112 protein-coding genes, 5 tRNA genes, 1 rRNA gene and 1 riboswitch (1 of these 119 running past the window's edge) are annotated in these 115,343 nt (G+C 29.2%); of the genes, 67 read left to right on the plus strand and 51 right to left on the minus strand.

What is annotated here, in order from left to right; translation table 11 throughout:
* Complete coding sequence (gene dnaA / locus AC5SLZ_RS00005) at positions 1–1,425, plus strand: chromosomal replication initiator protein DnaA (protein ID WP_034412101.1); 1,425 nt, start codon at positions 1–3, stop codon at positions 1,423–1,425.
* A complete protein-coding gene (dnaN, locus tag AC5SLZ_RS00010) occupies positions 1,415–2,527 on the plus strand; it encodes a DNA polymerase III subunit beta (RefSeq protein WP_028036159.1) in 1,113 nt (370 codons plus the stop codon). The genes dnaA and dnaN overlap by 11 nt, the downstream gene beginning before the upstream one ends.
* On the opposite strand, the gene AC5SLZ_RS00015 is transcribed toward dnaN, so the two are convergent.
* Genes AC5SLZ_RS00015 through argH form a run of 4 tightly spaced genes read right to left on the minus strand, consistent with a single transcriptional unit; the run spans position 2,524 to position 5,971 of the window.
* Positions 2,524–3,225, minus strand: a complete 702-nt coding sequence (locus AC5SLZ_RS00015; RefSeq protein WP_494615604.1) for a lysophospholipid acyltransferase family protein — start codon at positions 3,223–3,225, stop codon at positions 2,524–2,526. The genes dnaN and AC5SLZ_RS00015 overlap by 4 nt on opposite strands.
* A gap of 12 nt (positions 3,226–3,237) precedes the next feature.
* Complete coding sequence (gene lysA, locus AC5SLZ_RS00020) at positions 3,238–4,452, minus strand: diaminopimelate decarboxylase (protein ID WP_494615605.1); 1,215 nt, start codon at positions 4,450–4,452, stop codon at positions 3,238–3,240.
* Entirely contained in the window at positions 4,452–4,583 is a 132-nt protein-coding gene (locus AC5SLZ_RS00025; protein WP_494615606.1) for a hypothetical protein, read from the minus strand. The genes lysA and AC5SLZ_RS00025 overlap by 1 nt, the downstream gene beginning before the upstream one ends.
* Positions 4,580–5,971 (minus strand): argininosuccinate lyase, encoded by a 1,392-nt coding sequence (gene argH, locus AC5SLZ_RS00030; RefSeq protein WP_494615608.1) that lies wholly within the window; start codon positions 5,969–5,971, stop codon positions 4,580–4,582. The genes AC5SLZ_RS00025 and argH overlap by 4 nt, the downstream gene beginning before the upstream one ends.
* A 24-nt stretch (positions 5,972–5,995) precedes the next feature.
* Here argH and AC5SLZ_RS00035 point away from each other — a divergent pair, with 24 nt between their 5' ends.
* Entirely contained in the window at positions 5,996–6,505 is a 510-nt protein-coding gene (locus AC5SLZ_RS00035; protein ID WP_028036163.1) for a TlpA disulfide reductase family protein, read from the plus strand.
* On the opposite strand, the gene AC5SLZ_RS00040 is transcribed toward AC5SLZ_RS00035, so the two are convergent.
* Positions 6,502–6,705 (minus strand): twin transmembrane helix small protein, encoded by a 204-nt coding sequence (locus AC5SLZ_RS00040; protein WP_028036164.1) that lies wholly within the window; start codon positions 6,703–6,705, stop codon positions 6,502–6,504. The genes AC5SLZ_RS00035 and AC5SLZ_RS00040 overlap by 4 nt on opposite strands.
* Positions 6,706–6,755: 50 nt before the next feature.
* On the opposite strand from AC5SLZ_RS00040, the gene AC5SLZ_RS00045 reads away from it, so the two are divergent.
* Both AC5SLZ_RS00045 and AC5SLZ_RS00050 read left to right on the plus strand, forming a co-directional pair.
* On the plus strand, positions 6,756–7,406 hold the full coding sequence (locus tag AC5SLZ_RS00045) for a serine esterase (RefSeq protein ID WP_028036165.1): 651 nt from the start codon (positions 6,756–6,758) through the stop codon (positions 7,404–7,406).
* Between the two features lie 47 nt (positions 7,407–7,453).
* Positions 7,454–8,023: an HNH endonuclease gene (locus AC5SLZ_RS00050; RefSeq protein ID WP_028036166.1), complete on the plus strand. Its 570-nt coding sequence runs from the start codon at positions 7,454–7,456 to the stop codon at positions 8,021–8,023.
* On the opposite strand, the gene AC5SLZ_RS00055 is transcribed toward AC5SLZ_RS00050, so the two are convergent.
* Genes AC5SLZ_RS00055 through AC5SLZ_RS00065 form a run of 3 tightly spaced genes read right to left on the minus strand, consistent with a single transcriptional unit; the run spans position 8,020 to position 9,620 of the window.
* On the minus strand, positions 8,020–8,553 hold the full coding sequence (locus AC5SLZ_RS00055; RefSeq protein ID WP_028036167.1) for a demethoxyubiquinone hydroxylase family protein: 534 nt from the start codon (positions 8,551–8,553) through the stop codon (positions 8,020–8,022). The genes AC5SLZ_RS00050 and AC5SLZ_RS00055 overlap by 4 nt on opposite strands.
* Entirely contained in the window at positions 8,540–9,022 is a 483-nt protein-coding gene (locus tag AC5SLZ_RS00060) for a disulfide bond formation protein B (protein ID WP_494615610.1), read from the minus strand. The genes AC5SLZ_RS00055 and AC5SLZ_RS00060 overlap by 14 nt, the downstream gene beginning before the upstream one ends.
* On the minus strand, positions 9,015–9,620 hold the full coding sequence (locus AC5SLZ_RS00065) for a YqaA family protein (RefSeq protein WP_028036169.1): 606 nt from the start codon (positions 9,618–9,620) through the stop codon (positions 9,015–9,017). Before AC5SLZ_RS00065 ends, AC5SLZ_RS00060 begins: the two co-directional genes overlap by 8 nt.
* Positions 9,621–9,681: 61 nt before the next feature.
* On the opposite strand from AC5SLZ_RS00065, the gene AC5SLZ_RS00070 reads away from it, so the two are divergent.
* Together AC5SLZ_RS00070 and AC5SLZ_RS00075 are read left to right on the plus strand one after the other, a co-directional pair.
* Positions 9,682–9,766: transfer RNA gene (locus tag AC5SLZ_RS00070), tRNA-Leu, on the plus strand.
* A gap of 7 nt (positions 9,767–9,773) precedes the next feature.
* Positions 9,774–11,504, plus strand: coding sequence for an AMP-dependent synthetase/ligase (locus AC5SLZ_RS00075; RefSeq protein WP_494615612.1), 1,731 nt, complete (start codon positions 9,774–9,776; stop codon positions 11,502–11,504).
* Positions 11,505–11,872: 368 nt separating this feature from the next.
* On the opposite strand, the gene AC5SLZ_RS00080 is transcribed toward AC5SLZ_RS00075, so the two are convergent.
* The 4 genes from AC5SLZ_RS00080 to AC5SLZ_RS00095 are packed head-to-tail and all read right to left on the minus strand — an operon-like array spanning position 11,873 to position 15,963.
* Positions 11,873–12,778, minus strand: coding sequence for a CarD family transcriptional regulator (locus AC5SLZ_RS00080; protein ID WP_494615614.1), 906 nt, complete (start codon positions 12,776–12,778; stop codon positions 11,873–11,875).
* A complete protein-coding gene (gene fdxA / locus AC5SLZ_RS00085) occupies positions 12,735–13,061 on the minus strand; it encodes a ferredoxin FdxA (protein WP_028036172.1) in 327 nt (108 codons plus the stop codon). The genes AC5SLZ_RS00080 and fdxA overlap by 44 nt, the downstream gene beginning before the upstream one ends.
* A complete protein-coding gene (locus AC5SLZ_RS00090; protein WP_028036173.1) occupies positions 13,058–13,474 on the minus strand; it encodes a tellurite resistance TerB family protein in 417 nt (138 codons plus the stop codon). The genes fdxA and AC5SLZ_RS00090 overlap by 4 nt, the downstream gene beginning before the upstream one ends.
* Positions 13,475–13,479: 5 nt before the next feature.
* Positions 13,480–15,963, minus strand: a complete 2,484-nt coding sequence (locus AC5SLZ_RS00095) for a helicase-related protein (RefSeq protein WP_028036174.1) — start codon at positions 15,961–15,963, stop codon at positions 13,480–13,482.
* A gap of 174 nt (positions 15,964–16,137) precedes the next feature.
* Between AC5SLZ_RS00095 and AC5SLZ_RS00100 the strand changes: the two genes are divergently transcribed.
* The 3 genes from AC5SLZ_RS00100 to AC5SLZ_RS00110 all read left to right on the plus strand — a co-directional run bounded on the left by AC5SLZ_RS00100 (position 16,138) and on the right by AC5SLZ_RS00110 (position 20,838).
* Positions 16,138–17,364, plus strand: a complete 1,227-nt coding sequence (locus AC5SLZ_RS00100; RefSeq protein ID WP_034412104.1) for an aminotransferase class I/II-fold pyridoxal phosphate-dependent enzyme — start codon at positions 16,138–16,140, stop codon at positions 17,362–17,364.
* Between the two features lie 72 nt (positions 17,365–17,436).
* On the plus strand, positions 17,437–18,441 hold the full coding sequence (locus tag AC5SLZ_RS00105) for a TAXI family TRAP transporter solute-binding subunit (RefSeq protein ID WP_034412105.1): 1,005 nt from the start codon (positions 17,437–17,439) through the stop codon (positions 18,439–18,441).
* A gap of 75 nt (positions 18,442–18,516) precedes the next feature.
* The gene (locus AC5SLZ_RS00110; protein ID WP_028036177.1) at positions 18,517–20,838 is read left to right on the plus strand and encodes a TRAP transporter permease; all 2,322 of its coding nucleotides are present in this window, start codon (positions 18,517–18,519) and stop codon (positions 20,836–20,838) included.
* Here AC5SLZ_RS00110 and AC5SLZ_RS00115 read toward each other — a convergent pair whose 3' ends face one another.
* Positions 20,839–21,264, minus strand: coding sequence for a PaaI family thioesterase (locus AC5SLZ_RS00115; RefSeq protein WP_028036178.1), 426 nt, complete (start codon positions 21,262–21,264; stop codon positions 20,839–20,841).
* A gap of 119 nt (positions 21,265–21,383) precedes the next feature.
* Positions 21,384–21,460, minus strand: a tRNA-Arg gene (locus AC5SLZ_RS00120).
* Between the two features lie 74 nt (positions 21,461–21,534).
* Here AC5SLZ_RS00120 and AC5SLZ_RS00125 point away from each other — a divergent pair.
* From AC5SLZ_RS00125 to AC5SLZ_RS00140, 4 genes are all read left to right on the plus strand, one after another.
* Positions 21,535–22,722: an acetyl-CoA C-acetyltransferase gene (locus AC5SLZ_RS00125; RefSeq protein ID WP_028036179.1), complete on the plus strand. Its 1,188-nt coding sequence runs from the start codon at positions 21,535–21,537 to the stop codon at positions 22,720–22,722.
* 109 nt (positions 22,723–22,831) lie between these two features.
* Positions 22,832–25,870: a pyruvate dehydrogenase (acetyl-transferring), homodimeric type gene (gene aceE / locus AC5SLZ_RS00130; RefSeq protein ID WP_028036180.1), complete on the plus strand. Its 3,039-nt coding sequence runs from the start codon at positions 22,832–22,834 to the stop codon at positions 25,868–25,870.
* Entirely contained in the window at positions 25,870–27,135 is a 1,266-nt protein-coding gene (locus AC5SLZ_RS00135) for a 2-oxo acid dehydrogenase subunit E2 (RefSeq protein ID WP_028036181.1), read from the plus strand. The genes aceE and AC5SLZ_RS00135 overlap by 1 nt, the downstream gene beginning before the upstream one ends.
* An 8-nt stretch (positions 27,136–27,143) precedes the next feature.
* On the plus strand, positions 27,144–28,046 hold the full coding sequence (locus AC5SLZ_RS00140; protein ID WP_494615617.1) for a DMT family transporter: 903 nt from the start codon (positions 27,144–27,146) through the stop codon (positions 28,044–28,046).
* Here AC5SLZ_RS00140 and AC5SLZ_RS00145 read toward each other — a convergent pair.
* The gene (locus tag AC5SLZ_RS00145; RefSeq protein WP_494615618.1) at positions 28,033–28,797 is read right to left on the minus strand and encodes an undecaprenyl-diphosphate phosphatase; all 765 of its coding nucleotides are present in this window, start codon (positions 28,795–28,797) and stop codon (positions 28,033–28,035) included. The two genes, AC5SLZ_RS00140 and AC5SLZ_RS00145, sit on opposite strands and share 14 nt — an antisense overlap.
* 182 nt (positions 28,798–28,979) lie before the next feature.
* Between AC5SLZ_RS00145 and AC5SLZ_RS00150 the strand changes: the two genes are divergently transcribed.
* Together AC5SLZ_RS00150 and gltB are read left to right on the plus strand one after the other, a co-directional pair.
* The gene (locus tag AC5SLZ_RS00150) at positions 28,980–30,419 is read left to right on the plus strand and encodes an NAD(P)-dependent oxidoreductase (protein WP_028036184.1); all 1,440 of its coding nucleotides are present in this window, start codon (positions 28,980–28,982) and stop codon (positions 30,417–30,419) included.
* On the plus strand, positions 30,419–34,924 hold the full coding sequence (gene gltB, locus AC5SLZ_RS00155) for a glutamate synthase large subunit (protein ID WP_494615620.1): 4,506 nt from the start codon (positions 30,419–30,421) through the stop codon (positions 34,922–34,924). Before AC5SLZ_RS00150 ends, gltB begins: the two co-directional genes overlap by 1 nt.
* Here the strand turns inward: gltB and AC5SLZ_RS00160 are convergent.
* Positions 34,921–35,562 carry an alpha/beta hydrolase gene (locus AC5SLZ_RS00160; RefSeq protein ID WP_494615621.1) on the minus strand — a complete coding sequence of 214 codons (642 nt, stop codon included), beginning with the start codon at positions 35,560–35,562 and terminating at the stop codon, positions 34,921–34,923. The two genes, gltB and AC5SLZ_RS00160, sit on opposite strands and share 4 nt — an antisense overlap.
* Positions 35,563–35,706: 144 nt before the next feature.
* Between AC5SLZ_RS00160 and AC5SLZ_RS00165 the strand changes: the two genes are divergently transcribed.
* The 11 genes from AC5SLZ_RS00165 to AC5SLZ_RS00215 all read left to right on the plus strand — a co-directional run bounded on the left by AC5SLZ_RS00165 (position 35,707) and on the right by AC5SLZ_RS00215 (position 48,819).
* Complete coding sequence (locus AC5SLZ_RS00165) at positions 35,707–36,861, plus strand: glycosyltransferase family 4 protein (protein WP_494615622.1); 1,155 nt, start codon at positions 35,707–35,709, stop codon at positions 36,859–36,861.
* Positions 36,861–38,777 carry a threonine--tRNA ligase gene (gene thrS / locus AC5SLZ_RS00170; RefSeq protein ID WP_494615624.1) on the plus strand — a complete coding sequence of 639 codons (1,917 nt, stop codon included), beginning with the start codon at positions 36,861–36,863 and terminating at the stop codon, positions 38,775–38,777. Before AC5SLZ_RS00165 ends, thrS begins: the two co-directional genes overlap by 1 nt.
* Positions 38,778–39,323 carry a translation initiation factor IF-3 gene (gene infC, locus AC5SLZ_RS00175; RefSeq protein WP_028036189.1) on the plus strand — a complete coding sequence of 182 codons (546 nt, stop codon included), beginning with the start codon at positions 38,778–38,780 and terminating at the stop codon, positions 39,321–39,323.
* Between the two features lie 53 nt (positions 39,324–39,376).
* Positions 39,377–39,583, plus strand: a complete 207-nt coding sequence (gene rpmI / locus AC5SLZ_RS00180; RefSeq protein ID WP_028036190.1) for a 50S ribosomal protein L35 — start codon at positions 39,377–39,379, stop codon at positions 39,581–39,583.
* 2 nt (positions 39,584–39,585) lie between these two features.
* Positions 39,586–39,942, plus strand: a complete 357-nt coding sequence (rplT, locus tag AC5SLZ_RS00185) for a 50S ribosomal protein L20 (RefSeq protein WP_028036191.1) — start codon at positions 39,586–39,588, stop codon at positions 39,940–39,942.
* Between the two features lie 43 nt (positions 39,943–39,985).
* Positions 39,986–41,053, plus strand: coding sequence for a phenylalanine--tRNA ligase subunit alpha (gene pheS / locus AC5SLZ_RS00190; protein ID WP_494615625.1), 1,068 nt, complete (start codon positions 39,986–39,988; stop codon positions 41,051–41,053).
* Positions 41,050–43,458 (plus strand): phenylalanine--tRNA ligase subunit beta, encoded by a 2,409-nt coding sequence (gene pheT / locus AC5SLZ_RS00195; protein WP_494615626.1) that lies wholly within the window; start codon positions 41,050–41,052, stop codon positions 43,456–43,458. The genes pheS and pheT overlap by 4 nt, the downstream gene beginning before the upstream one ends.
* Positions 43,459–43,460: 2 nt before the next feature.
* Positions 43,461–45,269 carry a translation elongation factor 4 gene (gene lepA, locus AC5SLZ_RS00200; protein ID WP_494615628.1) on the plus strand — a complete coding sequence of 603 codons (1,809 nt, stop codon included), beginning with the start codon at positions 43,461–43,463 and terminating at the stop codon, positions 45,267–45,269.
* Between the two features lie 2 nt (positions 45,270–45,271).
* Positions 45,272–45,361, plus strand: a tRNA-Ser gene (locus AC5SLZ_RS00205).
* 114 nt (positions 45,362–45,475) lie between these two features.
* On the plus strand, positions 45,476–47,536 hold the full coding sequence (locus AC5SLZ_RS00210) for a DNA gyrase subunit B (protein ID WP_494615629.1): 2,061 nt from the start codon (positions 45,476–45,478) through the stop codon (positions 47,534–47,536).
* Between the two features lie 2 nt (positions 47,537–47,538).
* Positions 47,539–48,819 carry an ActS/PrrB/RegB family redox-sensitive histidine kinase gene (locus AC5SLZ_RS00215; protein WP_028036196.1) on the plus strand — a complete coding sequence of 427 codons (1,281 nt, stop codon included), beginning with the start codon at positions 47,539–47,541 and terminating at the stop codon, positions 48,817–48,819.
* Here AC5SLZ_RS00215 and AC5SLZ_RS00220 read toward each other — a convergent pair.
* From AC5SLZ_RS00220 to AC5SLZ_RS00230, 3 genes are read right to left on the minus strand one after another with little or no spacing between them, the layout of a single operon-like run.
* Complete coding sequence (locus AC5SLZ_RS00220; RefSeq protein WP_494615630.1) at positions 48,816–50,615, minus strand: cobaltochelatase CobT-related protein; 1,800 nt, start codon at positions 50,613–50,615, stop codon at positions 48,816–48,818. The genes AC5SLZ_RS00215 and AC5SLZ_RS00220 overlap by 4 nt on opposite strands.
* Positions 50,616–51,590, minus strand: a complete 975-nt coding sequence (gene cobS, locus AC5SLZ_RS00225; protein WP_028036198.1) for a cobaltochelatase subunit CobS — start codon at positions 51,588–51,590, stop codon at positions 50,616–50,618.
* Positions 51,574–52,107: a J domain-containing protein gene (locus tag AC5SLZ_RS00230; protein WP_494615631.1), complete on the minus strand. Its 534-nt coding sequence runs from the start codon at positions 52,105–52,107 to the stop codon at positions 51,574–51,576. Before AC5SLZ_RS00230 ends, cobS begins: the two co-directional genes overlap by 17 nt.
* Before the next feature lie 21 nt (positions 52,108–52,128).
* Between AC5SLZ_RS00230 and AC5SLZ_RS00235 the strand changes: the two genes are divergently transcribed.
* Positions 52,129–52,389, plus strand: coding sequence for a BolA/IbaG family iron-sulfur metabolism protein (locus AC5SLZ_RS00235; protein ID WP_028036200.1), 261 nt, complete (start codon positions 52,129–52,131; stop codon positions 52,387–52,389).
* Here AC5SLZ_RS00235 and aroB read toward each other — a convergent pair.
* Both aroB and AC5SLZ_RS00245 read right to left on the minus strand, forming a co-directional pair.
* Complete coding sequence (aroB, locus tag AC5SLZ_RS00240) at positions 52,378–53,484, minus strand: 3-dehydroquinate synthase (RefSeq protein ID WP_494615633.1); 1,107 nt, start codon at positions 53,482–53,484, stop codon at positions 52,378–52,380. The genes AC5SLZ_RS00235 and aroB overlap by 12 nt on opposite strands.
* Positions 53,471–53,983 (minus strand): shikimate kinase, encoded by a 513-nt coding sequence (locus tag AC5SLZ_RS00245; RefSeq protein WP_494615634.1) that lies wholly within the window; start codon positions 53,981–53,983, stop codon positions 53,471–53,473. The genes aroB and AC5SLZ_RS00245 overlap by 14 nt, the downstream gene beginning before the upstream one ends.
* 57 nt (positions 53,984–54,040) lie before the next feature.
* Here AC5SLZ_RS00245 and AC5SLZ_RS00250 point away from each other — a divergent pair, with 57 nt between their 5' ends.
* Genes AC5SLZ_RS00250 through truA form a run of 5 tightly spaced genes read left to right on the plus strand, consistent with a single transcriptional unit; the run spans position 54,041 to position 58,168 of the window.
* Positions 54,041–54,223 carry a hypothetical protein gene (locus AC5SLZ_RS00250; protein ID WP_028036203.1) on the plus strand — a complete coding sequence of 61 codons (183 nt, stop codon included), beginning with the start codon at positions 54,041–54,043 and terminating at the stop codon, positions 54,221–54,223.
* Positions 54,198–55,961 (plus strand): hypothetical protein, encoded by a 1,764-nt coding sequence (locus AC5SLZ_RS00255; RefSeq protein ID WP_494615636.1) that lies wholly within the window; start codon positions 54,198–54,200, stop codon positions 55,959–55,961. The genes AC5SLZ_RS00250 and AC5SLZ_RS00255 overlap by 26 nt, the downstream gene beginning before the upstream one ends.
* Before the next feature lie 23 nt (positions 55,962–55,984).
* A complete protein-coding gene (def, locus tag AC5SLZ_RS00260; protein ID WP_494615637.1) occupies positions 55,985–56,500 on the plus strand; it encodes a peptide deformylase in 516 nt (171 codons plus the stop codon).
* Between the two features lie 3 nt (positions 56,501–56,503).
* On the plus strand, positions 56,504–57,427 hold the full coding sequence (fmt, locus tag AC5SLZ_RS00265) for a methionyl-tRNA formyltransferase (protein WP_494615639.1): 924 nt from the start codon (positions 56,504–56,506) through the stop codon (positions 57,425–57,427).
* Positions 57,428–58,168 carry a tRNA pseudouridine(38-40) synthase TruA gene (gene truA, locus AC5SLZ_RS00270; protein ID WP_494615641.1) on the plus strand — a complete coding sequence of 247 codons (741 nt, stop codon included), beginning with the start codon at positions 57,428–57,430 and terminating at the stop codon, positions 58,166–58,168. It abuts the gene before it with no gap.
* Here truA and AC5SLZ_RS00275 read toward each other — a convergent pair.
* From AC5SLZ_RS00275 to rpmH, 10 genes are read right to left on the minus strand one after another with little or no spacing between them, the layout of a single operon-like run.
* Positions 58,148–58,639, minus strand: a complete 492-nt coding sequence (locus AC5SLZ_RS00275) for an SET domain-containing protein (protein ID WP_494615642.1) — start codon at positions 58,637–58,639, stop codon at positions 58,148–58,150. The genes truA and AC5SLZ_RS00275 overlap by 21 nt on opposite strands.
* Positions 58,640–58,669: 30 nt before the next feature.
* Positions 58,670–59,599: a histone deacetylase family protein gene (locus tag AC5SLZ_RS00280; RefSeq protein WP_494615644.1), complete on the minus strand. Its 930-nt coding sequence runs from the start codon at positions 59,597–59,599 to the stop codon at positions 58,670–58,672.
* Positions 59,596–60,753 carry a succinyl-diaminopimelate desuccinylase gene (gene dapE, locus AC5SLZ_RS00285; RefSeq protein WP_028036210.1) on the minus strand — a complete coding sequence of 386 codons (1,158 nt, stop codon included), beginning with the start codon at positions 60,751–60,753 and terminating at the stop codon, positions 59,596–59,598. The genes AC5SLZ_RS00280 and dapE overlap by 4 nt, the downstream gene beginning before the upstream one ends.
* A 7-nt stretch (positions 60,754–60,760) precedes the next feature.
* Positions 60,761–61,591, minus strand: a complete 831-nt coding sequence (gene dapD / locus AC5SLZ_RS00290; RefSeq protein ID WP_494615646.1) for a 2,3,4,5-tetrahydropyridine-2,6-dicarboxylate N-succinyltransferase — start codon at positions 61,589–61,591, stop codon at positions 60,761–60,763.
* Positions 61,592–61,613: 22 nt separating this feature from the next.
* Positions 61,614–62,285 (minus strand): pyrimidine 5'-nucleotidase, encoded by a 672-nt coding sequence (locus AC5SLZ_RS00295; protein ID WP_494615647.1) that lies wholly within the window; start codon positions 62,283–62,285, stop codon positions 61,614–61,616.
* Complete coding sequence (argB, locus tag AC5SLZ_RS00300) at positions 62,282–63,148, minus strand: acetylglutamate kinase (RefSeq protein WP_494615648.1); 867 nt, start codon at positions 63,146–63,148, stop codon at positions 62,282–62,284. Before argB ends, AC5SLZ_RS00295 begins: the two co-directional genes overlap by 4 nt.
* Positions 63,148–64,824 carry a membrane protein insertase YidC gene (gene yidC, locus AC5SLZ_RS00305; RefSeq protein ID WP_494615649.1) on the minus strand — a complete coding sequence of 559 codons (1,677 nt, stop codon included), beginning with the start codon at positions 64,822–64,824 and terminating at the stop codon, positions 63,148–63,150. The genes argB and yidC overlap by 1 nt, the downstream gene beginning before the upstream one ends.
* Entirely contained in the window at positions 64,824–65,075 is a 252-nt protein-coding gene (gene yidD, locus AC5SLZ_RS00310; RefSeq protein WP_028036215.1) for a membrane protein insertion efficiency factor YidD, read from the minus strand. The genes yidC and yidD overlap by 1 nt, the downstream gene beginning before the upstream one ends.
* Positions 65,075–65,416: a ribonuclease P protein component gene (rnpA, locus tag AC5SLZ_RS00315; RefSeq protein ID WP_028036216.1), complete on the minus strand. Its 342-nt coding sequence runs from the start codon at positions 65,414–65,416 to the stop codon at positions 65,075–65,077. Before rnpA ends, yidD begins: the two co-directional genes overlap by 1 nt.
* Before the next feature lie 4 nt (positions 65,417–65,420).
* Positions 65,421–65,561: a 50S ribosomal protein L34 gene (gene rpmH, locus AC5SLZ_RS00320; RefSeq protein ID WP_008545591.1), complete on the minus strand. Its 141-nt coding sequence runs from the start codon at positions 65,559–65,561 to the stop codon at positions 65,421–65,423.
* A 92-nt stretch (positions 65,562–65,653) separates the two neighbouring features.
* On the opposite strand from rpmH, the gene AC5SLZ_RS00325 reads away from it, so the two are divergent.
* The 17 genes from AC5SLZ_RS00325 to AC5SLZ_RS00405 all read left to right on the plus strand — a co-directional run bounded on the left by AC5SLZ_RS00325 (position 65,654) and on the right by AC5SLZ_RS00405 (position 78,182).
* Positions 65,654–66,376 carry a TVP38/TMEM64 family protein gene (locus tag AC5SLZ_RS00325; protein ID WP_494615652.1) on the plus strand — a complete coding sequence of 241 codons (723 nt, stop codon included), beginning with the start codon at positions 65,654–65,656 and terminating at the stop codon, positions 66,374–66,376.
* Positions 66,377–66,553: 177 nt separating this feature from the next.
* Positions 66,554–66,754, plus strand: a complete 201-nt coding sequence (locus tag AC5SLZ_RS00330; protein ID WP_028036218.1) for a hypothetical protein — start codon at positions 66,554–66,556, stop codon at positions 66,752–66,754.
* Positions 66,755–66,851: 97 nt separating this feature from the next.
* Positions 66,852–67,406, plus strand: a complete 555-nt coding sequence (gene dcd / locus AC5SLZ_RS00335; RefSeq protein WP_028036219.1) for a dCTP deaminase — start codon at positions 66,852–66,854, stop codon at positions 67,404–67,406.
* A 2-nt stretch (positions 67,407–67,408) separates the two neighbouring features.
* Positions 67,409–68,662, plus strand: a complete 1,254-nt coding sequence (gene murA / locus AC5SLZ_RS00340; RefSeq protein ID WP_494615653.1) for a UDP-N-acetylglucosamine 1-carboxyvinyltransferase — start codon at positions 67,409–67,411, stop codon at positions 68,660–68,662.
* Complete coding sequence (locus AC5SLZ_RS00345) at positions 68,662–69,060, plus strand: DUF2948 family protein (RefSeq protein WP_028036221.1); 399 nt, start codon at positions 68,662–68,664, stop codon at positions 69,058–69,060. Before murA ends, AC5SLZ_RS00345 begins: the two co-directional genes overlap by 1 nt.
* Positions 69,060–70,343 (plus strand): histidinol dehydrogenase, encoded by a 1,284-nt coding sequence (gene hisD, locus AC5SLZ_RS00350; RefSeq protein ID WP_494615655.1) that lies wholly within the window; start codon positions 69,060–69,062, stop codon positions 70,341–70,343. The genes AC5SLZ_RS00345 and hisD overlap by 1 nt, the downstream gene beginning before the upstream one ends.
* Positions 70,344–70,345: 2 nt before the next feature.
* Complete coding sequence (gene infA, locus AC5SLZ_RS00355) at positions 70,346–70,561, plus strand: translation initiation factor IF-1 (RefSeq protein ID WP_023649077.1); 216 nt, start codon at positions 70,346–70,348, stop codon at positions 70,559–70,561.
* 5 nt (positions 70,562–70,566) lie between these two features.
* A tRNA-Phe gene (locus tag AC5SLZ_RS00360) sits at positions 70,567–70,641 on the plus strand.
* Between the two features lie 82 nt (positions 70,642–70,723).
* Positions 70,724–70,936, plus strand: coding sequence for a cold-shock protein (locus AC5SLZ_RS00365; RefSeq protein WP_023649076.1), 213 nt, complete (start codon positions 70,724–70,726; stop codon positions 70,934–70,936).
* Positions 70,937–71,159: 223 nt separating this feature from the next.
* Positions 71,160–71,234, plus strand: a tRNA-His gene (locus AC5SLZ_RS00370).
* A 4-nt stretch (positions 71,235–71,238) separates the two neighbouring features.
* Positions 71,239–72,633, plus strand: coding sequence for a histidine--tRNA ligase (hisS, locus tag AC5SLZ_RS00375; RefSeq protein ID WP_494615656.1), 1,395 nt, complete (start codon positions 71,239–71,241; stop codon positions 72,631–72,633).
* Positions 72,611–73,663 carry an ATP phosphoribosyltransferase regulatory subunit gene (locus AC5SLZ_RS00380; protein ID WP_494615657.1) on the plus strand — a complete coding sequence of 351 codons (1,053 nt, stop codon included), beginning with the start codon at positions 72,611–72,613 and terminating at the stop codon, positions 73,661–73,663. Before hisS ends, AC5SLZ_RS00380 begins: the two co-directional genes overlap by 23 nt.
* Positions 73,663–74,355, plus strand: coding sequence for an ATP phosphoribosyltransferase (gene hisG, locus AC5SLZ_RS00385; protein WP_494615659.1), 693 nt, complete (start codon positions 73,663–73,665; stop codon positions 74,353–74,355). The genes AC5SLZ_RS00380 and hisG overlap by 1 nt, the downstream gene beginning before the upstream one ends.
* Before the next feature lie 179 nt (positions 74,356–74,534).
* Positions 74,535–75,632, plus strand: a complete 1,098-nt coding sequence (locus tag AC5SLZ_RS00390; RefSeq protein WP_028036227.1) for a DNA recombination protein RmuC — start codon at positions 74,535–74,537, stop codon at positions 75,630–75,632.
* A gap of 37 nt (positions 75,633–75,669) precedes the next feature.
* Entirely contained in the window at positions 75,670–76,356 is a 687-nt protein-coding gene (locus tag AC5SLZ_RS00395; protein WP_028036228.1) for a hypothetical protein, read from the plus strand.
* A complete protein-coding gene (locus AC5SLZ_RS00400; protein ID WP_494615660.1) occupies positions 76,353–77,798 on the plus strand; it encodes an exonuclease domain-containing protein in 1,446 nt (481 codons plus the stop codon). Before AC5SLZ_RS00395 ends, AC5SLZ_RS00400 begins: the two co-directional genes overlap by 4 nt.
* A gap of 66 nt (positions 77,799–77,864) precedes the next feature.
* Positions 77,865–78,182, plus strand: a complete 318-nt coding sequence (locus tag AC5SLZ_RS00405) for a thioredoxin family protein (RefSeq protein ID WP_028036230.1) — start codon at positions 77,865–77,867, stop codon at positions 78,180–78,182.
* Here AC5SLZ_RS00405 and AC5SLZ_RS00410 read toward each other — a convergent pair.
* Genes AC5SLZ_RS00410 through AC5SLZ_RS00475 form a run of 14 tightly spaced genes read right to left on the minus strand, consistent with a single transcriptional unit; the run spans position 78,179 to position 90,653 of the window.
* Entirely contained in the window at positions 78,179–79,447 is a 1,269-nt protein-coding gene (locus AC5SLZ_RS00410) for a bifunctional folylpolyglutamate synthase/dihydrofolate synthase (protein ID WP_494615662.1), read from the minus strand. The two genes, AC5SLZ_RS00405 and AC5SLZ_RS00410, sit on opposite strands and share 4 nt — an antisense overlap.
* The gene (locus AC5SLZ_RS00415; protein WP_028036232.1) at positions 79,401–80,330 is read right to left on the minus strand and encodes an acetyl-CoA carboxylase carboxyltransferase subunit beta; all 930 of its coding nucleotides are present in this window, start codon (positions 80,328–80,330) and stop codon (positions 79,401–79,403) included. Before AC5SLZ_RS00415 ends, AC5SLZ_RS00410 begins: the two co-directional genes overlap by 47 nt.
* Positions 80,327–81,127, minus strand: coding sequence for a tryptophan synthase subunit alpha (trpA, locus tag AC5SLZ_RS00420; RefSeq protein ID WP_494615663.1), 801 nt, complete (start codon positions 81,125–81,127; stop codon positions 80,327–80,329). Before trpA ends, AC5SLZ_RS00415 begins: the two co-directional genes overlap by 4 nt.
* Positions 81,127–82,356: a tryptophan synthase subunit beta gene (locus AC5SLZ_RS00425; protein ID WP_494615664.1), complete on the minus strand. Its 1,230-nt coding sequence runs from the start codon at positions 82,354–82,356 to the stop codon at positions 81,127–81,129. Before AC5SLZ_RS00425 ends, trpA begins: the two co-directional genes overlap by 1 nt.
* On the minus strand, positions 82,346–82,975 hold the full coding sequence (locus AC5SLZ_RS00430) for a phosphoribosylanthranilate isomerase (protein ID WP_494615665.1): 630 nt from the start codon (positions 82,973–82,975) through the stop codon (positions 82,346–82,348). Before AC5SLZ_RS00430 ends, AC5SLZ_RS00425 begins: the two co-directional genes overlap by 11 nt.
* Entirely contained in the window at positions 82,972–83,664 is a 693-nt protein-coding gene (gene pyrF / locus AC5SLZ_RS00435; RefSeq protein ID WP_494615667.1) for an orotidine-5'-phosphate decarboxylase, read from the minus strand. The genes AC5SLZ_RS00430 and pyrF overlap by 4 nt, the downstream gene beginning before the upstream one ends.
* Positions 83,654–83,944 (minus strand): HU family DNA-binding protein, encoded by a 291-nt coding sequence (locus AC5SLZ_RS00440; protein WP_028036237.1) that lies wholly within the window; start codon positions 83,942–83,944, stop codon positions 83,654–83,656. The genes pyrF and AC5SLZ_RS00440 overlap by 11 nt, the downstream gene beginning before the upstream one ends.
* A gap of 14 nt (positions 83,945–83,958) precedes the next feature.
* Positions 83,959–85,686, minus strand: coding sequence for a S1 RNA-binding domain-containing protein (locus AC5SLZ_RS00445; protein ID WP_494615668.1), 1,728 nt, complete (start codon positions 85,684–85,686; stop codon positions 83,959–83,961).
* Positions 85,686–86,342 carry a (d)CMP kinase gene (locus tag AC5SLZ_RS00450; RefSeq protein ID WP_494615669.1) on the minus strand — a complete coding sequence of 219 codons (657 nt, stop codon included), beginning with the start codon at positions 86,340–86,342 and terminating at the stop codon, positions 85,686–85,688. The genes AC5SLZ_RS00445 and AC5SLZ_RS00450 overlap by 1 nt, the downstream gene beginning before the upstream one ends.
* The gene (aroA, locus tag AC5SLZ_RS00455) at positions 86,339–87,658 is read right to left on the minus strand and encodes a 3-phosphoshikimate 1-carboxyvinyltransferase (RefSeq protein WP_494615670.1); all 1,320 of its coding nucleotides are present in this window, start codon (positions 87,656–87,658) and stop codon (positions 86,339–86,341) included. Before aroA ends, AC5SLZ_RS00450 begins: the two co-directional genes overlap by 4 nt.
* Positions 87,659–87,663: 5 nt before the next feature.
* On the minus strand, positions 87,664–88,440 hold the full coding sequence (locus AC5SLZ_RS00460; protein WP_028036241.1) for an ATP-binding cassette domain-containing protein: 777 nt from the start codon (positions 88,438–88,440) through the stop codon (positions 87,664–87,666).
* Position 88,441: 1 nt separating this feature from the next.
* Positions 88,442–89,077 carry an LPS export ABC transporter periplasmic protein LptC gene (locus AC5SLZ_RS00465; RefSeq protein WP_494615671.1) on the minus strand — a complete coding sequence of 212 codons (636 nt, stop codon included), beginning with the start codon at positions 89,075–89,077 and terminating at the stop codon, positions 88,442–88,444.
* Positions 89,077–90,042: a KpsF/GutQ family sugar-phosphate isomerase gene (locus tag AC5SLZ_RS00470; RefSeq protein ID WP_028036243.1), complete on the minus strand. Its 966-nt coding sequence runs from the start codon at positions 90,040–90,042 to the stop codon at positions 89,077–89,079. Before AC5SLZ_RS00470 ends, AC5SLZ_RS00465 begins: the two co-directional genes overlap by 1 nt.
* Entirely contained in the window at positions 90,042–90,653 is a 612-nt protein-coding gene (locus AC5SLZ_RS00475; protein ID WP_494615673.1) for a ribonuclease D, read from the minus strand. The genes AC5SLZ_RS00470 and AC5SLZ_RS00475 overlap by 1 nt, the downstream gene beginning before the upstream one ends.
* Positions 90,654–90,679: 26 nt before the next feature.
* Between AC5SLZ_RS00475 and AC5SLZ_RS00480 the strand changes: the two genes are divergently transcribed.
* A complete protein-coding gene (locus tag AC5SLZ_RS00480) occupies positions 90,680–91,666 on the plus strand; it encodes a complex I NDUFA9 subunit family protein (protein ID WP_028036245.1) in 987 nt (328 codons plus the stop codon).
* A 2-nt stretch (positions 91,667–91,668) separates the two neighbouring features.
* Here AC5SLZ_RS00480 and AC5SLZ_RS00485 read toward each other — a convergent pair whose 3' ends face one another.
* Positions 91,669–92,163 carry a GcrA family cell cycle regulator gene (locus AC5SLZ_RS00485; RefSeq protein ID WP_028036246.1) on the minus strand — a complete coding sequence of 165 codons (495 nt, stop codon included), beginning with the start codon at positions 92,161–92,163 and terminating at the stop codon, positions 91,669–91,671.
* Positions 92,164–92,334: 171 nt separating this feature from the next.
* Here AC5SLZ_RS00485 and AC5SLZ_RS00490 point away from each other — a divergent pair, with 171 nt between their 5' ends.
* The gene (locus AC5SLZ_RS00490) at positions 92,335–93,501 is read left to right on the plus strand and encodes an aspartate aminotransferase family protein (protein ID WP_494615674.1); all 1,167 of its coding nucleotides are present in this window, start codon (positions 92,335–92,337) and stop codon (positions 93,499–93,501) included.
* Position 93,502: 1 nt separating this feature from the next.
* Positions 93,503–94,432 (plus strand): ornithine carbamoyltransferase, encoded by a 930-nt coding sequence (argF, locus tag AC5SLZ_RS00495; RefSeq protein ID WP_494615675.1) that lies wholly within the window; start codon positions 93,503–93,505, stop codon positions 94,430–94,432.
* On the opposite strand, the gene AC5SLZ_RS00500 is transcribed toward argF, so the two are convergent.
* Entirely contained in the window at positions 94,424–94,963 is a 540-nt protein-coding gene (locus AC5SLZ_RS00500) for a c-type cytochrome (RefSeq protein ID WP_494615677.1), read from the minus strand. The two genes, argF and AC5SLZ_RS00500, sit on opposite strands and share 9 nt — an antisense overlap.
* A 115-nt stretch (positions 94,964–95,078) precedes the next feature.
* Between AC5SLZ_RS00500 and kdsB the strand changes: the two genes are divergently transcribed.
* From kdsB to recR, 5 genes are all read left to right on the plus strand, one after another.
* On the plus strand, positions 95,079–95,810 hold the full coding sequence (gene kdsB / locus AC5SLZ_RS00505) for a 3-deoxy-manno-octulosonate cytidylyltransferase (RefSeq protein ID WP_494615678.1): 732 nt from the start codon (positions 95,079–95,081) through the stop codon (positions 95,808–95,810).
* The gene (locus AC5SLZ_RS00510; protein ID WP_028036251.1) at positions 95,810–96,646 is read left to right on the plus strand and encodes a prephenate dehydratase domain-containing protein; all 837 of its coding nucleotides are present in this window, start codon (positions 95,810–95,812) and stop codon (positions 96,644–96,646) included. Before kdsB ends, AC5SLZ_RS00510 begins: the two co-directional genes overlap by 1 nt.
* Positions 96,647–96,787: 141 nt before the next feature.
* Positions 96,788–98,458: a DNA polymerase III subunit gamma/tau gene (gene dnaX, locus AC5SLZ_RS00515; RefSeq protein ID WP_494615679.1), complete on the plus strand. Its 1,671-nt coding sequence runs from the start codon at positions 96,788–96,790 to the stop codon at positions 98,456–98,458.
* On the plus strand, positions 98,451–98,768 hold the full coding sequence (locus AC5SLZ_RS00520) for a YbaB/EbfC family nucleoid-associated protein (RefSeq protein WP_028036253.1): 318 nt from the start codon (positions 98,451–98,453) through the stop codon (positions 98,766–98,768). Before dnaX ends, AC5SLZ_RS00520 begins: the two co-directional genes overlap by 8 nt.
* A gap of 3 nt (positions 98,769–98,771) precedes the next feature.
* On the plus strand, positions 98,772–99,383 hold the full coding sequence (gene recR / locus AC5SLZ_RS00525) for a recombination mediator RecR (protein ID WP_028036254.1): 612 nt from the start codon (positions 98,772–98,774) through the stop codon (positions 99,381–99,383).
* Here recR and AC5SLZ_RS00530 read toward each other — a convergent pair.
* Positions 99,370–101,532, minus strand: a complete 2,163-nt coding sequence (locus AC5SLZ_RS00530; RefSeq protein ID WP_494615681.1) for a malate synthase G — start codon at positions 101,530–101,532, stop codon at positions 99,370–99,372. The two genes, recR and AC5SLZ_RS00530, sit on opposite strands and share 14 nt — an antisense overlap.
* 79 nt (positions 101,533–101,611) lie before the next feature.
* Positions 101,612–101,700, minus strand: a riboswitch (glycine riboswitch).
* A 103-nt stretch (positions 101,701–101,803) separates the two neighbouring features.
* Here AC5SLZ_RS00530 and AC5SLZ_RS00535 point away from each other — a divergent pair.
* A complete protein-coding gene (locus tag AC5SLZ_RS00535) occupies positions 101,804–102,901 on the plus strand; it encodes an acetyl-CoA carboxylase carboxyltransferase subunit alpha (RefSeq protein WP_494615683.1) in 1,098 nt (365 codons plus the stop codon).
* Positions 102,902–102,904: 3 nt separating this feature from the next.
* Here the strand turns inward: AC5SLZ_RS00535 and secA are convergent, their stop codons facing one another.
* The gene (gene secA / locus AC5SLZ_RS00540) at positions 102,905–105,442 is read right to left on the minus strand and encodes a preprotein translocase subunit SecA (protein ID WP_494615684.1); all 2,538 of its coding nucleotides are present in this window, start codon (positions 105,440–105,442) and stop codon (positions 102,905–102,907) included.
* 65 nt (positions 105,443–105,507) lie between these two features.
* On the opposite strand from secA, the gene argJ reads away from it, so the two are divergent.
* A complete protein-coding gene (gene argJ / locus AC5SLZ_RS00545) occupies positions 105,508–106,809 on the plus strand; it encodes a bifunctional glutamate N-acetyltransferase/amino-acid acetyltransferase ArgJ (protein ID WP_494615686.1) in 1,302 nt (433 codons plus the stop codon).
* A gap of 38 nt (positions 106,810–106,847) precedes the next feature.
* The gene (locus AC5SLZ_RS00550) at positions 106,848–107,276 is read left to right on the plus strand and encodes a DUF1178 family protein (RefSeq protein WP_494615687.1); all 429 of its coding nucleotides are present in this window, start codon (positions 106,848–106,850) and stop codon (positions 107,274–107,276) included.
* On the opposite strand, the gene ubiG is transcribed toward AC5SLZ_RS00550, so the two are convergent.
* Positions 107,273–107,995: a bifunctional 2-polyprenyl-6-hydroxyphenol methylase/3-demethylubiquinol 3-O-methyltransferase UbiG gene (ubiG, locus tag AC5SLZ_RS00555; protein ID WP_494615688.1), complete on the minus strand. Its 723-nt coding sequence runs from the start codon at positions 107,993–107,995 to the stop codon at positions 107,273–107,275. The genes AC5SLZ_RS00550 and ubiG overlap by 4 nt on opposite strands.
* Positions 107,996–108,073: 78 nt before the next feature.
* Here ubiG and AC5SLZ_RS00560 point away from each other — a divergent pair, with 78 nt between their 5' ends.
* Genes AC5SLZ_RS00560 through AC5SLZ_RS00580 form a run of 5 tightly spaced genes read left to right on the plus strand, consistent with a single transcriptional unit; the run spans position 108,074 to position 112,754 of the window.
* Positions 108,074–109,285 carry an aspartate kinase gene (locus AC5SLZ_RS00560; RefSeq protein WP_494615690.1) on the plus strand — a complete coding sequence of 404 codons (1,212 nt, stop codon included), beginning with the start codon at positions 108,074–108,076 and terminating at the stop codon, positions 109,283–109,285.
* A 5-nt stretch (positions 109,286–109,290) separates the two neighbouring features.
* On the plus strand, positions 109,291–110,388 hold the full coding sequence (gene ispG / locus AC5SLZ_RS00565; protein ID WP_494615691.1) for a flavodoxin-dependent (E)-4-hydroxy-3-methylbut-2-enyl-diphosphate synthase: 1,098 nt from the start codon (positions 109,291–109,293) through the stop codon (positions 110,386–110,388).
* Positions 110,388–111,461, plus strand: a complete 1,074-nt coding sequence (gene prfA / locus AC5SLZ_RS00570; RefSeq protein ID WP_494615692.1) for a peptide chain release factor 1 — start codon at positions 110,388–110,390, stop codon at positions 111,459–111,461. The genes ispG and prfA overlap by 1 nt, the downstream gene beginning before the upstream one ends.
* Entirely contained in the window at positions 111,462–112,304 is an 843-nt protein-coding gene (gene prmC, locus AC5SLZ_RS00575; RefSeq protein WP_494615693.1) for a peptide chain release factor N(5)-glutamine methyltransferase, read from the plus strand. It abuts the gene before it with no gap.
* Positions 112,305–112,316: 12 nt separating this feature from the next.
* Positions 112,317–112,754 (plus strand): DUF4167 domain-containing protein, encoded by a 438-nt coding sequence (locus AC5SLZ_RS00580; protein WP_494615694.1) that lies wholly within the window; start codon positions 112,317–112,319, stop codon positions 112,752–112,754.
* Here AC5SLZ_RS00580 and AC5SLZ_RS00585 read toward each other — a convergent pair.
* On the minus strand, positions 112,751–114,043 hold the full coding sequence (locus AC5SLZ_RS00585; RefSeq protein ID WP_494615696.1) for a M23 family metallopeptidase: 1,293 nt from the start codon (positions 114,041–114,043) through the stop codon (positions 112,751–112,753). The two genes, AC5SLZ_RS00580 and AC5SLZ_RS00585, sit on opposite strands and share 4 nt — an antisense overlap.
* A gap of 336 nt (positions 114,044–114,379) precedes the next feature.
* On the opposite strand from AC5SLZ_RS00585, the gene AC5SLZ_RS00590 reads away from it, so the two are divergent.
* A 16S ribosomal RNA gene (locus AC5SLZ_RS00590) occupies positions 114,380–115,343 on the plus strand (it continues 511 nt past the right edge of the window).

Here is a 115,343-nt window from a genome sequence, read left to right on the forward strand (position 1 = left end):
ATGAATAAATCTACAAATATTAACAATTTAAACAGTTTTAAATCAGAAAATTTTGATTGGCATTTAGTTCAATCAGAAATGAAAAATAAACTTGGCCTTGATATTTATGAAAGTTGGCTTAAAAAAATTACTTTTGTAGATGAATTTAACAACTATTTGTTATTGTCTGTACCAACAAGATTTATTAGAGACTGGATTACATCTAGATATTTGGATCAAATTTTACAGATTATCCGTTTATATAAAAAAGATATTATCAGAATTGAATTTAAGATTGATGATAAAAACACAAATCAAAATTTAGAAAATACAAAAGTCATTGAGAATATACCTGATAGAAGTGAAAATATTTCATTTATAAAAGACTCTTATCTTCAATATAACCGAATTGATCCAAATAAAAGATTTGATAATTTTATAACAGGTACAAGTAACAAGCTTGCTTATGAAGCATCACTAAAAGTTTCAGAAAATATATCTCATTATAATCCACTTTATATCTATGGTGGTGTTGGAATGGGTAAAACTCATCTATTAAATTCAATTGGAATTGAGCTCAAAAAAAATAACAAGGTAATGTTTATATCTGCTGAGCGTTTTATGTATCAATTTGTAAAATCTATCAAAGCTAATGATATGGTTAAATTTAAAGAATATTTTAGGAATACAGATATTTTATTAATCGATGACATTCAGTTTATAAGTGGGAAAGAAGCGATGCAGGAAGAATTTTTTCATACATTTAATGCATTATTAGATAAAGGTTCACAAATAATTGTATCAGCTGATAGGGCTCCCAATAAATTATCTAGAATTCAAGATAGAATTAAATCTAGATTTTCAGGCGGTTTAGTGGTTGATATTCAAAAACCTGATCTTGAGCTTAGACAAAAAATTGTTGAAAATAAAACTGAAGAATTAAATAATCTATATGTAGACCAACTACATGTATCAAAAGAAATACAAGATTTTATAAGCGCTGAAATTACAGCTAGTGTTAGAGAGTTGGTGGGGGCAATCAATAGGGTGGTTTCATTCTCTAGAATTTACAATAAAGTTCCAAATTTGGCTGAAACTAAGGTCGTTTTAAAAGATTTATTAAATTTAGCTGAAAACAAAGTAACAATAGATTTGATCCAAACTACAGTTTGTAAGTTTTTCAAAATCAGTAAAAATGAAATGTTGTCTTCAAGAAGATCCAGATATTTAGTTAGACCTAGACAAACTGCTATATATTTAACCAAAATTCTAACATCTAAATCTTTACCTGAAATTGGAAGAGAGTTTTCTAATAGAGATCACACAACTATAATTCACTCAGTTAAAACTATTGAGAAAATTAAAGAAAAAGACCCCGAAATGGTAGATAATATAAATAAACTTAAAAATCAGATATTATATAATAATAAGGATAATGAAATTTAACGTAAATCAACAAGATCTTCAGCAAGCACTCAATTATTGTCAAGGTGTAATTGAAAAAAGAAGCACTCTTCCAATACTGTCTAATATCTTATTAGATGCAAGTAATTCCAAATTAACAATAACAGCTACAGATTTAGACTTAATATTTATTCACCAACTAAATAATGTTGAAGTTATAGATGAAGGAAGAACAACCACAACTTCATCAATTATGTATGATATTATTCGAAAATTTTCATCGGGCAAAAAAATAAATTTGTCTTTGACAGATATAAGTAAATTACAAGTTGAGTCTGAAAAATCTATTTTTAATTTAAATTGTATTAGTGCAACAGAGTTTCCACTTACAGATGAAAATTTTAATCAAAATGAATTTGTAATTAAATCTAAGCAACTTTTAAAATTATTAAATAAATGTAAATTTTCAGTTTCTAATGATGAAACAAGACATTATTTAAGTGGAATTTATTTTCATCAGACCGAGATCGAGGATAAAAATCATTTAACAGCTGTAGCCACTGATAGTCATCGAATGTCTATTTCAAAAATAAGATTAGATCAAAAAATTGATTTTGAACCAATCATATTGCCTAAAAAAACTATTTTTCAATTATGCTCTTTATTAGAAAATTATGATGGAGAAGTTAAAGTATCTAATATCAAATCAAAAATTAAATTTGAATTAAATAACAGTATTTTAATATCAAAACTTATTGATGGTAAATTTCCTAATTATATTCAAGTAATCCCAAAAAATAATCAAAAAAAATTAGAAATAGATTTAAAATTGTTTTTAAATTCAGTTGATAGAGTTGCTTCCGTTTCTTTAGACAAAAAAGATGGGGTTAAATTTAATTTATCAAAAGATACATTAGATCTCTCAGTTAACAATACTAATAGTGGTGATGGTAAAGAGACATTAAATGTGAAATTTGACCACGATTTAGAAATAAGCTTTAATTCAAGATACTTAATTGATGTTGCTTCACAATTAGATGGACAAAAAGTTGAGATATTTTTTAATGACACAGGTTCTCCAGCCTTAATTAAAGATCCAGGAGATTTTGATAGTATATTTGTAGTGATGCCGATGAAAGGCTAATTTAATAAATCAAGTTCTTTATAAATATTATTTTCTAAAATTTTAATAAATTCTTTTTTAGAATGACCAGCTATTATAGGTTGCAAGATTGAAATAGTTATTATTTGATTAATATTCTTTTGACCTTTTTTGGGCCAAACATAACCAGAGTTTATTGCAACTGGTTGACAACATATCTTTAACTCTTCGTAAATTCTTGACGCGCCTTTTTTAAAAGGAGGTCTTTCATTTGGTAAAACTCTTGTGCCCTGTGGAAAGATTATTAAAGGCCTATCAGATTCTTTAATTATTTTTGATATATCCTCAAAAAACCCCAAGTTATCTTTGGTAACTTTATTTCTTTTAATTGATATTGATCCAATTTTCTTTAAATACCACCCAAAAATTGGAATTAAAAGTAGTTCTTTCTTTAAAATAAAAACCGGTGAATTAAATATAGTTTGAAGATAAAAAGTTTCAAACATGGATTGATGTGATGCTGCAATAAAGAACTTCTCATTATTTAAAATATTTTCTTTTCCCTTAATTATAATTTTAGTGGATAAAAAAAACTTTAAACAAAAACTAGTCCAATAACCCATTAGTTTTCCACCAAATAACACTATTTTTTGAGGAAGGAAAAATGCAGGTAAAAAGATTAATGAAATAATTATTATTCCAGTAAAAAAGAAAATTGAAAATATAAAGTTTCTAATCATTGTTATCAAAAGCTACATCAAGTCTTTGTGCTTTTGTCTTTTTTTAATAACTTTAATTTTTGATCCTTTTATCAATAGCTCTGTTGGTTTAGGTCTTAAATTATAATTTGAACTTAGTGACATTCCATATGCACCAACATCACACATTACAATAATGTCTTTTTCTTTTAATTTTTGAAATTTGTACAATGATGTAAACTTGTCTGTGCTTTCACAGATAGGACCAACAAATTCATATATTTTTTTTGAAATTTGATTTGTTTTAATTGAAGGTAACGTTTTGTGATGAGCTCCATATAGGGCTGGTCTCATCAAATCATTCATAGCTGCATCCAATATAATAAAATCTTTTTTATCGTTTTCTTTAATGTAAATAACTTTAGAAATTAAAAAACCAATATTTCCAACTATAGACCTTCCTGGCTCAAAAATTATTTTTGAGTTATGTTTTTTTAAAAACTTTTTTATAGCAATATTGTATTTATTGTAATTAAGTTTTTTACTATTATCTTCATAGGAAATTCCCATCCCTCCACCTAAGTCAATAAATTTAAATTCATGTTTAGATTTTATAATTATTTTATCTAATACATTAAGCATTTTTTCATAGGGTTTGTGGTCTAATATTTGGCTTCCAATATGAACGCTTAAACATTCTAAACTAATATTTTGAGAGTTTTTGCAATAGTTTACTAGTTCTAAAAATATTTTTTCATTCACACCAAATTTATTTTCCTTTTTGCCAGTTGAAATTTGACTTAGGGTTTTTGCGTCTGTATTGGGATTAAGTCTGATACCAATTTGTACTTTCTTCTTTTTTATTCTAGCTATTCTATCAATTTCTTTTATTTCACTTTTAGATTCTGCATTTATTAATAATATTTTTTTATCAATTGCATAACTTATTTCATTTGATGTTTTGCCTACACCTGAAAAGACAATTTTTTTTGGGTCAATGCCAGCCTTAAGAGCCATCATAAGTTCACCCACAGATACAACATCTGCCCCTAAGCCAAATTTTTGAATCTCATTAATTAAATTTACATTTGTATTAGATTTAATTGCAAAACAAATTAAGGGTGAAAAGGATTTAAAATTCTTTTTAAAATTATTGATATTTTTTTTTAACTCAAAATAAGAGTAACAATAAGATGGGGTACCAAATTTTTTAGCAATATCCTCTATTTTTACTTTATCAATTGTTAGTTTTTTTTTGATGTATTTCATTAAGCCTTATTTTTAAGGAGTATTATCTTTTCAACTTTTTGCTCTGGCTCTTTGTATTCAGGATCTCCTTTTTTTCCACAAGAAGCTAGCAAACAACAAACTAGAAAAATAAAGGTAATTTTTTTATTCATTTTTGTTTCTTATATTTCATTATCATTTTTTTGATATTATCAAAAGCTGTTCCTCCATAAGATTTTTTGGAATTTACAGAATTCTTTAAATCAAACACTTTTAAAACGTCGCTAGTTAATTTTGGTTCAATTTTTTTCAATTCTTCTAAACTTAGTTCATTGAGCTTCTTTTTCTTTTTTTCAGCTAAATTAACAACAGAGGCTGTTTTTTGATAAGCTTTTCTAAAAGACATCGAGTGATTCTTGACAAGATAGTCAGCCAAATCTGTTGCAGTAATATAGCCATAGTTTGCAAGCTCAATCATTTTTTTTTTATTAGGACTAGAATTTTTTAATATTTCATCAAAAATTTTAAGACAGTTGATTAAAGTATCATTAGATTTAAATACAATTTCTTTGTCGTCCTGAAGGTCTTTAAAGTAAGATAATGGAAGCCCTTTCAAAATTGTAAGCATTGAAAATAAATTTCCATAACTACTTCCAGATTTTCCTCTCAAATATTCCAATAAATCAGGGTTTTTCTTTTGAGGCATTATTGATGAGCCTGTAACAATTTTGTCTGAGAGATTGATTAGATTGAAACCGTCTGAACTCCAGATAATAAGTTCTTCTGCAATTCTTGATATATGCATTGAACAAACAGAGACACTATATAAAAAATCTAAAACAAAATCTCTATCAGAGACAGTATCAATTGAATTGTTTGTTGGTTTTTTAAATCCAAGTTTTTTACTAGTATAATTTCTATCTATATTAAAAGAAGTTCCAGTAAGTGCAGCTACACCCAAAGGATTTTCATCTAAACTATCTAAATTATTTTCAAATCTTTTTTTGTCTCTACTAAACATTTCAATATAAGCCATTAAATAATGAGCAAAAGAAATAGCTTGTGCATTTTTAAGGTGCGTAAAACCAGGCATAATAGTATCTATATTTTTTTCTGCTAATTTTAATGTACTTTTAATTACTTTATCTAAATTAAGATTTATTTCTTTAGTTGAAGATTTTATCCAAATTTTAAAGTCTGTAATTACCTGATCATTTCTAGATCTTGCTGTGTGAACATAACCTGCTTCTTCACCAATTATTTGGAAAAGTCTTTTTTCTATGTTCATATGAATATCTTCATATTTTTTATTGAACTCAAATTTTTTATTTGAAATTTCTTTTTCTACCTTTGTAAGACCATAAATAATTTTATTTTTAATTTTAAAAGATATTATTTTTTGTTTGAACAACATCTCTACATGAGCAATAGAGCCTTGAATATCTTCTTTATAAAGTCGTTTATCTATATCAATTGAATTACCAACTTTTTGAAATAAAGATGATGCCTTTTTTTTTATACGAGTATTCCAGATTGCTTGGTTGTTTTTATTTTTTGCCATGATATTTAATTATAACTATTTAACATGAGATTTTTAATATTATTTATTTTTTTGACAACTAGTGTCTTTGCTAATGATGTATCTGAAATAAAAAATATTGTCATTCATAAAGAACTAAAAATCTATGATAATGTAATTTTTTTAGATAAAAATGATAAAAAAATTAATATCAAAGAATTTAATGGAAATTTACTTTTATTAAATTTTTGGGCGACCTGGTGTGCGCCATGTAAAGAGGAGATGCCATCATTAGACAGACTTCAAGTAAATCAAAATTTGAGTAATTTAAAAATTTTTGCAATCAATATGTCTCAAGAAAGTAAACAAAAAGTTGATAGTTTTTTTGAAGATTTGAATATTAAAAACTTTGACCCATATTTTGATGCACCGATAACTCTAGCAAAAACATTTTCTTTGCGTGGAGTTCCAACTTCAATTCTCATAGATAAAGATGGAAAAGAGTTTGCAAGAATTATGGGCTCAATAGATTTTAACGATCAAATATTTATAAATTGGTTAAAAACTTATAATTAGTTTTTAAAAAAATAAGCAAACCCTATTAAAACTATTATTGCTACAAATTGTAGAAGAACTCTTAGTTGCATTAGTTTATTGGAATATTTTTTGCTGGTTTCTCCTCCTTTAAAAAGAGTCCCAATTCCTAAAATTAAAACAATTCCTACTGCTAACAAAAGAACTATAGAAAGGACTTTAACAAATATTCCTGAAATCATGTAAATACTGTAGATTGTTTTAGAAAAATAAAAACTATAATTAATTAACTATGACATTTTGCCTAGATTCAATAATAATTAAGCCTGAAGAAGGAACAGAAATAAAGCATGCTATTATTTTGCTTCATGGGTATGGGGGTGATGGGAAAGATATAAGTATGTTAACCTTAAACTGGAAAAGGCATATGCCAAATACAGTTTTTATTTGTCCTAATGGACATGAGACTTGCCCTATTAATCCATCAGGGTTTCAATGGTTTGATCTTACCAAAGATGATACTGATTATATACTTGAACAATCAATTAGGGCTGAGGAAAAAATTAAATTATTTATTAATGAGATCAAGCAAGAATTTAACCTAAAAAATAATCAGATATGTTTATCAGGTTTTAGCCAAGGCTGTATGATGTCATTAAATGTCGGATTAACATCTGAAGAAAAATTTTTATGTATTGTGGGATTTTCTGGAAAAATAATTAATCAAAATAATTTAAAAACAAGAATTAAAAATTCTACTGATACTTTATTGATTCATGGTGACGCAGATCAAGTTGTACCCTCAACATATCTTTTAGAAGCAAAAGATTTTTTAATTAGAAATAATGTTGATGTTAAAACACTTTTGATAAAAAATTGTGATCATCATATTCCTATGCAAGCTTCAAGTACAGCTCTTAATTATATTTTAAAAAAAAATTAACATTTCTTATTATTGATAAAATTGTTTAAGTAAGTTAAAAATGTTTAATGAATAATTTTATTGAACAAAATGTTTCATTAGAAAAGTGTCCCGCGTTAGTTCTTAATGCTGATTATAGACCATTAAGTTATTATCCTTTATCTTTATGGTCATGGCAGGATACAGTAAAATCAGTTTTTTTAGATAGAGTGATAATTGTAAGCAATTATAACAGAGTTATAAGAAGTCCCTCGTTTGATATGCAATTACCAAGTGTTATCGCATTGAAAGATTATATAATTCCACAAACAAGGCCTAGTTTTACAAGATTCAATGTTTTTTTGAGAGACAAGTTTTCTTGCCAATATTGTGGAAGTGGTGAGGAACTAACTTTTGATCATTTGTTGCCTAGATCAAAAGGCGGTGAAACTAATTGGGATAATGTTGTGACGGCATGCTCTTCGTGCAATGTAAAAAAGGGTGGTAAATTATTAAAAAACTCAGATATGAAGCTCAATCAATATCCTTATCGTCCCTCAACTGAAGATCTCCATAAAAATGGTAAAAATTTTCCACCTAATTATTTACATAAAAGCTGGATGGATTATTTATACTGGGATGTTGAGTTAGAAGCTTAGATTTTTTCAGAGATATTTATTGCAATTTTTGAACCTGTCTTAATAATTTTGTCTAATAAAAAGTAAGGACCTTTTTTTGTGGCACCTTCATTGTAAGCTATATCTTTATGATCTATTTCATCTTGTCTAAATTTTGTAATCTTCTTTTTTAAGTCTTTTTCACTAACATCAAGTTGATTAATTTGATTTAAATAATGTTTGTCTATAACCTCTTCAACAGAAGCGGTACATAACATAGCAGCTTTTTTTCCCAATAATGTAGAGCCAAACCCTAGGCCAACACCAAGTAAATCCCATAATGGTAAAAATTTTGTTGGTTGAATATTTCTTTTTTTAATTTCATTTTCAAAAAATTCACAATGCTCCTTTTCATGCTCTTTCATATCTTCAATAGTTTTTTTAAGATTTTCATCTTTTACAAAAGTATTTAAAGCTAATAGTTGTCCTTCATAAATCTTGATAGCTCCTCGCTCTCCAGCATGGTCAACTCTTATAAATTCTTCAACTTTTTTTTTATTAATTTTTGTCATAATTAAAATAAATTTTTCCAGCACTAAATGTAATTAGTATAGATATTAAAATATTGTAGCTTGTAAGTGATAATCCAAACATTTTAAATGTTACATCTTTGCAGCTAACACTTTTTTCTTGTAATTGTTTTAAAATTTCTTCTTTTGAAAATAAATTTGATCCACTTTTTAGGTCACAAACTAACGACTCTTGAATTAAACCTTGTTCAATACCTAAGTGATATAGTGATAATACAGTGCCAAACAGAAATAAAATTGTTAAAAAAAGTATAAAAAATTTTTCAAATTCAATAAATTTATAATTTAGTAAAATTACAATTATTGCTAAAAAATATGGAATTCTTTCTAATGTACAAAGATTACAAGGTTGGTGGCCAAGAATATATTCTATAAAGAATGCAGATATTAATGCAATAATACTGATTAAAAGAATAAGCTTTAATAATAAATTTTTTTTGTTTTTAACCATTAAATTTTAAAACTAAATATACAAATATGAATATTATAACTATAAAAATTCCTATAGCAGTAAACCATTTTGATCCATGTTTGTTCATATATTCAGTAAATAATTCTCCAAATTTATAGGATAAAAATGCAACAATAAAAAATCTAAGGCTTCTTGAAATTAAACTAACAATGATAAAAACTGGCAGATTAAAAGCGATTAAGCCACTTGCTATAGTGAAAGCTTTATAGGGCAAAGGTGTGAAGCCTGCTAAAAAAAGAATACTTAACCAAGCAATAAAGCCATTTCCTTCTGACATATTTAGTTTTAAATTTTTAACTTTATCTTCATAATTATAAAATTCGATAACATGCATTGCAAAATCAGAAAACAGGTAGCCAATTAAATATCCTAAAATACCTCCTAAAACTGAAAATATAGATGCTATTAAAAATATTTTTATAAACTCTTTTTTTTTAGCAATTACCATTGGAATGATCATTGCATCTGGTGGTATTGGAAAAAATGAACTTTCAATAAATGATACAAGACCTAAATAGAAATTTGAACTTTTATGCGCAGCTAGATTTAAACATTTTTTGTAAAGTGTTTGAAACATTTTTTGGTTTTAATATAAATTAAGTTCTTATACTATTTAAATATAACTAATTAAATATAATGGGCGAATGGCGGAACTGGTAGACGCGCACGACTCAAAATCGTGTTTCGCAAGAAGTGAGAGTTCGATTCTCTCTTCGCCCACCATAAAAATGTGAATTTAGATAAATTAAACAACTTAATAGAATTGTTTTCTCATCAAGCACAAAAGCAAAATAAAGAAAGCATTTTTTTACAATGGTTAAATCCAAATAATAAAAAATCATATACATGGGAGGAAACACAAAAAAATATTTTAAAATTATCAAAAATTATTAGAGAAAATATAAAAGAAGGCGACAGGTGTCTTTTAGTTTCAGAAAACAGACCAGAATGGTTTGTTTCAGATATGGCAATAATGTTATCAGGTGGAATTGCCGTACCTGCTTACACCACATATACAGAGGATAATTATAAATATTTAATTGAAGATTGTGAACCTAGCTTAATTATAGTCTCGAACAATGAGCTGTTAAAAAAATTAAATAATACAATTAATCAAAAAAGATTTATTAAAAAAGTCATAACATTAGATGAAGTTAATAACGTAATTCATGATTTAGATATAATTAACAAAGATAAATATCTTGATTTTAATCTCATATTAAAAAATGATTTATTAGATGAAGATAAAATTCAAAATAAAAAATTAAAAAGAACTTCTCCTGCTTGTATAATTTATACATCTGGAACCGGAGGAAATCCTAAAGGAGTAATCTTAAGTCATGGTGGAATTTTAAATAATCTTGTAGGAGCATGTGAAATTATGAAGCCATTGTTTAGCTCTAGACCTGTATTTTTGACTTGGCTTCCTTTATCCCATTCCTATGAACATTGTGTGCAATTTGCCCAGATAGCTGTAGGGGCAAAGGTATTTTATGCAGAAAAAATAGAAAAACTTTTAGAAAATATATCTGAAGCAAAACCAACAATTATGACAGCTGTTCCAAGATTTTATCAAAATCTTTACAACAAAATAAATATCAATTTAAAAAAACAAACTGGTTTTAAAGCAAAACTAATAGAAGAAACTCTACGGCTCGGTAAGAAAAAATTATTAAATCAAAAAATGAATTTTTCTGAAAAATTACTCAATTTGATAGTTGAAACATTAGTTCGAAAAAAAATAAAAAAACAGTTTGGAGGAAATTTAAAAGCTTTTGTTTCTGGTGGAGGTGCACTGGATCAAGAAATAGGGGAATTTTTGAATTCTGTTGGACTACCTACTTTACAGGGATATGGTTTAACTGAAACATCTCCAGTTGTAAGTTGTAACCCAATACACAAGATAAAAGTAGAAACTGTTGGTCCGCCTTTTAAAGGTAACCAAGTTAAAATAGCTGAAGATGGTGAAATTTTAGTTAAAGGTGAAAATGTAATGTTGGGATATTGGAACAAAAAAGAAGAGACTGACAAAGTGATTGTTAATGGGTGGCTTCAGACAGGAGACATTGGAGAAATAGACCCCGAGGATGGTTATTTAAAAATTACTGATAGAAAAAAAGATATCATCGTGAGTGCTGGTGGTGATAATATTTCACCAGCCAAAATTGAAAATATGATTATCAATGAACCTGAAATAGATCAATGTATGGTTTATGGTGATAAAAAAAATTATTTGGTAGCTTTAATAGTTCCTAATAAAGATTTTTTATACGAAAAAGAAAAAATTAATAATTTAATTGAAAAAATAAATAAAAAGTTAACTTTATTAGAAAAAATAAAAAAAATTCAATTAATAGATGAAAATTTTTCTATAGAAAATGGTTTAATGACACCAACAATGAAAGTAAAAAGAAAAAAAGTTACAGAAAAATATAAAAATCAATTAGAAGAACTTTATTAACTTGTATTTAGAAATTTGATTATTATCCGCATAAACATTAACTTAATTAATAAAAAAAATTTTATAATAAAATAAAAATTAAAAAAAATTTTTTATAAATTTACTTTTTAATTAAAGAATTGACATAACTTACATAAAAAAATAAAAATATATTAATAGCGAATCAACTTGATTCGTTTAACTTAACTAGGGAGCTAAAGATGCCTAAGAAAAGAAAAAAAGCTGCTAAAAAAACTAAGAAAAAAGCAGTAAAGAAAACTAAGAAAAAAGCTAAAAAAGCTAAAAAAGCTAAAAAAAGAAAAAGATAGTAACTTACTAATCTTTACTAAAAACGCTTCTCATTACAAATCGTATGAGAGGCGTTTTTTTTATTCGTCTAAATTTTCGTCTGAATCAGCAATGGGTTCTTCAACAGGCAATTCTGTTGTACTCGATTTTGGAGCAGAAGCTACTGGTTGAGCTTGCCCACCTAAATTTCTTTTTAAAGCTTTATCAAGTTTCTTTTGTGTGTCTTCTAGAGATACGTTTAAAACTATTTGAAACTCAGATAAAATTCTTTCATAAGCTTTTTCAAATAATTGTCTTTCACTATAAGATTGATCAACCATGAGATCATCACCTTTATTTAAATCTCTTACCACTTCAGCCAACTCGTAAATTTTACCAGAAGAAATTTTTGCTTCGTATTCTTGTGCTCTTCTGCTCCACATAGATCTTTTTATTTTTGGCTTACTTTTTAAAATAGAAATACATTTATTCACTTGATTGATTGTTGCTAATGGTCTTAAATGAGATTGTTTATTCACCGGAACCATGCCATTTGCTTTATCTTTTTCAAACTTGATAACATAAGTTTCAACATCTATTCCACCTATATTAATTTTTTTAAACTCAGTAATCTGACCAACACCATGTTTTGGGTAAACAACATGATCTTTAATTTTATACTCTCTTTTTTCAGTTTCTTGTTTTTTAACTTTTTTAATCTCAGGTTTTGCTTCGTTACTTTTAGAAATTCTTAAATTATCAACTTTTGTATCCTCTTTTGATTCAGAGACTTTTATAGTTTTTTTTAACTTAATTGGTTTTGGAGTAATTTTTTTTGTTACTTTTTTTGTTTTTTTAGCAACAACCTTTTTAGTTTTCTTAATTTTGTCTTTGGTTGCTTTTTTTGTTTTAACAACTTTTTTAACAGAAACTTTTTTCTTCACTTTTTTTTCAGGTTTAGCTTTAAAGATTTTCTTTAAAATATTTTTCGTACTTATTTTGCTCATTCTTAAATTTTTCATGATCCGTTGGAGGATCTTTTTTTTCACTAATATTTGGCCAGATTTCAGAATATTTTTTGTTGATTTCTAACCACTGTTCACTACCAGGTTCAGTATCAGCTCTAATGGCATCTACTGGGCATTCAGGTTCACAAACGCCACAATCTATACACTCATCCGGTTTAATTACAAGCATATTTTTGCCTTCATAAAAACAATCCACTGGACAAACATCAACGCAGTCAGTCAATTTACATTTAATGCATTTATCATTAACTATATAAGTCATTGTTGTTTTTCTTTTTTAATTCTATCCTTAATAACCCCCATCGTTGAGCTGTCAATGTAAAGTAAACCTGCTAAACGTCTCATTAAATTTGTTTCATAGATATCAGCTTCATTATTTGAATAAATAATAGACCACAGAGCTTCTATAATTTTAATTTTTTCATTTTCAGGTAAATTTTTTACCTCTCTTGTAAAATCTAAAATTTGATTTGAATTTTCTTCTATTGACTTTGCATCTCTTATGATTTGAGGTACATTTTCCTTATTAGTACCCAACTCTAAAAGAGTTTTTTTAATAATTTCTTCCTCGTTTTCAGTATAGTTTTCATCAATTTTAGCAGCATGAATTAAAAGTGCACACACTTTAACTAAAAAAATTTTTTTAGTTTCAATAGAGTCTTTATTAAAAAACATAAAATTTAACTAAGATTTAAATTTTTTAAAATTTTAAATGGATTTTCACTTGAAACTTTTCTCTCTGAGTGTTTTTTAAATTTTTTCACTGGATTATATTTGAAATAAGTTTCATCATTTTTATCAAATATTTTATAATTCATTTTTTGTAAAAGGTTTTTAAAATTATCTTTGCTACAACCCAATAAATTTAGCATTTCTGGTATAATTTTAATTTCTTTATTTTCTTTTGAATTTGGTGAATTTATAATTAGCATGAATAATCTTTCTAAGATGTCAATCCTTACAAAAAGATTGTCAAATTTTTCAAATCCACATAAAAGCATAAAATTTTTATTTCTGTTATCTGAGTCATCCAAAAAATTTAATCCAAATGTAGGTAGCTTAATATTATAATATTTCTGATGAAAATTTTTCCATAATAATGTTCTTAATGATACTGCTTCTGGTTTAATTAGCTGATACAAAAACACATGATATCTCCCAAATTTTACACCTAATTCTCTTAAAATTTTTCTCTCATTTTGCCCAAGAGATTTTAGATATTCAGACACTTGCTCTCTTTTTAACACACCGTTATTTTCATAAAGTTGATATGCTAAAGCTTTGATTGATGAATTTTTATCTTTAAGATTTTTTAGATCAACCAAGCTTTTAAGAACTATGTTAATTTTATCTTGTATCCATTTGCTAACATACTCACTTAACCTCTGTTTTTGAATAGGCTCAATAATATCATCAATTATTAATTCAAAACTTGGATTTAAATAATCATGACCAGTAGATAATTTAGCAATAGGATAATCGTTCCAATAAATTTTGAAATCGTTATTTAATTCAATTAACCCTGTATCAATAATAGTTTGAATTCTTTTTTCTAGCTCTGGCCCAATAGTTTGTCTCGCTGCTTTTTTTAATGACTTGATATCTGTTTCTAAAGCACCTTTTTTTAAATCTAGTGCCAATTTAAGTCCATTTATTTTACCAATAAATTGTTCGTCTATCAGTACATCATTATTTTCAAGTATTTTTGTTTTGAATTCCATATCCTGTTTTAAGCCTCTTGCTAGAACACTTGCTCTTTTATCAATAAAGGTTTTGGTAAGTTCTTCATGAAGTCTGTCTGAAAGTCTATCTTCTAAATGTTTTGTTTTTTCAATCCAATAGTCTTGATTTTCTGTCCAATTATTTTTATTTGAAACATAAGACCAAGTTCTAACATTTGCAATTCTATTTGATAAAGAATCAACATTTCCTTCTAATTTATCAAGTTTTATCAGCTGTAATCTCATAAATTCATCTGTAATTTGTTGTTTTCCACTACTTAAATATTTAAAAACATTTCCAATGACTTCATAGTGATTTCCATATGTTTTTTTTACAAAATCGGGTATCTGACAACATTCCCATAAAAGGCTGAGTAATTTTTTATCAAAATCTAAATTTATAAGACTTTTATCTTTTAAAAAATATTTAAGAGCTTTTTCATCTTCGCATTCATGAATTTTACGCAACCATCCCATCTGCGGTTTTTCCTCCAAAGACTTAATCAAACTCAAGGGATTATTAAAATTCAAATTTGAGTTTCTCCAAAATAAAGTTCTAATTTCCTCAAATTTGTGGCTTTCTATTAACTCTACATCTTCGGCTGTAATATCTTTACAATCACCTGTGATACCAAAACTTCCATCATTTAAATATCTTCCAGCTCTACCAGCTATTTGTCCTATTTCAGATAAGTTTAATTTTCTCAATTTTCTTCCGTCGAATTTTTTAAGATTAGAGAAAAAAACATAATCTAAGTCCATATTAATACCCATTCCAATAGCATCAGTTGCCACTAAAAAATCAACATCGCCTGATTGATAAAGTTCTACTTGAGCATTTCTTGTCTTTGGGCTCAATGAACCCATCACAATCGCTGCTCCACCTTTTTGTCTTCTTATTAACTCTGCTATTGCATAAACTTCTTCTGCTGAAAAAGCTATTATTGCTGTTTTTCTATTTATTCTTGAAATTTTTTTATGACCTGCATATGTTAATTTTGATAATCTTTCCCTATTTATAAACTCAATATCACCGTCTAATTTTGAAATTATATTTTTAATAGTACTTGAGCCCATAAGCATGGTGAGTTTTTCACCCCTTATGTTTAAAAGTCTATCTGTAAAAATATGACCTCTTTCATGATCTGCACACATTTGAATTTCATCAACACCAACAAAATCTAAATGTTTATCAATTGGCATAGACTCAACAGTACACACGAAGTATTTAGCATTGGTTGGAATAATTTTTTCCTCACCTGTTATTAAGGCAACTTTATCTGTACTAATTTTTGCTATTACTTTGTCGTAAACTTCTCTAGCTAACAATCTTAAAGGAAAACCTATCATACCTGACTCAAATGAAAGCATTGTCTCTATGGCAAGGTGGGTTTTGCCAGTATTTGTAGGTCCGAGGACAGCAGTAATTTTGTATTTTGTCATTTCTACCTTTGGTGTACTTTTTTTTTTACCTACCAGATATTGTTGGTGCTAAAGAACAAAAATAGACTAAAACATGACCGAATCGGAAGGTAAAAAGTTCTCATTTTGCTATTAACTTTTCTTAGATTAGCATAATTAAGATTAATTCTATAATAGTAATTTTACAAAATAATAATGCTTAAAAATTTAGTTAAAGGTTTAAAACCTTCATCAACTTTACTGATTAACGAAACTTCTCGAAGATTGGAAGAGCAAGGAAAAAAAATATATAAATTTGGTTTTGGACAATCTCCATTTAAAGTTCCTGAAGACGTAGTGAAAGAGCTTAAAGATAATGCACACCAAAATAAATATTTGCCAATGCAAGGTCTTTCAGAATTAAGAAATGCAGTCGCAAATCATACATCAAAAAAAAAGAGTTATGACTATAAATCTGAAAATGTGATTATTGGACCTGGCTCGAAAGAATTAATGTTTTTATTGCATGTTATATTTGACGGTGAAATTATCTTACCTGCGCCTAGTTGGGTTTCATATGCTCCCCAAGCAATATTAGGAAGGAATAAAATACAAATACTACAAACCAAAAGAGAAAATAATTGGTTTCCAACAGCTTTAGAAATTGAAGAAATTATCTTAAAAGATAAAAATAAAAATTATTTATTATTCTTAAATTCACCAAACAATCCATCTGGTCAAATTTGTGAAAACTTAAAGGAAATAGCAAATATTGCTGAAAAGTATAATCTAATTATTTTGTCAGATGAAATATATTCAGAGTTAAGTTTTAAAGATAATTATAAATCTATATCTAATTTTTGTCCTGAAAAAACAATTATTAGCACTGGATTAAGTAAATGGTGTGGAGCTGGAGGATGGAGATTGGGTTATTTTTTAGTACCAGACTCATTAATTGAAATTAAGGATATGATTAATGTGTTAGCAAGTGAAACTTTTTCTGCTGTTAGTGCACCTATTCAATATGCAGCAATAAAAGCGTATGAAAATGATCATTCAAACTATATCAATAAATCTAGAAATATATTATGTGCAGTTGGTAATTATGTTTATGAAAACTTAAAATCAAATAAAATTTTAATTAATAAACCTCAAGGAGGATTTTATTTAATGCCAGAGTTTTTAAATAAAAAATTTAATTCATCATCAGAAATGTGTGACAGTATACTGAATGATACAGGTGTTGCTCTGCTACCAGGAACTGATTTTGGCTTTAATCCAAGCCAAATGTTAGCAAGATTAAGCTTCACTGATTTTGATGGCCAAGAATTTATGAGCAAAATTGAAGATAATCAAAAAATTGATAATGATCTTATTGCAAACTTTGCGCCTAAAATTATAGAAGGTGTTGATAAGTTAAAAAAATGGTCTGAATCCATATAAAATCTCACTATACATACCCAATTAATAACTGTTAATATTAACATATATAAATAACGTATAGAGGGAGAAAAAATGAAAAAAATAATTACATCTCTATCAAGTGCTTTACTGATATTAGCTGCATCTTTGTCTTTAACAGGTGTTGCAAAATCAGCAGAGTTCTTCACGATAGGAACAGGTGGACCTACTGGAGTATATTTCCAAACAGGTAACGCTATTTGCAAAATGTTACACAAATCAGCAATCAGTGCTGAGCATGGAAGAAAAAAAGGTTCTGCCAAAGCATATAGATGCACAGCACCGTCAACTGGTGGATCAAACTATAATATTGGTCAAATTGCAGCTGAAGAATTTCAATTTGGTGTTGCACAATCTGACTGGCAATATCATGCAGTTAATGGAACTAGCAAATGGAAAGGAAAACAGTTTAGTGGATTAAGAGCTGTATTTTCAGTACATAATGAACCCTTTCAAATCTGGGCAAGAAAAAAAGCAAAAATTAAAGATTTTGCTGGTTTAAAAGGAAAAGTAGTAAACATTGGTAACCCTGGCTCAGGTCAAAGAGGAACCATGGAAGAACTTATGAAAGCAATGGGTGTAGATAATAGTTATTTTAAATCTACTACTGAACTTACTTCATCAGAGCAAGTAAAGGCTTTGTGTGATGGTAAAATTGATGCTTTTGGATATTCAGTTGGTTTTCCTAATGGAGCCATGGAACAAGCTGCCACTTGTGCTGCTAAAGCCTCACCAATCAACTTAACAGGACCTGAAGTTCAAGGTTTAATAGATGGTGCTGATTATTATGCACAAGCTGTAATTCCCAAAGGTACTTATACAAAACAGAAAAAAGATGCGACTACATTTGGTGTAAAAGCTACTGTAGTAACAAGTGCATATGTTTCTGACGATTTAGTATATCAAGTAGTAAAAGCTGTTTTTGAAAATTTTGATGATTTTAAAAAACAACATCCTGCTTTTGGATTTTTGGAAAAGAAAAACATGATTAAAGATGGTTTATCTGCGCCGCTACATCCAGGTGCTATTAAATACTACAAAGAAGCTGGATTAATGTAATCCAATATATTAATTAGATTAAAAGGCCTGATTTTAAATCGGGCCTTTTTTTTATAATAAGGTATCATCTCTTCTATGAGTCAGAGCATTAATAAAGAAGTTAAAGATAAAATTAATGAGGATTTGTCTCCCACAAAAAATCTTACAGGTCTACACTTAAAGATTGTTGCATCAATCGCAATTATTTGGTCGTTATTTCAGCTTTGGTACGCATCTCCATTTCCTTTTATCTTTAATTTTGGAATGTTTAAAGGATTACCAGCTAGAGCAATTCATCTAGGTTTTGCATTAACTTTAGTATTTTTAATTTATCCAATCTCTAAAGGAAAAAAAATTTCTATATTTGATATCTTGATTAGTTTTATCGGTGCTTTTTCATGTTTTTATATTTATTTTTTTTATGATCAATTGGTAGATAGAGGTGGAGTTCTCTTAAATATTTTAATAGGAGATAGTTTTGAGCTGCCAATAGAATTAATTATAGGAAGTCTCGGTATTCTAATTTTGCTTGAAGCTACAAGAAGAGCAATAGGTCTGCCATTAGTAATTATCGCTATTTGTTTTTTATTATTTTCATATTTTGGAAGATATGCACCAGAAATAATTTCCCATGGTGGACTTTCACTTAATAGACTGGTTGGTTTTCAATGGTTGGATCAAGAGGCCATATTTGGAATTCCAATAGGAGTTTCTGTCGATTTTATTTTTTTATTTGTATTATTTGGTGCACTTTTAGAAACAGCAGGTGGTGGAAAATATTTTTTAGATTTAGCTTTTGCGATGGTTGGCAAAATGAGAGGAGGACCAGCAAAAGCCGCAATTCTTGGTTCAGGAATGACTGGTTTAATTTCAGGATCTTCAATTGCAAACACTGTTACGACAGGAACGTTTACTATTCCAATTATGAAAAAAACTGGATTTTCAAAGGAAAAAGCAGGAGCAATAGAAGTTTCATCTTCTGTTAATGGTCAGATTATGCCACCAGTTATGGGTGCTGCAGCGTTTGTTATGGCAAGCTTTATAGGAGTTACATACTTTGAAGTTGTAAAGCATGCTTTTTTGCCAGCAATAATCTCTTACATCGCACTTTTTTACATATCTCATCTTGAAGCTCTAAAATTAAACCTCAAAGGAATGGATGATGCTGATGTTCCAAACTTAAAAAGAACATTTTTATCAGGACTTCATTTTTTAATTCCGATTTTTGTATTAATTTATATGTTAGTTTTCTTAAGGTTTACCGCATCTTATTCTATCTTTTATGCAACCGTTTCTTTGATTTTAGTTAATTTAACTTACTTACTTATCAAAAATTCATTTTCTAAAGAGGCTCTCAAAATATGGTTTAATCAAACTATTGTTGGATTTGAAAAAGGTGCTTTAAACATGGTTGGAGTTGGAATTGCCATAGCAACAGCTGGAATAATAGTTGGCGCCGTTGGGTCAACGGGATTAAGTACAAATTTAATAATAGTTATAGAGTCTATTGCCAAAGATAATGTCACAATATTATTATTTTTGACAATAATATTATGCTTGTTATTAGGAATGGGGTTGCCAACTACCGCAAATTACGTAGTTGTTGCATCATTAATGGCAACGGTTTTGGTAGATGTTGGTAATGCCTCGGGATTTATTTTTCCATTGATAGCAGTTCATTTATTTGTTTTTTACTTTGGATTAATGGCTGATGTCACACCACCGGTTGGGCTTGCTTCATATGCAGCAGCAGCTATTTCGGGAGGTGATCCGCTTAAAACAGGACTACAAGCTTTTTGGTATAGTTTAAGAACAGGTATTCTTCCAATTGTTTTTTTATTCAACCATGAACTACTTTTAATTGGGATTGAAAATATTTGGCATGCATTAGTTGTAATAATAACTTCTTTATCAGGAATATTGGTGTTTACATCAGCAACTCAAGGTTGGTTTATCAATAAATTAAAATGGTATGAGATTATTATTTTTTTGATAATATCTATTTCATTACTCTCTCCTGAGTTTGTTCTTAATAAATTTTATCCAAAATATAATTACCAAGATATTAGTAAAATTAATTTAGTTGTTTTAGATCCAAAAAAAGAAGTACGTTTTAAAATCACCAGACCTAGCCCCTATGGCGAAAGGTATAAGTTATTTGTGATTGATAGAAAAACTTTTGAAGAAGAGTATGACCTAGAAGATTATGGAATTAGTCTAGTAAAAGAAAAAAATAAGATTGTTGTTGATAATTTAAAATGGAATGGACTAGCCAAGAAAAGTGGCTTTGAAATGGGAGATTATATTAGTGAATTAAAGGTAGAAAATTCAAATAGACCTAACAAAATCGTTGTTTATCCAATTGCAATTTTATTGTTATTAATTTTTGGTTATTTGAATTATATAAGAAAAGAATAATTAACCACCAGGCCCTAAATTTGAGGGTTTAACCTTTAAAATTTTCCAGACACCTGAAGCAGAGGTAATAATTTTGTTGTTACATCTCAATTCACAAAATAAAAATATAAGAGTGTTTGTTTTTTTTAATATTTTTGCAAATCCAATAATTTCATCACCTACCTTAGAGGCTCCAATAAATTTCAAATCTAACGAAATAGTAACACATGGTGAATTATCACTAGCTCTATGAGCAGCAGTCCCTGCCCCAGCATCGATTAACGCTGATAAATAACCGCCATGAGTTATGTTGGCAGCATTTAAATGATTTTCACTAATTATTGATTTAAATTCATATTCAGTTTCAGATACCGTTCTAAATAAAACACCTCCATTGTGTTTCATAAATCCAGGTTTAATACTTATTTGCTCAAATTTATTGCTCATAATTTTTTATAATACAAAAGTTAAGATTAATAAAATTATTAAAACAATTATAAAAAAATATATAACTGATTTTTGTAACGAAGCCTTTATAAGCCAATCCAACATTTTAATTTCCTTTTTGGTGGACCGCCCAGAACTCGAATCTGGAATCTCCCGGTTCGTAGCCGAGCGCCTTATCCAATTTGGCCAGCGGTCCTAATTTAATAATTATCTCTATATATCAAAGTTTTTGATGTAATTTAACTTATAAAATATTATGTTGAATAATTAATGAGCAAAAAATTAGATGATGTTGTAATTACATCTGCTTTAAGAACACCAATTGGAACTTACAAAGGTTCTTTAAAAGATTTGAGTGCTGATAAATTAGGTGCACTAGCAATTAAAGAGGCTGTACATAAATCAAATCTGAAATCTGAGGAAATTGATGAAGTAATTATGGGTCACGTTCTAACCTCAGGACTTGGTCAAAACCCAGCAAGACAAGCTTCAATTCATGCTGGTATCCCAGTATCGAAACCAGCACATATTGTAAATCAAGTATGTGGATCAGGTTTAAGATCTATAGTTTCAGGATTTCAGTCAATTAAATTAGAGGCAAATAAGATTATAGTGTCAGGTGGTCAAGAGAATATGTCAAGAGCACCTCACTCATTGTTTTATAGAGAAAATAAAAAATTAGATGAGTCTAAATTAATAGATACAATGATCAATGACGGCTTAACAGACTCCTTTAATTATTATCACATGGGTGTAACAGCAGAAAATGTTGCAGAAAAATTTGAAATTTCTAGAGATGAACAAGATGACTTTGCATTAAATTCCCAAAAAAAAACACAAGATGCCTTAGAAAGAAAAAAGTTTCAAGATGAAATAATTAAATTACAGATAAATAAAGAAAAAGAAAATTTGATTTTTGAAAAAGACGAACATCCCAGAAATAATTTAAACATAAATGACTTAAAAAAATTAAAAACTGTTTTTAAAGAAAATGGAACTGTTACTCCTGGAAATTCCTCAGGTATAAATGATGGTGCAGCTGCAACAGTATTGATGACAAGAAAAAAAGCCGAACATAAATCTATAGAACCATTAGTTAAAATAGTTTCATGGGCATCATGTGGTGTGGAACCATCTTTGATGGGCTTAGGACCCATACCAACAGTTCAAGAGGCCCTAAATAAAGCTGGATGGAATATTGATGATGTTGATTTATTTGAAATAAATGAAGCCTTTGCAGCTCAAAGTATAGCAGTAATAAAAGAACTAAAAATTCCCAAAGAAATAGTTAATGTTAATGGTGGAGCAATTGCCCTAGGCCATCCAATTGGTGCATCAGGAACAAGAATACTTGTTACGTTAATACACGAAATGATAAAGCAAAATAAAAGCAAAGGTTGTGCTGCATTGTGCATTGGAGGTGGTATGGGAATCGCTATGTGTGTTGAGAGAAACTAAATATTCAATTTTTGTACAATTTTTTTACAGAATCTCTTAAAAAAAGCAAATAACGTGTCAAAATAAACTTAATTATAATATTAATAGGTATATAAAACACTCTAAAATAATGAGTGAAAAATTACTTGTCCCAGATATTGGAGACTTCGAGGAAGTTGAAGTTATAGAAGTTCTTACAAAACAAGGCGATCAATTAAACATTAATGATCCAGTAATTACGATTGAAAGTGATAAATCAAGCGTTGAAATCCCTTCAACTATAGCCGGAAAGATTGAAAAAGTTGAAGTCAAAGTTGGAGATAAAGTTTCAAAAGGAGATGTCATTTTAAATATTGTTTCTTCAAGAGAAAACAAAAAAGACAATCCAATTCCAAAAGATACTGAAAGTATAATTGAACAAGCAGAAGCAGTTTTGGCAGAGAAAAAAGACGAAGTTAAAGTTGTTCAGCAACCAACTCAAAGGAAAGAACAATCAACTATTCAGGTAACCAACGGTAAAGATACAGATCCTTTAGAAACACTAGATTGGCTGGAGTCTTTATCAGCTGTTATCTCAAAAGATGGGAATCAAAGAGCTCATTTTTTAATTAAAGAATTAATCAATAAAGCTTATCGTGAGGGTGCAAATATTCCTTATACTCAAAATACCCCTTATATAAATACGATTCCTCCTGAAGCAGAAGTTAAATCAAATGGAGATCAAAATATTGAGAGAAGAATTAGATCTTTGATTAGATGGAATGCAGCTGCAATGGTAGTTAGAGCAAATAAAAAATTTCCAGAACTAGGTGGACATATAGGTACATTTGCTTCTGCTGCAACTCTATACGATGTTGGCATGAATCATTTTTGGCGAGCAAAAAATAATAAATTTGGTGGTGATTTAGTTTATTTTCAAGGCCACAGTGCTCCAGGGATGTATGCTAGAGCATTCTTAGAGGGCAGGTTGAATGAAAAACAATTAGATAGTTTTAGACAAGAAGTAAATCAAGGTGGACTTTCTTCGTATCCACATCCGTGGTTGATGCCTAAGTTTTGGCAATTTCCGACTGTTTCAATGGGCCTAGGTCCTATGCTTGCAATTTATCAGGCAAGATACATGAAATATTTAATTAACAGAGGTCTTATTAAAGATGAGGGTCGAAAAGTTTGGGCATTTTTAGGTGATGGAGAAATGGATGAGCCTGAATCTATGGGCGCTATTGGACTAGCAGCAAGAGAGAAGCTAGATAATTTAATATTTGTAGTGAATTGTAATCTCCAAAGACTTGATGGACCTGTAAGAGGAAATGGAAAAATTATTCAAGAATTAGAAGGTAGTTTCCGTGGAGCAGGCTGGAATGTAATTAAAGTAATTTGGGGTTCATATTGGGACTCACTGATATCAAATGATAAAACAGGTCATTTAATTAAAATTATGAACGAAACAGTTGATGGTGAATACCAAGCAATGAAAGCTAGAGATGGAGCTTATGTAAGAGAAAAGTTTTTTGGTAAATATCCTGAAACACAAGAATTAGTATCAAGCTTATCAGACAAAGATATTTGGAGGTTAAATAGAGGAGGTCATGATCCTCACAAGGTGTATGCAGCATATGATAAGGCTTCAAAAAACCAAGGAAGCCCCACTGTTATTATAGCAAAAACTATCAAGGGATATGGAATGGGTAAGACAGGTGAAAGTGTAAATACAACCCACCAAACAAAAAAATTAGATGTTGATGATTTGTTATACTATAGAGATCGATTTGATGTTCCATTAACAGATGAGCAAGTTAGAAATATAGAATATTTCAAACCTGATGAAAAATCTCCTGAAATTAAATATTTAAAAGAAAGAAGATTAAATTTAGGTGGCTATTTACCTGAAAGAACAACTTATGCAAAACCAATTAAAGCACCATCAAAAGATATTTTTGATTTTATGAAAGTTTCAACTGGTGAAAAAGAGATGTCAACAACCATGGCAATGGTTAGGATGTTTACAAATTTGTTAAGAGACAAAAATATTTCACCTAGGTTAGTTCCAATAATTCCTGATGAAGCAAGAACATTTGGAATGGAAGGCTTTTTTCAAAAAATTGGAATATATGCCCATGAGGGTCAGAAATATGAGCCTGAAGATTCTGCACAATTAAGTTCTTACCGTGAAGATAAAAGTGGTCAAGTGTTAGAAGAAGGAATTAATGAAGCTGGTGCAATGTCATCTTGGATTGCGGCTGCTACAGCATATACAAATCATGATATAGAGATGATTCCTATTTATATTTTTTATTCTATGTTTGGTTTTCAAAGAATTGGTGATCTTGCATGGGCAGCAGGAGATAGTCAAGCAAGAGGTTTTTTAATAGGAGCTACAGCAGGACGAACCACTTTAGCAGGAGAAGGGCTACAACACCAAGATGGACATAGCCACTTAATAGCATCGACTATACCTAATTGTGTAACTTATGATCCAACTTTTCATTACGAGCTAGCTGTTATTTTTAGAGAGGGCCTAAGAAGAATGCATGAAAAAAAAGAAAATGTCTTTTACTATATTACTACGATGAACGAAAACTATACTCATCCTGAAATGCCAAAAGATATTAATTGTGAAGAGGGTATTCTTAAAGGGATGTATAAGATTAAAGAATTTAATAAGTTTAAGAAGACAAAAATTCAGCTGTTAGGATCAGGTACTATCCTTCGAGAAATGTTGGCAGCAGCAGAAGTTCTTCAAAATGAATATCAAATTGATAGTGAAATTTGGAGCGTTACAAGTTTTAACGAGTTAAGAAAAGAAGGAATGGAAGTTGAAAGATACAATCTTTTAAACCCAGATAAAGAACAAAAAACTTCATTTGTTGAAAAATGTTTAGGTAAATCTGAAGGCCCAATATTGGCTGCATCAGATTATATGAGAATGAATTCAGATCAAATAAGACCTTATACCAATAAAAGTTTTTACTCTTTAGGAACAGATGGTTTTGGTAGAAGTGATACTAGAAAAAATTTAAGGAAGTTCTTTGAGGTAGATAAAGAACATTTAGTTGCTTATAGTTTGAGTGTTTTAGCAAAAGAGCAGTTAATAGCTTCAAAACATGCAAAAGAAGCAATAAAGAAATATAATATTGATGGTGAAAAACCAATGCCCACTAAATTATAATGTCAGAAACTGAGATTAAAGTACCAAATATTGGAGATTTCAAAGATGTTGAGGTAATAGAAGTTTTGGTTTCTGAAGGTCAAACACTTCAAAAAAATGATCCAGTGATAACAATCGAAAGTGATAAATCCAGTGTAGAAATTCCATCAAACTTTGAGGGTAAAATTAAGTCTTTAATAACAAAAGTAGGAGATAAAGTTTCAGAAGGCGATTTAATACTGATTATAGAAGGTAAATCAGAAACAGAAAAAAGAGACGAAGAAAAACCAAATACTGAAAAAGAGTTTAAAAAAATTAAAGTTATAAAACAAGAAATAGAAGAAACTTCTATTAAACAAGTTAAATCTTCATCCCAAGAGGTACCATCTGCAAGCCCAAAAGCCAGAAAATTTGCTAGGGAACTCGGAGTAGATATTGCTCAAGTTGAGGGAACTGAAAAAGATGGAAGAGTTATAGAGGATGATATCAAAAAATTTGTTTTATCTAAGCCAAAAATTATTAATGAAACTAAAGATGATAAGAAAAATAAAATTACAAATGAATTTGAACATTCAGATTTCGGAGAAATTGAAATTAAAGATATTCCAAGAGTAAAAAAATTATCCTCAAATTATTTAATTAATTCATGGACAACAATACCTCATGTTACAAACCATGATGAAGCAGATGTAACAGAAATGGAAAACTTTAGAAGTTCTCTGACTGATATTTACACAGGGGAAAAGATTAAAATTACCCCTTTAGCATTTATAATTAAAGCATTAGTTGCGTCTTTAAAAAAATTTCCAAGTTTTAATTCTTCTATAGATGAAATTAAAAATGGAAAAATGATATTAAAAAAATATTTTCATATTGGAATTGCTGTTGATACACCTAATGGGTTAATGGTTCCTAAAATTAGAAATGCTAATAATAAAAAAATTTCACTACTTAGTAAAGAATTGAAAGAAGTAAGCGAACTTTGTAGAAATCTAAAAATTGATAAAAAGGAATTATTTGGTGGTTCTATGACTATCACTAGCTTAGGTGGAATAGGAGGATCATTTTTTACTCCAATTATAAATTTTCCAGAAGTTGCAATTTTAGGAATAGGCAAATCACAGAAAAAACAAATATTCATTAATGGAAAATTTCAAACAAGAACAATGTTACCTATATCTTTGTCCTATGATCATAGAATTATTGATGGAGCAGAAGCCGCAAGATTTAATAATGATCTTAAAGAAAATCTAGGTAAAAATTTTGCTTATAAGTTAGCTGTTTAATATAAGTTATGTCAAAAACTATCTCTTTACTAAGTGCTTTGCTGTGTACTTTTATTTGGGGCACAACTTTTATTGCTCAAGATACTGGTATGGACAACATAGGTCCATTCACATTTAATGCTGTAAGATTTTTCATAGGGTTTTTGGCTATCACACCCTTAGTTTTGTTATTTGAAATAAAAAAGTTTAAATCAGAGTTTAAATCGGACACTAAAACTTTCATTCATCTTTCGTTTTTAATTGGATTATCTTTATTTTTAGGCTCAGCATTACAACAAGTCGCTCTTTTATATACAGATGTTGCGAATGCTGCTTTTTTTACGATTTTTTATGTTCCACTCGTACCAATTATAATTTTTTTGTTTAATCGAACAGCAATTCATTGGAGTGTTTGGCCATCTGTAGTTTTGTGTTTAATTGGAGGGTATTTATTAACAAATTTTTATGATGCAACAGTAAGGCTTGGGGACAGTTTAGTAATTCTTGGGGCTTTATTTTGGAGCACTCATATAATTTTTACAGGAATAATTGTAAAAAAATATGATCTTCCCCTAACACTTGGTGCGTTACAAACCTTAATTGTCGCTTTATTTTCTTTTGTAATAGCACTTATTTTTGAAGAATTTATTTATATTGAAATTATGAAGGAAATAAATTCTATTTTGTATGCTGGTATTTTATCTGGAGGGTTTGCTTTTGTATTACAAATTTATGCTCAAAAAAGTATAACCCCTGCTCCTGCAGCAATAATTTTTTCATTAGAGGGAGTATTTGCAACTATCGCGGCATGGTATATCTTAAATCAGATTTTAGATATTAATAATTTACTTGGATGCCTATTTATTTTATTTGGTGTTTTATTATCTCAATTGTTACCATTGGTAAAAAAAAATATTCTTAATAAATTATAATAAATAAAATTATTGCTATTAATATTCTATAAATAACAAATGCATTCATTGAAAATTTATTTATATAAATTAGAAAAAACTTTACTGTCATAAATGAAAAAATAAATGATGCAACAATTGCAATTATTACTAAATAATTAAATTCAATTGATTGGGAAAACACATCTTTTAATCCTAAAAAACTTGCACCTCCTAAAGCTGGAATAGATAGTAAAAATGATATTTTGCTCGAGTCTAATCTGTTAAATTTTAATATTCTTGCAGCTGTAATAGTTATACCTGCCCTACTCACACCTGGTACCAATGAAAGAATCTGGAATAAACTTATAAACATAATCGACTGAAGATTTAAATTTGAAGAAATTTTTTTATTAAAGTTACTTCTATCTGCAATATATAATACAATTCCAAAAATTAGAGTTGTCCAAGCTATTATCTTAATATTTCTGAGTTCATAAATAATGCCAGTTGAATACAACACGTATCCAACAACTATCAATGGTATTGATCCAATAATAATAAGGCTTAAAAGTCTTTTATTGTTTTTAATATCCAATAAGTCCGTTTTAAAAAAATAGACAATTGCAAACAAGGAACCTAAATGAAGACTTATATCTATTAATAATGAACTTGATTTAAATTCATATAAACTTGAAACTAAAATTAGGTGTGCCGATGAACTTATTGGCAAAAACTCTGATATACCTTGAATAGCCGAAAGTATTAAAACTTCTATAATGTTCTGTAACATTTTATCTAACTAGCTTAAAAAATATTTATTTAAAACAATTCGATTTAAGCATATTAGCTATGCAATTTATAAAAATGCCACAATTATCAAACCTATAATACTAAATAAGGTCATAATAACTGACCTATTTTTAGCTTTATTTAATAAAAGTAAGATATAATTTGCGATATATAATAAAAATTATGACTGATAAAATGCTTAAATTTGTAAAAATAGGTCAACAAACTCCACCTAAAAGAGAGATAAATGTTAGAAAAAAAGATTTTAATGAGATTTATGATGAATTTATCAGTGAAAAAGCAAGAGAGCAATCTAGTAGATGTTCCCAGTGTGGTGTTCCTTTTTGCCAGGTTCATTGTCCATTAAGTAATAATATTCCCGATTGGTTAAAGCTGACTGCAGAGGGAAGGCTTAAAGAGGCTTATGAATTATCTCAAAGCACAAATAATATGCCAGAAGTTTGTGGAAGAATATGTCCACAAGATAGATTGTGTGAAGGAAATTGTGTTATTGAACAATCTGGCCATGGAACAGTAACTATTGGATCAATGGAGAAATACATCACTGATAATGCTTGGGAACAAGGTTGGGTAAAACCTATAAATGTTTCTAATGAAAAAAATGAAAGTATTGGAATAATTGGTGCTGGTCCGGCTGGTCTAGCTACAGCTGAGGAATTGAGAAAAAGTGGATATAAAATCACTGTTTACGATAGATATGATAGAGCTGGTGGATTATTGATTTATGGAATACCAAATTTTAAACTTGAAAAAGAAGTTGTTGAGAGAAGAACCAAACTTTTAAAGGACGGGGGAATTGAATTTATCCAAAATTTTGAAGTAGGAAAAGATGCAAATTTGGAACAACTAAGAAAAAAACATGATGCAATTTTAATTGCAACCGGAGTTTACAAGGCTCGAGAAGTAGAGCTTCCAGGTAATGATTTAAATAATATTTTTCCTGCAATGGATTTTTTAACTGCATCAAATAAAAAAGGATTAGGTGATAAGGTAGAATTATTTGATAAAGGAATTTTAAATGCAGAAGGAAAAGATATTGTTGTAATTGGTGGTGGTGATACAGCAATGGACTGTGTAAGAACATCAATTAGACAAAAAGCAAAATCTGTCAAATGTATATATAGACGGGATAAAGAGAATATGCCTGGATCAGCAAGAGAGGTGGCTAATGCTGAAGAGGAAGGTGTTGAATTTGTTTGGCTATCAAGTCCTAAAGAATTTAAGGGTATTAACAAAGTTGAAAAATTAATTGTTGACCAGATAAAATTAGGTGAACCAGACGAAAGTGGAAGAAGAAAACCTGAGGTTCAACAAGATTCAAGTTTTGAGGTCAAAGCTGATATGATTATAAAAGCCCTGGGTTTTGATCCCGAAGATTTGCCAACTTTATTTGATACAAACGAACTTCAAGTAACAAAATGGGGAACAATAAAAACAGATTTTGACACAATGGAAACAAATTTGAGTGGAGTTTTTGCGGCAGGTGACATAGTTAGAGGCGCGTCCTTAGTTGTTTGGGCAATAAAAGATGGAAGAGATGCTGCTGCTTCAATTAAAAAGTACTTAGAAAATAAGCAATTAAAACAGTCAAAAGTGGCTTAATGAAAAATTATCAAAAAAACTTAAAAATATTAAAGAAAAACCATGTTTATTCTGAAGATATGGAGCACGATGCTTGTGGTGTTGGTCTAATTGCGTCTACAGAAGGAAAAAAATCACGTAAAGTTGTTGAGTACGGAATTGAAGCTTTAAAAGCAGTTTGGCATAGAGGAGCTGTTGATGCTGATGGAAAAACAGGTGATGGTGCAGGAATACATGTGGAAATACCAAAAGATTTTTTTATAGAAAAAATAGAAGTAACAGGTCATACCCACGATAATTCAGAAATATGTGTTGGAATGATTTTCTTGCCGAGAAATGATTATGCGGCACAGGAAAGCTGTAAAACAATAATTGAGAGTGAATTAACAAAAAATGATTTTAGTATATATGGTTGGAGACAAGTTCCGGTAAACCCAAAGGTCTTAGGTGAAAAAGCATTTCAGACAATGCCTGAAATTATTCAAGTACTTTTTAAATCAAATAACCCAGAATTATTAAACAAAGATCTTGAAAGAAAGATTTATGAAACAAGAAGAATAATTGAAAATAAAGCTTTTCAGATTTCTTTAAATAATTTTTATATTTGCTCGCTTAGCTCGAAATCAATTATTTATAAGGGGATGTTTTTAGCAGAGGCTATTTCAGAATTTTTTTTGGATTTAAAGGATGAAAGATTTGTATCAAGATATGCAATTTTTCATCAAAGATTTTCCACTAACACAGCGCCAAGTTGGAATTTGGCTCAACCTTTTAGAGCAATTGCTCATAATGGAGAAATTAATACATATCGTGGTAATAAAAATTGGATGAAGGTTCATGAACAAGAGATGAATAGCCCACTATTTGACAACATTGAAAATTTAAAACCTGTAATTCAACAAGGTGCATCCGACTCAGCTGCATTAGACAATGTTTTTGAATTATTAAATATTTCAGGACAGCCAGCACCTTTAGCAAAATTAATGCTAGTGCCTGATGCTTGGTCTAAAAAAAATAAAACTTTGTCTAAAGATCATCAACAATTATTTAATTTTCTAAATAGTACTATGGAACCCTGGGATGGGCCTGCAGCTATTGCTGGAACAGATAATGAGTGGGTAATTGCTGCAAATGATAGAAATGGATTAAGACCATTGAGATATGCAATCACTAAAGATAACTTATTATTTGCAGGTTCAGAAACAGGAATGATTGAACTTAATGAGAAGAAAATTTTAACGAAGGGAAGATTAGGCCCAGGAGAAATAATTGGAGTTAGAATTGAAAAAGGAAAAGTATTTACTAATAGTAAAATCAAAGATTATTTAGCAAAAGAATATAAACACTTTAACTCTCAAATTATTGATTTAGATGAAAAAATTACTATTTCTGGTGAAAAACAATCATTTTCTGGCGATGAATTAAGAAGACGACAATATACCTTTGGAATGAGCTTAGAAGACTTAGAGCTTATTTTGCACCCGATGGCTGAGGATGCAAAAGAGGCAATAGGTTCTATGGGTGATGATACCCCGCTTGCAGTATTGTCAGACAAATACAGACCTCTTTATCATTTCTTTAGACAAAATTTTAGTCAAGTAACAAATCCTCCAATTGATTCATTAAGAGAAAACAAGGTTATGAGTCTAAAAACAAGGTTTGGAAATTTGGGTAATATTCTAGATTTTGATAATTTAACTAAGCAAAATATTTATGTCTTAAATAGTCCAATTTTATCAAACTCTCAATTTGATAAATTTATTAATTTTTTTGGTAAAAATTCATTAGTTATAGATTGTACTTTTTCTAAAGATCAGTCTTTATTTAAGTCAATAAAACAAGTCCAAAAAGATGCGGAAATTGCTGTTAGACAGGGTGTTACTCAATTAATTTTGAGTGATAAAGGATTATCAGAAACCAATTTGCCTATTCCTATGCTTTTATGTGTAGGTGCAATCAATTCGTTTTTAATAGAAAAAAAATTAAGAGGATATGTTTCGATAAACGTTCAATCTGGAGAAGCTTTAGATACACACTCATTTGCTACTTTAATTGGTGTAGGAGCAACTACAGTAAACCCATACCTTGCTTTTGATAGCTTGTATCAAAGACACGAAAAAAAACTTTTCGGAAAATTTAGTTTTGACGAATGTGTGGAAAGATACATTAAATCAGTAAATGCTGGTCTATTAAAAATCATGTCTAAAATGGGAATTTCTGTTTTGAGCTCATATAGAGGTGGATGCAATTTTGAAACTGTTGGATTAAGTAGAACAATTGTTGCTGATTATTTTCCGGGTGTAGTATCTAAAATTTCTGGAATTGGATTAACAGGAATAGAAAAAAAAATTAGGTCTATTCATAAAGAAGCATTTGAAAGTTCTGAAACTATTTTACCAATAGGTGGAATATATAGATATCGTAAAAACGGAGAGACACATCAATACCAAGGAAAATTAATTCATTTATTACAAAGTGCTGTAGGATCTAACTCCTATGAAGCATACAAAAGATATGCTGATGGAATATATAATTTACCACCAATAAATTTGAGGGATTTAATTGATTTCAGGTCAAAAAAATTGAAAGGACCAATAGACATCTCTGAAGTTGAGCCGATACAAAATATACTTAAAAGATTTGGAAGTGGGAGCATGTCACATGGAGCGCTCTCAAAAGAAGCTCACGAAACTCTTGCTACTGGAATGAACAGAATTAAAGGTGCTTCTTGTAGTGGTGAGGGTGGAGAGGATGAGAGTAGATTTAAAGTTCTAGAAAATGGAGACAGTGCAAATTCTAGAGTAAAACAAATAGCTTCAGCCAGATTTGGTGTAACTGTTAATTACTTAAATAATTGCAATGAAATTGAAATTAAAATTGCTCAAGGAGCAAAACCAGGAGAAGGTGGACAATTACCAGGATTTAAAGTTACAGACGAGATTGCAAAACTAAGGCATTCAACACCTGGGGTTACTTTGATATCACCTCCACCACATCACGATATTTATTCAATAGAAGATCTTGCTCAACTTATATATGATTTGAAACAAATAAATCCTAAAGCAAGGATTGGGGTTAAACTTGTTGCATCATCGGGTGTAGGAACAATCGCAGCTGGCGTTGCTAAAGCAAAAGCAGACATTATATTAATTTCAGGACATAATGGTGGTACTGGTGCAACACCACAAACAAGTGTTAAGTATGTTGGTATACCATGGGAAATGGGCTTAACAGAAGCTAATCAAGTTTTAACTTTAAACAATCTTAGACATAAAGTTACTCTTAGAACTGATGGTGGTATCAAAACAGGAAGAGATGTCGTTATTGCGGCAATGATGGGAGCTGAAGAATATGGAGTGGCGACCACGGCTTTAGTTGCGATGGGCTGCATCATGGTTAGGCAATGTCACTCAAATACTTGTCCAGTTGGTGTTTGTACTCAAGATGATAAACTTAGAGAAAAATTTACAGGTACTCCAGATAAAGTTGTTAATTTATTCACTTTTATAGCGTCTGAAGTAAGAGAAATTTTATCAAAAATAGGTTTTAAATCATTAAACGATATTATTGGAAGAACAGATCTTTTAATGCAGGTTAGCAAAGCTTCACCAAATCTTGATGATTTAGATTTAAACCCACTTTTTGTACAAGCAGATAATGGTAACAATAAAAGATATTGTGAAAACCAGGAAATAAATCATGTACCAGATACACTCGATCAAGAAATTTGGCCAGAAATTGAAAAAACTTTAGATAGTTCTGAAAAAATAGAGAATGAATATGTAATTAAAAATACCAACAGAGCTGTTGGAACCAGAATATCTCATCACCTTTATAAAAAATATGGATATGAAAAACTTAAAGAAAATTTTTTAGTATTAAATTTTAAAGGATCGGCAGGACAGTCATTTGGTGCCTTTTCAGCAAAAGGCTTAAAACTAGTTCTTAAAGGTGATGCCAATGATTATGTGGGCAAAGGTTTATCAGGCGCTACAATTGCAATCAAATTATCTGATGAAAGTAATCTTATTTCAAATGAAAATACTATTATTGGTAATACTGTTTTATATGGCGCAACTTCTGGAAAATTATTTGCAGCTGGACAGGCGGGAGAAAGATTTGCAGTTCGAAATTCTGGAGCAACTACTGTAATTGAAGGATGTGACTCAAATGGTTGCGAATACATGACAGGAGGAACTGTTGTAATCCTGGGCGATGTCGGTGATAATTTTGCAGCGGGGATGACAGGAGGAATTGCATTTATCTATGACAAATCAAGAGAATTTGAAAAAAAAGTTAACAATGAATCTGTTGTATGGCAAAATGTAGAAACTGATTATTGGAAAAAATTTCTTAAAGATTTAATCAAAGAACATTTTGAAGAAACTAGGTCTAATTTATCAAAAATGTTAATTGAAAATTATGACGAAGAGTTAAAGAATTTTGTTCAAGTTTGTCCAAAAGAAATGTTAGATAAATTAAGTAATCCAATTAGCAACAAATCAGTTATTAAAGAAGTTAGTTAAATAATTAGTTTAAGCTCTTTTATTATTATTTTAAGCCATTTCTGACTTGATAAACTATGATCGCCATTATTAATAATAACTAATTTTTTTTTTGCTTTTTGAAATATTTTTAAAACTTTTCTTGAATAAGAAACAGGCACTACTTCATCTTTTTGACCATGAATCATGGTAACATTTATATTGGAAATTATTTTTTTGTTTAAAACTTTATTCTTTCTTCCATCTTTTATTAATTGAAGAGTAATTGGGTATTCATAATTGCCATGTTTTAATTGCAAAATTCCTTTTTGAATAGTTTCAGACTTCATTTTTTTTGTGAATTTTTTCCACATTAAATTTTCTAAAAATTCTGGTGCTGGACCAATACCCAAAAAGCCTTTTATTTGATTTTTAAATATTTGAAATTGTTTTAGGGCTAACCATGCCCCCATACTTGAGCCAACGATAGTAAAGTAATCCTTTTTAACAAATTTTTTAATAAGAATTGTAGTTTCATTACTCCATTTTGTAATATTACCATTTACAAATTTACCTGATGATTTTCCATGTCCAGAATATTCAAGTGCTAAAAAACTTAATTTATTTTTTTTAGCAAATTTTAAAAAAGTATTTGGTTTTTTTCCCTCTAAATTAGACATAAAGCCATGTAAAAAAACAATAAAAGGAGCACCCTTGTTAATGTTGCAAATAAATCTTATTTTCTTAGTTTTTGAGACATTGTGATATCTGAAGTGAGTCATAATCGTTTATATGTTTAATCTAATATTATATAATCATATCAAATGTCATCTAATTTAAAAGTTTTACAAGTTATTCCAAAATTAGGTTATGGAGGAGCAGAAACTGGCTGCTATGACATTGCTCATTATTTACCGGAAAATGATTGTGGATCATTCATTGTAACTAGTGGAGGAGAACTCCTTAAATTTATTGATAAAAAAAAAGTAAAAATAATAAAACTTCCTGTTCATAGTAAAAATCCACTCATTATATTTATTAATTTTTTAGTTTTAGTTGTCATTATACTTATTAAAAATATTTCAATTGTGCATGCCAGAAGTAGAGCTCCTGCTTGGGCATGTTTGTTTGCAGCTAAAGTTACTGGCAGAAAATTTGTTACTACCTTTCATGGAACCTATAATTTTAATAATAAAATAAAAAAATTTTATAATTCTGTAATGGTTAGGTCTGATTTAATTATAGCAGGATCTAATTTTATTTTTTCTCATATCAAAGAAAATTATACAAAATATCTTAATACTAAAAAAAAACTTTTAGTTATTTTTAGGGGAATTAATGTTGATTATTTTGATCCAACCACCAAATTAGATAGTGATGAAAAAAAACTATTAAAAAAATGGCAAATAGAAAAAGATAAAAAGATAATTCTTTTACCTGGGAGACTTACGGGGTGGAAAGGACAAGAAGTTCTTATAGAAGCTATTAATTTAGTAAATATTGAACTTGGATATGAGGCTTTTTATGCCGTAATACTTGGAAGTGATCAAGGTAGAGATTTATATAAAAAAAAACTTATCAGACTTACAGAACAACATAGATTAAATAATCAGATAAAATTTATCGATCATTGTAATGATATGGCTTTAGCTTACAAAGTTTCTGATATTGTGATTTCAGCATCAATTGAGCCTGAGGCTTTTGGAAGAGTTGCTGTTGAAGCTCAATCGATGGAAAAGCCAATAATTGCAAGTGATATTGGCGGATCTAATGAAACTGTAATTGATGAAAAAACAGGTTTTTTATTCGAGTCTAACAATGCAAAATCATTATGTAAAAAAATTTTAAAAGTACTTTCCATGGATGAAGCAACATTACAATCGATGGGTAAAGAAGGAAGAAAAAATATAATTCAAAAATTTAATGTTGAAAAAATGTGTTTTTCTACTTATTCAGAGTATAAAAGAATATTAAATTAATGCCTATAATTACATTACCAGATGGAAATAATTTAACATTTCCAGACAAAGTTACAGGTCTAGATGTAGCTGAAAAAATTAGTAAGTCACTTGCCAAACAAGCAATGGTTATAAGTGTTGATGGTAATTTAAAAGATTTAGATTTCTTAATTGAAAAAGATTGTGCTATTAAAATTTTTACTTCAAAAAATCCTGAGGGATTAGAAACTATAAGGCACGATACAGCACATATTTTAGCAATGGCTGTACAAGAATTGTTTCCAGGAACACAAGTTACTATTGGGCCAGTTATTGAAAATGGCTTTTATTATGATTTTGCAAGAAAAGAACCTTTTACTGAAGATGACCTTGAAAAAATTGAAAATAAGATGAAAGAAATTGTTGATAGAAATGAGATCACAAAAAGAGAAGTTTGGGAGAGAAATAAAGCTATTTCACATTTTAAAGAAAAAGGAGAAATTTATAAAGCAGAATTAATTGAAGCAATCCCTGAAAATGAAGATGTGTCTATCTATTTTCATGGTGAGTGGCATGACCTATGCAGAGGACCACATCTTTCTTCAACAGGTAAAATTGGAAAGTTTTTTAAGCTTACAAAAGTTTCAGGAGCTTATTGGAGAGGTGATTCTAATAATGAAATGTTACAAAGAATATATGGTACAAGCTGGGCAACTCAAAAAGATCTAGATGAATATTTAAAAAGAATAGAAGAAGCTGAAAAAAGAGATCATCGAAAACTTGGAAAAGAAATGGATTTATTTCATTTTAGAGAGGAAAGTCCAGGCTCAGTATTCTGGCATGAAAAAGGCTGGGCTTTATTTCAAAAATTGATTAATTATATGAGAGGCAGACAAGATGCTGCTGGTTACAAAGAAGTAAATACACCAGAGATATTAGATAGACAGTTGTGGGAAAAATCTGGTCATTGGGAAAAATATGGTGAAAATATGTATACTTCAGAAACTCCAGACGAAAAAGTATTTGCGATTAAACCTATGAATTGTCCCGGTCACATTCAGGTATTCAACCAAGGTTTAAAAAGTTATAGAGACCTTCCTTTACGTATAACTGAATTTGGAAAAGTACATCGTTATGAACCATCTGGAGCACTCCATGGTTTACTAAGAGTGAGAGCATTCACACAAGACGATGCTCATATATTTTGTTCAGAGGATCAAATTACAAGTGAATGCTTAGAAGTGACTAATTTAATTTTAGATATTTATAAAGATTTAGGTTTTGAAAATGTAATTTTAAAATATGCTGATAGACCAGACGTAAGAGTGGGTGAAGATGAAGTTTGGGATAAAGCAGAAGCTTCATTGCTTGAAGCAGTTAAAGCATCTAAGTTAGAATATAGTATTAATAAGGGTGAGGGTGCATTTTATGGTCCAAAAATTGAATTTGTATTAAGAGATGCAATTGGTAGAGATTGGCAGTGCGGAACTTTGCAAGTTGATTTGAATTTACCAGGAAGATTGGATGCTTCTTATGTTGATAAAGATGGAACTAAAAAAGTACCCGTAATGCTTCATCGTGCGTTATTTGGTTCTTTAGAAAGATTTATAGGAATTCTTATAGAAAATTATGCTGGCAAATTTCCTTTTTGGATTTCTCCATTACAAACTGTTGTAATACCAATATCTGAAGAATTTGATGATTATGCAATTGAGGTATCAAAAAAAATTAAACAAGCAGGCATAAGTTCAAATGTTGATTTAAAAAAACATAATTTAAATTACAAAATAAGAGATCATTCATTAGCAAAAATACCTCTTTTATTAATTTGTGGTAAAAAAGAAGTTGACTCTAACTCGGTAACGATTAGAAGATTAGACTCTAACAAACAAGAAAATATGGATTTAAATTTATTCTTAAAAACTTTCTCTGCTTTAAACAAAGCATCCTCAAACTAAGTGGCAGATTTTAAACAAAATTACTTTCAAAGAAGAACAAAAGACAGAGGTCCTAGGTCTAATAATAGAATCTCGTCTCCTGATGTTCAGGTTATTGCAAGTGATGGTGAAAATCTAGGTGTGATGAACACCAATGAAGCAATCTCAATGGCAAAAAATCAGGGATTAGATTTAATAGAGATAGCAGCTAATGCAAACCCACCTGTTTGTAAAATTATGGATATGGGTAAGTTTAAATATGATGCTCAAAAGAAAGCAAATATTGCAAAGAAAAAACAAAAGATTGTTTTGCTTAAAGAAATTAAAATGAGACCTGTTACAGAAACTCATGATTATGATTTTAAGGTTAAAAATGCAAAAAAATTTATAGCCAAAGGAGATAAAGTAAAATTTACTGTAAGATTTAAAGGTCGTGAATTACAACATTCTCATTTAGGAAAAGAATTGATGGATAAGATCAAAGAGGACATGAAGGATATTGGCAAGGTAGAATTGCATCCTAAGTTTGATGGTAAGCAAATGATCATGGTAATTCAGCCTTTATAGGCCTTAATATAGGTTGTAAATTTATATCAATCTTTGTATAAGACCGCAGAATTATGCCAAAATTAAAAACAAAAAGCTCAGCAAAAAAAAGGTTTAAGATATCTGCAAAAGGTAAAGTTTTGACTGCCCAAGCTGGTAAAAGACACGGCATGATTAAAAGAACAAATTCTCAAATAAGAAAATTAAGAGGCACAACAACAATGTCTAAACAAGATAGCAAAATTGTTAAATCGTACATGCCCTACAGTTTAAGAGGTTAATAATGGCAAGAGTAAAAAGAGGCGTAACTAGTAAAGCAAAACATAAAAAAGTTTTAAAAGCTGTCAAAGGTCAGTGGGGCAGAAGAAAAAACACTATCAGAGTCGCTAAGCAAGCAATGGAAAAAGCCATGCAGTATGCTTACAGAGATAGAAGAAATAAAAAAAGAGATTTTAAATCTTTGTGGATACAAAGAATTAATGCTGGTGTTAGAGCTGAAGGCATAACTTATTCTAAGTTCATTAATGGACTTAGCAAATGTGGCATTACAATAGATAGAAAAATACTTGCAGAAATAGCTTACGATAGCCCTGAAGCCTTTAAAACTATTGTTCAAAAAGCACAATCTGCTTTAAATTAATCTTCACTATTGTTTTTCGCAGGTGAAGAAATAATCTCTTAAAATGTCAGATATTAAAAAAATTAAAAATGAATATCTCGCAAAGCTAAACGAGCACTTAGATTTAAATTTAATTAATCAAATAAAAACAGATTTATTTGGCAAAAATGGTCTGATCAGTAATAAATTTAAACAGCTTGGAAAAATTCCAGAAGAAGAAAAAAAAAAATTTGCATCAGATTTAAATATTACGAAAGATGAATTACAAAATTTAATTGCCTCTAAAATTGAGGAGATTGAAACAAAAGAGATTAATCAAAAATTAGAAAAAGAAAAAATTGATATCACATTGCCTGAGCGTCCAGTTTCTCAAGGTAAGATACATCCTGTTTCACAAGTAATCGATGAGATCTCTTCTATTTTTTCAGAAATAGGCTTTAGTATTGAAGAAGGACCAGATGTTGAAAATGAATATAATAATTTTACAGCACTAAACACTCCCGACAATCATCCTGCAAGAGATATGCATGATACTTTTTATTTAGATGAAAAAAAAGAGCTGTTATTAAGAACTCATACTTCGCCAGTTCAAATTAGAACTATGTTAAACGACAAACCTCCTTTTAAAATAATTGCACCTGGCAGAACTTATAGATCTGATAGTGATCAAACTCATGCACCAATGTTTCATCAAGTAGAGGGTCTACATATAGATAAAAATATTAATATGGGGCACCTAAAAGGATGTTTGAATTATTTCATTAAAGAGTTTTTTGAAGTTGATAAGATAAAAATGAGATTTAGACCCAGCCATTTTCCTTTTACAGAACCATCAGCTGAAGTAGATATTGGTTATGAAGTAAAAGATGGAAAAATAATTATTGGTGAGGGAGACAAATGGTTGGAAATTTTAGGCTGTGGAATGGTTCATCCAAACGTACTTAAAAATGTAAATGTTAATCCAGATGAGTTTCAAGGATATGCATTTGGAATCGGAATAGATAGATTGGCTATGCTTAAGTATGGAATTAATGATTTAAGAGCCTTTTTTGATTGTGATTATAGATGGTTAAACCAGTTTGGATTCGACCCAATTGATGTACCTTCAAGTTACAGAGGTTTAAGCAGATGAAGATTACTACTGATTGGCTAAAAGATCATTTAGAGACTGAATTTAATGAAAATCAGATAATAGATAAACTTACCGATGTTGGTTTAGAAGTTGAAAGTGTTGAAAAACAATCTGATGAACTTGATAGTTTTGTAGTTGCAAAAATCATTAAAGCAGAGAAACATCCTAACGCAGACAGACTAAGAGTTTGTGATGTAGATATTGGATCTGGAAAACCTGTAAAAGTTGTATGTGGAGCTCCTAATGCTAAAGATGGTTTAATTACAATTTATGCTCCGCCTGGTGCGATTGTTCCAAAAAATCAAATGAAACTAGTAGTAAGTAAAATTCGAGGTGTTACCTCATATGGAATGCTCTGTTCAGAGTCAGAATTAAACTTATCAGATGAAAGTGATGGAATTACTGAACTTTCATTAGATAAATTTGAAAACAAAATTGGAAAAAGTTATTTTCCAAAAAAAAATTCTAATGTGATCGATATATCTATTACTCCTAATCGAGCAGATTGTTTGGGTATACGGGGTATAGCTAGGGATCTGGCTGCTGCTGGCTCAGGGACTTTAAAAAATTCAAAAGTAAGCAAACTTTTACAAGAAGGAAAACATACAGTTAATGTTAAAATTGAAGATGAGGAAGAACAGGCTTGTACAGTATTTGGTAGTTGTTTAATTACAGGAGTTAAAAATATTGAGAGTCCAGAGTGGCTTAAAGAAAAAATCATTTCTATAGGTCAAAAACCAATTTCAGCTATCGTAGATATAACTAATTATGTAATGTTTGATTTAAATAGACCATTACATGCTTATGATGTTGGCAAAATTGACAAAGGAATAGTTGTTAGAAACTCAAAAAAAAATGAGACCTTTAAAGCTTTAGATAATAAGGATTATAAACTTCAAGATGGAATGTGTGTAATATCTGATGCCTCAGGTGTATTAGGATTAGGAGGAATAATTGGTGGAACCAGGTCAGGAACTGAATTAGATACAAAAAATGTATTAATTGAGTCAGCATACTTTTCTCCAAGATCGATTAGAAAATCATCAAAAATTTTGAATATAGATACAGATGCTAAATTTAGATTTGAAAGAGGAATTGACCCGTTGTCAATTGAGCAAGGATTAGAAAAAGCTGCAAGCTTAATTCAAGAAGTTTGCGGGGGCAAAATAAGTCAATTTGACGTTCAAAAAATCAAAGATTATAAAAAACAATCATTAAAATTCGATCCTTCTTTATTTGAGAAAGTAACAGGTATTGCGATTGAAAATTCAGAAATTGAAAAAATTTTAATTAAACTTGGTTTTGAAGTTAAAAAAATTGAAAAATTATTCGAATTAAAAATTCCAACTTGGCGACCAGATATTTCTCAGTCAATAGATGTTGTGGAAGAGTTAGTTAGGATTAAGGGTTATGATAAAATCAAGATGATAGAACCTAAAAAAGTTAGAGAAAAACCAACATTAAATAAAAAACAAAGATTGTTTCATTTTTTGCAAAGAGCTATTGCCTCAAAAGGTTATTTGGAAGCTATCACTTGGTCTTTTACTGACAGCAAAATCAACCAATTGTTTATTGAAAAGAATAAAGAAATTAAAATAATTAATCCAATAAGTTCCGATTTAGATGTTTTGAGAAGCTCAATTTTTTCTAATTTGATAATCCATTTAAATAAAAATTTAGATAGAGGATTTAAAGATTTATCAATATTTGAAATAGGCCCTGCATTTCTTGGTGAAAAACCAGGAGAGCAACAAACAGTAGTTGGTGGATTAAAATCTGGAAAATTTTCTAGACAAAATTGGTTAGAAAAAGAGAGACTAGTAGATGCTTATGATGTTAAAAGTGATGTGGTTCAAAGCTTAACGGAAGCAGGATATGATAAGGATAAATTGTATTATGATACAGAAACACCAAATTATTATCATCCTGGAAAATCAGGCAGGGTGTTTCTAAATAAGGGTAAAGAAAAAGTCGTAGCTTTTTTTGGTGATATCCACCCAAGTATTCTTAAAAAACTAGACCTTAAGGTTGAAGCATTGGTGGGTTTTGAAATTTTTTTAGATAACATCAAGCAACCAAAAAAATCGCTTAAAGATCAAAAAACAAATTATAAATTTTCTGATTTCCAAAAATCTGAGAGAGATTTTGCATTTATCTTAGATAAAGGGTTTCCTGTTCAAGAACTCATAGAGGTTATCTCGAATGTTGATAAAAATTTGATTAAATCAGTTAAAGTTTTTGATGTTTACGAAGGTAAAAATATTCCAGAAAATAAAAAATCAATTGCTTTAAATATAACCATACAGTCTCCTGAAAAAACTTTATCAGAAGATGATTTAAATAAAATTAATCAACTAATTATCTCTACCGTAGAGTCAAAAATAGACGCTAAAATTAGATCGTAGTAATGACAAGCATTGATCATATTAGAAATTTTGCAATTATTGCACATATTGATCATGGAAAATCAACAATAGCAGATAGAATTATTCATAGCTGTGGTGGACTGACTGAAAGAGAAATGAAGGCACAGGTTTTAGATTCGATGGATATAGAGCGTGAAAGAGGTATTACAATCAAAGCTCAGACAGTAAAGCTTAATTACAAAGCTAAAGATGGTAAAAATTATATCTTAAATATTATTGATACCCCGGGTCATGTAGATTTTAGTTATGAGGTTAGTAGATCTCTTTATGCTTGTGAAGGCTCAATTTTAATAGTTGATAGCACTCAAGGGGTAGAAGCCCAAACACTTGCAAATGTGTATCAAGCTTTAGATATAGATCATGAAATAGTACCAGTTTTAAATAAAGTAGATCTTCCAGCATCAGATTTAGATAGAACAAAGAAACAAATAGAGGAAGTAATAGGTATAGATACAGAGAGCGCAATTCCTTGTTCAGGTAAAACAGGAGAGGGTATTGATGATATTTTAGAACAAATTATTTCAGCATTACCTGGACCTAAAGGTGAAAGTTTAGGAGATTTAAAATGTTTATTAGTTGATAGCTGGTACGATACTTACTTAGGAGTTGTAATTCTAGTCAGAGTTATTGATGGTAAAATTTCAAAAAATATGAAAATTAAAATGATGTCAACCAATCAAGAATATATTGTTGAAAAAGTAGGTGTATTTACGCCAAAAGCTACGGATATCAATGGATTAAATGCTGGAGAAATAGGTTTTATAACAACTGGAATAAAAGTTTTATCAGAAACAAAAGTTGGTGACACAATATGTGATGCTACAAAACCTTTAACAGAAGCGCTTCCTGGTTTTAAACCTAGTAAGCCTGTAGTTTTTTGTGGATTATTTCCAGTAGATAGTTCTGAATATCAAAAATTAAAAGATGGTTTAGCCAAACTACAATTGAATGATGCAAGTTTTTCATTTGAGCCTGAGTCTTCTTCAGCATTAGGACTAGGTTTTAGATGTGGGTTTTTAGGATTGCTTCATTTAGAAATTGTTACGGAAAGATTAGAAAGAGAATTTGATGTTAACTTATTAACAACAACTCCAGGGGTAGTATATAAAGTTTATATGAATAGTGGAGATATAATAGATCTCCATAATCCTTCAAGTTTACCGGATCCAACTTTGATTAAGTTAATTGAAGAACCTTGGATAAAGGCAACAATAATTACCCCAGATGAATATTTGGGCTCAATTATGAAAATGTGTCAGGATAAAAGAGGAATACAAACCAATTTAAGTTATTCAGGAAATAGAGCTGTTGTAAATTATGAACTACCGTTAAATGAAGTAGTTTTTGATTTTAATGATCGTTTAAAATCTATGACTAGTGGATATGCTAGTTTTGATTATGAAATTATTGAACATAGAGAAGGAGATTTAGTAAAACTTGGAATTTTAGTTAATGCTGAGCCAGTAGATGCTTTAGCAATGATGATTCACAAAGATTTTGCCCAAAGAACTGGAAGGGAAGTTTGTGAAAAACTAAAAGATTTAATACCAAGACATAATTTTATGATACCTGTTCAAGCAGCAATTGGGGGAAAGATAATAGCTAGAGAAACTATTAAAGGTTTTAAAAAAGATGTTTTAACCAAAATTCATGGTGGTGGAGCTACAGACCGAAAAAGAAAACTTCTTGAAAAGCAAAAAAAGGGTAAGGCTAGATCAAAACAATTTGGAAGAGTAGAAATTCCCCAGGAGGCATTTATTGGTGTTCTCAAGATTTCAAAAGAAAAATAATTGGAGAGGTGGCCGAGTGGTTGAAGGCGCACGCTTGGAAAGCGTGTAAAGGAGCAATCCTTTCATGGGTTCGAATCCCATTCTCTCCGCCATTAAATAAGCCTTAATTTGCAGTCCTAATTAGTCTTTTTTTACTTAATTTAGTGAATATAAATCAGCATTTTTTATAAATAATGTTATAATTTTTTTTTCCAAAAATTTAAAAAATGACAAATAAAAATACATATCAAGCAGATTCCATTAAAGTTTTAAAAGGTCTTGAAGCGGTTAGAAAAAGACCAGGAATGTATATCGGTGATACAGATGATGGAACTGGTTTGCATCATATGGTTTATGAAGTTGTTGATAACTCTATAGACGAGGCTTTAGCAGGCCATTGTAAAAATATTAATGTAAAAATTAATTCAAATGGAACTATCACAGTTAATGATGATGGTAGAGGAATTCCTGTTGATATGCACAAAGGAGAAAAAAAATCAGCAGCAGAAGTTATCATGACACAACTACATGCGGGTGGTAAATTTGATCACGACTCATACAAAGTTTCAGGTGGACTTCATGGGGTTGGAGTTTCGGTTGTTAATGCTTTGTCAGAGTCACTACAGTTAGAGATAAGTAGAGACGGAAAAAAACATTTTATAGAATTTAAAAATGGTGAAGCAAAAGCACCATTGAAAGTTATTGGAAAATCTAAAGAAAATGGAACTCAGATAACATTTTTGCCATCAAAAGAAATTTTTTCTTCTACAAAATTTAGTGCAAACATTCTCATAAAAAGAATGAGAGAGTTAGCATTTTTGAATAAAGGTATTAAAATAATTTTTACCGATGCTAGTTTAAAAAAAGAGAAAGTATCTGAATTTAAATTTGATGGTGGTGTACTTGAGTTTGTAGATTTTCTAGATGAGAAAAGAGAAAAACTACAAAATAAAAATGGTAATGATTTATTTAAAAAACCAATTTATATAGAAGGAAAAAAAGATAATATCGAACTTGAGTGTTCTTTAAAGTGGAACGGAAGTTATGCTGAGGATATTTTCCCTTATACTAATAATATTTACCAAAAAGATGGTGGTACTCATTTATTGGGCTTTAGAAGTGCGTTAACTAGAGTTGTTAACAAATATGCTAATGAACACAATTTACTCAAGAAAAATAAATTAGCAATTTCAGGAGATGATATTAAAGAAGGATTAACTTGTGTGCTTTCTACTAAAATTCCTGATCCTAAATTTTCATCTCAAACAAAAGACAAACTAGTTTCATCAGAAGTAAGGATGATTGTAGAAACTGTAGTGAATGAAAAATTATCTATATGGTTTGATCAAAATCCGTCAGTTGCTAGAATAATTTTAGCAAAAGTTATTCAAGCTGCAATGGCGAGAGATGTAGCTAGAAAAGCGCGAGAAAATGTAAGAAGAAAAGGTGCCTTGGAATTAAGTGGTCTTCCTGGAAAACTGGCTGATTGCCAAATAGGAAAACAAGATGGTACAGAGTTGTTTATTGTAGAGGGTGACTCAGCGGGTGGTTCAGCTAAACAAGGTAGAAATAGATCCAATCAAGCTGTTTTACCTTTAAGAGGTAAAATTTTGAATACTTATGTTGAGGATTTAGCAGCTAAAAAAAATGGCAATGGTGATAATTCAGAACAACAAAGAACTAAAGCTTTGTCAAAAATGATATCATCCAATGAAATAGTTACTTTAATAAATGCATTAGGTTTAGATCCAAAGGTTCATGAAATAGATTTAAAAGATCTTAGATATGGAAAGATTATTATTATGACAGATGCTGATGTAGATGGATCCCACATCAGAGCTCTTCTGTTAACTTTTTTTAATAATAAACCATTCAATAAATTGATTGAAAATGGACATGTATATTTGGCCCAACCTCCATTATTTAAAATAAATAAAGGAACAAAAGGAATATATATTAAAGATGAAAAAGAATTAGAAGATTATATTGTTAATAACAGTAAAGAGTTAAAAAAATTAAAAAGAGGATCTAAAGAATTTATAAAAGAATTAGATCTAGAAAAATCAAAAATGAATATTCAAAGGTTTAAGGGATTAGGAGAGATGAACCCAGAAGAGTTGTGGAGTACAACACTCGACCCTGAAACAAGAAATCTATTACAAGTACAGTATTCAAAAGATCTAAAGAAAGATCAAAGTCTAATACACACTTTAATGGGAAATGATGTTGCTCTGAGAAAAGATTTTATAATTTCTAACGCGATTAATGTACAAAATCTTGATATTTAATAATGAAGTTCTTTGAAACTTCAAAATACCATTTTTTTAAAAAATCAACTTATATAAGTTTAAGATGGATTGGTATTATTGGACAATTAATATCAGTTAACTTTGTCTATTTTTTTTTAAATTTTGATTTTAATTTTATTGTTTGTAATTTGATAATATTTTTGGGAATTCTAAGTAATCTATTTTTAATCTTCATATACAAAAAAACACAATTATCGGATCGTTCAGCTTTTATCTTTTTAGTCATAGATATTTTGCAACTAGGTGCTCTGCTTTATTTAACAGGAGGAGTAGCCAATCCATTTAGTATTTTTTTATTAATTCCAAGCATTTTTTCTTCATCAAATCTAAGTTTTAAAACTAATTCTTTGTTAGTATTGCTTACGGTGTTCATAATTTTTGTACTTACATTTTATTCATTAGAACTACCGTCTCCAATTAGTGATCATTTTCATGTCAGTGCATACTATTTTTACTCAATTCCAATAGCTTTGATAATTGCTTTAATTTTTTTAAATTATTTAGCAATGTCATTTGGAACACAATCCAGATTAAGAAGAGAGGCATTAGCAAAAATGGAAGAAGTGATGGCTACTGAACATGAGCTTTTATCTTTAGGAGGTCAGGCAGCTGCAGCAGCTCATTCACTAGGAACCCCTTTGTCTACAATTAAGATTATTGCACATGATCTGGAGAAACAATTTAAAAACCAAGATGATATTAAAAAAGATATAGAGTTGCTGTCTAGTCAGGTAGAAAGATGTAATGAAATTTTAAAACGATTAACCTTAAATCCTGTAGAAGAAGACGATTTTATTGATAAAGATCTTTCAATGAAAGATTACTTAAGTGAAATTATATCTTCATTTAAAGAGATTAGTCAAAAAAGGTTTGTTTTTAATCATGATCAATTTTCAAATCTAAAAAAAATAACAAAATCTATAGAAATTGTATATGGCCTAAGAAATTTTATTGGAAATGCAAATAAATTTTCAAAAGAGGCAATTTATATAAATTTAAAAAGTGATAGTGAAATAACAGAAATTATTATTGAGGATGATGGCAATGGCTATCCAAAAGATGTTCTATCAAAAATTGGAGAACCCTATTTGAGGTCAAAAGATCTGACTGAAAAATCGAAAGCAGGTTTAGGATTAGGTTTATTTATTGGAAAAACACTTTTAGAAAAAAATTTTGCCTCAATAAATTGTAGAAACTCAAAAACTAGAAGAGGTGCAGAAGTGATTATTAAATGGAGTAATAAAGATTTATTTAATATTTAATGAAATTTTTTTTTCGTTTCAAATAAAGAACTTAGTTGAGATATCATAACATCTCCTAATTCATTTACATCTGTAATTTTTATTGCCTTGTCATAATATCTTGATACATCGTGACCAATACCAATTGCCAAAACTTCAATTTCAGTTTTGGTTTCAATAAATTTGACCATTTTTTTAAGATGTTTCTCTAAAAAATCTCCTGAATTTACTGAAAGAGTTGAGTCATCTACTGGAGCACCATCAGAAATTACCATCATAATTTTTCTTTCTTCTTTTCTCTTCTTGATTCTATTGTAAGCCCAAGAAATAGCTTCTCCATCAATGTTCTCTTTTAAGAGACCTTCTTTCAACATTAGTCCTAAATTATTTTTAGCTTGTCTCCAGTGAGTGTCAGCTCCTTTGTAAATTATATGTCTTAAATCATTTAACCTTCCAGGAGTTTTAGGTTTTAATTTTTTATTCCAAAGCTCTCTACTTTGTCCACCCTTCCAATTTTTTGTAGTAAATCCTAAAATCTCAACCTTAACTGAGCATCTCTCTAAAGTTCTAGACAATATATCTGCACATATTGCAGCTATTGTAATAGGTCTTCCTCTCATCGATCCAGAATTATCAATTAATAAAGTTACTATTGTATCTTTAAAATCCAAATCTTTTTCTTTTTTAAATGATAGTGAATTATAAGGGTCCATAATAATTCTTGGTAACTTTGAGCTATCAAGTAACCCTTCCTCTAAATCAAAATCCCATGCTCTATTTTGTTTTGCTAACAACTGTCTTTGCAGTTTATTTGCAAGTTTAGTTATTACATCTTGAAATCCTACCAGCTGCTGGTCTAAGGTTCTACGAAGTTTTGCTGCTTCATCTGCATTCTCTAATTTCTCTGCTTTTGTTATTTCATCATATTGAGTTGTAAAAACTTTGTAATCTAAATTAATACTATCAAGAGTTTTTTGAACAATTTGTTCTGAGCTCTTTTCATCTGACTCAGTATCTGAAAGTTGTTCATCTAGATTAAATTCATCAACATTATAATCAGCATCTAGACTGGCTTGAGTTTCCTGATCATTATTCTCATCTTTATTATCTTCTTTATCTTTGTCTTGATCATCATTTGAAGGATTATCTTGCTCTTGATCTTGATTCTCCTCTTTTTTTTCTTCATCCTCTTCACTTTGAAAAATATCCATTTCTTCAAGAATTTGAGAAAATCTTGAGCTATAGTTCTCTTGATTTTCTATATTATCTTCCAAAAATTTTTTGTGTTTTTCTACTGATTGTTCAAAGTCTTTTTCCCAAAAATTTAACATTTTTGTTGTCAATGGATTTAATTTTATTTGATGAAAGTTTTTTAGCATATATAGTTCGAAGGCTTCTGTTACAGGCACATCTTCCTTTGTTTTTAATTGATCTTTTCTTTTGGTATTAATTATATGAGAATAATTTTGATGAAAATTTTTTTCAATTCCTTTAAGCATTTTGCCACCTAATACTTCATACCTTATTTTTTCTGCTATATTGTATAGAGATCTGGAGGATGTATTAGATGGTAGATTTTTTCTATAAATAGTATCACTGGAAAATTTTTTTTTTAAAGCGGAAGAGTCAGTTTCAGCACGTAATTTAATGAAATCACTTGGTTTAGTTAGATTATCAATTTCAATTAAATTTAAATCTTTTTTCTTATCATTTTCTGATGATTTATCTTTAAAATCAAAATCATCTGAAATTACTTTTGCTGTTGAAGTTAATGCAATTCTAAATTTTTCTTTTAAACTAGCTATCCTATCACTCATTTAAATCTGAATATTCATCAACGACTCAGGAAGTTCTTCACCAAAGCATCTTTGATAATATTCTGCGATAGTATTTTTTTCAATTTCATCACACTTATTAAGGAAAGTTACTCTGAAAGCGTAACCTGTATCTTTAAAAATCTCTGAGTTTTCAGCCCAATGCATTACAGTTCTTGGACTCATAACTGTTGAAATGTCACCTGCAATAAATCCTTTTCTTGTCAAAGAAGCTACTTTTATCATGTTAGCAACTTTTTCTTTACCTTTTGCATTATTTAGATTTTTATTTTTTGCTAAAACTATATCCAATTCTCTTTCAAGGCCCAGATAGTTGAGCGTTGTTACAATATTCCATCTATCCATTTGACCCTGGTTTATCTGTTGAGTACCATGATAAAGACCTGTGGTATCACCTAATCCAACAGTATTAGATGTAGCAAACAATCTAAAAAATTTATTTTGTTTGATAACTTTATTTTTATCTAGAAGAGTAAAATTACCTTCTGCTTCCAAAACTCTCTGAATTACAAACATGACATCTGGTCTACCAGCATCATACTCATCAAAAACAAGAGCAACTGGATTTTGTATGGACCAAGGCAAAATACCCTCGTTGAATTGTGTAACCTGCTTTCCATCTTTAAGAACTATTGCATCTTTTCCTATTAAATCTATTCTACTAACGTGGCTATCTAAATTTACACGAATACATGGCCAGTTCAACCTAGCAGCGATTTGCTCTATATGAGTTGATTTTCCTGTACCATGATACCCTTGAACCAACACTCTTTTGTTGTAGGCAAACCCAGAAATAATTGCCATTGTTGTGTCTCTATCAAATTTGTAACTTTTGTCTATTTCAGGAACGTACTCATTTTTTTTTGAAAAGGCATCCACTTCCATTTCTGAGTCGATCCCGAAAGTTTGTTTTAATGAAACTTTTATATCAGGTTGAATATTAAGATTTGGTGTCAATTTTATCTCTATAAGTATTTTTAAGCTGCGTATAAGCTAAAGTTATTAATTTAAGTTTTTCTTCATATTTTTTGTTACCAGCATTTATATCTGGGTGATATTTTTTAACAAGTAATTTGAACTTATCTTGGACTTTTACCCACTTCAATCCCACAGAAATTCCCAATATACCAAAGGCTTTAATATCTTTGTGATTAAATTTAAATTGACGCATATGATCATAGTCACCATTAATTTTATCTTTATCTAATTCATCTCTTAAGGTGTTATTCCAAAGAACTTTAAAGAAATTATCAGAGGAGCTGAAGCTTTGAGTGGGTTTATGCCAAATCATATCTGATTTTAAGAAATCTAAAACTTGATCATCATTCATTCCTGAAAAATAATTCCAATTTTTATTAAACTCTTTTACGTGTTCAAGACAAAGCATTCTATATTTTTTACTGTTATCTTTTTCAACAGGCGCTCTGTAATCACCAATTTCATTACAATTATTCCAGTCGCAAATATTTTTCATGATGTATAATAGATTTAGTATATGGATATAAATGAGTTAATTGCAATTGTAAAAAAGAAACTTGCTGATCAAATTGATATTGGAAGTATCAAAATAGAAGATAAGTCTTTTCTTCATAAAAATCATTCTGGAAATCAAGAAGGCAGGTATCATTTAAAAATTACTTTAATTTCAAGTGAATTGAAGGCCTTGAGTCGAATTGAAAGTAATAAAAAAATCTATAAAATTTTGGATAAAGAGTTGAAAGAGTACATTCACTCAATACAAATATTAATTTCTTAATTCACTTTTTAGAAACTTAGACAAATCATTTTTTTTATATTCTTTATTAATAATTGGCTGTCCTATTTTTTTAAGTAAAACTAAATTGATTTTATTTGAATTATTTTTTTTATCCTTAGCCATAAAAGATAATATTTTATTTAAATCTCTAATTTTAAAAAATTTTTTTATTTTTGATGGCAAATTTGCCTTTGAAATATGCATTAAGATTGAATGACAGTCTTTTTTTTGAATCAAACTATTTTTTAAGCTAAAATTTAATGCACTTTTCATACCAAGTATTACAGCTTCACCATGGTTAAGTTTTTTTGAATAACCTAAAGAAGCCTCATAGGCATGTGCAAATGTATGACCAAAATTTAGTATTTTTCTTAGCCCTTGTTCTTTTTCATCTTTTTCCACAACATCTTTTTTTATTTTACAACTTTCATATATAGCTTTTTCAACAAATGGAGACGAAAGTTTTAAAATTTTATCATTGTTTTTATCTAAAAAATTATAAAAACTTTTATTAGCTATTAAAGAATGTTTTAAAATTTCACCATATCCACAAATTAATTCTCTTTTTGGTAATGTTTTTAAAAATTGAACATCAGATATAACTAAGTTTGGTTGATAAAAACTTCCGATTAAGTTTTTTCCATATTTAGAGTTTACCCCTGTTTTTCCACCAATCGATGAGTCGACCTGAGATAATAAAGTAGTTGGAATATTGATAAATTTTAATCCTCTTTTAAATAGACTTGCTGCAAAACCACTTATATCACCCGTAATTCCTCCACCGATAGATATAACACAATCTTCTCTTGAAAAATTTTTGTCTAGTAAGATGTCTAAGATTTTATTTACACTACCAAAATTCTTGTTCATTTCATTAGCTTTAAAAAAATGAACATAAATTTTTCTTGTATGCAGAGACTTTTTTATCTTAGAAATAAATTGTTTAGAGATATTTTTATCAATAATGAGCAAACATTGTTTGAAATCAATTGAGTTTTCTTTGAAAATTTTTGATACATTGGCCACTAAATTAGAACCAATAATAATTGAATATTTCTTAGTTTTGGTATTAATTTTTAGTTTAGTGAGCTTCATAATTATTTAAAACTTTTTTAACAATTTCACTTTTAGACATTTTATCACATTTAATTTCATATAATGCTTTAGAATAAATGTTAGACCGTTTTTTTATTAAATCAATCAATTCATTTTCTGTTGAATTGAAAGCGAGAGGTCTTTTTTTGCTATTTTTAATTCTTTCTAATAATATTTCATCATTCCAGTTTAGCCAAAAAGAAATATGGTTTTTGAGAATTTCTTTTCTAATAACCTTGTTCACAAAAGCCCCTCCACCAAGAGATACTACAATTGAATTTGTTTTTAGTACTCTAAGAGTTATTTTTTCTTCATATTTTCTGAAATAATCTTCACCTTTTGTTTCAAACATTTTTGATATCGATATACCTAATTCTTTTTCAATCTCCTTATCTACGTCTATGAATTCAACTTTTAATTTTTTTGCAACTAGTGAACCAATAGAACTCTTTCCAGATCCCATCATCCCTAAAAAAACAAGATTTTCTTTTGATTTCATAAGTTTCTTTATTGAAAAAACACAAATATGTCTTAATTTGAAATTAATTAAAACTATATGCAATTCAATCAAAATACAAGTTCAGGCAAAGCCAATATCATTGCAATAGTTATTAAAATTGTGATTAGTCTTGTAGTTATTTTGGGAGTTGCTTTTTTTATAAGTAAGGTTGATTTTCCAGCTCCAAAAAAAGAAATAGAAAAAATTATTCCAAATGAAAATTTTAAAATTGTTAAATAAGAAAAATTTATCAATTATAATTATTTCTCTATTGTTACCCTTGTTTTCAATTGCAGAAGAAAAACCTGTAGATATTTGGAATATAGATAAGCAAGAAACAGAGACTATTTCAGAAGAAAACTTATCATCAGAAAATCCTGAAAAAAAATTTCAAAGTAATATTTACAAAATGCAAGTTGATAAAAATCAAGACTCTATAATGCTGGATAGTGATTTAACTTCCAAAACAATAAAAATAGCAGGCTTGTATGATCCAAAAGATTATGGCTTAAGTATAGACATGTGGACAAATTCTGATGGCTCAACATTAAAGAAGCTTTTTAAAAATATTGATAGGTATGATCTTTCAAAAGACGCTTCTGAAATTTTAAATATTTCATTATTAACAAATGCTTATTATCCAGATCAAAATATTACAGATAAAGAGTTTATTGAATTCAAGACAAGATGGCTTATTAAAAATTCTGATTTAGAATTGATTGAAGAATATCTTATTAAGAATCAAATTTCGAACCAACATCCAGAGCTCATGAAATATATGGTTGATAGATATTTATCTAAATCAGATGTTAAGAAGTCATGTGAGATCTTTTCTAGAATTAAAGAACCTCTAGAAAATGAGTATTTATCAAGATTTAATTTATACTGTTTAATTAATTATGGAAAAAATGAGGAAGCTCAATTAATTTTAGACTTAAAAAAAGAACTAGGTTTTGAAAATGAATATTATGAAAATAAGATTAACTATTTATTTGGATATTTAGATGAAGCGAGTAAGGATGTTTCAGAAAATTCTATTTTAGACTTTCATTTAGCTCATCGAACAAATCCAGAATTTGCATATGAGCCAAATGAAGATACTCCTAAGCTAATATGGAAGTATTTATCATCATCCAACTTATTATATAAAATTCAAGATGTAGAAATTACAGACATAGAAAAAATCTCAACCATTGAAAGAGCTACACATGATAAAAATTATTCAGAAGAAAAATTATTTGAATTTTACCTAAGATTTCAATTTAATATAAATCAGTTTTTAAATACAAAAGAGTCTTATAAATCTCTTTCTTCTATCGAGGGCAAAGCATTAGTATATCAAAGGTTACTTTTATCAGAAGAGCCAAAACTAAAACTACAACTAATAAAAATTTTAAAAGATATTTTTGAGTCTGAGGGTATTGGAAATGCTTTTGATGAAGAGCTTAAAAGATTGTTAAAAGAGATTGATGAGGTAGATATCCCTTCAAATTTTACTACTTTTTATAAACAATACATATCAAATGATAAAATCATTAATAAAAAAATCAAATACAACAACAAAGTATTACACCAATCTAAATTGATAAATTACTTTAATGGAGATTATGCAAAATCAAAAATTGAAGAAGATTTAAATAAGTTTTTGAAAAAGATAAAAAAAGATAAAAAATACTCTCTATCCAAAAAAGATATAATTTTTCTTGAGGCTTTAAAATCAGATGGAATTGAAATTTCAAAAAAATATAAAAATTTATATAAAATTAATAAATCAGAGATGCCTTCAGATATTCAAAAAATGATTGATAATGAAGAAATTGGGGCAGCATTACTCAGAATTATAGAAGTTATTGGACCAGAAAAAATTGAAGATATAGATGATGATACAGTTTATTTTATAATTAATACTCTTAACCAATTAAATACTGATTTAATTAGGAATAAACTTTTGTTAAAAATTCTTCCTTTAAAAGTCTAGAAATTATAATAAAATAATCTGTAATGACTGTGAAAACTATAATAACCGAACCAAATAAAATACTTAGACAGATTTCAAAACCTGTTGATAATGTTGGTAAAGAAGAACAAGATCTAATGAATGATATGTTGGAAACAATGTATGATGCCAATGGCATAGGTCTTGCAGCAATTCAAATAGGTATCCCAAAAAGAATTATTGTAATGGATATAGCTAAAGATGAAAAAAAAGAACCTAGATATTTTGTCAATCCAGTTATTGTAAATAAAGATCCAATTAAAAAAACACATGAAGAAGGGTGCTTATCTGTGCCAGAACAATTTGCAGAAATAGATAGACCTAGTAAATGTGAGGTAGAATATCTTGATTATAATGGGAAAAAACAATTGTTAAAAGCCGAAGGTTTGCTTGCAACTTGTATTCAACATGAAATGGATCATTTAGAGGGAATATTATTTATTGATTATTTATCAAAATTAAAAAAATCTATGATTATAAAAAAGCTATCTAAATTAAAATCGAATACTGCAGTTATTTAATTGATGGCAAACAAGATAGTTTTCATGGGTACCCCAATGTTTGCTGTGCCTATTTTAAAATCATTGTATCAAAATGGTTATCCAATATCAGACGTATATACACAACCTCCTCAAAAATCACAACGTGGACAAAAAATTAATAAATCACCCATACAAGGGATTGCCGAAACGTTAAGTTTACAATTCAGAATTCCAAAATATTTAAAAGATAATAGCGAAGAATATGATTACTTTAAAAGTATAGAGGCTGATCTGGCAATAGTTGTTGCTTATGGACAAATCATTCCTAAAGAATTTTTAAGTTTAACTAAAAAAGGATTTATTAATATCCATGCATCTATTTTGCCTAAATGGAGAGGTGCAGCACCCATACAAAGATCAATAATGAATCTTGATAAAGAAACTGGAGTGAGTGTTATGAAGATAGCAGAACAACTTGATACAGGCCCAGTCTGCAATACTTATAAAATAAATTTAGAAAATGATTTAAATGCTAGCGATGTAGCTGAAAAATTATCTTTAATTGCAGCTGAAAAAATACTGAATAACGTTGATAATATTTTAGAAGATAAAATAAAATTTATTGATCAAGATCATTCAAAAGCAACATACGCATTAAAAATTCAAAAAGCGGAAGGTGAAATTAACTGGAATGATGAAGCAAAAATGATTATAGGAAAAATAAATGGTTTATACCCTGTGCCAGGTGCTTTCTTTATATATAACGGCGAAAGATACAAAATTTTAAAAGCAGAAATTGGTAAAGGAATTGGAAAGCCAGGAGAAATTGTTTCTGATTACTTAGAGGTTGTTTGTGGTGATAAGGAAACAATAAAGATTAAAGAGATCCAAAGACAAGGAAAAAAGCCTCAAAATATTGGTGAATTTATGCTTGGTTCGCAAATAAAAAAAGGTGCAGTTATATAAATGCCCAGGTATCAATTACTTATTGAATATGTAGGTACACATTTTAGAGGGTGGCAAATTCAAAAAAAAGGATCGACTATTCAAGGACTTATTCAAGAAAAACTCACAAAACTTCTAAAAGAAAAAATAATTTTAAATGGCTCAGGTAGAACGGATACAGGTGTCCATGCAATTGAGCAGTCTGGTCATTTTGATATTAAAAATGAGATCATAGATTTAACAAAGTTTTTAAAATCAATTAATCATTTTTTAAATGATAAGGGTGTGGCTATTAAAAAAATAAGAAAAAGAAGTAATAAATTCCATTCAAGATTTTCTGCAAAACAAAGGATTTATAAATATATAATCTTTAATCAGATAAGTGCTCCTGTAATTGAAAAAAAGAGAGGATGGCACGTAAGAAAACAATTGGACTTAGATTTGATTAAAAAAGGAGCTAAGAAATTAGTTGGGACAAACGATTATTCTACTTTTAGATCTTCAAGTTGCCATGCAAAAAGTCCTATTAAAACAATCAAATCAGTAAAAATTAAATCATCAAAAAATAAAATAGAAATAGAATTTAAGTCACAATCTTTTTTACAACAACAGGTCAGATCTATGGTGGGTTGTTTAAAATATTTAGGTGAAAAAAAATGGGATTTAAAAAAATTTAATAAAGTTTTTAAATCAAAAAAAAGAGTTCTTTGTGCTCCACCAGCTCCACCTGAAGGTCTTTTTTTAACGAGAGTTATTTATTAATTTATCTTTGTTTTTCATTGCAAATTTTTTATTAATTCGCCATCTTGACTCTGCTCTTACTATATACCCACAACAATTTTTAGATTTACATTTACACGGAAATTGTTTGTAATTTTCATCATAACCGAAACCGTAATCACAAGTAAGTTCTTCACCTTTTTTAATATCTCGTATTGCTTTCACCCATAATTTTAAACCTTTGCCATCATAGTCACAATTATTACTACATGAATGATTTATTAATCTTGCAGTATTCCATGAAAAATCACCATCAAGGTCATATTTTTTATTGACCGTAAATAAATATATAGGTTTGCTATTATCGTACTTATCAGACTCTTCTGTTTGTTTTTTCGTGATCAATTTACCTAAATAATCTATTATTTTTGTACCTTCTTTAATATCTTTAGTAGCGTATAGACCTCTACCTTTTTTATCGATGTCTGACTTTTTAATTCTATAAGGTTTCATACAAGTTTTTTAGAGTTTATATTTGAATTATCAATTAAATTCTATCAAAGCATCCACATGTCTTTTAGTGCTATCTTGAAGAGCTTTTAGGTCATAACCACCTTCAAGAATTGAAACTACTTTACCATTACACATTGATTTAGAAATTTCTAATGTCCTTTTTGTTAAATGATAAAAATCTTCTGAACTTAACTTTAGCTGCGCTAATGGATCATCAATATGGGCATCAAAACCCGCAGAAAATAATAAAAATTCAGGTTTAAACTCTTTCAATTTTTTTAAAACATTTTCATATGCGTTTAAGTATTCTTCAGCAGTTGTGCCAGCTTCAAGTGGTATATTTAAAATATTATTAAATTTACCCGTTTCCTTTTCAGAACCAGATCCAGGATAGTAAGGATATTGATGTGTTGAAATATATAACACTTTTTTATTATCATAAAAAATATCTTGAGTACCATTTCCGTGATGAACGTCAAAATCAATAATTGCAACTTTATTATAATTATATTTTTCAATTAGATAGTTAGCACCAACTGCAACATTGTTATATATACAAAATCCCATTGCCTTATCCTTTTCTGCATGATGCCCAGGTGGTCTTACTGCACAAAAAGCATTTTTAAATTCTTTCTGCTGAACACCATCTATAGCTGTAATTATTGATCCCACCGCATCTTTTGTTGCCTCTTTACTTCCGGGCGAGACAACCGTGTCTCCATCAAGAAAAGCTAAGCCATTTTCTGGAAATGATTTACTTACAAGATCAATATATTCAGAAGAATGTGTGTTAATTAAAAAAGATTGATCAAATTTTACTGGTTTTTTCCAAAATAATTTTTGGTTATTAATTTTTTTAAAGTTATCAATAATAGCTGTAACCCTATCTATTTTTTCTGGATGTCCTTCGCCTGTATTATGATTTTGATAAGTATCAGAGGTAACTAGAGCTGTTTTCACTTAAAATAATTTTGTAAAATATTTGAGTAAATCAAAGTAAGTTTTTTTAAGTCTGACAATGAAACTGCCTCATCTACTTTATGCATTGTTTTACCAACTAAACCAAATTCTAAACATGGAGCTATTTTTCTAATAAATCTTGCATCAGAAGTACCGCCAGTTGTTGACAATTGAGGTTTAATTTTTGTAATTTTTTTAATGATATCTCTAATCATAAAAGTTGTATTATTTGGTTTTGTAAGAAACGCCTCCCCAGAAACACTATAATCAATTTTATATTTTGATTTATTTTTATTACTTATTTTTTTTATAATTCTATCAATTTTCTTTTTTATTGAACTTGAAGTGTGTTTATTGTTAAATCGAATATTGAATTTAGCATTAGCCAAGCCTGGAATTACGTTATCTGCAGAATTATCAATATCTATTTTAGTAATTTCAAGATTTGTAGGTTGAAAATCTTTTGTGCCATTATCAAATTTAATCTCTTTTAATTCCTTTAAAATTTGTACCAGTGCTGTGGAAGGATTATTTGCTCTTTGAGGATATGCTACATGACCTTGAACACCTATAATTGAAAGTCTACCATTCATACTTCCTCTTCGACCAATTTTAATCATTTCACCTAATTTATTTGGATTAGTAGGTTCACCTACTAAGCAAAAATCTATTTTTTCTTTTTTCTTTCTTAAGTAATCAACTACTTTTTTGGTCCCATTGATTGCTGCTCCTTCTTCATCTCCTGTAATTAAAAGACTAATAGAGCCATTAAATTTTCTTTTATTTCCAACAAAATTACTTACTGCCGAAACAAATGCAGCAATCGAGCTTTTCATATCATTAGCACCTCTTCCAATTAGATGTCCTTTTTTAACAGAGGGTTTAAATGGGTTTACTGTCCATTCTTTTAAATTTCCAGCAGGCACAACATCTAGATGACCTGCGTAACAAAAATTTGGACCTTGATTACCAAGTCTTGCGTAAAGATTTTTTACTGGTTTGCTATTCTTGTCTTTAAACTCTAAAATTTTAGTTTTAAATCCAAGTTTTTTAAGTTTCTTTTCTAAGAATTTCATTATTCCAGCATCAATAGGCGTCACAGATGGGAATTTAATTAGCTCCTTAGCTAATTGAAGTTCATTAATTGAGGTCATAATTAATCTATTCTCTTAGAAGATCATTAACTGAAGTCTTAGATCTTGTTTTTTCATCAACTTGTTTAATAATAACTGCACAATAAAGAGATGGGGCAGAGGCATTATTTTTATCAGGTAATGATCCAGGAACAACTACTGAATAAGGAGGAATTTTCCCATAAGTTATTTCTCCAGTTTGTCTATTCACTATTTTTGTAGATTGACCTATGTACATTCCCATACTTAGAACAGATCCTTCGCCAACGATAACACCTTCAACAACTTCTGACATTGCTCCGATAAAACAATTATCTTCAATAACAGTTGGTAATGCTTGAGCAGGTTCTAATACTCCACCAATTCCACTTCCAGCTGAGATATGGCAATTCTTTCCTATTTGACAACAGCTACCAGCACGACTGAAGGTGTCCATCATAGTACCCTCGTCGATATAAGCTCCGATATTAACATAACATGGCATTAGTACTGCATTTTTTCCTACAAAAGATCCTTTTCTTACTGGAGAGTTTGGTACCATTCTAAATCCAGCCTTCTCATGATCTTCTTTTGTCCAACCTGCTGTTTTACCTTTTAATAAATGTGCTTTGTCATACCAGCTACTATAAGGGCCATTTAAATTTTCCATTGGGTAAATTCTAAAGCTAAGCATAATAGCTTTTTTAATGTGTTGATGAGTAACCCACTCCCCATTAATTTTTTCTGCAACTCTAACTTTACCACTATCTAAATCAGCAATCATTTGATTGATTGTATCTTTCAAGCCTTGTTCAGAGTTTTGGTTTACATTATCTCTATTTTCCCACGCATCATTTATTATTTTTTGGATATCACTCATATTTTTTATTTAGATAGTTAATTTAATTATTTTTTAATATATTAATTTCTTGAAGAAAAGAAGGCAAGTTCTTAATCTTGTAATCTATGTATGGTTTGTTCGAATCTTTTTTAGCAAAAGCCTCTTCATTTTCTAACCAACAAGTTTTCATTCCTAAATTCTTAGCCTGCTCTAAATTGTGAGCAATATCCTCAATTAAAATTGATTGATTTGGGTCTAAATCAAATTTTTTGATCAATTTTTGATATGGATCTAAGTGTGGTTTTGGAACATAATTTGCATCTGTGATATCAAAGGCTCCATCAAATAATCCATCAATACCAAGTTGTTTTGTAACGTTTTCAACATGGGCATGTGATCCATTAGTAAAAATAATTTTCTTTTCTTTTATCTTAATAAGCTCTTCTCTTAAAATTTTGTCCTTAGGCAACCAACTTATGTCAATATCATGTACAAATTCTAAAAATTCTTGTGGATCTATGTTGTCATGGTTCATTAAACCAGAGAGCGTTGTTCCATATTCATAAAAATATTTTTTTTGTATTTCTTTTGCTTTTACAAGATCAACATTAAATTTTTCAGAGATAAAAGAAGACATCTTTTTATCTACTTCAGAAAAGACCTGAGTTTGACCACTATAAAGAGTGTTATCAAGGTCAAATATCCAATATTTTATATCAATTAAATCTTTCATTGTCTTATTAGGGTTCCTGATCCTTTGTCAGACAATAGTTCAAAAAGAATAGAATGGTTTTTTCGACCATCAATAATTACAACACCTTTCACGCCATTGCTTGCAACGTCCAAACAATTATTAATTTTGGGGATCATTCCTCCAGTAATGGTTTCATTATCGATTAATTGTTTAATTGAAGTTGAATTAATTTCAGGAATTAGTTTTTGATTATTATCTAGTACACCTTCGACATCACTCATAATAATTAATCTTCTTGCTTCAATTTTTTTTGCAATCGAACCAGCTGCTGTGTCTGCATTTATATTATAAGTTTGGTAATTTTCATCTAAGCCCAATGGTGCAATTACTGGAACTTTTTTATCATTAACAATTTTATCTATAATAGCTTTGTCAATTTTAGTTGGTGATCCTACAAATCCTAATTCATCATTTTCTCTGACCACACTAATGATATTATTTTTTTTAGAGTTAATTGAATCACTATTGCATGATTGTTTTTTAAGGGCCTCAACTATTTCTTGATTAAATTCTATTAAAACTTTCTCGACTACTCCAATTGTTTCTTTTCCTGTAATCCGAAGTCCTTTTATAAATTCACTATTAATTCCTAATTCATTTAATTTGTTACTTATTCTTTTGCCTCCACCATGAACAATTATAGGAATGAAACCTAACTTATTTAATGTTGTAATATCTTTTATAAAAATATTGAATAAGTTTTGATCGACTAAAACACTTCCACCACACTTAATAACAATGTATTCATCATTATACTTCTCAAGATACTTTTTTACTTCATCAATTGAGGGACCATCAGATGGTAGGATTTTTTTTAACTCTTCTTCTTTGACTTCGAACATTAAGTGGTTGTTTTAATAGTAGTTCTTTTCATAATGAATACTTGTTGCGCCATTGTTAAAATATTATTAACAGTCCAGTAAATTACTAATCCTGCAGGGAATGGTGCCAGTATTACTGTTAGGAAAAGTGGAAAGAACATAAATATTTTTGCCTGCATGGGATCTGTTGGAGCAGGATTAAGTTTTTGCTGAATAAACATTGATACACCCATTGCAATAGGCCAAGCGCCAATCATTAAAAATGAAGGAACATCATAAGGCAATAAGCCAAATAAATTGAAGAGTGATGTAGGATCTCTTTCGGATAAATCTTGTATCCATCCAAAAAATGGCATTTGTCTCATTTCAATTGTTACAAATAATACTTTATATAATGCAAAAAATACTGGAATTTGAACTAGTATAGGTAAACAGCCGGACATAGGATTTACTTTTTCTTTTTTATATAGTGCCATCATTTCTTGCTGTAATTTCATTTTATCATCTTTATGTAGATCTTTAAGTCTCACCATTTCAGGTTGGAGAGCTTTCATTTTTGCCATGCTTCTAAATGAAAAGTTTGCAAGTGGGAAGAAAGCAAGCCGAATACAAATCGTTATTGCAATGATTGCGAGACCATAGTTTCCAAGTAATTTAAAAAAGTAATCTATCCCATAAAATAAAGGTTTAGTGATAAAATATAAAAAACCCCAATCAATTGCTAAATCAAATTTATCTATATTTAAAGATTCTGCATAACCATCAATTACATCTACTCTTTTTGCTGCAACAATTATTTGCATTGTATCCTCTATGCTAGAATTTCCTTTTAGTTCAAGAGGCTCAGTTCCTACAAAATTTGCTCTAAATTTATCTTTGTAGTCAAACGTAGTTTTAAATTCTTTACCACTTGGGGGTATTAATGAAGTGATCCAAAATTTATCAGAAATTCCAAGCCATCCTTTTTGTGAGGTTTTTGAAAATTTTTCTTCTTGTATATCATCATAATCTTCCTCAATCAGCTCATCATCTAAGGTTGCCAAAAGTCCCTCATGAAGGATATAAAAATTTGATATATCAGGAATTTGCTTTCTAATAATTTGTCCATACGAGTAGAAATCATACTCTTTGTTTGTAGAATTGATTACTTTTTGTTTAACTGAGAATAAAAATTTATCATCTAAGGTTATCTCTTTTTCAAAAGTAATTCCCTGATTATTAGTCCAGGATAATTTAATAGGAGATTGGTTGGTTAGTTTATTATTTCCTGATACAGACCATACTGAATTCGAATTTGGAATATCAATATTTTTATCTGTAGTTATAAATCCACTTTCTATTAAGTACCCATCTTTAGTATTTCTTGGTGATAAAAGCTTAACTTTCTCATCACTTTCTAAAGCGATATTATATTCTTTAAAAGTTAAGTCATCGATTGCAGCACCTTTTAAAGAAATTGAACCAACTATATTTTGGTTTTCGAATTGAATTCTTTTACTTTGGTTTAAAGCCTCTTCTCTTGTTATCTCAGTTACTGTTTCTTTTTGGTCTAAACTTGGCGCATCTGTATTTTGCTCAGTTTTATTTTTCTCTGCCAATTGTTCCTTAGTAATTGGTGGTGGGGCAAAAAATAGCGAATACAGAATAATTACAGCTGCCGATAAAGAAATAGCTGCAATTACATTTTTAGTATCCATTATTTTTTTGCTTTCATTTCTTTTTTAATTGGATCAAAACCATCTCCACCTCCTAAAAACTTTATTGGATGGCAGGATAAAATTCTTTTCAAACTCATGAAACCTCCTTTAATTATACCAAATTCTTTTAAAGCCTCGATACTGTATTCTGAACAAGTTGGTAAATATCTGCATGATTGACCAAGTAGTGGACTAATTAGGAATTTGTAACCTTTTATAAATTTAATTAAAATATTTGTGAAAATGTTCATTATTTAATTTTTTCTAAATCCTGAAATAGAGTTTCTTTTATATTTTTGTACTCATTGTTTAACATAGTTGACTTAGCAATAACAAGATATGAATAGTTAAATTTTAATGTTACTTTTTTAACTGCTTCATTAACAATATTTCTTAATCTACGTTTAATTTTATTTCTTTTTACCGCATTACCAATTTTCTTTTTAGTGACAAAACTAATATTAAGTTTGTTGTCATCTTTGTTAGCTAGTTTGCCAAAAAAAATTGTAACGTATTTGTTAGAAATTTTTTTTTGTTTTAATAGATTTTTGAATTCTTCGTTTTTTGAAAGAGCAAGTATTTTGCTTTTCATTTATCTAGACTGATACAGTTAACGATTTTCTTCCTCTTGCTCTTCTTCTAGCTAAAAGTTTTTGTCCACCCTTAGTCTTCATTTTTGATCTAAAACCATGTTTTCTGGCTCGTTTAACGTTAGATGGCTGATATGTTCGCTTCATAAAATGTGGTTAAAATTTATTAATTTTCGCCCTTTATAGTAACTAAATATATAAATAGCAAATAGAAGATTATAAAATTAACATAGTATTTAATGGAAAAAGCTAAAAAAATTAAATTATTTATAGGATTATTTTATCTAACAGCTATTTGCTTATTTCTATATTTTTTCTTTTCAAAATTTAGCCTTCAGGAATTAACTTCTTATGATTTTATTAGAGAAAATAGATCATATTTTTTTGAACTTAAAAATTCTAATTTATTTTTGTTATCAATAATCTTTTTGGGACTTACAATTTTATGGGTATTCCCATTTTTAGGATTTGGATCACCTGTTGCACTGATGGGTGGATTTATTTTTGGAAAATGGGTCGGAACAATTCTTGTTGTTCTAGGATTAAGCATTGGTGCAACTTTTATATATTTATTTGGCAATTATTTTTTAAAAGAATTTATAAGAGAAAAATTTTTAAATAAATTCATAAATCTTGAACAAAAATTTAAAAAATCAGAATTTATTTATTTATTAATTTATCGTTTTATAGGAGGAATACCTTGGCAGTTAAGTTGTCTTTTGCCGACACTTTTTAATGTAAAAGTAAATAATTTTTTCTTTGCAACATTGATTGGAATTATACCTCAAATTTTCTTAGCTGTTTCTATTGGTAGCGGTTTAGAAAAAGTTATTGATCAAAATTCAGAAGTTCCCAGAATAACAGATATTATTTTTTCAGCAGATATCTATTTACCCATCCTAGCTTTTTTTGGATTAATTATATTATCAATTTTTTTAAGAAAACTTTTCTACAAAAATTAATTATGGTGCTCCCACCCTGTACTGACCAGGGAATTAGTCATTACCAATGACTTGATATGCCATTTATCTATAGGAGCTTATTAACAAAATAATATTTATTGATAATAAAGCATTTTTTTCAAAATATTGCCTTAATTTTTTGATGAATTTGCTTTATATCTATTTGAGGAAAATTTTATGGGAATTCATTACGATTATAAATCCACTAAAGGAAATAAGCTTATGGAGAAGCAAGCTAAAAGAGAAAAGAAGCTTGCAGAAAAAAAAGCAAAACGTTTAGCTAAAGAGGGACCCAAAGAAGAAGAGGTAAAGCCTAAAACGTTAGATGCCTCTAAGCCTATCACTTTAGATTTTCTCACTAACCCAGATAAAGAATGAATTCTAAAGAAAAAAATGAGCGTCTAAGCTTAGCTCTTAGAAAAAACCTAAAAAAAAGAAAACTTTTTCAAAAGAAAACAAAAAAGAAAACTAAATAATGTCAGTATTATCAGATAAGTGGATAAGAAAGATGTCCAAAGAAGAAGACATGATTTCTCCTTTTGAAGAAAAACAAGTCAGAGGAAATAGTATTTCTTATGGACTATCATCATTTGGTTATGATGCTAGAGTTTCTGATGAGTTTAAGATTTTTACTAATGTAAATTCAGAAATCGTAGATCCAAAAAATTTTAAACCAACAAACTTTGTTACAAAAAATGTATCAGAATGTATTATTCCACCAAATTCATTCGTTTTAGCAAGAACAGTTGAAAAATTCAAAATTCCAGACGATGTGTTGGTTATTTGTTTAGGAAAATCTACATATGCAAGGTGTGGAATTATTGTAAATGTTACGCCTTTAGAACCAGGTTGGGAAGGTTATGTAACACTAGAATTTTCTAACACCACACCTTTGCCCGCGAAAATATATGCTAATGAAGGTGTTGCGCAATTTATTTTTTTAAAGGGAAATGAGAAACCAGAAGTAACATATGCTGATCGTAACGGAAAGTATATGGGCCAAACTGGGGTAACGTTACCCAAAGTTTAACTATGCAAAAACTCGAAGTTTTTGGGGCAAATAAGCTCAAAGGACAAATAAAAATATCAGGTTCAAAAAATGCATCTCTTCCAATTTTAGCAGCAACTTTATTATCAAGAAAAAAAATTTACTTAAAAAATTTACCCAGAGTAAAAGATATTGAGACGATGGTTAGTTTATTGCAATCGTTAGGGTCTAAAATTAACTTTAATAAAAATAATCTAATTATTGATAATAAAAAACAAATAAAAAGTTTTGCCTCTTATAGCTTGGTTAAAACTATGAGGGCAGGAATTTTAGTGCTTGGGCCTTTACTTGCAAAATTGGGTAAAGCTAAAGTATCCTTACCTGGCGGTTGTGCGATAGGTACTAGACCTGTTGATATACATTTGGACGCTTTATCAAAGTTAGGAGTTAAATATAAAATTGTCCAAGGATATGTACATGCCACAGCCCCTAAGGGATTAATTGGTAGTAAAATTCGATTTCCAAAAATATCAGTAGGTGCTACTGAAAATTTAATAATTGCAGCAAGTTTTGCAAAAGGTACTACCGTTTTAAGTAACTGTGCAATTGAGCCTGAAATAAAAGATTTGGTAAATTTTTTGATAAGCATGGGGTGTAATATCAAATGGGTTAGTAAGCGTTCAGTTAAAATTGAAGGGATATTAGAAGTTAAAGAAACTATATATCCAATAATGTTTGATAGAATAGAGGCTGGAACTTATTTAGTTGCTGCGGCTGTAACAGAGGGAAATTTAAAGATAAAAAATATTATTCCCAAAACTATTCAAGCAGAAATAGATATTTTAAAAAAAATAGGTGCAAAAATCAGAGTTAAAAAAGATGAGATTCATATTATAGGAAATAAAAAGATTAAAAGTATGAATATCAAGACAGCACCATATCCGGGTTTCCCAACTGATTTACAGGCTCAAATGATGGTATTATTATGCAAAGCTAACAAACAATCGGTAATTAAAGAGGATATTTTTGAAAACAGGTTTATGCATGTTGCTGAGTTAAATCGAATGGGTGCTAAAATCTCAACAGATGGCAGAAAGGCAAAAGTTACTGGTAACATTAATTTTGAAGCAGCTGAATTGATGGCAACAGATTTAAGAGCTTCTGTATCATTAATTCTGGCAGCTTTAACTGCTAAAGGGAAATCAGTGATTAATAGAATTTACCATCTTGATCGTGGATATGAAAACTTAGAAAAGAAATTAAAAAAAGTTGGAGCAAAAATTAGAAGAGTGAATTAATGGATAAGAAATATTTAGCAAAAATTATAGCTTCAGATAATGAAGGTTTACAAATGATTTCAGCATGTACTGCTGGAGCAAAGATTAAAGTTTCAGACATAAAATATCTAGCAGAAAATAAAGTTTTTTTATTATCAATTGAGAGAACCAAAATTGAAACTGATCAGGAAGATAAGAAAATTAACAGCATTTGTAGGTTTGATTGTGTAGATAAAGTTAAATCTAAAAATATAGATCAAAAAAATGAAGATTTAGTTTTAGAATTAATAGCAATAGATTATTTAAAAAATAATGAAGATTACGAAATTAATTTAATTTTTAGCAATAATGCCCACATTGCTTTGACTACCGAAACAATTGAAGTAAGACTAGAGGATCAAAGTGAGATTAAAGACTAATGAAAATATTAAATAGTAATAATAAAAATTTTGATAAAAAATTAGATAGTTTGCTTTTACAAAGAAAGAAAAAAGTACAATCAAATTCAGTTTCGGTTTTAAGTATTATTAAAGATGTCAGAAAAACTGGAGATAAAGCTTTAGTAAAATATGAAAAGAAATTTAATCAAAACACTATAATTGTTCCTTCCCAAAAACAGATTGCTAATTCAATAAAATCACTAGATAAAAAAGTGAAGCAAGCAATTGATATTGCTTACAATAGAATTTATAAATTTCACTCACTTCAAAAATTTAAAAATATATCTTACGTTGATAAATATAAAAATAAACTTCAGTATAAATATATACCTCTAGAATCTGTTGCAATTTATGTACCTGGTTCAACAGCTTCATATCCATCCAGTGTTTTAATGAATGCAATTCCAGCAATTGTTGCAGGAGTTAAAAGAGTTGTGATGATTAATCCTGGATTTAAAGGAAAACAAAATTCAGCAGTATTATATGCAGCACGTAAGTGTAAAATTAAAGAGATTTATTCAATTGGTGGCCCTTCAGCGATTGCAGCTGTAGCTTATGGAACAAAGAAAATAAATAAAGTTAATAAAATAGTAGGCCCTGGAAATGCTTATGTTGCTGCTGCTAAAAAAGAAGTTTTTGGTGATGTTGGAATTGAAGGAATGACAGCAGGCCCTTCAGAAGTAACTATTGTCTGTGATAAATTTTCAAATCCAGAATGGGTTGCAAGTGATTTAATAGGACAAGCAGAACATGATAATCTTGCACAATGTATTTTAATTTCAAAAGATAAATCTTTAATAGATAAAGTTCAAAATGAAATTGTTAAACAATTAAAGGAAATTTCAAGATCTTCTATTGCAAGAAAAAGCTTATCAAGTAATGGAATTTTAATGCATATTAGTTCAGATAAGAAAATAATTGAGGTTGTGAATAAAATAGCACCTGAGCATTTGGAGCTAAATGTTAAAAATTATAATTCATTTGTACCAAAAATTAAAAGTTCGGGATCTGTTTGCTTAGGAAAATATGCTGTTATGGCAATGACCGACTATAATGTTGGATCTAACCACATATTACCAACAAATGGTTCAGCAAAATATTCAAGTGGAGTAAGTGTAAATGAATTTTATAAACGGATTTCCTATATAAACTTATCTAAAAAGGGTATTGAAAGTCTTGGTCCTTCAGTTATAACACTTGCAAATTACGAAGGATTAGCAGGACACGCTCAATCTGTAAAAAAAAGAATTAGGAGAAAATAAAATTGTCTAAACAAGATTTGCTTGAATTTAAAGGAAAGGTCATGGACTTACTTCCAAATGCAATGTTTAGAGTTAAGCTAGAGAATGGGCATACTGTTACTGCTCATACGGCTGGTAAGTTGAGAAAAAACAGAATTAGAGTATTGCAAGGCGATAACGTGACAGTTGAGATGACACCTTATGACCTTACAAAAGGTAGAATAATCTTTAGAGGTTAATTTTTGCCTCGGTAGCTCAGGAGTAGAGCAGAGCCCTGAAAAGGCTTGTGTCGGAGGTGCGAATCCTTCCCGAGGCACCATCACTAACTTTTCATCTTGAAATAATTAAAAAATCAAATTAGCTTTATGTAATAATAAACAACATAAAGACTGAGAAATAAGATGAGTACACTAACTGGTAAAATTAAATGGTATAATGGTAAAAAAGGCTATGGTTTCATCGAAAGAGATGACAAGGAAAAAGATGCCTTTGTCCATGCGTCAGCTGTTAAAGAAGCTGGTATGAGATATCTAAATGAAGGTGATAAATTAGAGTTTTCATTAGAGGATGGTCCAAAAGGTCCTTCTGCTGTTAATCTAAAAAAAATAGACTAATTCTCAAATATTTTAAAGGGCGTTAAATCTATAAATAGATTTATGTCCTTTTTATTTTTACTTGAATAATGACAATTATTGTCTAAAAGACTGCCCATGATTATAAATATTACATACAGAAAGACCTCAAGAAGCACTCATAGAATCTGTTTCCATAGCCTGTAGGCTATTTATTTATAATATAATTTTAAATCCACACAAAAATAATATAAAAACAAGGAATGCCTGGGTGGTGTAACGGTTAGCACGAAAGTTTGTGGAACTTTAAGTTTGAGTTCGATTCTCAGCCCGGGTACCAAAAAATGAATAAAGAAAATAAATTAGTACCTGTATTACCTTCAGGTTTTGAAGATCGTTGGGATAAAAAGCTTCTTCTCAAAAAAAAGCTATTAAAAGCAATTGAGAATAATTTTATTAAGTTTGGAGCAGAGGCTCTTGAAACCCCTTCGTTTGAAATTAGTGAAAATATAGGATCTTTTCTTGCAGAAGACGATAGTAATCCTATGTCTGATGTATTCTCATTTCAAGATGGTGAAAAAAGCATTACACTTCGATACGATTTATCCAGTCCATTAGCAAGATTTGTTGCTCAAAACAATCAAGAGCTACCTTCAATATTTAAAAGATATGCAATTCAAAATGTATTTCGTAACGAAAAAGCCGGAAATGGTCGTTACAGAGAATTTATGCAAGCCGACTTTGATATCGTTGGAAATGTTAATCCTGCTCAAGCGAACGCTGAACTTTGTAATTTAATTTCAAGTACGTTGTCAGATTGTGGATTAAACAAAGATCAATTCACTATCAATGTAAGTAATAGAAAAATAGTTCAAGGATTAATTAATGAATTAAAAATTTCTGAAGAAAAACAAATTAAGGTTATTCGAGCGATTGATAAATTAGATAAGCCTGGATTTGGTTTAAAAGGAGTTGAAGACCTTCTTAAAAAAGAAAGAAAAGATCAAAGTGGTGCTATTACTAAAGGAGCTGATCTATCCGATGATCAAGCTGCACAAATATTAAATTTTTTAAAGATTAAAGACTTAAAACAATTGAAAGAAACTTTAAAAAATCCTTTATCTCAAGAAGGAATAAGTGAGCTTGAGGATGTTTTTGAGGTATTGGGATATGGATCAAATTTAAATCAAGTTAAGACTAATTTTACAATTGTTAGAGGTCTTGCTTATTATTCAGACTTTATTGTAGAGACTAATTTAAATTTCAAAGTCACCAATAACAAAGGAAAAGAAGTAGATATTGGAAGTATATGTTCAGGTGGAGCTTATGCGAAATTGATTTCTAGATTTAGAGGTGTTGATATTCCAGGAACAGGAATAAGCTTTGGTGTAGATAGATTATTGTTTGCTTTAATGCAATTAGATCAAATTGAAGTTGAAGATCAAAAACCAGTTTTAGTTTGTGTCATGGATCAAAAATATTTGAAAAATTATTATGAATTAGTGGATCAATTAAGAGATAGTAATATTAACGCTGAAGTTTTTTTGAACACTAAAAAAAACCTAGGCAAACAACTTGATTTAGCAAATAAACGTCAGTTAACGGTTGCTGTTATTTGCGGAGAAAATGAATTTAACGATAACACAGTTACTATTAAAAACCTTAAAGGCGTTAAGGGTGAAAATAATCAAACAATTCCAAAAGCTGATTTAATTAATGAAATCAAAAAACTTATCTGAAAATATCCTTAGATCGGTCAAATCTAAAGGATTTAGGTATATTGATTTACCTTCAGTAATTGAAGCCAACCATATTGTTCAAAGATCAGGTGAAAACTTTAGAAAATTTATATTTTCTTTTATTGATCAAAACGGAAGTGAGCTTTGTCTTAGACCTGACTTAACTATTGTCTCATGTCTTAGATATTTAGAGAACAATTTAAAAGGAAAAGAAAAAATTTTTTATAGTGGTCAGGCTTACCGAAAGTCACAAAATAAAAAAGACTCTATTATTAGAGACCAAGTTGGATTTGAAATCATTGGATCAAAAGATGAAAAGAATGATGATAAAGAAATTATCAATACCTCTTTAAAATCACTTCAAAATATTAAATATACATCAGGCACACTAACCATTGGAAATGTTGAAATCTTTAATTTGTTAATTTCAAAACTAGATATTCCAAAACGTTGGAAGTTAAGATTATCAAGACATTTTTGGAGAGAGAAATATTTTAATGATTTATTAAAAAGATTAGAGACTAATTCAGATGTAGATCCAACTATCGTTGAGATTGATAAAAAACGATATTTTAAAATGTTAAAAGAAGATCTATCTAAAATTATAGCAGGAAGATCAATTAATGAAATTTTAAAAAGATTTGATAATAAAATTAGAGATCCAAGAGGAGCAAAAAAAGGTGAAAATGTATCAAAGATTATTAAGGAGTTTTTAAAAATTAAATACCCAATTAATAAAGCTGCAAGTGAACTAAATAAGTTTTTTAAAAAGAATAAGATTAATTTAATAGTTGATCAGAAATATTTTCCAATCTCTGAAAATAAAATTTCAAAATTAAATGTTATATTCTCAGCTTCATTTGGAAGACAATTAGAATATTACACAGGCATGGTATTTAAAATTGATATCAAGTTTAAATCAAAAAACAGAAACATAATTAATGGCGGAAGATATGATAAATTAATTTCAGATCTTGGGGCCAAAAATCAAGTAGCCGCAGTTGGAGCTGCTTTAAACTTAAATTACTAATGACAAAAGATATGATTAATATTGGAATTCCAAGCAAAGGTAGACTTAGAAAAGATATTTTAAAAATATTTAAAAAAAATAAACTAAACTTGGTATCTGAACGAGGTGAAAGAGACTTATTAGGCTCTATTAAACAATTAAAAAATGTTAAAGTTTTATATCTCCATGCAAGAGAAATAGTTGAAAGACTTGGAGATGGCTCATTAGACCTTGGTTTTTCTGGATATGATTTATTAAAAGAGAGTGAAGTAAATATTCAAAATAAAATCAATGTATCTAAAAGATATGATTTTGGAAAAGCAACTTTAGTTGTTGCAATTCCTGACCCTTGGATAGATGTTCAAACAGTTGCAGATTTAGAGGAAATTGCATTTGAGTTTAAAGATAAAAAGAAAAAAAGATTAAGAGTTGCAACCAAATATCCAAATTTAACCAGAGAATTTTTATTTTCAAAAGGGGTTACTCAATTTAAATTAGTAAGCTCTCTTGGAGCCACGGAGGCTTATCCTTTCACAGGATCTAGTGAAATTATCACTGATATAACTTCAACTGGCGAGACTTTAAAAGCTAACAATCTTCGTGTTTTAAAGGATGGAGAAATATTAAAATCAGAGGCGTGTTTAATGATATCAAGATCATCTTTAAAAAAACCTGAAGTTAAAAAATTAGTTAAACTACTTTCTAAGAATTAAATCTTTCCAGTAAATTAGAATAATCTTAATAATATCAAGGTTTCTGGCAACAGCATAAATTGTGATTACCACTCCTATGACAAATATAATTTTTAATATTAAGAATAATTCCATGAGATAAGTTTTTAATAATTAAATATATTAATCATATTTTTACTATAAAATAAATTATTAGAATCATGGATATAATTTTAGTTGTTTTATTAGTGTTATTGGTAGGAATTGCTTCGTCAATTCTTTATCTAAATCTAAAATCTAAACCAAAGGATGATAATGAAAATAAGGAAGCCGAGGAGATTGCTAGCTTAAAGACTGAAATACAGAATTTAAAAGATACTTTGAATAATACTATCAATACGTCACTTGGTTCAATGTCGACTTCATTTAACAATTTATCTACTGGAGTTACTAAAGACATGACAGAGGCCTTAACCAAAGTAGACGAAAAAGTTGGAAATTTTAACCAACAAGTACAATTATTAAATCAAAGCCAAGAGGGGATCACTAAGATTTTAGCGGGAGTTAAAAAATATGGAACCCTTGCGGAGTTTAGCTTAGATGCTTTAATCAAGGATTTACTACCTGCCTCACAATTCATGACTAATGTTAAGATGAAGGAAGATACCGGTGAAAATGTTGAATTTGCAATCAAACTTCAAGGAGATGTTTTAGTTCCTGTGGATAGCCATTTTCCAGTAGAAAAATTTAAAGCAATTACCGATGGTCATGACGCGCAAGACAAAAAAGCTGTTGCAGATGCTAGAACAAAATTAGCCACTGCTTTTAAAGCTAAAGCTAAAAGTGTTAATGAAAAATATATTGTACCACCAAAAACTACAGATTTTGCAATTGTGTATGCACCAACAGAAAGTTTATATAAAGAATTAACTGAATACCAAGATCCAAGTACTAAAGAGCTATTAACTCAAGAATTAATGAAAAAACATAAGGTTGTAATCTGTGGCCCTAATACTCTTTCAGCTTACTTGCAATCTCTTCACATGGGTTTTCAATCTTTGAAAGTTCAAAAAGGTGCTACCGAAATTTATAATCACTTAAAAACAATAACATCAAGATTTGGGAAACATTTTGAAAATATAGTTTCTCTTAGAAAAAAATTAGAAGAGGCCATGTCTGTCGTAGATAAGTTTGGAACAGACGCAAGATCAATTACTAGAACACTTGAAAGTATTAAAGATCCTGAACAACTTGAAAAAGCAGTCCAAACAGAAAATGTAGAAAAATTTATTGATCGTTCAAAACAAGCAAATAATTAATTTCTTTTTTTCTAAAATAGCGAATATAAGAAATCACATGGAGTGGAATAATAAATATATTTATCCAAAATCAACTAGATCAATAGTAGATGGCTCGAGGCATTACTCTGTAAATGAAGAACGCTTGCCATCGGTTACAACAATATTAAAAGCAACTGAGTCTGAGGAAAAAAAAGCATCTCTTCAAGCTTGGAAGCAAAGAGTGGGTCAAAAGCAAGCTGAAATTATCACACGTGAAGCAAGCAGTAGAGGAAGCTCAATGCATGAATATTTGGAAAAATTTTTACTGGGTAAGTTAAATTTAGATTTACTGGGGGACAATACTAGAGAACGAATGATGGCTGATCAGATTATTGAAAATGGTTTAAGAAATAAATTGGATGAGATTTGGGGTTGTGAGGCAACATTATATTATCCAGGAAAATATGCAGGAGCCGCAGACTGTGTGGGCGTCTATGAAAATAAAGAAACCATAATTGATTTTAAACAAAGTAATAAGCCAAAAAAAGATGAATGGATTGATGATTATTATTTGCAATGTAGTGCTTATGCTTTAGCTCATAACACTGTACATGGATCTAATATTACCCAAGCTGTTATTTTGCTTTGCACAAAAGACAATATGTTTCAAAGGTTTTTAATAGATGGTGACAGATTAAAAGATTATCAAAATAAATTTTTAGAAAAAGTTGAACAATTTTATGCACAAAGGAGAGCAAATTGAATTACGTAGTATGGGATATTGAAACAGACTCTGCACAAACAGATTGGGCAACTATTATTGAAATAGGTGGAATATTATTAGACGAAAACTTCAAAGAATTAGAGCGTTTTCAAGCAAGATGTAGACTACCTCAGGATAGAGTTCCAAGTGCTACTGCACTTTGTATTAATAAATCTAATGTAGATTTATTAACTAAGGGTAATTTAAGTCACTACGAAATGTTAACCCAAGTTGAGCAAAAATTTAGAGAATGGTCACCTGCAACATTTCTAGGTTATTCAAGTATTAATTTTGATGATGAGGTAATTAGAAAAGAATTTTTTAAATCTTTAAGAAAGCCTTATTTGACAAATACTGAGGGTAATGTTCGTCATGATGCTTTAAATATAGTTAGAGCAGCATTTGCAATCGATGATGATGTTTTAAAGACAGAATTAAATCCCAAGGGAAATAAGTCAATGAAGCTAGAGTCTTTAGCGAGGTTAAATGGATTTGAATCTGCTGGAGCTCACTCTGCATTATTTGATACAGAGCTTACCGTTAAAGTTTTAGATTTAATTAAACAAAAACAACCAACACTTTGGCAAGAATATTTTAAAACAAGTAGCAAAGTAATTGTTGAGAACATGGTTAAGCAAGAAAAAATATTTACATTAAATGAGTATTTTTATGGAACAAGTCGATTGTATTTATGTGCACCACTTCACCCTAATGCTTGCATGCATCCAGTTTATAAATGGGGTCAAGCAGTAGATCTTAGAGTTGATATTGAGGCCATTCAAAAATTAAACTATGAAGATTTAAAAAAAGAGATGAAAAAATCTCCTAAGTTTTTAAGAACTATTAGATCAAATAAAGCTCCAATAATTTTAGATTCAAGTTTTGGAACGAAAGTAGAGCCTTATAGTAAACTTGATCCAAATTTGATTAAAAAAAGAGCAGAATTAGTCAAATCTAATGAAAAGTTTTCACAAGATATTTGTAATATTTTAAGAGAAGCTGCTGAAGAGAAAATGGAAACCTCTTCACAAGAAGATATAGAGCCAGAAGAGTCTATTTATTCTGGAGGATTTACCTCTGCTAAAGATCAAGCTTTATTTCCTAAATTTCATACAGTGGATTGGAAAGAAAAGTTTGCACTATTAGATAAATTTGAAGATGAAAGATTGGTTACTTTTGGTCATGGATTGATATTTAATGAGGCACCTGAAATTCTACCAAAAGAAATTCATAAAAAAATAAAACGACGTATAGCTTCAAGAATATTGAGTACTAATAAGGAGAAATGGTGGACAATTTCTGCTTTTTATTCAGAGTGTGATGAGATTAGAGAAAATGAAGATAAGTTGTTTTCATTTAAAACTGTAGATGAAAAGCTTAAATTTCTTGATGGAATTAATGATTATGTGATGAATCTAGAGCAAAAGTATTCAGACGCATAATTTAATAAATCAAAAAAATCTATTTTTGCCCATTGAATAATCAATTGAATCAATTATATCAGTAATATGCTTAATGATTTTAAAGACGACGATTTTGATAGTAAAATAAAAAACGAAGATATTTCAGTTATCCAGTTCAGTGCTGCTTGGTGTGGACCATGTAAGGCTCTTGTTCCTGTAATGACTAAGCTTTCAGACGAATATAAAGATAAAGCTGGTTTCTATTACGCAGACATCGAAGATGGTGGAATTAATACTGGAAGTGCTGCAGGAATTAGAGGTGTGCCGACAGTTATTATCTACAAAAAAGGTGTTGAAGTAGATAGAAAAGTTGGTGGAGTTCCTGAAAGCCACATGAAAGAGTTTTTAGATAAAAATATCTAATTTAAATTCAATACTTCCCCAGCAAGATAAAGTGATCCAGTAATTAGGATAATATCGTTTTCCTTGACCGGAATTGACCTAATAGCTTCCTCTACACTCTCTTTGTATTCGATATTTTTGAAGCTATTTAGCTTATCTTTAAGCTCTTTTCCTTTAATGGAGTTTGGTTGATTAGGAATATCTATGGTGGTCAAGGTTTTGACATCCTTAAAATAACTCATGTATTCATTATGATCTTTATTAGACATCATTCCTAAGATGATATGTTTGTTACAATTTAAACTTTCTAAGTATTCATTTAATACTTTTGCTCCTAAAGGATTATGAGAACCATCAACAAAAAGTTGGTGATCTTTTGCAAGTTCTTTAAGTTTACCTGATTTAATTTCCTGTAATCTTGCAATACTATTTATTTTAGTAATTCCTTGTTGAATGTGTTCATCTTTTATATAAAAATCTTTTATAGTTCTTAACGTTGCAATAGCAGTTGAGATGTTTTCTAATTGAAATTGTCCTTTAACATTTGGTATTGGTAACTTTATTCCATTTAATTGATCTTCATAATAAAAGAAATCATTTTCTTTTATTGTAAAACTGTAATCTTCATTATGAAAAAATTTATTTGAGCTGTTACTTGATATTGTTTTTTTAATACTTTCTGTAATTTGTTTAGAACTTTGTTTTGCAACTATAATATTTGAATTTAAAAGAGTTGAAGTTTTCTCATAGATAATTTTTTCAACAGTTTGCTCATTTTTAGGTAACCAATCTAAATGATCAAGTCCGATGGAAGTTACAATACTGGCTAGATTATTTTTAAGTATATTGGTCGCGTCAAACCTATGGAATAAACCAGTTTCTATCAAATTTATATTATCTGGATATTTTGCTGCTTTTAAGAAAAATGCTGCAGTTAATATTTCAAAAAAAGTAATTGGATTATTTTCATTAGCTGCTTCAATTTCTTCAAGTAAATTAGCTAACTCCTCATCACTAAGTTCCTCATTATTAAAAACAAATCTTTCGTTAATCTTTTTTATGTGTGGACTTGTGTAAATATTACATTTGATTTTTGCTTCTTTTAAAATTGCAAACATCGCTTGAATTGTTGAATATTTTGCATTAGTTCCAACAACTGAAATTGCTTTAATTTTGTCTTGAGGGTTTCCTAATCTTTGACAGAGATTTTGAATACGATCCAAACTTAGATCTATTTCTTTAGGATGCAGCTCTTGTAAGCGACTGACTATCTTCTGAAGTTTCATTTTGCTCAGAACTTATAACAGAATTTTGCTTTAACAATATTGATAATAAAGTTCCTATTTTTGATACAAGATCTTTACGTTCAACAATTAAATCAACGAAACCTGTTTTTTCAACATATTCACTTTTCTGAAATCCATCAGGTAATTCCTCTTTAACAGTTCCTTGAATAACTCTAGCGCCAGCGAATGCAATTAATGCGCCAGGTTCTGCGATATGAATATCTCCCAACATTGCATAAGAAGCTGTAATACCACCAGCAGTTGGATCTGTAATGCAAACTAGATAAGGTAAACCATTTTTCTTTAATTCATTGATTGCAAGGGTTGTTCTAGTCATTTGAGATAATGAAATTAAACTTTCCATCATTCTCATTCCGCCCCCAGCACTAATACATAAAAAAGGTGTTCTATTTTCTATCGCATGCTGAATTCCATATAAAAAAGCTTCTCCTTCAGCAGCAGCCATCGAAGCACCTAGAAAATCAAAGTCTGATGCAACAGCTGTAATTTTTATATTATTGATAGTTCCACAAGCAACCATCATTCCACATTCCATTCCTGTTTTTTTACGAGCAGCTTTTAATCTATCTTTATATGACTTTGAGTCCGTCCAATTTAATGGATCATCTTTTGGAATTGGAGTTTTAAATACTTCATAGTTATTTTTACCAAATAAAATATCAAATCTTTGGCTCGGTTTAATTCGGTGATGCTTGTTACAATCTGGGCAAACCCATAAGTTTTGTTCTAAATCTTTTTTAAGAATTGGACCTCTACAACAACTTGTCCAATCACTTTTTGCGATATCTTCTTTTGAAGCTCGTTCGTGAAAAGCAGTTTTAATCTTTTCACTTGCTTTTATTATTTTCGTAATCCAATTCATTTAATTTTATTTTTTAATCTCTTTACGATATTAGTAACATTTGTGACAAGATTTTGTCTCTTTTTAATAGAGCTTGAAATTTCTTTACAAATTGCACTTCCAACTACTAATCCATCGGCTTTTTTTAGAGATTTTATTGTTTTTTCAGTAATTCCGAATCCAATAACAATATTTTTAGATTTATTTAGATTTTTGATATTACTGTATCTTTCAAGTATTTTTTTAGGTGAAACTTTAAGCTTTCCTCCAGTAGTTGACAACATACTAATGTAATAAACCATATCATGTGAGTCTTTGATAATTTTTTTTAATCTTACAGGGGATGTTGTTGGAGAAACTAATTGGATAAAGTTAACTCCTTTTTTTTTACATTTAGCAGCAAATTTTTTATTCTCTGGATAAGGTAGATCAACTACTATTAAACCATCAACTTTTACATTCTTACATTTATCTAAAAATTTGTTTTCATTATATTGAAAGATCATATTGTAGTAACCCATCAAAATAATTGGTTTAGTTTTTTTTGATTTTTTAAAATCTTTAGCTATTGAAAAAACATCATTGATTTTAATCCCATTTTTAATTGCACGGTATGCACTAGTTTGAATTTGGCCACCATCTGCAATTGGAGTATTATGAGGAAAACCTAGTTCACAGATATCTGCATAATTAGATATTGATTTAAGAATTTCTAGTGACTTCTTTTTAGTGTTATCACCTGCAACAGTATAGGTAAGTAGGGCAGGTCTATTCTCACTTTTTGCATTTTGAAACGCTTGACTTAATAATGAAGCCATTATTTTTTACCTAATCTTTCTCTCAAAATATCTCTGTCTTTTTTTGCATCCCCACATGAATTAACAATAATAATTGTATCTTTACTTAATTTAGGTGCAATTTTAATAGCTTCTGCAAATGCATGACTAGGTTCTAAACTTGGATTTAAATTTTCATATTTTGTAACCATTACATGTGCATTAAGAGCATCTTCATCTGTTGCATAAGTGTATCTTGCTCTTTTAGTATCTTTTAAAAAACAATGAATAGGACTCACACCTGGATAATCTAATCCAGCACTAATCGACTCTGTATCATTGATTTGTCCTTCACTATTTTGACAAAGATAAGATGCTGCTCCATGTAAAATTCCAATTTTAGCATTTCGACTTAATGGTGCTGCATGAAGTTTTGATTTTTTAGGCCCACCAGCTTCAACACCAATTAATTCAATTTGGTTTCTATCATAATCAATAAATTCACTCCAAAAACCATAAGCAGAGCTTCCTCCACCAACACAGTTAATTAGTTTAATTTTATTTGGAATTTTTTTGAATTCTGATTTTAATTGTACTTTTAATTCTCTAGAGATTTGTGCGGTACTCCAACCACAAATTTTAACAAATATATTAGGTCCCACTGTACTTCCAACACACATATGAGTATTATCACAATTAGACACCCAGTATCTCATACATTCACTAACAGCATCAACTAAAGTTTGACTACCTGAGTACACCGGAACTATCTCGGCTCCATTTTTTCTCATTGCATCACAGTTAGGTTTTTGTCTCTTTATATCTTTTGCCCCCATGAATATTTTACATTTAAGGCCAAATTTTTTAGCAGCCATACTAAGCATTTTTCCTGCATAACCTGCTCCTGTATCGCCAACAATATATTTTTTGCCCATTGCTTTACAAATAAGAGCATGGACAGTTGCATTGTATATCTTATGTGCACCTCCATTAGCCTCAGCAACAACCTTTGCCCAAATTTGAGCACCACCTAAATGGTTTGTAAGATTATCAAGCTTTACGAATGAAGTAGGGGTTCCGATATAGTTTTTGAAATAAAAATCTCTTCTTTTTAAAAATTTTTTATCTTTTCTTAATTTTTTGAATTCGTTTGTTAAATCTTCTACAGGTTTTTTTAAAGTCTCAGGAATAAAGCTTCCTCCAAATTTACCACCCCAAAAACCATACTGATCGTGTTGATCAATTAAAGGAATTCCTTTTTTAAGTTTCATTTTTTACCTGCTCTACCTTGTTTAAAAATATATCAATTTTGGATTTATCTTTTACCCCAGAAGTCTCAAGACCCCCAGATATATCTATAATATCTGCTATTTTTTTATAATTTTCAAGATTATCATTCACTTGAATATTTCCTGCTATCATTAATGGTTTGTTAATCTTTATTTTTTCAATAAGTGAGTGATCAAAAGCCATACTTTTTTCATAGCCTTTACTATCAAATAAATAAATGTCAGTTACCTCAGAAAATAATTGATATTTTTCAACATCCTTTTCATCTTTTATAGTTAAAGCAGTAATAATTTTTTTATTATACTTTTGTTTAATTTCTTTTATTTCATTAGGCGCACAGTCATAAATTTGATAATAATCAAAAGGAAGATGTTTAATTTTTTCTAAAATATCTCCATCAGGTTTTACAAGAACTGCTACAAAATTAGATTTCTTTTTATCTAATGTTAATATTTTGTTTAGCTTTTTAACCCCAACATATCTTGAGCTTTTTTTATAATTACAAATGAAACCAATAAATAGAGGTGGGTGAGGGTGATTGATTATAAAATCAAGAGTATCAAGATCTGAAATCCCACAGATTTTAGATCCATTGATCATTTATTTAAGTGATCAATTAATCTTTGAGTATTTTTTTTTATATTTCCTTTTATTAACGATCTTCCCATTACAATTCCTGATACTTTATTCTTAAAAGCATCATTAGGGGTCATTACTCTTGATTGATCGTTAACATTATCTCCAGGCAATCTTATTCCAGGCGTTACAATAAATAGGTTTTTATATTTTTTTCTAACCATTTTAGCCTCTTGTGCAGAACAAACTATACCATCACATCCTGATTTTTTTATCAATCCAGCTTGTTTTAATACTAATTGCTCCACAGATTTTGTATGTCCTATTTCTTTAAGTGATCTATTATTTAAACTTGTTAAGATTGTAACAGCAAGCACTTTTAAATTTTTATTAATTGATTTAGCTTTCTTTTTAATAGCTTTTAACATCCCAAGGCCTCCATTTGCATGGACAGTTATATATTTACATTTTTTAAGATCTTTTAAACTGTCTAGGGCAGATAATGCTGTTTGTGGAATATCATTTATTTTTAAATCTAACCAAAAGTCTTTTTTAAAATTTTCTAAAAACTTTCTTCCATTTTTAGAGTAAAAAAATTGTAAGCCAAATTTTGGAACAACTTTAAGTTTATTGGTCTGTGTTTGTTTTATGATTTTTTTTATTTCACTTAAATTAGAAGTATCGCAAGCAACAAAAATATTTTTATGTTTCATTGTTTAATTTTTTAAACAAGTCTTTTGACATTTTAAAGTGAATTGTTTTCTTTTCTGGTGTGTTTACTTTCTCGCCAGTTTTAGGGTTTCTTGAGATACGAGCTTTTTGGATATTTGTTGAAAATACTCCGAAACCCCTTAGTTCAACTCGATCACCTCTTTTAAGAGCACGTTTAATTTCACTTAAAATTATATTGGTAAATTTTTCTAGGTCTTTTTTTAGAAAATTAGGATAGTTTTCGGATAGTTGTTTTAAAAGCTTTGATTTTACAATAGCCAATTTAAATCTTCTGGTTACTCTTTATCTTCTTCTTTTTTCTTTAAATCCTCAGAAAGTGATGAGAACGGCAAGTTCTTACCAGAACCTTCAGATCCATATTTATCTAAAGCTTCTTTTTTCTCAATTTCTTCTAACAGTTTGATGCTTAAAACTACTTTTCTCTTATCTATTTGAATTTCTTTTATAGCAACATCAACTTTTTCACCACCAGTCCATCTTGATGGTCGGGCATCTGGTGCATTGATGGCAATTTCTGATTTTTTTATTTGGAAGTCCATTTCACAATTCTCAGGTCTAACTGTCAAACCTTTGTTATCAGTAGAAATTACTTTCACGGTAATTGTTTGATTTTTTTCTTTATCATTAAAATAATCAAAAGGATCTGCTTGAGTCTGTCTTAAACCAACTCTAATTTTTTGTTCAGAAGCTTTTACCTCTAAAACCTTAACTTTAATTTTATCACCTTTTTTATACTTTTCTAATTCCTCTTCACCATTGTTAAGATAAGTTAAATCATTGCAGTGTAAAAATGCATCAACATCTAAGTCTTCAACTTTTACAAATATCGAGTATTCATTTTTATTCACAACTTCACCTTCAACAATTGTTCCAACAGGATATTTAGTTTCAAATGTTTCAAATGGATTGTCTTGAGTTAATCTATGTGAAATCGCAACACGTCTTTTCTCTTTATCAATTTCAGTGATTACACAGTCGATCTCATCTCCAACTTTAAACATTTTCTTAGCTGAAATATTTTTCTTAGTCCAACTTAACTCGCTTGAGTGAAGTAATGTTGTAAGTCCCGGTTCTAATTCACAGAATGCACCAAAGTCCATTAGCTTAACAACTTTGACTTTATAAATTTTATTTAACTCATAGTTTTCAATATGCTCAAAAGGATCTGGAGATAGTTGTTTTACAGAACAACCAACTTGTAGTTTTTCTTTATCTACAGTGATTACTTTCAAATCGTGTTTTTCACCAATGTTAAAAACTTCATCCGGATGATTAACTCTTGAATAAGAAATTTCTTGTAAGTGAACTAAAACATCTAACTCACCATTAACATTAAAGAAACATCCAAAAGAACTATAACCTTTAACTTCAGCACCCTTAATAATATCTCCAACTTTATATTTTTCGATAATTTTTGCTTTATCTTCTTTTTTAAATGATGAGATTATTTCTCTTCTTGAAACACAAGCATTACCTCTAACTTTGTCTAATTTGATTAAAGCAAATTTTTGAGGCTCATTCATTAAATGACTAATATCCTTTAATGGCTTATCACTAATTTGTGATCCAGGTAAAAACATTAGAGAACCAGTATCAATATGTTCAACGATACATCCACCTTTACATTTTGACGTAATTTTACCCATGATTGGTTCATTTTTATCATATGCTTCAACTAGCTTGTCCCAACCTTTAATTTTTTGAGCTTTGCTAGCAGAAACTAGCACTTCACCATGCTTATCTTCAATTTTTTCTAATAATACTGGAATAGTTTCACCAACTTTAATTTTGTCAGCTAGACCCATACTTTTTAGTTCATTTACATCAAGAACTGGTTCACTTTTTAAACCTTCAACAAATAAGAAGACAAATTTTTCAGTAATTTTATTAATTTTACCTTCTATGATTTTACCTTCTTCAATTTGAATTTTAGAGAGTTGGCTATTAAGTAATTTTTCGAATTCTTGTGATGCTGGATTTGAAAGGTCTTTGTATATTTCCATTAAGTATTAATTTTCCTGTCTATAATTTTTTTTAATTTTAAAAAACACGCTCTTTTAGTAAGTTTCGATGTATTTAGCAACACTGAATCTTTAGTTTTCTTTAAGGGCGATATTTTGCGATTATAGTCGCTTTTATCACGTTTTTGAATACTTTTTAGTACGTCTTGAAAGGAAATTTTCTTCTTAAGACTTTTTAGCTCTTTATATCTTCTAAAGGCTCTTGTTTTTACATTTGCTGTAATGAAAAATTTAAAATCAGCATCTGGCACGATATTGTAAGTTATATCTCTTCCATCAAGACACGATCCTTTATATTTTTTTGGAGGATTGTAAGCAAAATTTAATTGAAAAGAATGAACAAGTTTTCTTGTACTTTTCACTTTTGATATAATTGATGCTTCTGTTCCAACTTCATCTGATAACAAAGCTTTATTTGCAAGATCTTTTACTTTGAGAGTTTTAATTTTAGATTTGATAAAGCTATGATTAAATTTTTTAGGAAATTTAATTTTTAGGTAGGCAATCATTCTATAAATTTTTCCAGTGTCTAAATAAAAAAGATTGTAATGTTTAGATATTGCTTTTGCTAATGTTCCTGCTCCTGCAGCAGCAGGAGAGTCGATTGCAATTTTAATAATATTTTTTCTTTTAATCATAATCTTTTTAAATAATTTATTATATTCAAGAACGTAGGAAATGAAGTTTTAATAGAGTCTCTATCATGAATATTCCATGTTCCTCCAAAAACTGAGGCTGCAATTACACTTGTCATGAAAACTCGATGATCTTTAAGATAATTCTTAATAATAATTTTTTTATTAATTTTTAATTTAGGATTACCATATATCTTTATTGAGTTATCAGTTGTAATTGTTTTAATTCCCATTTTGCTCAAAATTTTCGCACCCCATTTTAATCTAGGGCTTTCTTTCTGGTTAAGCTCACCAATATCTTTAAAGTAAGAAACTCCACTTGCTTTAGCAGCAACCAAAAAAATTATTAGAAATTCATCAATGGCACCACTATTTAATTTGGATGGACAATTAATTGCTTTAAGTTTTTTTGTGCTAATAATTGAAATATCAGCTACGAGTTCACCCTTATATTTTTTTTTATTTTTAAATTGGATGTTAACCCCCATCTTTTTTAAAATAGTTATTATACCAATTCTAGATGGATTAATGTTTATGTTTTTAATTAATAATTTTGAATTATTTGATAGTGCAGTTAAAACAATAAAAAAGGCAGCGGAACTTATATCTGAAGGTATTTTGTAATTTAAAGGTTTTATTTTTTTTATTTTTTCAACTTCTATTAGATCATAATTTTTCTTCTTTTTAACTTTTAGAGGAAGCATTAGATACTTGCACAAAAGCTCGGTGTGATTTCTGCTTGGTTTGGCTTTAATAAAAGTTTTACCCTCTGTTTTCAAACCTGCTAAAATAATACTACTTTTTACTTGAGCCGAACCTTTGTTCTCTAAATAATTAACTGGCAAAGGTCTCTCGTTTCCTTTTATTGTTAAGGGCAATCCTTTATTTGTTAGTTTTATATCTGCACCAAATTTTTTTAAAGGCTCTGCAATTCTATTAAAATCTCTTTTAGACAAACTTTTGTCACCAATAATTTTTATTTTATGAGGCGTATCAATCAGTAGACCCATAATTAATCTTCCTAAAGTGCCAGAATTTTCTGAATTAATTATTATATCTTTTTTATACTTGTAGCCACTTGGTCCATTACCAATGATTGTGCAATAATTTTTTTCAAATTTTACCTTAGCACCTAGTTTTTTTACTGCGTTGATTGCAGCCAGAACATCTTCAGATAGAAGTAAATTATATGCTTTAGATTTACCTTTTGCGATTGAAGAAAATAAAACCCATCTAATACTTAAGCTTTTATCACCAGAAACAGTTATACTTTTACTAAAGTTTTTAATCGTATTCTTTACAGTGATGTGATTTGGCATAAAGTTTATTTATAATTAAATGAGTCACCAAAATAAGCACTCTTAGCATCAATATTATTCACTAATTCTTGGGGCGAACCTTCTGCCACTATTTTACAGTTGCTTAGTATCATTGCTTTATCAACACAAGCCAATAAGTCCCTTGCTTGGTGGTCACATATGCATATTGTAATATTAGACTCTTTTTGCAAATTAACGATAATTTCTTGCAACATTTTAATTGTCAAAACATCAAGTGCCGCAAAACATTCATCCAAAAGGAGAACTTTTGGGTCACTTAGTAATGATAAAGCAATAACTAATTTTTTCTTTTGTCCCCCTGACAAAAATTTAGCCTTAACATTTTTTAAATTTTCTAATTCAAATTTTGAAATAAGAGAATTTATTTTATAATCTTCATTTCCTTTATCATTTATTACAATTTCAGCGATTGCTTTTAAATTTTGATATAATGTTAGATCATTAAAATAACCACCATATTGGGGAACATAACCTATGTGAAATTTTTTCGTTCTCAAATAAATTGGGTAATCTAAAACATCTGTATTATTTAATTTAATTTTTCCACTATTTGGTTGAATAAGACCAGTTATTAAGTTGAAAATAGTACTTTTTCCAACTCCATTTGGTCCAAGCATCCCAAATATTTGACCTTCATTAATTTTAAAATTTATATTATCTAAAATTAATCTACTTCCATATGAAAGGTTTATATTTTCAAAAGAAATAATTGGGCTAGGCTTTTTGTGAGATTTAATTCTAAATTTTTTTATTAATCCCATCTTACTCCATATTCTTTATATTAACTTTTTTTTTTGAATCATACATATAAATTTTTGTATTTTTTGTTTTGATATCAAATTCAAGTACATCAGCTTTCATTGTGTTCTCTAAATTTTTGTAAACAACATTTCTTGAAATAATTAGCAAATTATCCAACATTGAAAAATCTAAATAATCACCTGTTATTATATTGTCAACATAATCTATTTTCACATTTTTCGAAAAAATGGTATCATAATTAATCGTGTTATATTTGCCATAATTGGAGGTAATTACAATTAATTCAGAATTTTTAGCTAATTTGATATTAGCTGTGACATCAGTTAGAAAAATAATATCACTATTATTTAAATCAATTTCACCCTCTTTGGCTACAAGAATATATTCGTTACCTCTTAAATCTCTTGATGTATAATTTATATCTTTAATTATATTAGAGTTGTAAATAACTTCTTCCTCAATAGCAGTCTTAGTATTAGCTGGATCAGTTGTATTTGTTGTATCTGTTGTATCTGTTGTATTTGTTATAACTGATAATAAATCATTACTTTTTTTAAAATATTGTGAATAAATAAACCAGGTAAATATTATTAAAATTAAAATTAATAATATTTTAAAAAGATTTCTTTTTTTCATCAATCAATATTTGATTGCAAAATATTATGTATATGAAGAACACCTACTGTTAAAAACTTATTTTTTTTATCATGTACACAAAGCGAGGTAATTTTTTCTTCATTCATTAGTGCCAAAGCTTTTGCTGCTAGAGATTGTTTATCTATGCTAATTGGGTTTTTTGTCATTATTTTTGCAACACTCATCTCATTTAAATTTTGTTTTTTTTCATTGTAACGTCTAATTTGACCATCAGTAATTACACCAATAGTTTTTTTTTGTTTATTTTGAACAATTAAAACTCCTAATTTTTTATTACTTAATATTTTGATGGCACTCTTCATATTTAAATTCTCTTTTACAAAAGGAATTTTGTTTCCCGTTAACATTATATCTTCAACAGTTTTTAATTGAGCTCCAAGATTGCCAGCAGGATGTATTTTTTTAAAATCAAATTTACCAAATTTTTTATACTGCATAGTCGATATTGCTAATGCATCTCCTAAAGCTAGCTGAGCCGTAGTACTTGAAGTTGGTACGATACCACCTGACTCTTTTACCTCAGGAATTATAAGCTTAATATCTGATGCTTTGTATAAAATAGATTCTCTTTTTGACATAATTCCAATCAGCATAATTTTATTTCTGTTTGCATATTGAATTATATTTTTAAGCTCACTAGTTTTACCTGAGTAGCTTATTAAAATTAAAATATCTTTTTTTGAAATACTTCCTAAATCACCATGAGACGAGTCACTTGCAGATAAATTGAAAGATGGTGTGCCGACAGAAGATAAAGTTGCAGATATTTTGGCTGCTATTAACCCACTTTTGCCCACACCACACAAAATTACTTTAGATTTACATTTTGCAATTTCGACTACAGCTTTATTAAATGAATTATCAATTTTTTTTTTTAATTTTTGTAATGCTTTAATTTCAAGATCAATTACTTTTTTTGCTAAGGGTATAAATTTTTTAGTCATTAATGGGACCAGATATCATCTTTAAATAATGCTAAGTCTAAGTTTACTCTAGTTTTCAAAAATTTTAAGCAATCCTTATAAAGATCTATTCTATTTTCTCTTTCTAATATTTTATTTAGTTCATTATGAATTTTGTGCAGGTACATTACATCATTGGCACAATATTTTAATTGTGCTGAAGAAAGTTCCCCACCAAAATCTGAACTTTGAAACTGTTTGCTTATATCAATATTAATAAATTCTTTAATTAATGTTTTTAATGAGTGGCTATCTGAGTATGATCTTGCTAATTTTGATGCAATTTTAGTATCAAGAATATTATTAGTGTCTGTTTTTAAATAGTATTTGATATGAGCCATGTCTGCTCTTCCATAATGAAATATTTTTGTAGTATTTTCATCTGCAAGTAATTTTGTTAAATTTGGAGCATTGTAATTCTTTCTATCAAATTGAATTATATGAGCGTCAGAATTTCCTGAAGATATCTGGATTAAGCAAAGAGGATCTCGTCTGACATTCAGACCCATAAATTCACCATCAACAGCTATTAGATTGCCTAAATCTAAATCTTCTGGTAAATCATTTTTGTGAAGTTGAATATTATTACTCATTTCTAAACATATATAATGGAATTCAAATGAAAGCAAAAAATTGTCTAATTTTTGGTGGCAGCGGTCAAATTGGTCGAAACTTAATTAGGAAGCTAACAAAAAATAACTATAGAGTAACTGTTGTTACAAGAAATATTCATCAAAAGAGCTATATAATTAAAACTCAGGCTAATGCAGGTTATATTGATGTAGTAGAGGCCAATATTTTTGATGAAAATAAAATTAGAAATCTTTTTAAAAAAGCAGATATTTGCATAAATTTAATTGGAATTTTATATGAAAAAAAAAATGGCAATACATTTAAAAATATTCACTCTGTTTTACCTTCATTGTTAGCTAAACTCTGTAAAGAATATAATCTTAAGCATTTTATTCATTTATCAGCTTTGGGAATAAATGATGCAACAGACTCCGATTACGCAAAAAGTAAATTAGAGGGAGAAAGCAATGTGTTAAAAAATTTCCCATTAGCTACAATCCTAAGACCATCAGTTGTGTATTCTGTAGATGATAACTTTACTACAAACTTTATGACTTTACTAAATAGATTGCCAGCTTTTCCAATTTATTATGAAGGAAAGACAAAATTTACACCAATTCATTGTTCTGATTTAACAGATACCATCTATCATGTTATTTCAAAAAATATTTATTCAAAAATAATAGAATGCACTGGTCCAGAAATTATAACTTTTAAAGAGCTTCTAGAAAAATTACAGATATTAATTGGTAAAAAAAGAATTTTGTTACCTTTCCCTTTGCCAATTGCTGAATTGACAGCAAGATTTTTTGAGATGCTACCAACCCCACTACTTACAAGAGATCAATTGAGATTACTAAAATACGACAATGTTTCATCTGGAAAATATAAAACCAATTCTGATATAGGAGTACCTAGTGTTAGGTTATTTGATCAGGAAGTTAAAAAATATTGTTACATGTGGAGAGAAGGTGGGCAATTTTCAACTGAAAAATATATAGCAAATAAAGATTTAGAAAATATAAAGAATTAGTTTTAGGCAGACTTTATTTTTTTCTCAATAAATTCAGGCACTTCATCTTTATCTGTAGCTTCTTCTTTTTTACCTTTAGGTTGATAAGCATACAAAAGGTGAAGCTTACAATAAGAAAAATCTTTTAATGAAGATCTGCCACAAAAATAAAATGACTTTTCATCTGGATGACCAATTGGCCATTTACATGAGCTTTCATCTAATTCTTCTAACTGCTTAGGATTCTCTGGCTCAAAGTCTTTTTCAATAATTAAGGATTTAAATTTACTTTTTCTTCCTCTTTTGTTTTTAATATTTTTTTCCTCTAAAGAATTTTCAAAATTTTGATTTGAAGTTGCTGCTCTTGTTTTAATTTTTGCTGAAAGGTTTAATCTGTGTGCTTTACCAATTACTGCATTTCTGCTTATGCCACCTATGATCTCAGCAATTTGGCTTGCAGTATTTCCTTTGCCCCAAAGTTCTTTTAGTTTATTTACTTTCTCTTCGTTCCAGCTCATATCAATATGTTGTATTATAGTTTATAAAAATAACAATATACTGATACTACAATAAATTAAACAAGCAAAATCTCAAAGTTATCAACAAAAAATAAATTAGAATTGGTTTACAGATATTTTCAATCATAACTTGTATCTAATAATTAAAATTTATAAAAACTGATTAAAATTATGAGCTATTTAGCAAAAAATTATAATAGAAAAAAAATTTCATTTAAATATGGAAAGGGAAGCTTTTTATATTCAACTAATGGAAAAAAATATTTAGATTTTGTTCAAGGTATAGCTGTAAATTCTTTAGGACACGCACATCCAAAATTGGTTAATGCTGTAAATAAACAATCAAAAAAACTTTGGCACGTTTCAAATGCATTTCAAATTCCAGAAGGAGAAATTTTAGCTAAAAAACTCGCTAAAAAAACTTTTGCTGATTTTGTTATGTTTCAAAATAGTGGTGCAGAAGCAACAGAGGCAGCAATAAAAGCCGCGAGAAGATATTTCTATTCAATTGGAAAACCAAAAAAAAATAGAATCTTATGTGTTAAAAATAGTTTCCATGGAAGAACCCTAGCAGCAATATATGCAAGTGGTTCAAAAAAAATGACAGAAGGATTTGGGCCCAGAGTAAATGGTTTTGATCATTTTGAATTTGGTAACCATAAATCTTTAAAAAAGAAAATTACAAAAAATACAGCAGCCATAATGGTTGAAACCATCATGGGCGAGGGAGGTATTAAAGTAATCCCAGATTGGTGCTTAAGAGAGCTTAGAAAAATTTGTAATAAAAAAAATATTCTATTAATATTAGATGAAGTTCAATGTGGAATAGGAAGATCAGGTGATTTTTTTGCTTTTGAAAAATCTAAGGTAAAACCTGATATTGTCCCAATTGCAAAAGGTATTGGGGGTGGATTTCCAGTAGGAGCAGTTTTAATGAATAAAAAAGTTGCTTCTGGAATGACAGCTGGAACTCATGGATCTACTTTTGGTGGCAATCCATTAGCCATGACTGTTGGCAATTCAGTAATGGATATAATTTCAAATAAGAAATTTTTAAAAAATGTTAAGTACGTCTCAGAATATTTTTTGTCGAATCTTAATAAAATTCAAAATGAATATCCTAATATTATTAAAGAAATAAGAGGTAGAGGTTTACTGATTGGAATACAGCTAAAAATAGATCAGACAAAATTTATAAAAAAACTTATGGATAATAATTTACTAACAATAAGAGCTGCTGAAAATGTTGTTAGAATTTTGCCACCACTTAATGTAAAAAAGAGTGAAATAAACCAATCTCTTAAAATAATAAAAAAAGTTTGTTTAGAATTAAATTAAAATGAATCATTTTATAAATTTGAAAGATATACCAGCTAAAGATCTTAGAAAAATTATTGTTGATGCTAAAAAAAGAAAAAACCTTAGAAAAAAGTTAAACACTTTAGAGGTTGATAGAGGGTCTCCATTAAAAGGTAAAATGCTCATCCAAATGTTTGAAAAAGCAAGTTCTAGAACTAGAATAAGCTTTTATTTAGCAATCAAGCAGCTTGGGGGAGGAACCTTAACTCTCAGATCAAATGAATTACATCTTGGTCAAGGCGGTGAAAGTATATCGGATACAGCTAAAATACTGTCAACTTATGGTGATGGTTTTATGCTAAGAACAGATAGTGATAAAAAGATAGAGGATTTTAGGAATTTTTTATCAATTCCAATAATTAATGGCTTAAGTCCATCTTCACATCCAACTCAAGTTTTATCTGATGTTTTCACTGCCGAAGAGATTAAAAAAAAACCAATTTCAAAATTAAATATTTGCTGGATTGGGGACTCAAATAATGTTTTGGACAGTTTAATAGCAGCATCTGTTAAATTTTCATTTAAACTTACCATAGGTTGTCCTAAGAATTTTGAACCAGGCAAAGAAGTTAGAACATGGGTAAAGAAAAATAATAAAAAAATATTTATTTATAATGATCCGAAAAAAGCGGTCATAGGAGCTGATGTTATATTTTCAGACAAAGTTATTTCTCTAAATGATAAAGTGAATAAAAAGAAAAAAATTGAACAATTTAAAAAATTTAAGATAGATAAAAAATTAATGAATTATGCAAAAAAAGATTGTATTTTTCTCCACTGTTTACCTCGTGGATCTGAAGTAAGTGATGAGGTTTTTTTAGGAAAAAAATCTCACGTTTGGCAACAAGCTCTTAATAGAGTTCATGTTCAAAAAAGTATTTTATTATATTGTTTTGGGAAATTAAGGTAGTGTTATAGGATTATCTGAATTTTGATTTAAGTATTTTATAACAGAAGCTCTATCTTTTTCTTTTCTTAATCCAGCAAATGCCATTTTTGTTCCTTTAACCCATTTAGCAGGTTTAATTAAGTAACCGTTTAGTTCTTCAAGAGTCCATTCTTTATCAAATGATGCTAAAGCTTTAGAATATTTATAATCTGCGACTGCTCCAGTTTTTCTTCCAACAACATTATATAAAGCAGGACCAATATTATTTTTTCCACCTTTAACAATTGAGTGACAAGCAGCACATTTTTTAAAAACTTTTTCACCTAAAGTGATATCTCCCATCGCCATCAACGCAGCTATATCAACTTTTTCCTCTACAGCTTTTTTCGTTGTTGATGAAACTGTTGTAACTTGTTCTACTTCAATCGCATATCCTGGTGTTTTGGGTTTTTCCACATGAAATATGATATTTGATAATTTACCAATACCAATTATTAAAAGCGCAACCATTAATACAGCAGCTACTATTTTATTAATCTCAAAAGAATCCATTTTTCTAAATATTATGTTGGAACATATATCACGATAAATTAAAAAATTAATAAAATTTAATGTATAAATTTGCCTCTATTTATATTTAATAGGTATAATATTTATTCAAATACTAATGAAAACATTAACTATAATACCCTCTAGATTGTCAGCAACTAGGTTGCCTGGTAAGCCTTTATTAAGAATAAATGATTTATCAATTATATCTCACGTATTTAGAAGGGCTCAGGAGGCAAATATCGGCAATGTTGTTGTTGCGGCCGAGGATCAAGAAATAGTAGATGATGTTGTTAAAAATGGAGGCAGAGCCATTTTAACAAGCAAAAACCATAAAACAGGAACTGATAGAATTTATGAGGCATTGCAAAAACTAGAGTTGATGGGTGTAGATTTAATAATGAATCTACAAGGTGACGAGCCAGCAATTAATATTGAAGACATTAAAAGTCTAAATAAAAAAATGGTTAGCAATCAATCTAAAATGGGCACACTCGCAGCTAAAATCAAAGATATCAAAGACTTGAATAATGAAAATATTGTTAAAGTTATAGCTAACAAAAATTTAAACAATGAAGAATTTCCTAAAGCTAATAATTTTTTAAGAAGATCAAAAGAAATAGCCAATATTTACCATCATATAGGAATTTATTGTTATTCAGCCGAAACATTAAAAAAATTTGTTAGACTAAATCAATCAAAAAACGAAATTGAAAATAGATTAGAACAGTTGCGGGCATTAGATAACAATATTGATATAAATGTTGCGCTTGCAAGCTCTTCTCCAATTGGCGTCGATACAAAAGAAGATTATCTAGCCTTAAAAAAAATTATGGAATATAAAGATTAATGGCAAAAATTTATTTTCAAGGCACATTTGGTGCATATTCTCATTTAGCTGCATTATCAGTTGACCCAGATGCAGAAATAACACCGTGTAAAACATTTGATGATTGTTTTAATAAGGCAAGCTTAGAACCAGATTGTAAAATAATTATTCCAGAGTCAAATAGAATTACAGGAAATATTGGTATTGAATATTTAATATTCAAACATAGACTAAATATTTACAAAGAGCATTTTCAAAAAATAGAACACAATTTATTAGGTCAACCTGGTGCAAAACTTAACAATATAAAAGAAGTGTATTCTCATGCGCAAGGTTTATCTCAATGTTCAAAATTTATAAAAGAAAATAATATAGAAGAACATATTAGAGCAGATACAGCAGGATCTGCAGAAATGATTTCAAAAGCAAAAGATGTTAAACAAGCTGCGATAGCATCTTCTCTAAGTGCTAAAATTTACGGACTAGACATTGTTAAAAAAAATATTGAAAATGAAAGTGGCAATTTAACAAGATTTTTAGTAATGGGAAAAAATATTTCTCAGCCTGAATTTGGAGAGAGCAAATATATTACTTCTTTTTTATTTAAACTTAAAAGCAAGCCTGCTGCCCTTTATCAATCTTTAGGTGGATTTGCGATTAATGGTGTGAACTTAACAAAATTGCAAAGTTATCCAGAAAAAAATACGTTCGATTCATTCTTTTTTTTATGTGATTTAGATGGCCATATAGAAGATCCTAAAGTACAAAAATCTCTAGAGGAGCTGGGGCTTCATTGTGAAGATTTTCACGTCTTAGGTGTTTTTGAAGCTGATAAGTTAAGAGACAAAAAAAAATAATCTTTTCTTGTAGAATAGAAAATATAACTGCTATAATAGTTTTGGAGGCTAGAGGTGGATGCTGCTTAAACCCGACCAGATCCTAACGGAAGCAGTCGTAGAGACAGTTATTCAGGTTCTAGTCTCCTTTAAATAAATAAAATGAACAATAATTCTAAAGTATTAGCATTAAAGTATAGGCCCAAAACTTTTGATGATCTTATTGGTCAAGAAGTAGTGGCTGAAACTATAACAAATTCAATCAAGGCAGACAAAATCCCTAATGCTTATCTTTTTACTGGAATAAGAGGAATTGGTAAAACTACAACTGCTAGAATTGTTGCTAAAGGACTTAATTGTTCAAATGGTATAGAAAATTTATGCAAAGAAGATCTGTGCGATAATTGTAAATCTATAGCAGACTCTAGTCATATTGATGTGCTTGAGATGGATGCAGCCAGCAAAACTGGTGTAGATGATGTAAGAGATCTAATTGAATTTTCTAGATACGGTCCGACTTCAGCAAAATATAAGATTTTTATAATTGATGAAGTCCACATGTTAAGTAAGCAAGCATTTAATGCTTTGCTAAAAACACTTGAGGAGCCACCAGAATATTTAAAATTTATTTTTGCAACTACAGAAATTAAAAAAATACCTATAACTGTGGTTTCAAGGTGCCAAAGATTTGATTTGTCTAGAATTAAATCATCAGAACTATTTGATTTCATCAAAGATATAAAAGAAAAAGAAAACGGTAAAGTATCTGATGAAGCTTTAAAATTAATTGTAAAAATATCAGAAGGATCTGTAAGAGATGCACTATCTTTATTGGATAGAGCCTTACTAAGCTTAGATGAAAAAATAGAATTAGATCTAAATGCAGCCCAAAAAATTTTTGGATATTTTGATAAGTCACAATTAATTAATTTATTTGAATTAATATTGAGAGGAGAAGAGGATAAAGTAATTAATATTTATAGAAAAATATATGATCAAGGCGTTGAACCAAAAGTATTTGTGAATGATTTTTTAGAAATACTTTACTATTTTAAAAATATTAATTCTTTATCTTTGGAGGGTACAAATTTTTCACTTAATGATGAAGAGTTTACAAAAATTAAAGAAATTTCAAATCAGGTAGATTCTGAAGTTTTAATATTATTTTGGCAGTTTGCAATATCCTCACTTGCTGAATTAGATATTGTCTCAAACCAGCATCTGTCAATTGAAATGTTCTTAATAAGATTAATGCACCTAAGTTCAATTAAATTAAATAAAAATTTAGATCAAGAAGTAAGGAATGATAATTTAGATGGTCAAACACATAATAAAGAAAATGAGCAAATGTTTGAGGATAATTCAAAAACTATTAACCAAATAAAAAATATAGCTCAAGAGGAAAAGCAGAAACCAGAAGCTAAACTTGAGATAAAAACCATAGATAAAAATTTGATAAATTCATTTGATGAACTTCTTGATATTTGTACTCAAAAAAAAGAAATTAAATTAAAATATGAATTAGAAAAAAATGTAAACCTTGTAAAATTTGAAAAAAATAGAATTGAAATTTCCTTTAATGATAATTTGGATAAAGATTTTGTAAAAGATCTTTCCTCAAAACTTTATGAATGGACTGATGAAAGATGGATTATTACTTTTAGTAAATCTAAAGGTGAGATGTCAGTTAAAGAAAAACAAAAAAATAAAAAAAATGAATTAATTAACGAAGTTAAAGGTTTGAAAATTTATAAGAAAGTAATGGAAAAATTTCCTGACGCAGAACTTATAGATGTTAAGTTGAATGAAAAAAAAGAGGATAAAAATGACTGATTTTACAAAGATTTTAGATAAAGCTAAGGAACTAGAGGCTAAAATGAAAGAAAGCCAAGAAAAAATTAAAGAGATTAAAGCTGAGGGAGTTTCAGGTTCTAATTCAGTTAAAATTACTCTTGATGGTGAAGGTGAAATGCAAAAAATTGAATTATCTGATGAAATTATTAAAGAGGATAAAACAATAATTGAGGACTTAATAGTTGCTGCTCATAATAGTGCAAAATCACAATTGAAATCAAAGACGACCGAGGAGATTTCGAAAGCCACAGGAGGTTTTGGAATTCCTGGTTTCAAATGGCCATTATAACTAATGCAAAATATTAGTGAGATTGAAGAATTAATTAAATTGATTTCAAAGCTTCCAGGTCTAGGGCCTAAGTCAGCTAAAAGAATAGTTCTTAAACTTATTAATAATCGAGATGAATTAGTAAAACCTATGGCAAGTACGTTAGCTCAAGTTTATAAAAATGTAACAAGGTGTAATGCATGTGGTTCATTAAAATCTAATTTAAATGGGTGCGTGAATTGTGAAAGTTTAAAAGAAAAATTTACAAAAATTTGTGTTGTTGAGGATATTGCTGATCAATGGTCAATTGAAAACTCAAATATCTTTCAAGGGTACTTTCATATTTTAGGAGGAACCATTTCTTCTGTAGGTCAAAGAAAGGAAGATCTTTTAATTAATTCTTTAGTTGAAAGAGTAAATAGAGAAAAAATAGAAGAAGTTATACTTGCAACAAGTGCAACTGTTGAAGGGCAAACTACGGCTTACTATATTCAAGATAGTTTAAAAAATACTAATGCTAGAGTAACTAAATTAGCACAAGGATTACCTGTAGGTGGTGAGATCGAAAGTTTAGATGATGGAACACTATTTTCAGCTTTTAAAAATAGATCTAATCTAAATTCTAGTTCAGATTAAGTTTCTTTTTTAATCTGTTTTGATGTAATAATGGTTCAGTATAGCCAGAGGGTTGTTCTTTACCTTTAAAAATTAAATCACATGCAGTTTTAAAAGCTAAAGATCGATCAAAGTCATCACTCATTTTAACATATTTGGGAGCACTTTTATTTTGATTATCTACAATTTTTGCCATTTCCTTCATAATATCTGTAACTTGAATTTTAGTAGTGATACCGTGATGTATCCAATTAGCAATATGTTGTGATGAGATTCTTAGCGTTGCTCTATCTTCCATCAACCCAATATTATTAATATCTGGGACTTTAGAACATCCTACACCTTGATCAATCCACCTAACTACATAACCCAGTAATGTTTGTGCTGAATTTGATATTTCATTATTAATGTCTTCTACTGACCAATTTGGTCTGTTTGCAACAGGTATAGTTAAAAGGTCGTCTAGTTTTGCCTTTTCTCTTTTTGTAATATTTTTTTGTTCATCAAAAATATTTATTTCGTGATAATGTAATGAGTGCAAAGCAGCGGCAGTTGGGGACGGAACCCAAGCACAATTAGCTCCTGCTTTTAAATGTCCTGTCTTTTGTTCCATCATATCTTTCATTTTATCTGGCATTGCCCACATTCCTTTTCCAATTTGTGCTTTTCCTGATAACCCACATCTTAATCCAACATCAACATTGTTATTTTCATATGCCAAAATCCACTTTGAGGATTTCATATCTCCCTTCTTGATCATTGGTCCAGCTTCCATTGAAGTGTGCATTTCGTCACCTGTTCTGTCTAAAAACCCAGTATTTATGAAGAAAACTCTGTTTTTTAGAGTTCTGATACATTCTTTTAAATTTGATGATGTTCTTCTCTCTTCATCCATAATTCCTATTTTGCAAGTGTATTTTTTTAGACCTAATACATCCTCGACTTTAGAAAAAATTAAATCTGTAAATTCAGTTTCATCTGGTCCATGCATTTTTGGTTTAACTATATAGATTGATCCTGCTCTAGAATTTGTTTTGTTTTTTAAATCATGGATTGCTGCAGTTACTGTAATAAATGCATCCATAATACCTTCAGGTACTTCGTTACCATTAGATAAAATAATCGAGGGATTTGTCATTAAATGACCTACGTTTCTAACTAATAATAAACTTCTTCCATGTAATTTAAGTCCTTTTCCATCTTTTGAAATATAGCTTCTATTAGGATTAAGTTTTCTTTCAAATAATTTTCCATCTTTTTCGAATTGTGTTTTAAGATTGCCTTTCATCAAACCAAGCCAGTTTCTATAACAGATAACTTTATCTTCTGCATCCACCGCTGCTACACTATCTTCGTTATCACAAATTGTTGATACAGCAGCTTCTAAAATTATATCACTAATCCCAGCATGATCTTGTTGAGCACTAAACGCTCTTGGATCTCTTAAGATTTCAATATGTAAATTATTATTTTTTAATATAATTGCAGAAGGGTTGTCAGCCTCACCTCTATGACCAATAAATTTTTGTTCTTCAGCTAGATCAAATATATCAACACCTTTAAGAGTTTTTAGTTTACCATCTTTGACAGCTATACTTGTAATTTTATGCCAACTAAGATTTTGAAGTGGAAAATATTTGTCTAAAAAATCCCTTGAATATTTAATTACCATCTCTCCTCTCAAAGGATCGTACCTTTCCGATACACTGTCTTCAGATTGTTCTATGACATCAGTTCCATATAGACTATCGTATAAACTCATCCATCTTGCGTTTGCTGCATTAAGAGCATAACGTGCATTCATAATTGGTACGACTAGTTGAGGTCCAGCTATTTTAGTTATTTCATCATCTACATTTTCTGTTTCTATTAAAAAATCCGCACCTTCCTCTTTTAAATATCCAATTTCGTACAAAAATTTTTTATATTCATCTAGTTTAAATTCATTACCTTTATTTTTAATATGCCAATCATTAATTTTTTTTTGTAAAGTTTCTCTTATGTCAATTAGTTCTTTATTCTTAGGCTCAAGTTCGTTGACAGTTTTTTCAAACCCTAACCAAAATTGATCTGTCGAAACACCTGTATCTGTTAGCAGCTCTTCATTAACAAAATTTAATAAGCTTTCCGAAACTTTAAGAGTATGAATATTTATATATTTATCTGGCATAGCACTTTTTTTACCCCATCTGTATTTTTGCCTGAGAGTTTTGCTCCTTCGGCGGAAATTAATCTCTTTCCAGAGTGTTATGCTTTGATCGGTCCTTTTGCCTGAGAGTTTCCGGGGTGGTTGCTCCTTCGGCGCTAAAATATTGTTAGTCTCTCCCGATTAGAAATTTGTATAGTTTAAATATTTGAAGTCAATTAATAACGCTAAAATTTATTCAAAATTAACATTTTATTGCCTTTTTTATAATTTAAGTTTCTATTATAAACATTTCATGAAAAATTATCTTAATTTTGAAACAGATATTAAAAATTTAGAGACTGAGTTAGAGAAATTAAAAGACCCATACAATCAAGATGGTCTTTCAGAGGTAGATACTCAAAAAATTTCTAGTACACAAGCCGAACTTGATGAAAAATTAAGAGATATTTACTCTAACCTTGACCCTTGGCAAACTACCATGGTTGCTCGTCATGAGGATAGACCAAAATCAAAGTTTTTTATTGATAATTTGTTTGATGATTTTATTTCTTTATCAGGAGATCGTTTTTACGGTGAGGATAAATCTGTTTTAACAGGATTTGCTAAATTTAATGACAGTTCAGTTTTAGTAATAGGTCAAGAAAAAGGTGAAAATTTAGAAACTAGAATTGAAAGAAATTTTGGAATGATGAGACCTGAAGGATATCGTAAAACAATTCGATTAATGAACTTGGCTAATAAATTTAATATTCCGATAATATCATTTATTGATACACCAGGAGCCTATCCAGGAGTTGGAGCGGAGGAGAGAGGTCAAGCAGAAGCTATTGCCAAATCAATAGAGTGCTGCATGGAACTGAGTGTACCAACTTTAGCAATTATTATCGGTGAAGGAGGGTCAGGAGGAGCAATTGCTTTGGCTTCATCAAATAAAGTTATTATGTTAGAAAATGCAATTTATTCTGTAATTTCCCCAGAGGGATGCGCAACTATTTTGTGGAGAGATCCTAAAAAAATGCTTGATGCCGCAAAAGCAATGAAACTTTCATCAAAAGATTTATTAGATTTGAAAGTTATTGATGAGATAATTCCAGAGCCATTAGGTGGCGCTCACAGAGATAAAGATCAAATGCTAGAAGGTTTAAGGGTCTCTATATCAAAAAATTTAAACTATTTTAAAGATTTATCATCTGAAGAAATAATGAATGAAAGAAAAAATAAGTTTTTAAAAATTGGAAGAAATCAAGGATTTATCAGTAACTCTGATGATTTAAGCACCCTAACAATCAAGAATAACAATTTTGATAAAATTTTTAAATCAAAAAAAATTTTAATAGGTGCAACAATTATAGGTTTAGTTTTATTGTTTGTTGCGTTTAGTTTTTTTTAAATTTTATAAAGCACCACAGCAATGCTTAAATTTTTTACCAGATCCACATGAACAAGGTTCATTTCTACCAATTTTTTTTCCATTTTTAATTTGATCTACTATTGATTTTTTGTTTTCTTCTTGTTGCTCTGTAACAACTTTTAAATTCATTAGAATAGTCACAAAATCTAATTTTAATTTATCAAGGAGATTAGAAAATAAATCAAAGGCTTCCTTTTTATACTCAACTAAAGGATCTCGTTGTCCATAAGACCGAAGTCCAATCACTTGTCTTAATTGTTCTAGATATTGAATATGAGATTTCCAATTAAGATCTATCGATTGTAAAAAAATTCTTTTTTCAATTTCTTTTGCATGATCTTCACCTAAAACTTTTACTCTTTCTTCTCTTGTTTCTGAAAATTTATTGATAATTTTTTCCTTTAGTTCACTATCTTTTACAGAAATTAATTCTTTTAACTCTGAATCATCAAAACTTTTACCAACAATTTGTCTTAGACGATTACTAAATTCATTACTCTTAGGGTTTGACAAATTTTGAATTTTCAGTTTGATTATATCTTCAATTATTTCCTTTAAAAATTCATCAGAATAATCAAATATGCTTTGACTATTCATTGCATTTTTTCGTTGAGAAAACACGACATGTCTTTGATCATTTAAAACATTATCAAATTTTATTAAGTTTTTTCTTATATCAAAGTTTCTAGCTTCAACTTTTTGTTGTGCTCTTTCCAAAGCTTTATTGATCCATGGGTGATCTATACTTTCTCCATCTTTAAGTCCCAATTTTTCTAGCATTTTATTCATAGATTCTGATCCAAAAATTCTCATAAGATCGTCTTCAAGGCTTACATAAAAGATGGAGCTACCTTCATCACCTTGTCTCCCAGCTCTACCTCTTGCTTGATTATCAACTCTTCTCGACTCCATTCTTTCGGTTCCAACTACAAATAAACCACCTAATGATTTTATTTTGTTTTTATCTTGTTTTAGTTGAGTCTCGTTGATAGATCCTTTTTTACCACCTAGCTGAATATCTACTCCTCTTCCAGAAATACTTGTTGTTATAATTACCGATTTTTCTTTACCTGCATTAGCTATTATATCTGCTTCATTTTCATGATTTTTAGCATTTAACACAACATGTTTAATATTTTTTTTCTTTAACAAAGTTGAATAAATTTCTGACTTGTTAATGCTCGATGTAAAAATCAAAATAGGTTGACCAGCATTATGACGTTCGACAATGTTTTCAACGATTGAGACATTTTTTTCATTCTCAGTTCTAAAAATTTGATCATTGTAATCTTTTCTAATCATTTCATTATTAGTAGGAATAATCACAACAGTTAAACTATAAATTTCAAAAAATTCTTCAGCTTCAGTCGCTGCAGTACCGGTACAACCAGATATTTTTTTATAAAGTTTAAAATAATTTTGATATGTTATCGACGCCAAGGTTTGATTTTCTGCTTGAATATTTATTCGTTCTTTTGCCTCTAATGCCTGATGTAAACCATCACCAAATCTTCTACCTTCCAGTATTCTACCTGTCAGTTCATCAATAATTTTTAAGCTTTCATCTCTAACAATATAATCTTTACCTTTTTCAAATAAATGATTAGCACGCAGTGCTTGATTGACATGATGAACTAAATGTAAATTTTCTGGATCATAAAAGTTATTATTTTTTAAAATACCAGCATTAGAAAAAATTCTTTCTACATTATTAATTCCATTATTAGTTAAAAGAATACTTCTTTCTTTTTCATCTATTTCATAATCTTTATCATTCAATTGTCTTACTAGTTTATCAATAGCAAGATACTGGGCTGTTTTATCTTCAGCTGAACCTGATATGACTAATGGAGTTCTGGCTTCATCAATAAGACATGAGTCTATTTCGTCAACTATAGAAAATGAATGTTCTCTTTGAACCATTTCGTTTTCAGAAAATTTCATATTATCTCTTAGGTAATCAAACCCAAGTTCACTATTTGTTGCATAGGTGATATCACAATTATAATTTCTCTTTCTTTCATTATCATCTTGATCGTTATTGATGTAGCCTGATGTTAAACCTAAAAAGTTATAGATTTGCCCCATTTCAATCGAGTCTCTTTTTGCCAGATAATCATTCACCGTAACAATATGAACACCTTTTTCAGTTAAAGCATTTAAATATGCAGCTAGAGAAATTGTAAGAGTTTTTCCTTCCCCAGTTCTCATTTCAGCAATTTTCCCTTCATGAAGAACAACTCCTCCTATTATCTGAACATCAAAGTGTCTTTCATTTCTAGTTCTTTGCGAGGCCTCTCTTACCAATGCAAATGCCTGTGGCAAAAGTTCATCCAGGGTTTTTCCTTGCTTGATTTTTTCTTTATATTCTTGAGTTTTTTTTGGAAAATCTAAGTCATCAAGTTTTTTAAATTCATTCTCAAGTGAATTTATTGTTTTTACAATTTTACCAATTCGATCCAACTCTTTTTGATTGCTAGATTTAATAAGTTTTGTAATTAGATTTAATGGATTAAACATGAGTATTTGATTTATTCTTTACTTATATTGTTTAATATATGAATTAAATAATTATTTTAAACACTATGGGAATTAATTTATCAAACTTTTTATCTTCAAAATCAAAAAATGCAAGAATGATTGATTTTCAAGACCTCGATCATGTTGATGGTCTGTCTATTTCTGTTGTAAGTGCAAATTTGTATAATGATAATAGAGACGACTTATCTATGTTTTATTTTAGAGACGGAGCAAATTATGCCTCAGTATATACGCGGTCAAAAATAATATCTGAGAACATAAAATGGAATCTAAATCAAAACAGTAAAAGAATTTATTCTCTTCTAGTTAATACACGGAATGCTAACGCTTTTACAGGCAAACAAGGATATGAAAGCTTAAAGAAATTATCAGAAACTATTTCATCTGAGTTAACTAAAAAACAAGAGCTAGATGAGGATATTTCAAAAAAAATTACACCAAAAGATATAATGTTTGGTTGCACAGGAACTATAGGGGAACCCTATCCCTATGAAAAAATTTCACATCATATTCCAATTTTAATAAATAAAATTAAATATACACAAAATAAATTTATTTGGATGAAAGCTGCACTTAGTATTATGACAACTGATACTAAGCCAAAGTTAGCAATGGAAGAATGTACAATTGGAAATAAAAAAATTAAGATTTATGGAATAGCAAAAGGCTCAGGTATGATCCATCCTAATATGGCTACCACACTAGCTTATATTTTCACCGATGCAAAACTGTCTAACAATATTTTAAACAAGTTACTTAAAAAAAATATAACCACAACTTTTAACGCCATAACGTGTGATGGGGATACAAGTACTAATGATATGGCAACTATTTTTGCAACTTGTAAAGCAGATAACATTCAAATTAACAATATAAATGATAAAAAAATAAAAAATTTTGATAAAGCTTTAAATAGTGTTTTATTAAATTTAGCAAAAAGAGTGGTTTTAGATGGAGAAGGATCTTCAAAGTTTGTCACAGTTAATGTTAAAAAGTGTAAATCAGAAATAGAGGCAAAGCAGATTGCTCTTTCAATTGCCAATTCCCCATTAGTTAAAACTGCGATTGCTGGTGAAGACCCTAACTGGGGCAGAATACTTATGGCAATAGGTAAAGCAGGACCAAAAATAAATTTGAAAAAACTTTTAATTAAATTTGGAAATATAAAAATTGTACAAGATGGAAAATTATATCAAGGTTATGATGAATCAAGAACTTCTGAGTATATGAAAAATGAAAATATTGATCTTCAAATTGAAATCTTTACTGGAAAGAAAAGTTTTACTGTGTACACGATGGATTTTACAAAGAAATACATTGATATTAATGCGGATTACAGAAGCTAGTTGTGTTGAGGCTTTTAAAATAATTATTTATTCTAAAAATGATCAAATATAAATTAGTATGTAAAAATTGTGAAACTAATTTTGATAGTTGGTTTGCCTCATCTAAAGAATTTGAAAAATTAAAAAAAAAACAACTTTTATTCTGCCATATTTGTAATTCTGCAAAGGTAGACAAAACACTTATGGCACCAAGTGTAAGGAATAATAAAATAAATATAAATAATGATTTGCAATTAGATAAATATGAAAATGTGAAAAAAACTATTAGATGTTATCAAAAATTTATCAAAGAAAATTTTAAGTTTGTTGGTGAAAATTTTGCTTATGAAGCCCGATCTATACACTATAGTCCAAAAAAAAAATCCAAAGGTATCTATGGAAATGCTACCAAAAAAGATCTTAAGGAACTTAAGGAAGAAGGCATTGATACTCAGATGATAGCATGGGTGGGTGACAAGGATAATTAGAGTTTGATAGATTTTACAATATAGTTAATTGAAGTATCTGAAGAAACATTCCATTCATCTTTAATTATATTAAAATTCATCCCATCTAACTTTTCTAACTTCAAATTATTTTTGGTTAAAATTTTTTTAAGAACTTCTGGTTTCACAAATTTTTCCCAATCATGAGTTCCTATTGGAAGCCACCTTAGAACATATTCCGCACCAATTATTGCAAACACATATGATTTTAATGTTTTATTGAGAGTTGCTACAAACATTAGACCATTTTTTTTAAGAAGTTTGGAGCACGAATTCATAAAAAAATTAATATCTTCAACATGTTCAATAATTTCCATATTCAAAATGACATCGAATTTCTTTTGAATTTTTAATTTTTCAGGTGATGAACACAAGTAATTAATCTTAAGATTATTTTTTTTTGCATGTAACTTTGCAATGCTAATATTTTTATTTGATGCATCAATTCCAGTTACATTTGCACCCAATCTTGTCATTGGTTCAGAAAGAAGTCCACCTCCACATCCTATATCTAATATATTGATTTTATCTAGAGGCTTTTTTTTAGTTTTTAGTTTAAAACTATTGATAATATTTTCTTTTATATATTTAATTCTAATTGGGTTAAATTTATGAAGTGGCTTAAATTTTCCACTTGGATCCCACCATTCAGCTGCCATTTTTGAAAATTTTTCAATTTCTTTTTTATTTACACTGCTCATAATAGATAATTAGTTGACATAACAATTAAGATGTATTTTATCAATTGTTTATTAAATTATAATAAATAAATCTGATCAATGAAAACCGTTGTTTTAAAGTTTGGTGGAACTTCTGTAGGAAGTATCGATAGAATTAAAAAAGTATGTAAAATCATATCTTCTTATAAAAAGAAGAAAAATAAAGTAGTAGTGATTTCCTCTGCTATGAGTGGTGTTACTAACGAACTAGTAAATAAATCTAGATTAATTAGTAATAATTTTGATCAAGCAGAATATGACACTTTATTATCTACAGGGGAGCAAGTTTCCTGTGCTTTAATAGCTGGAAGATTAAATCATATTGGATTTAAATCTAGATCTTGGTTATCTTGGCAGATACCAATTATTACCGAAGGTCCTTACTCAGCAGCAAGAATTAATAGAGTGGTTTCAAAAGAAGTGCTTAACTATCTCAAAAGTGGAGGTATCCCTGTAATCACAGGTTTTCAAGGAATAAATAAAAATTATAGGTTAACAACTATTGGCAGAAGTGGCTCAGATGCTACGGCAATTATGTTAGCTAAATTTATTAATGCAGATGAGTGTATTATTTTCACTGATGTAGATGGTGTTTATACAACTGATCCTCGCCAGTACAAAAATGCTAAAAAAATTAAAAAAATATTTTATGATGAAATGTTAGAAATGGCATCTTTAGGTTCAAAAGTTATGCAGCCAACTTCTGTACAAGATGCAAAATTGAATAAAATAGATATACAAGTTAAATCTTCATTTGTTTCAAAGCCTGGAACGTTAATCACAAATTCATCTAAAGCCTTCAGTGATCAAATCATAACTGGAATTTCATCAACAAAAAATGACGCAAAAATTACAATTGAAGGAGTTAAAGATAGACCAGGAGTTGCAGCGTCTATTTTTAAACCTTTGTCTCAAAATTTAATAAATGTTGATATGGTTGTTCAAAATATTTCACTCAATGGTAAAGAAACAGATCTTACATTTACAATTAAGTCTGATGATTTAAAAAAAACAGAAAAATTCATAAAACAGAATAAAAAAATATCTTATAAAAAATTATCTTTTGATAAAGATGTATCTAAAGTTTCAATTATTGGAGTTGGCATGATAACAACTCCTGGAATTACTTATCGAATGTTTCAAGCTTTAGCTTCAAAAAAGATAAACATCTTGGTAATATCTACATCTGAAATTAAAATTTCAGTTTTAGTTGCTACCAATCAAGTGAAAAAAGCTATAGCTGTATTGCATAAAGAATTTAAATTGGACTAAATTTTATGAGCCTCAGGCCCTTTAGAAACATTAATCGAAAAAAAACCAAAGTAATAAATGTTGGTGATGTAAAAGTTGGTGGGGACAATCCGATTTCAGTTCAGTCAATGACAAATACTTTAACAACTGATGTTAGAGCAACAATCAATCAAATAAATGCAATTCATGAAGAAGGTGCAGACATTGTAAGAGTTTCATGCCCAGATGAGGAGTCTACAAAAGCATTAAAAGAAATAACACAAAATGTGAAATTGCCAGTCATTGCTGATATTCATTTTCATTATAAAAGAGCAATTGAGGCTGCTGAAAATGGAGCAAAATGTTTAAGAATAAACCCAGGTAATATTGGTGAAAAGCAGAAAATTTATGACGTATTAAGTGCTGCCAAAAATAATGATTGTTCAATAAGGATAGGGGTTAATGCAGGGTCACTTGAAAAAGATATTCTTGAAAAATATAAAGAGCCTTGTCCAGAAGCTTTAGTAGAGAGCGCTTTAAGAAATATTAAAATTTTAGAAGATCAAAATTTTTTTAACTTCAAAGTTAGCGTAAAGTCATCAGATGTGTTTTTATCAATAGCAGCTTACCGGGAACTTTCTAAAGCAATGGATTACCCATTACATCTTGGAATAACAGAAGCTGGCAGTTTTGTTTCAGGAAGCATTAAATCATCAATTGGGCTTGGGGCATTACTTTTAGATGGAATTGGGGACACTATCAGAATATCACTTTCAGATGATCCGGTAAAAGAGATAAAAATTGGTAATGAGATTTTAAAGTCATTAGGATTAAGAAACAGAGGAGTTAAAATTATATCCTGCCCTTCATGTGCAAGACAAGCTTTTCAAGTAATTGATACTGTTAAAATTTTAGAGGAAAAATTATCACATATTAAAACTCCAGTTACATTGTCAATAATTGGATGTGTAGTGAACGGCCCTGGTGAAGCATCAATGACAGATGTGGGTATTACAGGTGGTGGAAAAGGTAACAATATGCTTTATCTTTCTGGTGTTCAGACTAAAAAAGTCTTAACAAATGAAATAATTGATAAGGTTGTAACTGAAGTTGAAAAAAAAGCTTTAGAGTTAGAAAAAAAATAATGATACCAAAAAATACAATTGAAGAACTTATACTGAGGCATTCAACTTTAGAAAAAGATCTATCTTCTGGTGAAATTGATAAAAAGCTATTTGCAGAAAAATCAAAAGAGTATTCTGATGTTAACGAAATCATTGAAAATGCTAGAAAATATTTATCACACGAAGATAATAAAAAAGATTTAGAAAAAATTTTAAATGATGGTTCTGCAGATAAAGAATTAAAAGATATGGCTGAACTTGAATTGTCAGATTTAAAGACTGAATTTGAAATAAATGAAAAAAAGTTAAAATTATTTTTACTTCCAAAAGATGAGGCAGATAAAAAAAATGCAATCATAGAAATTAGAGCAGGAACTGGTGGATTAGAAGCAAGTTTATTTGCTTCAGATCTTTTTAAGATGTACGAAAAAGTTAGCCATAAAAAGAAATGGATATTAGAATTAATTTCAATTTCCAGGAGTGATGCTGGAGGGTTAAAAGAGGTTATAGCATCAATAAAAGGAGCCAATATTTATTCAACTTTAAAATATGAAAGTGGAGTTCATAGAGTTCAAAGAGTACCAGATACTGAGACACAAGGGAGAGTTCATACTTCAGCTGCAACAGTAGCAGTATTGCCTGAAGCAGAGGAGGTTGATTTAAAAATAAATGAATCTGATTTAAGGATAGATGTTTTTAGAGCAGGTGGGCCAGGAGGACAGTCAGTAAATACAACTGATAGTGCAGTTAGAATTACCCATATTCCAACAGGATTATCAGTTTCACAACAAGATGAAAAATCTCAACATAAAAATAAAGCAAAAGGCATGAAAATTTTAAGGTCAAGGTTATATGAATTAGAAAGATCAAGAATTGACCGAGAAAGGTCTCAAGATAGAAAAACAAAAATAGGAACAGGGGATAGGTCTGAAAGAATTAGAACTTATAATTTTCCACAAGGAAGAGTGACAGATCATAGAATTAATTTAACACTTCATAGATTAGAAGAATTTTTAGAGGGAGAAGCTTTTGATGAAATGATTGAATCATTAACATTGCAAGCACAAGAAGAGAGTTTAAGCAGTTTAAATTAAATGAATATTCAGTCAGCGGTTATTGAAGGAACTAAGGTTTTAAAAGATAAATCTATTCCATCAGCTCAACTCGACACAGAAATTTTAATGGCTAAAGCTTTAGATAAAAATCGTGAATATATAATTTTAAATCAAGATAAAGTTTTAAATTTTGAAAATTTAGAATATTTTAAAAAACTGGTTAAAGAACGAGCTACAAGAAAACCAATAGCCTATCTTTTAAATAAAAAGTTTTTTTGGAAAAGTGAATTTTATGTGAATAATAATACCTTAATACCACGTCCTGATACAGAAATTATAATAGAACAAATTTTAAAGGTTACCAAGAATAAGAATTATTTAAAAATTCTTGATATTGGAGTTGGCTCAGGGTGTATTCTCTTGAGTATTCTAAAAGAAAGAAAAAATTTTTATGGTTCAGGAGTAGATATTAGTAAAAATTCACTAGAAATATCAAAATTAAATGCAAAAAAGCTATTTGTGGATGAAAGAGTAAAATTTTATAAATCAGATGTTGACAAATTTAATCAAGGCAAATATGATTTGGTTGTTTCTAATCCCCCTTATATTAAAAACAGCGATTTAAAATATTTGGAGAGTGATGTTCTAAAGTTTGAGCCCAAATTAGCTCTAGATGGTGGATTAGATGGTTTATCAGTAATCAGAAAAGTAATTAAAAAATCATCTGAACTGTTAAAAAAAAACGGAAAATTTATTTTAGAGATTGGTTTTGATCAAAAAAGTAAAGTTATTAAATTATTAAACAACAAAGGTTTTTATATAAACAGTACAGTTAGAGATCTTGCAAATAATGATCGTTGCATTGTCAGTACTAAAATTTAACTAATTAAATATATGGTAACATTTAGAAACAATAATAACGTTAGAAGAAATAATTTCAGAAGAAACGACAGAAATTTTAAAAGTAATGGAGATAGACCAAAATTTGGATCAAATTATTCAAACAACGATAACTTTAAAAGAAAAGCTCCTGGTAGAAATAACCATAATGCTCCAAAATTAATAGAAAAATATAATGATTTAGCAAGAGAGGCCTCTTCTAATGGAGACAAGATATTATCTGAAAATTATCTTCAACATGCAGATCACTTTACAAGAATTTTGAATGAACAAGAAAATTATAAAAGAGTAAAATTTGCAGAGAATAAATCTACAGAAAGCAACTCAGAAATACAGGAAGCATCTGATAAATCTGAAGAAGTAAAAAATGAAAATAAGCATGTTGTGGCAGAGATTAAGCCCAAATCTCAAAAAACAACTGATTCAAATTAGTTTAACCCAATAATTTTTTCTGATTTTAGAACATCTAGTTTTATTTTATTAGTTTCAAATAGTTCTCTATTTTTTCCTTTTAAAATTTTACCTGACGGGAGTTTTAATTTTTGAGAATTCACTTTTTTTCCGTTTACAATAACTTCATAGTGCAAATGAGGTCCCGTTGATTTTCCAGTCGAACCAACATATCCAATAGTTTGACCCTGTTTAACTCTCACACCTTTTTTAATCCCTCGTGAAAATTTAGACATGTGAGCATAGACAGTTTCATATGTTGAATTATGTTTTATTTTTACACAATTTCCACCACCTCCACACCAACCAGCTTTTTTAACTGTACCATTTCCAGAAGCCATAATTGGAGTACCCTTTGGTGCAGCAAAATCAGTTCCTCTATGCATTTTATTAAATCCGTCTATGGGATGTTTTCTCATCCCAAAGGAGGAAGATAGTCTTGCACCGTTGATAGGTGTTTTCATTAATGCTTTTTGTACACTCTTTCCATTTTTATTATAATGACCTTCAATATTTTTTTTATCAAAATAATATAATGAGTTATCTTGACCACTTATTTTAAGGTTTGCAAAAAGAATTTCTCCTGTTTCAATTATTTTATCATTTTTATCAATGAAGATTTCATACATTATTTGAAATTTATCTTCTTTTCTAATATCTCTTTGAAAGTCTACTTGAAAACCATAAATTCTTGCAAATTCAATTATTGTGTTTGGTGGAATATTTTCATCTGTGGCTGCTTTGTATAGGCTTTGTAAAATTATATTTTCTTTGTAAATAATTTTTTTTTCTAATTTAACAGTTAATATTTCTTCATTAAACTCTGTGCTTTCCCTAGTTTTTGATAAGATAATTTTTTCGGTATTTGAAATTTGAAAAATAAATTCCGTTATCTTATTATTTGTTTGATCTATGGTGATTTGAATTTTTTGATTAGTATTCAACTTATTAATATTAGTTTTTTTCAAAAGATTTTTTTTAATGGAAACTATTTGCTCTTTATCTATTAAATAACTATTGAGTATTTTATCAAATGTTTCACCAGATTTTATTTTGTGGTTATATTTTTTGTATTTAGGCTTTAAGTTATTTACAATTTCTTTAAGAGTTTTTTTTAGATAAATATTATTTATAAAGTTATTATGTTTTTTATTTTTTAAACTCGTCTGATAGCTAGAAAAAATTGCAAATATTACTGCTAAAATAATTAAAGAGATTAATATTAATATTTTAGAGTTATTAAAAAATAATGATTTAATTTTTTTTAGCATTAAATAATGTTTTGAATTGAATTATTAGTTTAGCAGTAATAAAAAATCAAAAAAAACCCAATAATATCGTCAATTTTTTGAGTTTTTTTTATTCTTAAATGCTTGATTTCCTTTTATTTTAGCCTATAAGCGTCACACTTTCTCACGAAAATTATTGTTAATACAATAGATTAGTGTGGATTATTGGGCTTTTTAGACCCAATTAGCTATTTAAAAAGTAAAAATTTAAGAAGAGAAGTGTGGACGGTTAAGGTTACCAAAATTTGTCGTACACACTTCAACATTATATAAATTTTATTCTTAGAATTTATATAGAAGCTAGTGTGCGCCGTTTTTAAACTTGAGAGTTTGATCATGGCTCAGAACGTACGCTGGCGGCACGCCTAACACATGCAAGTCGAACGAAGTAGCAATACTTAGTGGCAGACGGGTGAGTAACATGTAGGTATCTGCCCTTTGGCCTGGAATAACACGAGGAAACTTGTGCTAATACCGGATAAGTCTTTACGGAGAAAGCTTTATGCACCATTGGATGAGCCTGCACTTGATTAGTTTGTTGGTGGGGTAATGGCCTACCAAGACTGTGATCAATAGCTGATTTGAGAGGATGATCAGCCACATTGGGACTGAGACACGGCCCAAACTCCTACGGGAGGCAGCAGTGGGGAATCTTGCACAATGGAGGAAACTCTGATGCAGCGATGCCGCGTGAGTGAAGAAGGCCCTTGGGTTGTAAAGCTCTTTCGTCGGGGAAGAAAATGACTGTACCCGAATAAGAAGGTCCGGCTAACTTCGTGCCAGCAGCCGCGGTAATACGAAGGGACCTAGCGTAGTTCGGAATTACTGGGCTTAAAGAGTTCGTAGGTGGTTGAAAAAGTTAGTGGTGAAATCCCAGAGCTTAACTCTGGAACTGCCATTAAAACTTTTCAGCTAGAGTATGATAGAGGAAAGCAGAATTTCTAGTGTAGAGGTGAAATTCGTAGATATTAGAAAGAATACCAATTGCGAAGGCAGCTTTCTGGATCATTACTGACACTGAGGAACGAAAGCATGGGTAGCGAAGAGGATTAGATACCCTCGTAGTCCATGCCGTAAACGATGTGTGTTAGACGTTGGAAATTTATTTTCAGTGTCGCAGGGAAACCGATAAACACACCGCCTGGGGAGTACGACCGCAAGGTTAAAACTCAAATGAATTGACGGGGACCCGCACAAGTAGTGGAGCATGTGGTTTAATTCGAAGATACGCGCAGAACCTTACCAACACTTGACATGTTCGTCGCGACTCTAAGAGATTAGA

The sequence above is a fragment of the Candidatus Pelagibacter sp. PS_06 genome, from assembly GCF_059418045.1.

Bases quoted from the DNA above. Each gene is read 5' to 3' on its own strand.
- dnaA (WP_034412101.1), top strand. From the start codon at position 1: ATGAATAAATCTACAAATATTAACAATTTAAACAGTTTTAAATCAGAA.
- dnaN (WP_028036159.1), top strand. From the start codon at position 1,415: ATGAAATTTAACGTAAATCAACAAGATCTTCAGCAAGCACTCAATTAT.
- AC5SLZ_RS00015 (WP_494615604.1), bottom strand. From the start codon at position 3,225: ATGATTAGAAACTTTATATTTTCAATTTTCTTTTTTACTGGAATAATA.
- lysA (WP_494615605.1), bottom strand. From the start codon at position 4,452: ATGAAATACATCAAAAAAAAACTAACAATTGATAAAGTAAAAATAGAG.
- AC5SLZ_RS00025 (WP_494615606.1), bottom strand. From the start codon at position 4,583: ATGAATAAAAAAATTACCTTTATTTTTCTAGTTTGTTGTTTGCTAGCT.
- argH (WP_494615608.1), bottom strand. From the start codon at position 5,971: ATGGCAAAAAATAAAAACAACCAAGCAATCTGGAATACTCGTATAAAA.
- AC5SLZ_RS00035 (WP_028036163.1), top strand. From the start codon at position 5,996: ATGAGATTTTTAATATTATTTATTTTTTTGACAACTAGTGTCTTTGCT.
- AC5SLZ_RS00040 (WP_028036164.1), bottom strand. From the start codon at position 6,705: ATGATTTCAGGAATATTTGTTAAAGTCCTTTCTATAGTTCTTTTGTTA.
- AC5SLZ_RS00045 (WP_028036165.1), top strand. From the start codon at position 6,756: ATGACATTTTGCCTAGATTCAATAATAATTAAGCCTGAAGAAGGAACA.
- AC5SLZ_RS00050 (WP_028036166.1), top strand. From the start codon at position 7,454: ATGAATAATTTTATTGAACAAAATGTTTCATTAGAAAAGTGTCCCGCG.
- AC5SLZ_RS00055 (WP_028036167.1), bottom strand. From the start codon at position 8,553: ATGACAAAAATTAATAAAAAAAAAGTTGAAGAATTTATAAGAGTTGAC.
- AC5SLZ_RS00060 (WP_494615610.1), bottom strand. From the start codon at position 9,022: ATGGTTAAAAACAAAAAAAATTTATTATTAAAGCTTATTCTTTTAATC.
- AC5SLZ_RS00065 (WP_028036169.1), bottom strand. From the start codon at position 9,620: ATGTTTCAAACACTTTACAAAAAATGTTTAAATCTAGCTGCGCATAAA.
- AC5SLZ_RS00080 (WP_494615614.1), bottom strand. From the start codon at position 12,778: ATGAGCAAAATAAGTACGAAAAATATTTTAAAGAAAATCTTTAAAGCT.
- fdxA (WP_028036172.1), bottom strand. From the start codon at position 13,061: ATGACTTATATAGTTAATGATAAATGCATTAAATGTAAATTGACTGAC.
- AC5SLZ_RS00090 (WP_028036173.1), bottom strand. From the start codon at position 13,474: ATGTTTTTTAATAAAGACTCTATTGAAACTAAAAAAATTTTTTTAGTT.
- AC5SLZ_RS00095 (WP_028036174.1), bottom strand. From the start codon at position 15,963: ATGACAAAATACAAAATTACTGCTGTCCTCGGACCTACAAATACTGGC.
- AC5SLZ_RS00100 (WP_034412104.1), top strand. From the start codon at position 16,138: ATGCTTAAAAATTTAGTTAAAGGTTTAAAACCTTCATCAACTTTACTG.
- AC5SLZ_RS00105 (WP_034412105.1), top strand. From the start codon at position 17,437: ATGAAAAAAATAATTACATCTCTATCAAGTGCTTTACTGATATTAGCT.
- AC5SLZ_RS00110 (WP_028036177.1), top strand. From the start codon at position 18,517: ATGAGTCAGAGCATTAATAAAGAAGTTAAAGATAAAATTAATGAGGAT.
- AC5SLZ_RS00115 (WP_028036178.1), bottom strand. From the start codon at position 21,264: ATGAGCAATAAATTTGAGCAAATAAGTATTAAACCTGGATTTATGAAA.
- AC5SLZ_RS00125 (WP_028036179.1), top strand. From the start codon at position 21,535: ATGAGCAAAAAATTAGATGATGTTGTAATTACATCTGCTTTAAGAACA.
- aceE (WP_028036180.1), top strand. From the start codon at position 22,832: ATGAGTGAAAAATTACTTGTCCCAGATATTGGAGACTTCGAGGAAGTT.
- AC5SLZ_RS00135 (WP_028036181.1), top strand. From the start codon at position 25,870: ATGTCAGAAACTGAGATTAAAGTACCAAATATTGGAGATTTCAAAGAT.
- AC5SLZ_RS00140 (WP_494615617.1), top strand. From the start codon at position 27,144: ATGTCAAAAACTATCTCTTTACTAAGTGCTTTGCTGTGTACTTTTATT.
- AC5SLZ_RS00145 (WP_494615618.1), bottom strand. From the start codon at position 28,797: ATGTTACAGAACATTATAGAAGTTTTAATACTTTCGGCTATTCAAGGT.
- AC5SLZ_RS00150 (WP_028036184.1), top strand. From the start codon at position 28,980: ATGACTGATAAAATGCTTAAATTTGTAAAAATAGGTCAACAAACTCCA.
- gltB (WP_494615620.1), top strand. From the start codon at position 30,419: ATGAAAAATTATCAAAAAAACTTAAAAATATTAAAGAAAAACCATGTT.
- AC5SLZ_RS00160 (WP_494615621.1), bottom strand. From the start codon at position 35,562: ATGTCTAATTTAGAGGGAAAAAAACCAAATACTTTTTTAAAATTTGCT.
- AC5SLZ_RS00165 (WP_494615622.1), top strand. From the start codon at position 35,707: ATGTCATCTAATTTAAAAGTTTTACAAGTTATTCCAAAATTAGGTTAT.
- thrS (WP_494615624.1), top strand. From the start codon at position 36,861: ATGCCTATAATTACATTACCAGATGGAAATAATTTAACATTTCCAGAC.
- rpmI (WP_028036190.1), top strand. From the start codon at position 39,377: ATGCCAAAATTAAAAACAAAAAGCTCAGCAAAAAAAAGGTTTAAGATA.
- rplT (WP_028036191.1), top strand. From the start codon at position 39,586: ATGGCAAGAGTAAAAAGAGGCGTAACTAGTAAAGCAAAACATAAAAAA.
- pheS (WP_494615625.1), top strand. From the start codon at position 39,986: ATGTCAGATATTAAAAAAATTAAAAATGAATATCTCGCAAAGCTAAAC.
- pheT (WP_494615626.1), top strand. From the start codon at position 41,050: ATGAAGATTACTACTGATTGGCTAAAAGATCATTTAGAGACTGAATTT.
- lepA (WP_494615628.1), top strand. From the start codon at position 43,461: ATGACAAGCATTGATCATATTAGAAATTTTGCAATTATTGCACATATT.
- AC5SLZ_RS00210 (WP_494615629.1), top strand. From the start codon at position 45,476: ATGACAAATAAAAATACATATCAAGCAGATTCCATTAAAGTTTTAAAA.
- AC5SLZ_RS00215 (WP_028036196.1), top strand. From the start codon at position 47,539: ATGAAGTTCTTTGAAACTTCAAAATACCATTTTTTTAAAAAATCAACT.
- AC5SLZ_RS00220 (WP_494615630.1), bottom strand. From the start codon at position 50,615: ATGAGTGATAGGATAGCTAGTTTAAAAGAAAAATTTAGAATTGCATTA.
- AC5SLZ_RS00230 (WP_494615631.1), bottom strand. From the start codon at position 52,107: ATGAAAAATATTTGCGACTGGAATAATTGTAATGAAATTGGTGATTAC.
- AC5SLZ_RS00235 (WP_028036200.1), top strand. From the start codon at position 52,129: ATGGATATAAATGAGTTAATTGCAATTGTAAAAAAGAAACTTGCTGAT.
- aroB (WP_494615633.1), bottom strand. From the start codon at position 53,484: ATGAAGCTCACTAAACTAAAAATTAATACCAAAACTAAGAAATATTCA.
- AC5SLZ_RS00245 (WP_494615634.1), bottom strand. From the start codon at position 53,983: ATGAAATCAAAAGAAAATCTTGTTTTTTTAGGGATGATGGGATCTGGA.
- AC5SLZ_RS00250 (WP_028036203.1), top strand. From the start codon at position 54,041: ATGCAATTCAATCAAAATACAAGTTCAGGCAAAGCCAATATCATTGCA.
- AC5SLZ_RS00255 (WP_494615636.1), top strand. From the start codon at position 54,198: ATGAAAATTTTAAAATTGTTAAATAAGAAAAATTTATCAATTATAATT.
- def (WP_494615637.1), top strand. From the start codon at position 55,985: ATGACTGTGAAAACTATAATAACCGAACCAAATAAAATACTTAGACAG.
- fmt (WP_494615639.1), top strand. From the start codon at position 56,504: ATGGCAAACAAGATAGTTTTCATGGGTACCCCAATGTTTGCTGTGCCT.
- truA (WP_494615641.1), top strand. From the start codon at position 57,428: ATGCCCAGGTATCAATTACTTATTGAATATGTAGGTACACATTTTAGA.
- AC5SLZ_RS00275 (WP_494615642.1), bottom strand. From the start codon at position 58,639: ATGAAACCTTATAGAATTAAAAAGTCAGACATCGATAAAAAAGGTAGA.
- dapE (WP_028036210.1), bottom strand. From the start codon at position 60,753: ATGACCTCAATTAATGAACTTCAATTAGCTAAGGAGCTAATTAAATTC.
- dapD (WP_494615646.1), bottom strand. From the start codon at position 61,591: ATGAGTGATATCCAAAAAATAATAAATGATGCGTGGGAAAATAGAGAT.
- AC5SLZ_RS00295 (WP_494615647.1), bottom strand. From the start codon at position 62,285: ATGAAAGATTTAATTGATATAAAATATTGGATATTTGACCTTGATAAC.
- argB (WP_494615648.1), bottom strand. From the start codon at position 63,148: ATGTTCGAAGTCAAAGAAGAAGAGTTAAAAAAAATCCTACCATCTGAT.
- yidC (WP_494615649.1), bottom strand. From the start codon at position 64,824: ATGGATACTAAAAATGTAATTGCAGCTATTTCTTTATCGGCAGCTGTA.
- yidD (WP_028036215.1), bottom strand. From the start codon at position 65,075: ATGAACATTTTCACAAATATTTTAATTAAATTTATAAAAGGTTACAAA.
- rnpA (WP_028036216.1), bottom strand. From the start codon at position 65,416: ATGAAAAGCAAAATACTTGCTCTTTCAAAAAACGAAGAATTCAAAAAT.
- rpmH (WP_008545591.1), bottom strand. From the start codon at position 65,561: ATGAAGCGAACATATCAGCCATCTAACGTTAAACGAGCCAGAAAACAT.
- AC5SLZ_RS00325 (WP_494615652.1), top strand. From the start codon at position 65,654: ATGGAAAAAGCTAAAAAAATTAAATTATTTATAGGATTATTTTATCTA.
- AC5SLZ_RS00330 (WP_028036218.1), top strand. From the start codon at position 66,554: ATGGGAATTCATTACGATTATAAATCCACTAAAGGAAATAAGCTTATG.
- dcd (WP_028036219.1), top strand. From the start codon at position 66,852: ATGTCAGTATTATCAGATAAGTGGATAAGAAAGATGTCCAAAGAAGAA.
- murA (WP_494615653.1), top strand. From the start codon at position 67,409: ATGCAAAAACTCGAAGTTTTTGGGGCAAATAAGCTCAAAGGACAAATA.
- AC5SLZ_RS00345 (WP_028036221.1), top strand. From the start codon at position 68,662: ATGGATAAGAAATATTTAGCAAAAATTATAGCTTCAGATAATGAAGGT.
- hisD (WP_494615655.1), top strand. From the start codon at position 69,060: ATGAAAATATTAAATAGTAATAATAAAAATTTTGATAAAAAATTAGAT.
- AC5SLZ_RS00365 (WP_023649076.1), top strand. From the start codon at position 70,724: ATGAGTACACTAACTGGTAAAATTAAATGGTATAATGGTAAAAAAGGC.
- hisS (WP_494615656.1), top strand. From the start codon at position 71,239: ATGAATAAAGAAAATAAATTAGTACCTGTATTACCTTCAGGTTTTGAA.
- AC5SLZ_RS00380 (WP_494615657.1), top strand. From the start codon at position 72,611: ATGAAATCAAAAAACTTATCTGAAAATATCCTTAGATCGGTCAAATCT.
- hisG (WP_494615659.1), top strand. From the start codon at position 73,663: ATGACAAAAGATATGATTAATATTGGAATTCCAAGCAAAGGTAGACTT.
- AC5SLZ_RS00390 (WP_028036227.1), top strand. From the start codon at position 74,535: ATGGATATAATTTTAGTTGTTTTATTAGTGTTATTGGTAGGAATTGCT.
- AC5SLZ_RS00395 (WP_028036228.1), top strand. From the start codon at position 75,670: ATGGAGTGGAATAATAAATATATTTATCCAAAATCAACTAGATCAATA.
- AC5SLZ_RS00405 (WP_028036230.1), top strand. From the start codon at position 77,865: ATGCTTAATGATTTTAAAGACGACGATTTTGATAGTAAAATAAAAAAC.
- AC5SLZ_RS00410 (WP_494615662.1), bottom strand. From the start codon at position 79,447: ATGAAACTTCAGAAGATAGTCAGTCGCTTACAAGAGCTGCATCCTAAA.
- AC5SLZ_RS00415 (WP_028036232.1), bottom strand. From the start codon at position 80,330: ATGAATTGGATTACGAAAATAATAAAAGCAAGTGAAAAGATTAAAACT.
- trpA (WP_494615663.1), bottom strand. From the start codon at position 81,127: ATGGCTTCATTATTAAGTCAAGCGTTTCAAAATGCAAAAAGTGAGAAT.
- AC5SLZ_RS00425 (WP_494615664.1), bottom strand. From the start codon at position 82,356: ATGAAACTTAAAAAAGGAATTCCTTTAATTGATCAACACGATCAGTAT.
- AC5SLZ_RS00430 (WP_494615665.1), bottom strand. From the start codon at position 82,975: ATGATCAATGGATCTAAAATCTGTGGGATTTCAGATCTTGATACTCTT.
- pyrF (WP_494615667.1), bottom strand. From the start codon at position 83,664: ATGAAACATAAAAATATTTTTGTTGCTTGCGATACTTCTAATTTAAGT.
- AC5SLZ_RS00445 (WP_494615668.1), bottom strand. From the start codon at position 85,686: ATGGAAATATACAAAGACCTTTCAAATCCAGCATCACAAGAATTCGAA.
- AC5SLZ_RS00450 (WP_494615669.1), bottom strand. From the start codon at position 86,342: ATGATTAAAAGAAAAAATATTATTAAAATTGCAATCGACTCTCCTGCT.
- aroA (WP_494615670.1), bottom strand. From the start codon at position 87,658: ATGCCAAATCACATCACTGTAAAGAATACGATTAAAAACTTTAGTAAA.
- AC5SLZ_RS00460 (WP_028036241.1), bottom strand. From the start codon at position 88,440: ATGGGATTAATAAAAAAATTTAGAATTAAATCTCACAAAAAGCCTAGC.
- AC5SLZ_RS00465 (WP_494615671.1), bottom strand. From the start codon at position 89,077: ATGAAAAAAAGAAATCTTTTTAAAATATTATTAATTTTAATTTTAATA.
- AC5SLZ_RS00470 (WP_028036243.1), bottom strand. From the start codon at position 90,042: ATGACTAAAAAATTTATACCCTTAGCAAAAAAAGTAATTGATCTTGAA.
- AC5SLZ_RS00475 (WP_494615673.1), bottom strand. From the start codon at position 90,653: ATGAGTAATAATATTCAACTTCACAAAAATGATTTACCAGAAGATTTA.
- AC5SLZ_RS00480 (WP_028036245.1), top strand. From the start codon at position 90,680: ATGAAAGCAAAAAATTGTCTAATTTTTGGTGGCAGCGGTCAAATTGGT.
- AC5SLZ_RS00485 (WP_028036246.1), bottom strand. From the start codon at position 92,163: ATGAGCTGGAACGAAGAGAAAGTAAATAAACTAAAAGAACTTTGGGGC.
- AC5SLZ_RS00490 (WP_494615674.1), top strand. From the start codon at position 92,335: ATGAGCTATTTAGCAAAAAATTATAATAGAAAAAAAATTTCATTTAAA.
- argF (WP_494615675.1), top strand. From the start codon at position 93,503: ATGAATCATTTTATAAATTTGAAAGATATACCAGCTAAAGATCTTAGA.
- AC5SLZ_RS00500 (WP_494615677.1), bottom strand. From the start codon at position 94,963: ATGGATTCTTTTGAGATTAATAAAATAGTAGCTGCTGTATTAATGGTT.
- kdsB (WP_494615678.1), top strand. From the start codon at position 95,079: ATGAAAACATTAACTATAATACCCTCTAGATTGTCAGCAACTAGGTTG.
- AC5SLZ_RS00510 (WP_028036251.1), top strand. From the start codon at position 95,810: ATGGCAAAAATTTATTTTCAAGGCACATTTGGTGCATATTCTCATTTA.
- dnaX (WP_494615679.1), top strand. From the start codon at position 96,788: ATGAACAATAATTCTAAAGTATTAGCATTAAAGTATAGGCCCAAAACT.
- AC5SLZ_RS00520 (WP_028036253.1), top strand. From the start codon at position 98,451: ATGACTGATTTTACAAAGATTTTAGATAAAGCTAAGGAACTAGAGGCT.
- recR (WP_028036254.1), top strand. From the start codon at position 98,772: ATGCAAAATATTAGTGAGATTGAAGAATTAATTAAATTGATTTCAAAG.
- AC5SLZ_RS00530 (WP_494615681.1), bottom strand. From the start codon at position 101,532: ATGCCAGATAAATATATAAATATTCATACTCTTAAAGTTTCGGAAAGC.
- AC5SLZ_RS00535 (WP_494615683.1), top strand. From the start codon at position 101,804: ATGAAAAATTATCTTAATTTTGAAACAGATATTAAAAATTTAGAGACT.
- secA (WP_494615684.1), bottom strand. From the start codon at position 105,442: ATGTTTAATCCATTAAATCTAATTACAAAACTTATTAAATCTAGCAAT.
- argJ (WP_494615686.1), top strand. From the start codon at position 105,508: ATGGGAATTAATTTATCAAACTTTTTATCTTCAAAATCAAAAAATGCA.
- AC5SLZ_RS00550 (WP_494615687.1), top strand. From the start codon at position 106,848: ATGATCAAATATAAATTAGTATGTAAAAATTGTGAAACTAATTTTGAT.
- ubiG (WP_494615688.1), bottom strand. From the start codon at position 107,995: ATGAGCAGTGTAAATAAAAAAGAAATTGAAAAATTTTCAAAAATGGCA.
- AC5SLZ_RS00560 (WP_494615690.1), top strand. From the start codon at position 108,074: ATGAAAACCGTTGTTTTAAAGTTTGGTGGAACTTCTGTAGGAAGTATC.
- ispG (WP_494615691.1), top strand. From the start codon at position 109,291: ATGAGCCTCAGGCCCTTTAGAAACATTAATCGAAAAAAAACCAAAGTA.
- prfA (WP_494615692.1), top strand. From the start codon at position 110,388: ATGATACCAAAAAATACAATTGAAGAACTTATACTGAGGCATTCAACT.
- prmC (WP_494615693.1), top strand. From the start codon at position 111,462: ATGAATATTCAGTCAGCGGTTATTGAAGGAACTAAGGTTTTAAAAGAT.
- AC5SLZ_RS00580 (WP_494615694.1), top strand. From the start codon at position 112,317: ATGGTAACATTTAGAAACAATAATAACGTTAGAAGAAATAATTTCAGA.
- AC5SLZ_RS00585 (WP_494615696.1), bottom strand. From the start codon at position 114,043: ATGCTAAAAAAAATTAAATCATTATTTTTTAATAACTCTAAAATATTA.